General features: G+C 62.8%; 99 protein-coding genes and 1 pseudogene (2 of these 100 only partly in view). 54 read left to right on the top strand and 46 right to left on the bottom strand.

What is annotated here, in order from left to right:
• The 6 genes from AC6I6U_RS31395 to dacB form a co-directional block, all read left to right on the top strand.
• Window positions 1-1099, top strand: partial view of a PepSY-associated TM helix domain-containing protein gene (locus AC6I6U_RS31395; RefSeq protein ID WP_497879807.1) — the 3' portion only. It extends 482 nt beyond the left edge of the window; 1099 of the gene's 1581 nt are visible here — the last part of the coding sequence; its start codon lies off the left edge, out of view; its stop codon occupies window positions 1097-1099.
• Window positions 1099-1425, top strand: coding sequence for a DUF3325 domain-containing protein (locus AC6I6U_RS31390; protein WP_497879806.1), 327 nt, complete (start codon window positions 1099-1101; stop codon window positions 1423-1425). The genes AC6I6U_RS31395 and AC6I6U_RS31390 overlap by 1 nt, the downstream gene beginning before the upstream one ends.
• Before the next feature lie 2 nt (window positions 1426-1427).
• The gene (locus AC6I6U_RS31385; protein ID WP_497883147.1) at window positions 1428-2003 is read left to right on the top strand and encodes an RNA polymerase sigma factor; all 576 of its coding nucleotides are present in this window, start codon (window positions 1428-1430) and stop codon (window positions 2001-2003) included.
• Window positions 2000-2986 carry a FecR family protein gene (locus AC6I6U_RS31380; protein WP_497879805.1) on the top strand — a complete coding sequence of 329 codons (987 nt, stop codon included), beginning with the start codon at window positions 2000-2002 and terminating at the stop codon, window positions 2984-2986. The genes AC6I6U_RS31385 and AC6I6U_RS31380 overlap by 4 nt, the downstream gene beginning before the upstream one ends.
• 120 nt (window positions 2987-3106) lie before the next feature.
• Window positions 3107-5557: a TonB-dependent siderophore receptor gene (locus AC6I6U_RS31375; protein WP_497879804.1), complete on the top strand. Its 2451-nt coding sequence runs from the start codon at window positions 3107-3109 to the stop codon at window positions 5555-5557.
• A gap of 266 nt (window positions 5558-5823) precedes the next feature.
• Window positions 5824-7344: a D-alanyl-D-alanine carboxypeptidase/D-alanyl-D-alanine endopeptidase gene (gene dacB, locus AC6I6U_RS31370; RefSeq protein WP_497879803.1), complete on the top strand. Its 1521-nt coding sequence runs from the start codon at window positions 5824-5826 to the stop codon at window positions 7342-7344.
• A gap of 215 nt (window positions 7345-7559) precedes the next feature.
• Here the strand turns inward: dacB and AC6I6U_RS31365 are convergent, their stop codons facing one another.
• Window positions 7560-8432 carry a helix-turn-helix domain-containing protein gene (locus AC6I6U_RS31365; protein WP_497883146.1) on the bottom strand — a complete coding sequence of 291 codons (873 nt, stop codon included), beginning with the start codon at window positions 8430-8432 and terminating at the stop codon, window positions 7560-7562.
• 137 nt (window positions 8433-8569) lie between these two features.
• Between AC6I6U_RS31365 and AC6I6U_RS31360 the strand changes: the two genes are divergently transcribed.
• Window positions 8570-9472: a DMT family transporter gene (locus AC6I6U_RS31360; RefSeq protein ID WP_497879802.1), complete on the top strand. Its 903-nt coding sequence runs from the start codon at window positions 8570-8572 to the stop codon at window positions 9470-9472.
• An 83-nt stretch (window positions 9473-9555) separates the two neighbouring features.
• Window positions 9556-15849 carry an NEL-type E3 ubiquitin ligase domain-containing protein gene (locus AC6I6U_RS31355; RefSeq protein ID WP_497879801.1) on the top strand — a complete coding sequence of 2098 codons (6294 nt, stop codon included), beginning with the start codon at window positions 9556-9558 and terminating at the stop codon, window positions 15847-15849.
• Between the two features lie 40 nt (window positions 15850-15889).
• Here the strand turns inward: AC6I6U_RS31355 and AC6I6U_RS31350 are convergent, their stop codons facing one another.
• From AC6I6U_RS31350 to AC6I6U_RS31330, 5 genes are all read right to left on the bottom strand, one after another.
• On the bottom strand, window positions 15890-16864 hold the full coding sequence (locus AC6I6U_RS31350) for a 2-hydroxyacid dehydrogenase (protein WP_497879800.1): 975 nt from the start codon (window positions 16862-16864) through the stop codon (window positions 15890-15892).
• Window positions 16865-16994: 130 nt separating this feature from the next.
• A complete protein-coding gene (locus AC6I6U_RS31345; protein ID WP_497879799.1) occupies window positions 16995-17951 on the bottom strand; it encodes a LysR family transcriptional regulator in 957 nt (318 codons plus the stop codon).
• Window positions 17952-18048: 97 nt separating this feature from the next.
• A complete protein-coding gene (locus AC6I6U_RS31340) occupies window positions 18049-20343 on the bottom strand; it encodes a hypothetical protein (RefSeq protein ID WP_497879798.1) in 2295 nt (764 codons plus the stop codon).
• A 5-nt stretch (window positions 20344-20348) separates the two neighbouring features.
• Entirely contained in the window at window positions 20349-20708 is a 360-nt protein-coding gene (locus tag AC6I6U_RS31335) for a hypothetical protein (RefSeq protein ID WP_497879797.1), read from the bottom strand.
• A 15-nt stretch (window positions 20709-20723) separates the two neighbouring features.
• Window positions 20724-21140 (bottom strand): hypothetical protein, encoded by a 417-nt coding sequence (locus tag AC6I6U_RS31330; RefSeq protein WP_497879796.1) that lies wholly within the window; start codon window positions 21138-21140, stop codon window positions 20724-20726.
• 262 nt (window positions 21141-21402) lie between these two features.
• Here AC6I6U_RS31330 and AC6I6U_RS31325 point away from each other — a divergent pair, with 262 nt between their 5' ends.
• The 4 genes from AC6I6U_RS31325 to AC6I6U_RS31310 are packed head-to-tail and all read left to right on the top strand — an operon-like array spanning window position 21403 to window position 26173.
• Entirely contained in the window at window positions 21403-22914 is a 1512-nt protein-coding gene (locus tag AC6I6U_RS31325; protein WP_497879795.1) for an efflux transporter outer membrane subunit, read from the top strand.
• 11 nt (window positions 22915-22925) lie between these two features.
• Window positions 22926-25112: an FUSC family protein gene (locus tag AC6I6U_RS31320; protein WP_497879794.1), complete on the top strand. Its 2187-nt coding sequence runs from the start codon at window positions 22926-22928 to the stop codon at window positions 25110-25112.
• Window positions 25102-25302: a DUF1656 domain-containing protein gene (locus AC6I6U_RS31315; RefSeq protein ID WP_010445139.1), complete on the top strand. Its 201-nt coding sequence runs from the start codon at window positions 25102-25104 to the stop codon at window positions 25300-25302. Before AC6I6U_RS31320 ends, AC6I6U_RS31315 begins: the two co-directional genes overlap by 11 nt.
• Window positions 25303-25312: 10 nt before the next feature.
• Window positions 25313-26173 carry an efflux RND transporter periplasmic adaptor subunit gene (locus AC6I6U_RS31310; RefSeq protein WP_497879793.1) on the top strand — a complete coding sequence of 287 codons (861 nt, stop codon included), beginning with the start codon at window positions 25313-25315 and terminating at the stop codon, window positions 26171-26173.
• On the opposite strand, the gene AC6I6U_RS31305 is transcribed toward AC6I6U_RS31310, so the two are convergent.
• On the bottom strand, window positions 26154-26558 hold the full coding sequence (locus AC6I6U_RS31305) for a DUF4440 domain-containing protein (RefSeq protein ID WP_497879792.1): 405 nt from the start codon (window positions 26556-26558) through the stop codon (window positions 26154-26156). The genes AC6I6U_RS31310 and AC6I6U_RS31305 overlap by 20 nt on opposite strands.
• On the bottom strand, window positions 26555-27775 hold the full coding sequence (locus AC6I6U_RS31300; RefSeq protein WP_497879791.1) for an MFS transporter: 1221 nt from the start codon (window positions 27773-27775) through the stop codon (window positions 26555-26557). Before AC6I6U_RS31300 ends, AC6I6U_RS31305 begins: the two co-directional genes overlap by 4 nt.
• 110 nt (window positions 27776-27885) lie before the next feature.
• Between AC6I6U_RS31300 and AC6I6U_RS31295 the strand changes: the two genes are divergently transcribed.
• On the top strand, window positions 27886-28776 hold the full coding sequence (locus AC6I6U_RS31295; protein ID WP_497879790.1) for a LysR family transcriptional regulator: 891 nt from the start codon (window positions 27886-27888) through the stop codon (window positions 28774-28776).
• On the opposite strand, the gene AC6I6U_RS31290 is transcribed toward AC6I6U_RS31295, so the two are convergent.
• From AC6I6U_RS31290 to yaaA, 16 genes are all read right to left on the bottom strand, one after another.
• On the bottom strand, window positions 28777-29601 hold the full coding sequence (locus AC6I6U_RS31290) for an SDR family oxidoreductase (protein WP_497879789.1): 825 nt from the start codon (window positions 29599-29601) through the stop codon (window positions 28777-28779). It lies immediately after the preceding gene.
• A 10-nt stretch (window positions 29602-29611) separates the two neighbouring features.
• Window positions 29612-30013 (bottom strand): thioredoxin domain-containing protein, encoded by a 402-nt coding sequence (locus tag AC6I6U_RS31285; RefSeq protein ID WP_497879788.1) that lies wholly within the window; start codon window positions 30011-30013, stop codon window positions 29612-29614.
• 108 nt (window positions 30014-30121) lie between these two features.
• Window positions 30122-30586, bottom strand: coding sequence for a multidrug transporter (locus tag AC6I6U_RS31280; RefSeq protein ID WP_497879787.1), 465 nt, complete (start codon window positions 30584-30586; stop codon window positions 30122-30124).
• 197 nt (window positions 30587-30783) lie between these two features.
• Window positions 30784-32235: a mannose-1-phosphate guanylyltransferase/mannose-6-phosphate isomerase gene (locus AC6I6U_RS31275; RefSeq protein WP_497879786.1), complete on the bottom strand. Its 1452-nt coding sequence runs from the start codon at window positions 32233-32235 to the stop codon at window positions 30784-30786.
• Window positions 32236-32380: 145 nt separating this feature from the next.
• Complete coding sequence (locus AC6I6U_RS31270) at window positions 32381-33046, bottom strand: alginate O-acetyltransferase AlgF (protein WP_497879785.1); 666 nt, start codon at window positions 33044-33046, stop codon at window positions 32381-32383.
• A gap of 16 nt (window positions 33047-33062) precedes the next feature.
• Window positions 33063-34241, bottom strand: coding sequence for an alginate O-acetyltransferase (locus AC6I6U_RS31265; RefSeq protein ID WP_497879784.1), 1179 nt, complete (start codon window positions 34239-34241; stop codon window positions 33063-33065).
• Window positions 34242-34252: 11 nt separating this feature from the next.
• On the bottom strand, window positions 34253-35809 hold the full coding sequence (locus AC6I6U_RS31260) for an MBOAT family O-acyltransferase (RefSeq protein ID WP_497879783.1): 1557 nt from the start codon (window positions 35807-35809) through the stop codon (window positions 34253-34255).
• Window positions 35810-36046: 237 nt separating this feature from the next.
• Window positions 36047-37156, bottom strand: a complete 1110-nt coding sequence (locus tag AC6I6U_RS31255) for a mannuronate-specific alginate lyase (RefSeq protein ID WP_497879782.1) — start codon at window positions 37154-37156, stop codon at window positions 36047-36049.
• Between the two features lie 11 nt (window positions 37157-37167).
• On the bottom strand, window positions 37168-38601 hold the full coding sequence (locus AC6I6U_RS31250) for an alginate O-acetyltransferase (protein ID WP_497879781.1): 1434 nt from the start codon (window positions 38599-38601) through the stop codon (window positions 37168-37170).
• Between the two features lie 11 nt (window positions 38602-38612).
• Window positions 38613-40199 carry a mannuronan 5-epimerase AlgG gene (gene algG, locus AC6I6U_RS31245; protein ID WP_497879780.1) on the bottom strand — a complete coding sequence of 529 codons (1587 nt, stop codon included), beginning with the start codon at window positions 40197-40199 and terminating at the stop codon, window positions 38613-38615.
• A gap of 26 nt (window positions 40200-40225) precedes the next feature.
• Window positions 40226-41710 carry an alginate export family protein gene (locus AC6I6U_RS31240; protein ID WP_497879779.1) on the bottom strand — a complete coding sequence of 495 codons (1485 nt, stop codon included), beginning with the start codon at window positions 41708-41710 and terminating at the stop codon, window positions 40226-40228.
• Complete coding sequence (gene algK, locus AC6I6U_RS31235; RefSeq protein ID WP_497879778.1) at window positions 41707-43110, bottom strand: alginate biosynthesis TPR repeat lipoprotein AlgK; 1404 nt, start codon at window positions 43108-43110, stop codon at window positions 41707-41709. Before algK ends, AC6I6U_RS31240 begins: the two co-directional genes overlap by 4 nt.
• A 9-nt stretch (window positions 43111-43119) precedes the next feature.
• The gene (locus AC6I6U_RS31230; protein ID WP_497879777.1) at window positions 43120-44298 is read right to left on the bottom strand and encodes a PilZ domain-containing protein; all 1179 of its coding nucleotides are present in this window, start codon (window positions 44296-44298) and stop codon (window positions 43120-43122) included.
• A gap of 37 nt (window positions 44299-44335) precedes the next feature.
• Complete coding sequence (alg8, locus tag AC6I6U_RS31225; protein ID WP_497879776.1) at window positions 44336-45817, bottom strand: mannuronan synthase; 1482 nt, start codon at window positions 45815-45817, stop codon at window positions 44336-44338.
• Between the two features lie 162 nt (window positions 45818-45979).
• The gene (locus AC6I6U_RS31220) at window positions 45980-47296 is read right to left on the bottom strand and encodes a nucleotide sugar dehydrogenase (protein WP_497879775.1); all 1317 of its coding nucleotides are present in this window, start codon (window positions 47294-47296) and stop codon (window positions 45980-45982) included.
• Between the two features lie 975 nt (window positions 47297-48271).
• The gene (yaaA, locus tag AC6I6U_RS31215) at window positions 48272-49051 is read right to left on the bottom strand and encodes a peroxide stress protein YaaA (RefSeq protein ID WP_497879774.1); all 780 of its coding nucleotides are present in this window, start codon (window positions 49049-49051) and stop codon (window positions 48272-48274) included.
• A gap of 196 nt (window positions 49052-49247) precedes the next feature.
• Here yaaA and AC6I6U_RS31210 point away from each other — a divergent pair, with 196 nt between their 5' ends.
• The 5 genes from AC6I6U_RS31210 (at window position 49248) to moaE (ending at window position 53382) form a co-directional block, all read left to right on the top strand.
• Complete coding sequence (locus AC6I6U_RS31210; RefSeq protein WP_497883145.1) at window positions 49248-50372, top strand: polysaccharide deacetylase family protein; 1125 nt, start codon at window positions 49248-49250, stop codon at window positions 50370-50372.
• Window positions 50373-50715: 343 nt separating this feature from the next.
• Entirely contained in the window at window positions 50716-52110 is a 1395-nt protein-coding gene (locus tag AC6I6U_RS31205; protein ID WP_497879773.1) for a PhoH family protein, read from the top strand.
• A gap of 105 nt (window positions 52111-52215) precedes the next feature.
• Window positions 52216-52689: a cyclic pyranopterin monophosphate synthase MoaC gene (gene moaC / locus AC6I6U_RS31200; protein ID WP_497879772.1), complete on the top strand. Its 474-nt coding sequence runs from the start codon at window positions 52216-52218 to the stop codon at window positions 52687-52689.
• Window positions 52686-52931 (top strand): MoaD/ThiS family protein, encoded by a 246-nt coding sequence (locus AC6I6U_RS31195; protein WP_497879771.1) that lies wholly within the window; start codon window positions 52686-52688, stop codon window positions 52929-52931. The genes moaC and AC6I6U_RS31195 overlap by 4 nt, the downstream gene beginning before the upstream one ends.
• A 1-nt stretch (window position 52932) precedes the next feature.
• A complete protein-coding gene (moaE, locus tag AC6I6U_RS31190) occupies window positions 52933-53382 on the top strand; it encodes a molybdopterin synthase catalytic subunit MoaE (RefSeq protein ID WP_497879770.1) in 450 nt (149 codons plus the stop codon).
• A gap of 116 nt (window positions 53383-53498) precedes the next feature.
• On the opposite strand, the gene rhlB is transcribed toward moaE, so the two are convergent.
• Window positions 53499-54959, bottom strand: coding sequence for an ATP-dependent RNA helicase RhlB (rhlB, locus tag AC6I6U_RS31185; protein WP_497879769.1), 1461 nt, complete (start codon window positions 54957-54959; stop codon window positions 53499-53501).
• Between the two features lie 81 nt (window positions 54960-55040).
• Window positions 55041-55697 (bottom strand): alpha/beta hydrolase, encoded by a 657-nt coding sequence (locus tag AC6I6U_RS31180; RefSeq protein ID WP_497879768.1) that lies wholly within the window; start codon window positions 55695-55697, stop codon window positions 55041-55043.
• A gap of 468 nt (window positions 55698-56165) precedes the next feature.
• On the opposite strand from AC6I6U_RS31180, the gene AC6I6U_RS31175 reads away from it, so the two are divergent.
• The 4 genes from AC6I6U_RS31175 (at window position 56166) to AC6I6U_RS31160 (ending at window position 60325) form a co-directional block, all read left to right on the top strand.
• Entirely contained in the window at window positions 56166-57197 is a 1032-nt protein-coding gene (locus AC6I6U_RS31175) for an amino acid ABC transporter substrate-binding protein (protein WP_497879767.1), read from the top strand.
• A 67-nt stretch (window positions 57198-57264) separates the two neighbouring features.
• A complete protein-coding gene (locus AC6I6U_RS31170; RefSeq protein ID WP_497879766.1) occupies window positions 57265-58446 on the top strand; it encodes an amino acid ABC transporter permease in 1182 nt (393 codons plus the stop codon).
• 10 nt (window positions 58447-58456) lie between these two features.
• Window positions 58457-59551 (top strand): amino acid ABC transporter permease, encoded by a 1095-nt coding sequence (locus AC6I6U_RS31165; protein WP_497879765.1) that lies wholly within the window; start codon window positions 58457-58459, stop codon window positions 59549-59551.
• A 9-nt stretch (window positions 59552-59560) separates the two neighbouring features.
• Window positions 59561-60325 carry an amino acid ABC transporter ATP-binding protein gene (locus AC6I6U_RS31160; RefSeq protein WP_497879764.1) on the top strand — a complete coding sequence of 255 codons (765 nt, stop codon included), beginning with the start codon at window positions 59561-59563 and terminating at the stop codon, window positions 60323-60325.
• A gap of 53 nt (window positions 60326-60378) precedes the next feature.
• Here the strand turns inward: AC6I6U_RS31160 and AC6I6U_RS31155 are convergent, their stop codons facing one another.
• Together AC6I6U_RS31155 and AC6I6U_RS31150 are read right to left on the bottom strand one after the other, a co-directional pair.
• On the bottom strand, window positions 60379-60843 hold the full coding sequence (locus AC6I6U_RS31155) for a type II toxin-antitoxin system MqsA family antitoxin (protein ID WP_497879763.1): 465 nt from the start codon (window positions 60841-60843) through the stop codon (window positions 60379-60381).
• Complete coding sequence (locus AC6I6U_RS31150; RefSeq protein WP_497879762.1) at window positions 60840-61151, bottom strand: type II toxin-antitoxin system MqsR family toxin; 312 nt, start codon at window positions 61149-61151, stop codon at window positions 60840-60842. Before AC6I6U_RS31150 ends, AC6I6U_RS31155 begins: the two co-directional genes overlap by 4 nt.
• 165 nt (window positions 61152-61316) lie before the next feature.
• On the opposite strand from AC6I6U_RS31150, the gene AC6I6U_RS31145 reads away from it, so the two are divergent.
• The 5 genes from AC6I6U_RS31145 (at window position 61317) to AC6I6U_RS31125 (ending at window position 65271) form a co-directional block, all read left to right on the top strand.
• Window positions 61317-61976 carry a FadR/GntR family transcriptional regulator gene (locus AC6I6U_RS31145; RefSeq protein WP_497879761.1) on the top strand — a complete coding sequence of 220 codons (660 nt, stop codon included), beginning with the start codon at window positions 61317-61319 and terminating at the stop codon, window positions 61974-61976.
• Window positions 61966-63279: a CynX/NimT family MFS transporter gene (locus tag AC6I6U_RS31140; protein WP_497879760.1), complete on the top strand. Its 1314-nt coding sequence runs from the start codon at window positions 61966-61968 to the stop codon at window positions 63277-63279. Before AC6I6U_RS31145 ends, AC6I6U_RS31140 begins: the two co-directional genes overlap by 11 nt.
• A 102-nt stretch (window positions 63280-63381) precedes the next feature.
• Window positions 63382-63852 (top strand): nuclear transport factor 2 family protein, encoded by a 471-nt coding sequence (locus AC6I6U_RS31135; RefSeq protein ID WP_497879759.1) that lies wholly within the window; start codon window positions 63382-63384, stop codon window positions 63850-63852.
• 52 nt (window positions 63853-63904) lie between these two features.
• Window positions 63905-64228, top strand: coding sequence for a GIY-YIG nuclease family protein (locus AC6I6U_RS31130; protein ID WP_497883144.1), 324 nt, complete (start codon window positions 63905-63907; stop codon window positions 64226-64228).
• A 107-nt stretch (window positions 64229-64335) separates the two neighbouring features.
• Window positions 64336-65271 carry a glutathione S-transferase family protein gene (locus tag AC6I6U_RS31125; protein WP_497879758.1) on the top strand — a complete coding sequence of 312 codons (936 nt, stop codon included), beginning with the start codon at window positions 64336-64338 and terminating at the stop codon, window positions 65269-65271.
• Window position 65272: 1 nt separating this feature from the next.
• On the opposite strand, the gene AC6I6U_RS31120 is transcribed toward AC6I6U_RS31125, so the two are convergent.
• Both AC6I6U_RS31120 and yejK read right to left on the bottom strand, forming a co-directional pair.
• Window positions 65273-65623 (bottom strand): glutaredoxin family protein, encoded by a 351-nt coding sequence (locus AC6I6U_RS31120; RefSeq protein WP_497879757.1) that lies wholly within the window; start codon window positions 65621-65623, stop codon window positions 65273-65275.
• Between the two features lie 3 nt (window positions 65624-65626).
• Window positions 65627-66634 carry a nucleoid-associated protein YejK gene (yejK, locus tag AC6I6U_RS31115; protein ID WP_497879756.1) on the bottom strand — a complete coding sequence of 336 codons (1008 nt, stop codon included), beginning with the start codon at window positions 66632-66634 and terminating at the stop codon, window positions 65627-65629.
• A gap of 397 nt (window positions 66635-67031) precedes the next feature.
• On the opposite strand from yejK, the gene AC6I6U_RS31110 reads away from it, so the two are divergent.
• The gene (locus AC6I6U_RS31110; RefSeq protein ID WP_010445708.1) at window positions 67032-67313 is read left to right on the top strand and encodes an HU family DNA-binding protein; all 282 of its coding nucleotides are present in this window, start codon (window positions 67032-67034) and stop codon (window positions 67311-67313) included.
• A gap of 73 nt (window positions 67314-67386) precedes the next feature.
• On the opposite strand, the gene rlmF is transcribed toward AC6I6U_RS31110, so the two are convergent.
• From rlmF to AC6I6U_RS31090, 4 genes are all read right to left on the bottom strand, one after another.
• The gene (gene rlmF, locus AC6I6U_RS31105) at window positions 67387-68427 is read right to left on the bottom strand and encodes a 23S rRNA (adenine(1618)-N(6))-methyltransferase RlmF (protein WP_497879755.1); all 1041 of its coding nucleotides are present in this window, start codon (window positions 68425-68427) and stop codon (window positions 67387-67389) included.
• Between the two features lie 57 nt (window positions 68428-68484).
• Entirely contained in the window at window positions 68485-69306 is an 822-nt protein-coding gene (locus tag AC6I6U_RS31100) for a peptidoglycan DD-metalloendopeptidase family protein (protein WP_497879754.1), read from the bottom strand.
• Window positions 69307-69324: 18 nt separating this feature from the next.
• On the bottom strand, window positions 69325-70704 hold the full coding sequence (gene xseA, locus AC6I6U_RS31095) for an exodeoxyribonuclease VII large subunit (RefSeq protein WP_497883143.1): 1380 nt from the start codon (window positions 70702-70704) through the stop codon (window positions 69325-69327).
• 81 nt (window positions 70705-70785) lie between these two features.
• Window positions 70786-71682: a LysR family transcriptional regulator gene (locus AC6I6U_RS31090; protein ID WP_497879753.1), complete on the bottom strand. Its 897-nt coding sequence runs from the start codon at window positions 71680-71682 to the stop codon at window positions 70786-70788.
• Window positions 71683-71783: 101 nt separating this feature from the next.
• Between AC6I6U_RS31090 and AC6I6U_RS31085 the strand changes: the two genes are divergently transcribed.
• From AC6I6U_RS31085 to AC6I6U_RS31055, 7 genes are all read left to right on the top strand, one after another.
• On the top strand, window positions 71784-72551 hold the full coding sequence (locus AC6I6U_RS31085) for a sulfite exporter TauE/SafE family protein (protein ID WP_497879752.1): 768 nt from the start codon (window positions 71784-71786) through the stop codon (window positions 72549-72551).
• Between the two features lie 236 nt (window positions 72552-72787).
• Window positions 72788-73336 carry a sugar ABC transporter ATPase gene (locus AC6I6U_RS31080; RefSeq protein WP_497879751.1) on the top strand — a complete coding sequence of 183 codons (549 nt, stop codon included), beginning with the start codon at window positions 72788-72790 and terminating at the stop codon, window positions 73334-73336.
• An 82-nt stretch (window positions 73337-73418) separates the two neighbouring features.
• Window positions 73419-74888, top strand: a complete 1470-nt coding sequence (gene guaB / locus AC6I6U_RS31075) for an IMP dehydrogenase (protein WP_497879750.1) — start codon at window positions 73419-73421, stop codon at window positions 74886-74888.
• 106 nt (window positions 74889-74994) lie between these two features.
• Window positions 74995-76572: a glutamine-hydrolyzing GMP synthase gene (gene guaA / locus AC6I6U_RS31070; RefSeq protein WP_497879749.1), complete on the top strand. Its 1578-nt coding sequence runs from the start codon at window positions 74995-74997 to the stop codon at window positions 76570-76572.
• 519 nt (window positions 76573-77091) lie between these two features.
• Window positions 77092-77490, top strand: coding sequence for a type II toxin-antitoxin system death-on-curing family toxin (locus AC6I6U_RS31065; RefSeq protein ID WP_497879748.1), 399 nt, complete (start codon window positions 77092-77094; stop codon window positions 77488-77490).
• Window positions 77491-77873: 383 nt separating this feature from the next.
• A protein-coding gene (locus tag AC6I6U_RS31060) for an IS3 family transposase (protein WP_497878044.1) occupies window positions 77874-79042 on the top strand; the annotation gives its coding sequence in 2 pieces (ribosomal slippage) (window positions 77874-78135 and window positions 78135-79042; 1170 coding nt in all).
• A 9-nt stretch (window positions 79043-79051) separates the two neighbouring features.
• Window positions 79052-79504 (top strand): hypothetical protein, encoded by a 453-nt coding sequence (locus AC6I6U_RS31055; protein ID WP_497879747.1) that lies wholly within the window; start codon window positions 79052-79054, stop codon window positions 79502-79504.
• A gap of 425 nt (window positions 79505-79929) precedes the next feature.
• Here the strand turns inward: AC6I6U_RS31055 and AC6I6U_RS31050 are convergent, their stop codons facing one another.
• On the bottom strand, window positions 79930-81096 hold the full coding sequence (locus tag AC6I6U_RS31050) for a helix-turn-helix transcriptional regulator (RefSeq protein ID WP_497879746.1): 1167 nt from the start codon (window positions 81094-81096) through the stop codon (window positions 79930-79932).
• A gap of 133 nt (window positions 81097-81229) precedes the next feature.
• On the opposite strand from AC6I6U_RS31050, the gene AC6I6U_RS31045 reads away from it, so the two are divergent.
• From AC6I6U_RS31045 to AC6I6U_RS31025, 5 genes and pseudogenes are all read left to right on the top strand, one after another.
• Entirely contained in the window at window positions 81230-82285 is a 1056-nt protein-coding gene (locus AC6I6U_RS31045; protein ID WP_497879745.1) for a hypothetical protein, read from the top strand.
• A gap of 39 nt (window positions 82286-82324) precedes the next feature.
• Window positions 82325-82939 carry a hypothetical protein gene (locus tag AC6I6U_RS31040; protein ID WP_497879744.1) on the top strand — a complete coding sequence of 205 codons (615 nt, stop codon included), beginning with the start codon at window positions 82325-82327 and terminating at the stop codon, window positions 82937-82939.
• A 210-nt stretch (window positions 82940-83149) separates the two neighbouring features.
• Window positions 83150-83672: pseudogene (locus tag AC6I6U_RS31035) on the top strand (Pr6Pr family membrane protein).
• 259 nt (window positions 83673-83931) lie between these two features.
• Window positions 83932-84210, top strand: a complete 279-nt coding sequence (locus tag AC6I6U_RS31030; protein ID WP_497879743.1) for a hypothetical protein — start codon at window positions 83932-83934, stop codon at window positions 84208-84210.
• Window positions 84211-84214: 4 nt separating this feature from the next.
• On the top strand, window positions 84215-84733 hold the full coding sequence (locus AC6I6U_RS31025) for a helix-turn-helix transcriptional regulator (protein ID WP_497879742.1): 519 nt from the start codon (window positions 84215-84217) through the stop codon (window positions 84731-84733).
• 19 nt (window positions 84734-84752) lie between these two features.
• Here AC6I6U_RS31025 and treR read toward each other — a convergent pair whose 3' ends face one another.
• Entirely contained in the window at window positions 84753-85457 is a 705-nt protein-coding gene (gene treR / locus AC6I6U_RS31020) for a trehalose operon repressor (protein WP_497879741.1), read from the bottom strand.
• Window positions 85458-85680: 223 nt separating this feature from the next.
• On the opposite strand from treR, the gene treP reads away from it, so the two are divergent.
• From treP to tadA, 7 genes are all read left to right on the top strand, one after another.
• On the top strand, window positions 85681-87123 hold the full coding sequence (gene treP / locus AC6I6U_RS31015) for a PTS system trehalose-specific EIIBC component (RefSeq protein ID WP_497879740.1): 1443 nt from the start codon (window positions 85681-85683) through the stop codon (window positions 87121-87123).
• A 31-nt stretch (window positions 87124-87154) separates the two neighbouring features.
• Window positions 87155-88804, top strand: coding sequence for an alpha,alpha-phosphotrehalase (gene treC, locus AC6I6U_RS31010; protein ID WP_497879739.1), 1650 nt, complete (start codon window positions 87155-87157; stop codon window positions 88802-88804).
• A 113-nt stretch (window positions 88805-88917) separates the two neighbouring features.
• On the top strand, window positions 88918-90138 hold the full coding sequence (locus AC6I6U_RS31005; protein WP_497879738.1) for a maltoporin: 1221 nt from the start codon (window positions 88918-88920) through the stop codon (window positions 90136-90138).
• A 63-nt stretch (window positions 90139-90201) separates the two neighbouring features.
• A complete protein-coding gene (ptsP, locus tag AC6I6U_RS31000; protein ID WP_497879737.1) occupies window positions 90202-92736 on the top strand; it encodes a phosphoenolpyruvate--protein phosphotransferase in 2535 nt (844 codons plus the stop codon).
• A 2-nt stretch (window positions 92737-92738) separates the two neighbouring features.
• On the top strand, window positions 92739-93044 hold the full coding sequence (locus AC6I6U_RS30995) for a PTS sugar transporter subunit IIB (protein ID WP_497879736.1): 306 nt from the start codon (window positions 92739-92741) through the stop codon (window positions 93042-93044).
• Between the two features lie 129 nt (window positions 93045-93173).
• The gene (locus AC6I6U_RS30990) at window positions 93174-94550 is read left to right on the top strand and encodes a multicopper oxidase family protein (RefSeq protein ID WP_497879735.1); all 1377 of its coding nucleotides are present in this window, start codon (window positions 93174-93176) and stop codon (window positions 94548-94550) included.
• Window positions 94550-95041 (top strand): tRNA adenosine(34) deaminase TadA, encoded by a 492-nt coding sequence (gene tadA, locus AC6I6U_RS30985; protein WP_497883142.1) that lies wholly within the window; start codon window positions 94550-94552, stop codon window positions 95039-95041. The genes AC6I6U_RS30990 and tadA overlap by 1 nt, the downstream gene beginning before the upstream one ends.
• A 230-nt stretch (window positions 95042-95271) precedes the next feature.
• On the opposite strand, the gene cmoB is transcribed toward tadA, so the two are convergent.
• The 6 genes from cmoB to lon form a co-directional block, all read right to left on the bottom strand.
• The gene (gene cmoB, locus AC6I6U_RS30980; RefSeq protein WP_497879734.1) at window positions 95272-96228 is read right to left on the bottom strand and encodes a tRNA 5-methoxyuridine(34)/uridine 5-oxyacetic acid(34) synthase CmoB; all 957 of its coding nucleotides are present in this window, start codon (window positions 96226-96228) and stop codon (window positions 95272-95274) included.
• Window positions 96225-96968: a carboxy-S-adenosyl-L-methionine synthase CmoA gene (cmoA, locus tag AC6I6U_RS30975; protein ID WP_497879733.1), complete on the bottom strand. Its 744-nt coding sequence runs from the start codon at window positions 96966-96968 to the stop codon at window positions 96225-96227. The genes cmoB and cmoA overlap by 4 nt, the downstream gene beginning before the upstream one ends.
• 129 nt (window positions 96969-97097) lie before the next feature.
• The gene (locus AC6I6U_RS30970) at window positions 97098-97514 is read right to left on the bottom strand and encodes a hypothetical protein (protein WP_497879732.1); all 417 of its coding nucleotides are present in this window, start codon (window positions 97512-97514) and stop codon (window positions 97098-97100) included.
• A 164-nt stretch (window positions 97515-97678) separates the two neighbouring features.
• Window positions 97679-98335, bottom strand: coding sequence for a lysoplasmalogenase (locus tag AC6I6U_RS30965; protein WP_497879731.1), 657 nt, complete (start codon window positions 98333-98335; stop codon window positions 97679-97681).
• A gap of 1 nt (window position 98336) precedes the next feature.
• A complete protein-coding gene (locus AC6I6U_RS30960) occupies window positions 98337-98729 on the bottom strand; it encodes a protease inhibitor I42 family protein (protein WP_497879730.1) in 393 nt (130 codons plus the stop codon).
• A 125-nt stretch (window positions 98730-98854) separates the two neighbouring features.
• Window positions 98855-101290, bottom strand: coding sequence for an endopeptidase La (lon, locus tag AC6I6U_RS30955; protein ID WP_497879729.1), 2436 nt, complete (start codon window positions 101288-101290; stop codon window positions 98855-98857).
• Window positions 101291-101587: 297 nt separating this feature from the next.
• Between lon and AC6I6U_RS30950 the strand changes: the two genes are divergently transcribed.
• The 4 genes from AC6I6U_RS30950 to AC6I6U_RS30935 are packed head-to-tail and all read left to right on the top strand — an operon-like array spanning window position 101588 to window position 105912.
• Window positions 101588-102277 (top strand): methylamine utilization protein, encoded by a 690-nt coding sequence (locus AC6I6U_RS30950; protein WP_497879728.1) that lies wholly within the window; start codon window positions 101588-101590, stop codon window positions 102275-102277.
• On the top strand, window positions 102261-104618 hold the full coding sequence (locus AC6I6U_RS30945; protein ID WP_497879727.1) for a bifunctional diguanylate cyclase/phosphodiesterase: 2358 nt from the start codon (window positions 102261-102263) through the stop codon (window positions 104616-104618). Before AC6I6U_RS30950 ends, AC6I6U_RS30945 begins: the two co-directional genes overlap by 17 nt.
• A 5-nt stretch (window positions 104619-104623) precedes the next feature.
• Window positions 104624-105490 carry a DUF3034 family protein gene (locus AC6I6U_RS30940; protein ID WP_497879726.1) on the top strand — a complete coding sequence of 289 codons (867 nt, stop codon included), beginning with the start codon at window positions 104624-104626 and terminating at the stop codon, window positions 105488-105490.
• Window positions 105490-105912: a group I truncated hemoglobin gene (locus AC6I6U_RS30935; RefSeq protein WP_497879725.1), complete on the top strand. Its 423-nt coding sequence runs from the start codon at window positions 105490-105492 to the stop codon at window positions 105910-105912. Before AC6I6U_RS30940 ends, AC6I6U_RS30935 begins: the two co-directional genes overlap by 1 nt.
• Before the next feature lie 146 nt (window positions 105913-106058).
• On the opposite strand, the gene AC6I6U_RS30930 is transcribed toward AC6I6U_RS30935, so the two are convergent.
• Window positions 106059-108452 carry a glucose/quinate/shikimate family membrane-bound PQQ-dependent dehydrogenase gene (locus AC6I6U_RS30930; RefSeq protein ID WP_497883141.1) on the bottom strand — a complete coding sequence of 798 codons (2394 nt, stop codon included), beginning with the start codon at window positions 108450-108452 and terminating at the stop codon, window positions 106059-106061.
• A 613-nt stretch (window positions 108453-109065) separates the two neighbouring features.
• Window positions 109066-111090: a TonB-dependent receptor gene (locus tag AC6I6U_RS30925; RefSeq protein ID WP_497879724.1), complete on the bottom strand. Its 2025-nt coding sequence runs from the start codon at window positions 111088-111090 to the stop codon at window positions 109066-109068.
• A gap of 2 nt (window positions 111091-111092) precedes the next feature.
• On the opposite strand from AC6I6U_RS30925, the gene AC6I6U_RS30920 reads away from it, so the two are divergent.
• From AC6I6U_RS30920 to AC6I6U_RS30910, 3 genes are read left to right on the top strand one after another with little or no spacing between them, the layout of a single operon-like run.
• Window positions 111093-111362: a hypothetical protein gene (locus AC6I6U_RS30920; RefSeq protein ID WP_497879723.1), complete on the top strand. Its 270-nt coding sequence runs from the start codon at window positions 111093-111095 to the stop codon at window positions 111360-111362.
• Window positions 111359-111583: a VF530 family protein gene (locus tag AC6I6U_RS30915; protein WP_497879722.1), complete on the top strand. Its 225-nt coding sequence runs from the start codon at window positions 111359-111361 to the stop codon at window positions 111581-111583. The genes AC6I6U_RS30920 and AC6I6U_RS30915 overlap by 4 nt, the downstream gene beginning before the upstream one ends.
• A 9-nt stretch (window positions 111584-111592) precedes the next feature.
• Complete coding sequence (locus tag AC6I6U_RS30910; protein WP_497879721.1) at window positions 111593-112267, top strand: Pr6Pr family membrane protein; 675 nt, start codon at window positions 111593-111595, stop codon at window positions 112265-112267.
• 240 nt (window positions 112268-112507) lie between these two features.
• Here the strand turns inward: AC6I6U_RS30910 and AC6I6U_RS30905 are convergent, their stop codons facing one another.
• Together AC6I6U_RS30905 and AC6I6U_RS30900 are read right to left on the bottom strand one after the other, a co-directional pair.
• The gene (locus AC6I6U_RS30905; RefSeq protein ID WP_497879720.1) at window positions 112508-113290 is read right to left on the bottom strand and encodes a siderophore-interacting protein; all 783 of its coding nucleotides are present in this window, start codon (window positions 113288-113290) and stop codon (window positions 112508-112510) included.
• Window positions 113287-113739, bottom strand: partial view of a PadR family transcriptional regulator gene (locus AC6I6U_RS30900; protein ID WP_497879719.1) — the 3' portion only. The gene runs 135 nt beyond the window's last position; the window shows 453 of its 588 coding nt (coding positions 136-588); its start codon lies beyond the right edge, outside the window; its stop codon occupies window positions 113287-113289. Before AC6I6U_RS30900 ends, AC6I6U_RS30905 begins: the two co-directional genes overlap by 4 nt.

Raw genomic sequence — 113739 nt, 5'->3', positions numbered from 1 at the left:
GAAAATCTTCAAGGACTTCTTTACCTTCCGCCCGCGCAAGGGCCAGCGCAGTTGGCTCGATGGGCATAACGCGGTGGGTGTGCTGGTGTTGCCGTTCCACCTGATGATCACCTACAGCAGCCTGGTGATCTTCATGACGATGGTCATGCCGGCGGGTATCCGGGCCAGCTATGACACGCCGGGGGCATTCTTCAGCGAGGTCTATCCCTCGGCCGACCTTCCGGAGCCGTCCGGCCAGCCCGGCACGCTCGCGGCATTTGCGCCGATGTTCGACAAGGCCGCTGCGCAATGGGGCGGGGCGCAGATCGGCAGCGTGGATGTGAGCAACCCAAGTGATGGTAATGCCACGGTAACGCTGGAGCGGCGCAGTGGCGAGGGGATCGCCCATGACCCGAGCGCCGAGGTGGTTTTCCAGGGCACGACGGGTGTGCAGACCAGCGCAGAGCCGCATCCCGGCCTGCCATTACGGATTGCCGGCACCTTCTATGGCTTGCACATGGGGCACTTCGCCGGACCCTTGTTGCGCTGGCTGTACTTTGCCTGTGGCCTGGCCGGCACGGCGATGATCGGCACCGGGCTGGTGATCTGGCTGGGCAAGCGCCGGCTCAAGCATGCCAAGAGCGGTGTGCTGCCATTCGAGTTGCGCTTGGTGGAGGTCCTGAACATTGCCGGCATGGCCGGGCTGGTGCTGGCGGTGGCGGCTTTCTTCTGGGCCAACCGCTTGCTGCCGGTGGACGCTGCCGGGCGCTCGGGCTGGGAAGTGAAGAGCTTCTTCATCGCCTGGGGCCTGATGCTGTTGCACGCTGCCGTGCGCCCCGGCCGGCGCGCCTGGGTCGAGCAACTGGGCCTGGCTGCGCTGCTGTTTGCCGGTGTGCCGCTGCTCGATTGGCTGAGCACCGGCAGCGGGCTGGCGAGCTATCTGCTGCAGGGACGCTGGACCCTGGCCGGCTTCGACCTGGCCTGCCTGGGCAGTGGCCTGTTCCTGGCCTGGGCGGCTTGGAGGATGCAGCGGGGCGCTCGCCCGGAGGCTGTTTCCCTACCTCGCACGGATCGCGCCCGTCCAACTGCTGGCGCAGTCCTTGAAACCGAGGTGAGCTGATGTTGCTGGTTCTGCTGCTGTGTTATGCGGGATTCGCCGCCCTGTGCCTGTCGATGGATCGGCATCATCGCGACTGGCTCGGCCGTGCCGCCTCGCCCCGCCGCCGGCTGGGCCTGCGATTGCTTGGCTGGGCCCTGCTGGCGCTCTCGCCGTGGCCAGCGGTTGCCCGTGACGGCTGGGGCCTGGGTTTGGTGCAGTGGTGCGCGCTGCTAATGTGCAGCGCCTTGCTTCTGGTGCTGCTGTTGCCCTATCGCCCGCGCCTGGCACTCGGGTTGGCGGCGTTGGGCCTGCTGTCCACGCCGGTGGCCGCAGTGGTGTTGTCGTGAACCTGATGGTGACGCCGCCCGAATCACCGGAAGCCAACGAGCTGGACAGCAGCGCCGGACGCGCGCATTTCCTGCGGGTATTCCTCTCCCAGCGCTCGCAGATGGAAGCGCTGGTCAGCCGACGGGTCGGTTGCCGGGCGACGGCGGCCGACCTGGTGCAGGACCTGTTCCTGCGTTTCTGGCGCCGACCGCTGGTGCAGGTGGAGGAACTGAGCACCTATCTGTTGCGCTGTGCCGGCAACATTGCCATCGACCATTTGCGCAGCGAGGGCGCCCGCGTGCGAGTCAATGAGGGCTGGCTGCCCGAGCAGCAGACCGAGAGTCTCGCGCCCGAGGCGGCGCTGGAAGCCGGTAACGATCTGCGCCATGTCGAGGCGGCATTGCGGGCACTGCCGGAGCGTACGCGGCAGATTTTCCTGCTGAACCGGATCCATGGGCGCAAATACGCCGATATCGCCAAGGCCATGGACCTGTCCCAAAGTGCCGTGGAAAAACATATGATGCGCGCCCTCGAAGCCTGCAAGGCCAGCCTTCGTGATCCCCAGACTCCGCGCACGCCAGGGAATGCACCGAAATGAACAGTTCCAGCGTCCAGGTGACGCCCGATCAGGAACAGGCCGCGCTGGCCTGGTTGAGCCGGCTGCACGACCAGTCGAGCGGAACCGACCAGACCCTGTTCAGCCGTTGGCTGCAGGCCGATCCGGCCCATGCCGAGGCCTATGCCCAGGCCCAGGTACTGTGGGAACTCAGCGAGGTGCCGGCCAGCCGCCTGGCCGAGGAAGAGGCTTTTGCCCTGCAGGGATTGCTCAGGGCCATGGATCGTCCGCGTCGTAGTGCGCTGCGGCGCTGGTCCGCGCCGTTGGCGATGGCTGCCTGCCTGTTGCTGATGATTGCCGTCGGTGCCGGTTGGCAGCCGCAGCGCTGGCTCGACGACCTGGGGGCGGACTATGTGTCGGCACCGGGGCAGGTGCGTACGGTGACTCTGGCCGATCGTTCCGAGGTGACCCTGGACACCGACAGCGCCATCGCCGTGGACTTCAGCGGTGGCGAGCGGCATGTGCGGTTACGTCGTGGCTCGGCGTTCTTCAGTGTCAGCCACACCGGCGAGCCGTTCGTGGTGGACGCCAAGGGCGGTGAAGCACGGGTGCTGGGGACCCAGTTCGAAGTCCGTCTGCAGGACGAGGGGGCGCGGGTCACCGTGCTGTCTGGCCGAGTTGGCGTCACGCCGCGCAAGGGCGCCGCACAACAGGTGCTTACCGCCAACCAGCAACAGGCTTATGCCGGCGGCACGGCGCAGCCGCTGCATGCGGTGGACAGCGAGCTGCAACTGGCCTGGCGCCAGGGCTGGCTGAACTACTCCAAGGCCTCGCTGGCCGAGGTGGTCGATGACCTGCGGCGCTATTACCCAGGCCGTATCCTGCTGTTCAACGACGCCCTGGCGGCGCGCCGGGTCAGCGGCAGTTTCCCGAATAAAGATCCGCAGGCGGTGCTGGATTCGCTGCAAGGCGTGCTGGGTTTCGAGCAGCACAATCTGCTCGGCCGGGTCATCGTTTTACGCTGATTGATTCTGGCCTGAAAATATTTTCAAAAAAGAGATGAGGTAAACCCGAACGCGATCCGTGTAGTGGGTGAAAGTACGATGCATTCGCATTAATGACGTATCCATACGCGGGTCTCAAGCATGAAGTCCAGGGCAAAATCGGTGGCAGGAAATTCGGTCAAACAGTGGCTCGGCGCATCCGCCCTGGCGGTTTCGGGGCTGGCCCTGCTGCCGTTGAGCGTTGCCCAGGCGGCAGAGGCGAGCACGCAGTACAGCACGCTCTTCAACTTTTCCATCGCCGCCAAGCCGCTGCCCCAGGCCCTGAACGACTTCAGCCGGGTTACCGGCTTGAGCGTGGTCTACACCGATGAAGCGCCGTACGGCCTGCAGGCCCCTGCGGTCAGCGGCCAATTGAGTGCTGAACAGGCCATGCAGCGGCTGCTGGGCAACTCCGGTTTCACCTTCCGTCGTACCGATGCCCACACCCTGGCCCTCGAGCCGCTGCCGACCGAAGGTGCGTTGAACCTCGGCGCTACCACCATCAATGGCAACCGTCCCGTCGAGGGCGGCGGTACCAGCTACCAGCCACCGCAACTCACCTCGATTGCCCGCTCCAGTGCCTCGCTGCAGGAGATCCCGCAGACCATCAACGTGGTCCCGGCCCAGGTCATCCGCGACCAGACCCCGCGTAACCTGGATGACGCGCTGAGGAACATCAGCGGTATCACCCAGGCCAACACCCTCGGTAGCACCCAGGATGCGGTGATGATCCGTGGTTTCGGCGACAACCGTAACGGTTCGATCATGCGCGACAGCATGCCGCTGGTGCAGGGCCGGGCCCTGAACGCCACCACTGAACGCGTCGAAGTGCTCAAGGGCCCAGCGTCGCTGCTGTACGGTATCCAGGATCCGGGCGGGGTGGTCAACCTGGTCAGCAAGAAACCCCAGCTGGAGCAGTACAACGCGGTGACGATTCGTGGCTCCAGTTACGGTTCGGGGAAGAATGGCAGCGGCGGCAGCCTCGACAGCACCGGGGCGATCGGCGACAGCGACCTGGCCTACCGGATGATCGTCGACCATGAAGACGAGGATTACTGGCGCAATTACGGTACCCATCGCGAGACCCTGATCGCGCCGTCCCTGGCCTGGTTCGGCGACAACACCAAGCTGTTGTTCGCCTACGAGCACCGTGAGTTCCTCACCCCGTTCGACCGCGGCACCGCTATCGATCCAAAGACCAACCACCCGCTGGATATCCCGGCCGAGCGTCGCCTGGACGAGCCGTTCAACAACATGGAAGGCCGCTCCGACCTCTACCATTTCGAGGCCGACCACGACCTCAACGACAACTGGAAAGCCCATTTCGGCTATAGCTGGAACCGCGAGACCTACGACGCCAGCCAGGTGCGTACCGCCTCGGTCAACGCCAACGGTACCCTGACCCGCAGCATGGACGGTACCCAGGGTGCGCTGACCACCGACCGTTTCACCACCGCCAGCCTCGAAGGCAAGGTCCAGCTCGCCGGCATGCAGCATGACCTGGTGTTCGGCCTCGACGACGAGTACCGCAAGGTCTACCGTGCCGACCTGATCCGCCAGAGCCAGCGCAGCGCCTTCAATTACCTCGATCCGGTGTACGGTCGTGAAGTGGCCGGTTCCACCGTCAGTGCCAAGGACAGCGCCCAGACCGACCTGCTGCGCAGCGACGCGGCCTTCCTGCAGGACTCGATCCACCTCGATGACCAGTGGATACTGGTTGCTGGTGGCCGCTTCGAGACCTTCGACGAATATGCCGGCAAGGGTCGACCGTTCCAAGTCAATACCAACACCAACGGGCAGAAGTTCTCGCCGCGCTACGGCCTGGTCTACCGCTACACCAATGAACTGTCGTTCTATGGCAGCTACACCGAGTCCTTCAAACCCAACTCGACCATCGCCCCGCTGGTCACCACCGGTACCCAGCGCCTGGTCCTCGACGGCTCGATCGAGCCGGAAGAGTCCAAGTCCTGGGAACTGGGCGCGAAGCTCGACATGCCGGGGCGCGTGACCGCCACTGCGGCGCTGTTCGATATCCACAAGCGCAACGTGCTGGTGACTGTCGCCGAAGGCCTGACCAACGTCTACAGCGTCGCCGGTGAAGTGCGTTCCCGTGGGCTGGAGATGGATGTCAGTGGCCAGTTGAGCGATCACTGGAGCGTCATCGGCAGCTATGCCTACACCGATGCCGAGGTGACCAAGGACGCCAACTACCAGGGTAACGACCTGCAGAACGTGGCAAAGAACAGCGGCTCGCTGTCGGCGGTCTACGACTTCGGCACCATTGTCGGTGGCGACCAGTTGCGCGTCGGTGCCGGTGCCCGCTACGTTGGCGAGCGTGCCGGTGATGCGGCCAACACCTTCGAGCTGCCGGGCTACACCGTGGCCGACGTCTTCGCGACCTACGACACCAGGGTCGAAGGGCAGAAGGTCAAGTTCCAGTTCAACGTGAAGAACCTGTTCGACAAGACCTACTACACCTCGGCGGCCAGTCGGGTCTTCGTCTCCATGGGGGACGCGCGGCAGGTTTCGCTGTCCAGCACCCTGGAGTTCTGAGGGGCCTGGTCCAGGCCTGATGAATACCCCGGCAGGATTCAGCGGTACTTTCCCGGTGTCCTCCCGGGTACCTTAACGGCAGCTGTCTGATCGCCTCATGTCCCGGGAAAGCCGGCTATCCTGCATGGATTCCCGGGGCACTGTTACCGCATAATTCCCCTTGTGGGCTCGATAAGTACCTTTTTCCTGTGTGCCTCGTTGAGTGATGGGCCGCGCCTTGCAGCGCGGCTCTTCTGTATGTGTGTCAGTTGAAGTTGGGGCATTGGATGAATTGGCTACAAGGTTTCACCGGCAGGGGCGTCGTGGTCGTCTTCTGTGCGTTGCTCGGCGCCTGTTCCAGCAAGGCCCCGCCAGCACCCGAGCCGGTTCGCACGGTTATCCTGCAGGCGGCGCAGTTGCCGCTGCCGCTGCCTCGTTCGAATTTTTGCGCCGGCCTCGACAACACCCTGCGCAGTCCGGTGATGCAAGGGGCGGTGACCTCGCTGGTGGTGCGCGAGGCCGGTAGCGGCAAGCTGGTCTGTGAGTACAACGCGCAAAGCCGGCTGGTGCCGGCCTCCAGCCTGAAACTGGTGACCACGGCGGCGGCGATGGATGTGCTGGGTGCCGACTTCCGTTTCTCCACCACCGTATTGACCACCGGTGTGCAGCAGGGTGGACTGCTGGTCGGCGACCTGTACCTGCGCGGCAGCGGTGACCCGAGCATGCGCCAGGAAGATTACCAGGCCCTGGCGGCAGACCTGGCCCGCAAGGGCATCACCCGCGTGCGTGGCCGGCTGATCCTCGATGACACGGCATTCGACCGCCAGCGGCTCGGGCTCGACTGGGATCCGGCGGACGAACAGCAGTATTTCGCCGCGCAGATTTCCGCGCTGAGCGTGTCGCCGAATGCCGACTTCGATGCCGGTTCGATCCTGGTCAACGTGCGCGCCGCAGGCGTACGCCAGCCACCGCGTATCAGCTTTACCCCGGAGAACCGCTACATGAGCCTGGCCAACCGCGCGACGACCGGCCGCGGTGGTCCACTGGTGGTCAGCCGGGTGTCCGGCAGCAACCTGCTGCAGATCAGCGGTGCCTTGCCCAAGGGCGCGGAGCGTGTGGTGCAGGTCACTGTCTGGGAGCCGACCGGGCTGGTGGCCGATGTGTTCCGCACGGCGTTGCTCCAGCGCGGCATCGTCGTCGAAGGCGCCAGCGTGCTCGGATTGGCCACGCCCGTCCAGGCCCGACCGCTGGTAGAGCATCAGTCGGCGGCGCTGGCGGATCTGATGGCGCCGTTGCTCAAGTTGTCGAACAACAACATGGCCGAAACCCTGCTCAAGGCCATGGGCCGCAAGACCGCCAATGCCGGTACGGCAGTGGCGGGGGCGGCGGCGGTGAGTGGGTTCCTGCAACGCCAGGGCGTATCGCCCGCCGGTCTGCAGCAGTTCGACGGTTCCGGGTTGTCGCGGCGTAACCAGATTTCGGCGCGGGCCCTCAGCGACCTGTTGCTGGCGGTGCGCAACCGGCCCTGGTTCAACGCCTGGTATGCGGCCTTGCCGGTGGCCGGCAATCCCGAGCGGATGGTCGGTGGCACGATGCGCAAGCGCCTGCGGGGGACGGTGGCGGCCAACAACGTGCACGCCAAGACTGGCAGCATGCGGGGTGTGTCGTCCCTGGCCGGTTATGTCACCAGTGGCACCGGGCAACCGCTGGTGTTCGCCATGCTGACCAACAACTACCGGGTGGGTGGCTGGGCGATCAAGGACATCGAGAACCAGGTGGTGACGGCGCTGGCCAACAAGACCGATTGAGCCTGATCTCCTGTGGATTGAGCCTGGTCTTCTGGGATTGACCCTCATCCCCTGTGGCGAGCTGGCTTGCCCGCGCTCGGCGGCGAAGCCGTCGTAGACCCTCTGCCGCGCTCCCCCTGGTGTACGCGGTGGCAGGTCTTGGGGCTGCGTTGTAGCCCAGCGGGGCGGTGCGGTGTCCCGACAAGCCCCCTCGCCACAATATGGCGAAGAGGATGCTACAGGAACGCCTGTCGGTACTGGCCCGGCGTGGCTCCCAATGCCTGGCGAAACCGATTGGTGAAATGGCTGGCGCTGGCGAAACCACACGCCAGGGCAATTTCCCCGAGCGGCTCGGCGCTGCCACGCAGCAGCGTCCGGGCCCGGTCCAGCCGCCGTGCCAGGACATACTGGTGGGGCGGCAGGCCGAAGCTGTGGCGGAACATCCGCGCAAAGTGATATTCGGACAACGCACATAGCCCGGCCAGTTCAGCCAGGCTCAACGGCTGCTCCAGCCGGTGGTCGATGTAGTCCACCAGCAGGCGCCGCTGATGCGCGGCCAGCCCACCTTTGAGCCGCAGCCCCTGGCGCAGGCCGACCTGGTTGAGCAGGGCATGGTCGAGCAAGTCATGGGCCAGGCTGCTGCCGAGCAGGCGCTCCGCCGGCTCGTCCCAGTTCAGTTCGATCAGTTGGTGAAAGCGCCGGGCTTGCTGCGGGTCTTCGAGAAAGGTGTGTTCCTGCAATTGCAGTCCCCGCGGTTCGCGGTCCAGCAGGGTCACGCAGCCAAGGGCGAACTGCTCCGGGCTGAAGTAAAGGTGTGCCAGGCGGATGCTGCCGTTGATCACCCAGCCGGACTGGTGTTCGGCGGGCAGGACGCACAGCTTGCCCGGGCCGCCCTTGGTATCGGGGCGATCGCGGCGAAAGGTACCGGTACCACCGTCCAGGTAGCAGGATAGGGTGTGATGGCCCGGCGCCTCGTAGTCCTGGGCGTCGTGACGGTTGCTCCAGACGGCGGCTGCCAACCCGTCCCCCAGGTCGGCGCTCTGTTCCAGGCGCGAGTTGGGCGAGCGGTTGAGGGCTTGAAAGACTTGCAGTGTATCCGGTGCGGACATGGTCTGTTCTCCAACGTCTTGCATGCTACTCCCTTGCGGGCGACCTGCCAGCCCCGCCGCGACAAAAGCGCAAGTTTCTGCAAGCGGTGTGTTTCGCCGGGGTTGCACACTGGATGCGAACTTCTGGAGCTCGCCGCATGAACCTCTTTCTCTACCTGCTCACCGTCCTGATCTGGGGCACCACCTGGATCGCCCTGAAACTGCAACTGGGCGTGGTGGCGATTCCGGTGTCGATCGTCTACCGTTTCGGCCTGGCGGCGCTGGTACTGTTCGTCATGCTGCTGCTCAGCCGGCGCCTGCAGCCGATGGACCGGCGTGGCCACCTGATTTGCCTGGCCCAGGGGCTGTGCCTGTTCTGCCTGAACTTCATGTGTTTCCTCACTGCCAGCCAGTGGGTGCCCAGCGGCCTGGTGGCGGTGGTGTTTTCCACCGCGACCTTGTGGAACGCGCTGAACGCCCGGTTGTTCTTCAGGCAGCGGATCGCCCGCAATGTGCTGATGGGCGGCGCCCTGGGACTTGTCGGGCTGGGGCTGCTGTTCTGGCCCGAGTTGTCGGGGCACACCGCCGGCCCGCAGACCGCGCTTGGCCTCGGCCTGGCCTTGCTCGGCACCCTGTGTTTCTCGGCCGGCAACCTGCTTTCCAGCCTGCAGCAGAAGGCCGGTCTCAAGCCGCTGACCACCAACGCCTGGGGCATGCTGTACGGCGCGGCGATGCTGGGGAGCTACTGCCTGTTCCGCGGCATACCGTTCGACATGGAATGGAACACCCGCTATGTCGGTTCGTTGCTGTACCTGGTGATTCCGGGGTCGGTGATCGGCTTTACCGCCTACCTGACGCTGGTCGGGCGCATGGGGCCGGAACGCGCCGCCTATTGCACGGTGCTGTTCCCGCTGGTGGCGCTGAACGTCTCGGCCTATGCCGAAGGCTATCAGTGGAGCGCACCGGCGCTGCTCGGGCTGGTGGCGGTGATGGCCGGCAACGTGCTGGTGTTCCGCAAGCCGGCCACGCCACCACGGCCGGCGTCGGCCAGGATGGCCTGAGCCAGGCCGCGATATCCGGTTAACGCCCAGGGTTCGTCCCTGCCTCCTAGGCTGGCGCTTTCCACGCTTGCCAGGGAGGCAGCATGAGCTCGCCAGAATCACCATCACCAACCGTGGTGTCGCCACCCGCTGAGGTGGCTACGGACACCGACCCGCAACTCGCTGCATTCGTCGCGCGCCAACACACCGAACTGCATTCGCGCGACAGTTGGGCCCAGCAGCAGGTCCTCGACCATCTCACCACGTCGTTCCAGGCGTCGATGATCCCGCTTGACGAGATGGAACAGCGGACCTGGCTCGGCCTGTTCAATTCATTGAGCAGCACTCGCGGTGCTCTGGAGACTGAGAGCCAGCAGGTGGTCGAGGCTTTCCAGCAGGCTGGCCTGCTCAAGTTGCGCCGACGAATCAGTCTGCTGGCCAACCTCGACCTGGATCCCGGCACCACCTACCTGCATACCGCCTATGCCATCGGCTCGCGGGCCGGACGTTCTCTGGACACCAGCAGCGGGATTGCCGTGGATGTGGTGACACTGTCGCTGTGGGAGGCCGCCTGCCTGAACTTCGCCTTCTTCGACTTCCCCGAGGTGAAGCGGCGCTGGATCAGTCGTTCCCGCGGGGTGGGCGATATCGACGAGGCGGGGCTGGTGGATGTCGACGACTTTGTCGGTATCGTCCGTGAGTTGAACCTGGGGGCCGACCTGCGCCGGCGGGTCGAGCAGGCGCTGGCGCCCGAGGCGACGCTGACCCGGCGGATCAGCGCGCACGTGGGCGATCTGTTTTGTTTCAACCTCTATGACGCACCGCGCAATGCCAATAACAGTGGCATGACTCGGGCGCTGTTCGAATCGCTGCGTGACGCACGGGTGCGCGGAACGCCCTGGCTGAAAGTCGAGCACATATCGCTCAAGCTGCCTGACTCGTTGCTGGGCAACATTGCCCGTGTCGAGTTCGCTATTGAGGATGCTGCCCAGCAACTGTTCTCCTGGAAACCTTCGGAGCGCGGTCGCATTCATCTGCCGGCGCTGCTCATACGGGTCTCCGGTGTCGCTGGCGTCTACAGCTATTGCGCCGAGCGGCCTGGAGGGGTGTTGCGCCATCACGTTTCGCAAGCGGCCTTCGAGCATGAGTTCAAGGCCCTGCTCAAGGTCGACAACTCGCGCAAGGCACTGGGCTGGCTGATCGCTTCGCTGTCTTTCGAGCAGCAGGGGCGGCTGTGGCACCTGCTTGATCCGGAACACAAGCCGGAAGGCCTGAGCTGGGCGGCGGGAAAACTCTACGATGCCTTTCACTGGGTGTTTCCGGTCCAGACCCTGGATGACCTGGAGTTTGCCTACCAATTTACCGGGCAGGACCCGCAGGCCTCGCTGAGCGCCTTCTATTGCTGGCGTTTTCGCGTCAATGCCGAGGCGATCGCGGTCCCCAAGGGGCAGCAGGACTGGCAGGCGGTGAAGGAGGGGATCGTCACTTTCATGCACCAGTTACTGGACTTGCTGTTGACCCCGGTGCCAGGTGGCCTGGGCAGTCTTGGCCGGGTGGTCATGGCGGCGCTTGGCGTGAACCTGGCGCTGGAGCTGTACGATGGGGTCGAACAAGCCGGTCGAGGCAATCCAGAGGGGCTGCTCCAGGCCATGCTGGAGGTCGGCAACATGCTGCTGATGGGCGGTTTGCATGGGTACGCCGGGCGTCTGGCGTCCCGGCGCATCGGCAACGAGTTCGAGCGTCTGGCCAAGTACCGCCTGGTTCAATCGGCGGCGGCCGGCGCCCAGCTGTGGAAGCCGAGCCTGTTGCCCTACGCACGCAAACGCCTGGAACTGGACACGGTGTTCGATGATCGCGGGCTGGGGGCCCAAAACGGCAAGCTGTACGGTCTGGCCAGGGAGCAGGGACAGGAGCTGACGCTCGAACTCGAGTTCGACAAGGGCCTGGAACAGTATCGTGCGGTTCATCCCGACCCCGTGCAGTTCCAGCCGCCGATGGCCTACGATCCGGGGGCGCGGATCTGGACGCTGTCGCTGGACGACAGCCACACACTCTCGGACGTTCGTTTACTGGAGCGCATGATTGCACTTCGCGGGGGCAAGCCGGAGCAATTGCGACAGGTCCTGGAGATCAGTGGCATCACTCGCACACAGCTGGATGAAGTCTGGGCGGGTGGGCTGCCGCCGCCGTCGCTGGTCGAGGCGCTGGAGCGCTTCGGGGTCGAACTCGGACTCGCCGAAGTCGCTGCCGCCAACGAGAAGCGCAGCCTGTTATCAGCCGATACCCAGCGTGTGCTGTTCTGCCTGTTGCCCCATCTGTCGCAATGGCCCGAGGACCTCTGCCTGCAGGTGCACGATGCCCGCGGCGAACTGCAAGAGGCCTACGGCCGGCGTCAGCAACTGGGCCTGTTCAAGCGGTCGGTGAGTATCCGGCAACTGGCGCAAGGGGGCTTTATCGAGCAGGCCGAGACGCTCGCGGATACGTCGACCACCCTGGCCCATGAGGCTGGCGTACTGGACCTGATCCTCGGTTTGTTGCCCGGTGATTCGCCGCCTTCGGGGCGCGAGCCCGCAGTCCGTCGCGCCTGGCTCAAGACAGCTCGCCAGCAGCTTGGCGCGCTGGCCCGGGCGCATTCGACAGAGGTGTTCGAGGCGCTCGGGATTCATTCGGGCCGCTTGAAGGTCGAGGCCGCTACCCGCGCCTCGGGCTTGGAGGTGTCGAGTTACCTGCCGGTGTTCGTCAACGGCCTGCCGGCGGCCGTGGTGACACTCCGCTCGCTGTATCCGCATCTGTCGTTGTCCCGATTGGCGCAGTTCCTGCGGGACAATCCGCTGTCGTCGAGTCAGGCCAGGGAACTGCTGGACTACCGTCGGGTGCCCTACCGCCTGCGTTATGCCCTGGACCGCGAGCAGCAGTTCAGCGCCCTGGGATACGTACTGGATGGTCTCTATCAGGTCCGCTCGTTCCATGAGCCGACCGATGCCTGGTTGCAATGCATCGCCAGTGATTTTCTGCACGACCGCTTGGGCAAGTCTCTGACTTGGGTCGAAGGTGAGGGCGCCGCGTTGCCCATGTCGGGGCAGTTGTTGTTGCGCCGATATGGCCAAGGCGTCTACAGCACCCTGCAGGTTCGCCGACAGCCTAATGTCGACCTGGCCGTGCCGGCCCAGAGTTTCTACCTGGCGCTGGCAGCGTCCCTGTCGGATCAGGAGCAGGGCGTGCTGGGCATGGCTTCCGCGACTGACCTGCAGCCGCTGCGCAACGGTATTGCCGCCTATCTGCTGGCATTGCGTCAGGCCGATGGCAGCCTGCGTCTGGAGATGGAGCGGTACGAGCGGCTGGGCCTGCCTGAAAGCCTTCCGGTGCCGGACGCGCGCGGTCTCTACTCCGTGGCTGGACGTTGGCTGATACGTCTGGAGCAGCGCTTTCATGAGGTCGAATGGGATGGTCGATTCGATGAGTGGCGAGTTCGTCATCCGACGGTCATGGGCGCCTATGGGCCGTTGCTGGAGCACAATGGCCGCACTGGCTGGTGGCATGAGTTCGAGCAGCCGTGGAACTGGGAGGCTGTCCGGGCGCTGCGACGCCTGGCCGCAAGTGGGCAGGGATTATCCGATGGGGTGGCCCGCCAGGTCCTGGCGGTCAGTGGCGTGGATGAGCGTGTACCCGCTCGGCTGTTGTTCGAAAACCAGCCCCTGGCACCGCTGCTGAGTGAGGTGCTTCGACACTTCGGTCAGCCCCGGATGCCGATCTCCGCTGAGCCGTCCGCCGAGCTGCTGCCCATGGTGACGTTCGTCCAGCAGCAGTTTCCGTTACTGAGCAGCGAGCTGACGCTGGACCTGCTCGAACGTGCGGACTCGTCTGAACTGACTCTGATACGCGATTTCAAGCGGCTGTCCCTGACGTTGTCGCAGGAGGCGCGGTATCTGAGCGAGGAAGTGCAGGTGTGCCGGTTGTATGAAAGCCTCTGCCTGCCCACGTCCAGAAGCGACCTCAACGATACCTTGCTGTTGCAACTGTTGGACCGCTTGCCCGGTTGGGAGGCAAGCCTGCGGATCGAATTGCGCCGTGATACCAGTTCCGGCCCGTTGATTGCCAGTGTCGGACTCGACACGGCCAGCGTTCATCGGGTACTGGTCAAGGCGGATGAGGGCTATGAACCGTTCGTCCTGGAACCGAGTGGCGCGCGCAGCCTGGCAGCCGTTCAGGCGGATCCCTTCATCGCGATGCTGCTGGCCTTGCCGCAACTGCGACAAACCACCCTGGGGATCGGCCATCTTGGTGAAACGGTCGAGCAGGATCTCAAGCGAGTGATGTTTCAAAGCGTGGCGGGTGATCGCAATCGTCTGCGGCGATTGCTCGGACAGCCCGTGGTGATGCCCTGGACCCGTCTGCCGCAGCGCCTGGTGCGCCTGGCCAGTGGGGCGCTGGGTTATCCATTGAGTGGACGGGCCAGGACGCAGGGCGATCCGCCGGGGCTTTTCCGCGACCTGAAAAGGCTTTATCGCGGTTGTACCGACGCACAATTGTTCAGCCTCCTGGCGAGCCTGGGCAGTACCACCCAAGCGCGCACTCTGGCGGTCGCAGGCTTGCAGGAGGAGTATCGTCAGCTCAAGCGTGACCTCGCTGTTTGGGTGGATGCACCGCAACTGCAGGAAAGCGAGATGTTCCATGTCGATGGCCGAATGACCCGGCGCCGGGAAGTCGCCAGGCGGATACGACGTTGCTGGCGCCGCCAGAGTGCCGTGCAGTCACCGGACGCCTTGTCGTATGTGTTGGTCCTGGACACGCTGGAGGTGCAGGACCTGCCTCAACTGCAGGCGGATTTCAGCCATGTCTCCCTGCTGTCAATGAACAGCATGGGGCTGGGCGATGCCCACTACCTGAGTGTGTTCCTGCGCGGTTTCACCGGCCTCACCAGCTTGAAGCTGGAGCGTAACGGCTTGAGGAGCCTGCCCAATGGCATCGCACGGATGCAGACGTTGCAGGTGCTTTCGCTGGAGAACAACCGCTTGCGATTGATCCAGGGCACCGCCAAGGAACTGGAGGGCCTGGAGGGGCTGTTGGAACTCAACCTCAATGGTAATCCCGTAGGGGTATTGCCGGACTTTTCCATGTTGCAACGCTTGCAGGTATTGCGGCTCAGCCATACTGCGATCACCGAATGGCCGGTCGGGGTGCTCGGGCTCCGGGACCTGGTCCGGCTGGAATTGCGGGCCAATACGATCAGCGATCTGCCGGTGCAATTGTTCACGGGGCACGACCGGCTTTGTCACGGGACCGATCTGTCGGGTAACCCGCTGTCGTCGCAGGCCTTGGGTTCGATCCTCGACTACCGCCGTGGACATGAGCATTTTCAGATGGACTTCGGCCTGCAGAGCCTGCCGCTGTCGCCTGTGCTCGGGCTTGAGCGCTGGGCGCAGGGCAAGGAACAGACCCCGCAGAGGGTCGCCCTCTGGCAGCAGGTCAGGGACCAGCCGAATGCGGATGTGTTCTTCCTGCTATTCGAACGCATGAGTTCCCCGCCGACCTTTTTCAATATCCACTATCGGAGGGCCCGTACGGACTTGACTGCGCGAGTCTGGCACCTGCTCGAGGCCGCGGCGCAACATCCCGGCCTGTGTGAGAGGCTGTTCCGTCTGGAGGGGCAACTGCGCTATATCGGCTTGACCAGCTACCAGATTTTCAATCGGCTGGAGTTGCTCGTGGGCTGTCATGAAGCTTTGAAACTGGCGGATCAGGCTGCTGCGGAGTCACGGCTGTTGAGCCTCTTGAGGGGGCAGTTTCGCCTGGAGGCGATGCGCCTGGCGTCTGGCATCCTGCACCCGAAGCAGCCGAGCTTCTGGTACCGGGCCTACTATGACGCCCTGGCACGTGAGCTGGGCTTGCCGGATCATTTCAATGGCTTGTTCGCGATCAGCCCGGCCAGTATCGACCGGCAACAGATCGACGACATGAAGGCGCAGGTCCTGAAGCAGGAGCTTGTCGCACAACCCCCGCAATCGCCTGCCGTCGATCCGTCCCGGGCATTACTGGCGATGGTGATCGAACCCTTGCCCGAGGAAACCCCGCTGGAACCGCCCGAGGTATTACCTGAGCAGTTACCGCAGGACCCCATCGCGGTAGCTCTCGACGACGATGGTTCGCCGCTGATCAGGTTCCTGCTGGCCAATGAGTTCTGGAGCAATTTTCTGATCCGTGCCCATGAAGCCGATTTTCAACGGGTGTTCGGAAAGTTGCTGGCATTCGACAGCCATCCCGGTGACAGCGAGTACCGCCTGCTCTGGCGTACTCGCGTGAGCCAGCTCCAGTACAACGCCAGGCGAACGGCCTGGCTCCGCTACTGGACCATCCGGGCGTTGCTCAAGGAGGGCAACCCGCCCCTGGGCAGTGCCTGAGGACGAGTAGCCGGGTCGTTCAGCGCCGGCGTGAGGGGTTTCAGCCCTTCCAGACCTGCGGGTTGACCAGGTTCTGCGGGCGCTCGCCGAGCAGGGCACTGCGCAGGTTGGCCAGCGCCAGGTTGGCCATGGCCTCGCGGGTTTCATGGGTGGCCGAGCCGATGTGCGGCAGGGTCACGGCGTTTTTCAACTGGAACAGTGGCGATTCGGCCAGTGGCTCCTTCTCGTAGACGTCCAGCCCGGCACCGCGAATGGTGCCGGCCTGCAATGCCTGGATCAGTGCCGGTTCGTCGACCACCGGGCCGCGGGAGATATTCACCAGGATCGCTCCGGGCTTCATCAGGCCCAGCTCGCGGGCGCCGATCAGGTGGCGGGTCTTGTCGCTCAACGGCACCACCAGCACCACGAAGTCGGCTTCGGCCAGCAGGGCGTCGAGGCTGCGGTACTGGGCCCCGAGTTGTTGCTCGAGTTCCAGCTTGCGGCTGTTGCCACTGTAGAGGATCGGCATGTTGAAGCCGAAGCGGCCCCGACGGGCAACGGCCGCGCCGATATTGCCCATGCCGACGATGCCCAGGGTCTTGCCGTGGACATCGGTGCCGAACAGGTCCGGGCCGACGCTGGCTTTCCACTGGCCGGCCTTGGTCCAGGCATCCAGTTCGGCAACCCGGCGGGCGGCGCTCATCAGCAGGGCGAAGCCGGTGTCGGCAGTGCTTTCGGTGAGCACGTCGGGGGTGTTGGTGAGCATGATCCCGCGTTCGCTGAGGTAGGCCACGTCATAGTTGTCGTAGCCGACCGAAACGCTGGAAACCACTTCGAGCTTGCCGGCGTTCGCCAGCTGAGCGGCGCCCAGCTTGCGCCCGACGCCGATCAGGCCGTGGGCATGGGGCAGGGCTTCGTCGAACTGGGTATTGATGTCGCCGAGCTTGGGGTCCGGGACTATCACTTCGAAATCCTGGCGCAGTTGATCGGCCATGGCAGGGGTGACGCGGCTGAAGGCAAGTACGGTTTTTTTCATCGCGAAGCTCATCGAACGGCGGGATATAGCAAGCACGCTATCATTTTTCGCCGGGCGTTGCTGCTAGTGATTCCACTAAAACATCTGAATGAGCGCCGACCTAGTGCGCCGCCTGTGGCACAGAGGCAACTCAGGTGGCCAGGCGTACGTTGTTCAGTTCATAGGCGGCCAGTTCGGCCTGGTGGGCAGCGAGAATTTCCGGCAGCGAGCCACGCAGGTACTCGACCCAGGTCTTGATCTTGGCATCCAGGTACTGGCGTGACGGATAGATCGCGTACAGGTTCAGTTCCTGGGAGCGATAGTTGGGCATCATGCGCACCAGGCTGCCGTTGCGCAGGCCTTCGATGGCGGCGTACACCGGCAGTACGCCAACGCCCATGCCGCTGGTGATCGCGGTCTTCATGGCGTCGGCCGAATTGACCAGGAACGGCGAGCTGGACAGGGTCACCGCTTCCTGGCCGTCGGGGCCGTTGAAAATCCAGTTGTCCAGGGCCGTCACCGGGCTGACCAGGCGCAGGCAGGCGTGGTTGAGTAGCTCGCTGGGCTTGCGCGCGCAGCCGTTGGCCTTCACGTACTCGGGCGAGGCGCAGACGATGCTGTAGGTAATGCCGAGGCGTTGCGAGACGAAGCCCGAATCGGGGAGTTCCTTGGCCAGCACGATGGACACGTCGTAACCCTCGTCGAGCAGGTCCGGCACGCGGTTGGCCAGGGTCAGGTCGAAGGTCACGTCCGGGTGGGTCTTGCGGTAGCGGGCAATCGCGTCGATCACGAAATGCTGGCCGACCCCGGTCATGGTGTGCACTTTCAACAACCCGGCCGGCCGCGCATGGGCGTCGCTGGCCTCGGCCTCGGCTTCCTCGACGTAGGCCAGGATCTGTTCGCAGCGCAGCAGGTAGCGCTTGCCGGCCTCGGTCAGGGCGATACGCCGGGTGGTGCGGTTGAGCAGGCGGGTTTGCAGGTGGGCTTCCAGGTTGGAGACCGCGCGCGAGACGTTGGCTGTCGTGGTATCCAGTTGCACGGCGGCGGCGGTGAAACTCCTGGCTTCGGCCACGCAACTGAAGGCGCGCATGTTTTGCAAGGTGTCCATGGGGCTCTCTCTGGGGCGATAGCAAATTGTGACACGAAGTAACGGGGCATGGTGCAGCTTGTCGCCGCCGGATCGCGTCGTTTTTGCGCCATCGGCCTCATTCGACCCTCCAGGCGCTCTTGACCATGGCCTCATAGTAGTCGGTGATGTAGGCCAGCAGCATGTCCCGGAAGGCCTCCCGTGCCTGGCGCAAGGTTTGCGCGGTCGGCTCATCACGAGCTGCCCTGGCCGCCTGCTGCAGCGTCTCCATGGCTTGCCGCCCAGCCGGGCCCAGGTGTTCGCCGATCTGCGTCAGTTCCTTGTCGAGCAGCGGATGTTCACGACGATTGGCGATGTTGCCGAGCAAGTTGTCGAAGGCCTGGGCGTGCCTGCCGACGTAGTCGTCCCAGGCCTCCAGGTCGGCCGCCGTGCCCTTGTCCAGCTTGCCCAGGGCGATCGGCAGGATCAGGTCCAGCGACTGGCTGCCCAGTTGTTCCGCGGCCAGGCTGTGCACATGGCTGCCAACGCCGACTTCGAGCGCGAGCGGGGAGGCTGCGGTCACGGCCTGGTTGAAGTCATCGCTTTGCGTGAGGAACTGCTGGCTCAACAACAACACGGGTTTGCCGTCCTTGATCTTCAACGCGAATTTCGCCGAGCAGCCATGGGACTGGTAAAGCACGGTGCCGGCGATCAGCGCGATGACCGGTGCCGGGTCGAAACCACTGGCGCCGGCCTGGGACAAACCGCTGGAGATCAGGTTCTGCAGGGTTTCCAGTGTGTTGAACTGGCCCTGGAGGGTGATGTCCAGGTAGGTGCCGCTCAGGTGTGGATCATCTTCGACGACCGACGACAGACTGATTTTCGCGCTGGTTTGCGCGCTGGCGCCCACCGCGAGCTTGAGTTTCGATTCGACGGTGATGCTCCGTGTCTCGGTGTCGGCCTTTGCCGTGTACAGCTTCAGGCTGTCGGGGCGCAGCAACAGGGCGTGTTCCTTGAACAGCTGGCGGATACTGTCGTCTGGCGCCGAGCCGTCGGTGATTGCGCCCTGAAGCTTGAGGTGTATGTAGTCATTGGCCAACTGCCGGGAGCGGTGGTCGATCTCCTCGTCGAGCTGGCGTAGACGCTGCGGGCTTTCGTTACGCAGGACGGCGCTGGTCAACTGCTGGCTGCTGTCGGCGATATGCGCGTGCAGGTCACTGAGCAACCGTGGCAGCGAGGTGTCGTAGTCGCGTGGGCTGCCCAGGGACTGCCGGGCGAAATCCGCTGACCAGTCGTGCAGTTCAATGATGTCCATATTCTTGTTTTTCGTGGTGCGCAGCAGGTCCGCCTTGGCCTCTGCGCCGGCGGTGACGATTCCCAGGCCATCGAACTGCGCCTGGGCGGCCAGCGCGACCCGCTGGCCGCGTTCGATCTGGAAGGGCCGGGCCTGTGGCGTGTGACGCTCGAAGCTCGGCGGCACCAGGCCGTGTTCGCGCAGTTTCGCTTCCAGATAGGGGCGGCTCTGGGCGGCGAGCCGGATGTTCCTCTTGTAGTTGTGGCAACTGGCGAACAGGGTCCGGCCCTGGGTGAGCAGGTCGCGCTTGGAACCATTCCACCAGGTCCATTTCGACAGGCTCCGGGCATTGGCGTAGCTGTCGATGTTGCCGTATTTGCGGGTGGTGGACTGTTCCACCTGTGCACTGATCCGCGACGAGGCGATATCGGCCAGCGACAACTGCGCCCTCACCCCGGCACTGAAGCTGGTGGTGTCCTTGATGATGCGACCCTGGGTGGTTTCCAGTTTCGTCGACAGTTCCAGGTTCGGCACGATACTGCCCACTCCCAATCCTGCGGCACCGATACCCAGCTTGGCGCGGTTGCCCAGCGAGCCACCTTCGGCAACCTCGGCCCGGCTCTTGGCCAGGGCCTGGTCGAGCACGGTCTTGGTGCGTTGATCGCGGCTGGCACGAAACTGCCATTTGAGCATCCGGCACAAGTCCCGCAATTGCCGATATTCAGCCTGTTGCGGGGTATCGCTGGAATGAGCGTGTTCGTCGAAGGTGTGCTGGGCGGTCTTGAAGTACTCGTAGCAGGACTGCGCCTCTTTTTTGTCGAGACTGCCCGGCTCCTTGGCCGTGATGCTCGACAACAGCAGTTGCCGGTGAAGTTTTTGCAGGGACGCGGGCGTGGGTAGGGGACCGTCCGCCAGTTTATCCAGCACGAATCCGGAAAGGTCGCCGACGGTGGCGCGCTCGCCATCCTCAATGGCCGGGGCCGAGGGTTGCAGGTGCTCGACCAGTTCCAGCCTGGTGGGGCGCAGGGCAACGGCCTCGTTGTGATACGAGTCACTGCGCTTGTAGCTGCACAGCACCGGAGCGGCGGATCGCTCGGGATAAAGAGCGTGATTGCCGAGCGGCTTCAGGGAGAGGTCCATGACGGTTACTCCTGGGCCTCAGGCGCGGTCGTACAGTGCTGCAGGAACACTGCACAGGTGGCGAGGATGCTGGACCTGTCGCCGCTACAGGGCTCGACGAACAGGGCCCTGGCGGCCTGGTCGCGGAACCAGGTATCGAACAGCAGCATCACCGGTTCCCCTGGGCCGCGGGCGATGAAGTCCGTCGGGCCGGCAACGGCCTCCGCGTCGGGGCGGGCCAGCATCAGCAGTAACCCAGGCCGGTTGTACTCCAGCCAAAGCTGGTGCCGGTTCAGCTCGGTGCTCAGTTGGAAGTAATCGGCCGGGCGCTCCGGGAGTTGATTGTGCAGAAGGTGGATCAGGTCATCACGGATGGCTTCGGACATGGCCGAGGTCCTGTTTCAGTAGACGGTCTGCTTGGCAGCGCTGGAAAGATTGAAAAAGACGGTCAGGTCCTCCAGGACCCGTGGCTGGGAAAGGCTGGCGCTGATCAGGCCCTTGACCACCGGCGTGGTGTCCTGGCAATCGATACTCATGTAGCTGCGGCACAGGCCCAGGTTCAGCCTCTGCCAGTGGCGGGCAGCGACATGCTCAAGGCCCAGCAGGGTGCGGCTGATCCTGTAGCCATCGGCGTATTCGAGGGTGCACGGGTCACCGTCGAGGGTGCACAGGTGCAAGCGGTTGTCCTGCCGCCGAACCGCGATCCGCAGATCGCCGGCCAGGCATTGGTGCAGTGCGCTCAAGGGCTCGATAGCCGCTGGAATGGGCCGGTTGGCAGAAAGACTACGGCGCCTGTGCAGTTCGAGAGACAGGTTCATGGGACGCCTCTGACTTGTGATTTTTATTGTCAGTCTGGTGACAAGGTCGGTGTGGATTCAGACTGGCATGGCGCTTGGGCTGCCAATATCACAATGCGCTCATTGACCCGGTCGTTCAGGTAGGTGGTCTCGTCACAGCAGGCGCCGGATTATCACGGGAACGGTAACAAATATTCGCAGGAATCCACGCTTATCGCCGTGCCGGGCGCCCCCTAGAATTGCCGCTCCAAAGCCTCTCCATCCATGTCGGGAATTTGCAGCAGTGCCGCGTCGCATCAGCAGAGAGTTGAAGACTCTCAGTGTTTGGGCTTTATCCTTGGCAATCAGCGGCTGCATCGGAACCGGAGGTATTGCCCCACAAGGCAAGCGCCTCGCCGCCAACACCCTTTCCACCGACGAAGCGATCCAGGGCGCCGCCCGCGACGCCCACTGGCCGACGGCCCGTTGGTGGCAGGCCTATGGTGACCCGCAACTCGACCAGTGGCTCGACCAGGCCCTGCAAGGCAGCCCGAGCCTGGTCATGGCCGCTGCCCGCGTGCGCCAGGCCCGGGCCCTGGCCGGCCTGGCCGAATCGGCCGAGTCGGTGCAGGTCAACGGCCAATCGACCCTCAAGCGCCACAAGTGGGCCACCGACCCGTTCTATGGGCCCGGCGATCTGGCAGGCTCCAATACCTGGGACAACAATGCGGCGCTGGGCCTGAGCTATTCCCTCGACCTCTGGGGCCGCGAAAGCAATGCCAGCGAGCGCGCCGTGGACCTGGCGCACATGAGCGTCGCCGAAGAGCGCCAGGCCCGCCTGGAGTTGCAGGACAACATCGTCCGCGCCTACATCCAGCTGTCGCTGCACTATGCCCAGCGCGATATCGTCGAGGCGACCCTGGCCCAGCAGACCCAGATTCTCGACCTGGCGCAGCGCCGTCTGGCCGGTGGCGTCGGCACCCAGTTCGAGGTCAGCCAGGCCCAGGCGCCGTTGCCGGAAACCCATCGGCAACTCGATGCACTGGACGAGGAAATCGCCCTCAGCCGCAACCAGTTGGCCGCCCTGGCCGGTTTCGGTCCGGGTGAAGGCACGCGCCTCAAGCGCCCGACGCTATCTCTGCATACCGCGCTGAAACTGCCCTCGGCGTTGCCGGTCGACCTGCTCGGTCAACGTCCGGACGTGGTTGCCAGCCGCTGGCAGGTCGCGGCCCAGGCCCGTGGCATCGATGTGGCTCATGCCGGTTTCTACCCCAACGTCGACCTGGTCGGCAGCCTAGGCTACATGGCCACCGGCGGCGGCATGCTGGAGTTTCTCGCCGGCAGGAAATTCAACTACACCGTCGGCCCGGCGATCTCCCTGCCGATCTTCGACGGCGGCCGCCTACGCGCTGAACTGGGCGAAGCCACGGCCGGCTACGACATCGCCGTGGCCCACTACAACCAGACGCTGGTCAATGCCCTCAAGGGCATTTCCGACCGGCTGATCCGCCGCGAGTCGATGGACAAGCAGCAGGCCTTTGCCGCCGAGTCGGTGGCGGCGGCGCAGAAAACCTACGACCTGGCGATGATCGCCTACCAGCGCGGCCTCACCGATTACCTCAACGTGCTCAATGCGCAGACCCTGCTGTTCCACCAGCAGCAGGTCGAGCAGCAGGTCCAGGCCGCGCGCCTGAGTGCCCATGCCGAACTGGTCACCGCCCTCGGCGGCGGCCTCGGCGCGGGCAACGATGTGCCGGCGCCGGAGCGTAGCGTGCCGTCCCAACCACCCGCCGTAATGGCCGCCTTCGATCACTGAGATCCGTCCCCATGACTCCCTTGCCCGCCCCGGTGCGCTGGCTGTATTCCCTCGAATGGCGTCGCGGCTTCTTTGACTGGGCGCGCAGTGATGGCGTGACCTGGGTCTACATCTTCAAGGTCCTGGCCGCCGCCTTCCTGACCCTCTGGCTGGCCATGCGCCTGGAATTGCCACAGCCGCGCACGGCGATGATCACCGTGTTCATCGTCATGCAGCCGCAGAGCGGCCATGTGTTCGCCAAGAGTTTCTATCGTCTGCTCGGTACCCTGGCCGGCTCGGCGATGATGGTGTTGCTGATCGCCCTGTTCGCGCAGAACACCGAGTTGTTCCTCGGTGCCCTGGCGATCTGGGTTGGCGTGTGCTCGGCGGGCGCGGCGCGCAACCGCAACTTCCGCGCCTACGGTTTTGTCCTTGCCGGCTACACCGCGGCGATGGTCGGCCTGCCGGCCCTGGCGCACCCGGAAGGGGCGTTCATGGCGGCGGTGTGGCGGGTGCTGGAAATCTCCCTGGGGCTGGTCTGCTCGACCTTCGTCAGCGCCGCGATTCTTCCGCAGAGCGCCAGTGCGGCGATGCGCAACGCGCTCTACCAGCGCTTCGGTGCCTTTGCCGGGTTCGTCAGCAGTGGCTTGCGCGGCCCGCACGCCAGTGCGGCGTTCGAGACCGCGAACATCGGTTTCATCGCCCAGGCCGTGGGCATCGAAGGTTTGCGCAGCGTGACCGTGTTCGAAGACCCGCACATGCGTCGGCGCAACGGCCGTTTGAACCGCTTGAACAGCGAGTTCATGACCCTGACCACCCGCTTCAATGCCCTGCATCAGTTGCTCGAGCGCTTGCACGGTGACCAGGCGTCGACCGTCTTCGCCACCATCGAACCGGGTTTCCAGGGCCTCGCCGAACTGCTTGATGGCTTTGCCGGGCGTGGCCTGACTGACGCCGATGCCGCGCGCCTGGCGCAGCAACTGGCCGACTACAAGGCGAGCTTGCCGGAGCAGGTCCGTAGCTTGCGCACGGCGTTCCTCGAGCGCGAGCCGGACGAGGCCGAACTGCTGGATTTCCACACCGCTTTCGAACTGCTCTACCGTTTCGTCGAGGAGTTGCACAGCTATGCGCTGACCCACGCCTCCCTGGCTGACCATCGCCACGAGCGCGAGCAATGGGACGAGCCCTACGTGCCCAAGACCAATTGGCTGGCGGCCTCGGCATCGGGTATCCGCGCGGCGTTCATCCTGCTGGTGCTGGGCAGCTACTGGGTCGTCACCGCCTGGCCGAGCGGGGCGACCATGACCCTGATCGCCGCCGCCACGGTCGGCTTGTCGGCGGCCACGCCGAACCCCAAGCGCATGTCGTTCCAGATGGCCTGCGGGACCTTTCTCGGCGCGCTGATCGGCTTCGGCGAGATGTTCTTCGTGTTCCCCTGGATCGATGGCTTCCCACTGCTGTGCATGGTGCTTGCCCCGGTGTTCGTGTTCGGTGCGTTTCTCGCCTCGCGCCCGGCCTACATGGGGGTCGGCGTCGGCCTGCTGATTTTCTTCAGTACCGGTTCGGTACCGGACAACCTGACGGTCTACAACCCCTACACCTTCATCAACGACTACATCGGCATGGTCATGGGCATGCTGGTGTGCGCGGCGGCGGGGGCGATCATCCTGCCGCCCAACAGCCGCTGGCTGTGGCGCCGGCTGGAGCAGGACCTGCGCGAGCAGGTGGTGTTCGTCATCAGTGGCAAGCTCAAGGGCCTCGGTTCAGCCTTCGAGAGCGGCACCCGCGACCTGCTGCACCAGGCCTACGGTTTCGCCGCGGGGCAGCCGCAAGTGCAGAGCTCGCTGCTGCGCTGGATGTTCGTGGTACTGGAAGTCGGCCACGCGATTATCGAGCTGCGCAAGGAGCAGGCGATCCTGCCGGTGCACCCGGCCTATGCCGAGTCCCAGCCGTGGCGCCAGTCGATCCGGGTGATGGGGCGCTCGCTGATGCGCCTGTTCATCCAGCCTAGCACGAGCAATCTGGAGCGCGCGCTGGTGGCGGTGGACCACGCCATCAGCCGGGTCCAGGCCACCGACGAACCCTTTGCCCGTCACTTCGACACCTCGGTGCTGCGCCGGGTGCAGAGCTACCTGCACTTCATCCGCACCTCGCTGCTGGACCCGCGTTCACCGCTGGCGGCCCTGGGCCGTCCACAAGGAAACTCCCATGCTTCGTGAAATCGCTTTCCACGGCCTCTACCTGCCGACCGTGACCCTGGTGTTCCTGGTGGCGGCCGGGGTCGGTTGGGCGCTCGACCGCTTCATCGCCAGCCATGACCTGTACCGCTTCTTCTGGCATCCGGCGCTGCTGCGCCTGAGCCTGTTCAGTTGCATCTTCGGCGCCCTGGCGCTCACTGTTTACCGTTGAGAACGACCTGATGAAAAAGCTTTTCAGCCTGCTCGCCACCTTGCTGGTCCTGGCCCTCGCGATCTGGATCGGCCGGTTGCTGTGGGTGCAGTACATGGAAACCCCGTGGACTCGTGATGGTCGGGTGCGTGCCGACATCATCAACGTCGCCGCGGACGTCACCGGCGAGGTGGTGGACGTGCCGGTGCGTGACAACCAGATCGTAAAGAAGGGCGACCTGCTGATGCAGATCGATCCCGAGCACTACCGCATCGCGGTCAAGCAGGCGCAGTCGCTGGTGGATTCGCGCAAGGCCACCTGGGAGATGCGCAAGGTCAACGCCCACCGTCGCGCCGATCTGGACAGCATGGTGATCTCCAGGGAAAGCCGTGACGACGCCGGCAACCTCGCCGATGCCGCCCTGGCCGACTACCAGCAGGCCCAGGCGCAGCTGGAAGCGGCGCAACTGAACCTGGCGCGGACCCAGGTGCGGGCGGCGGTGGACGGCTACGTCACCAACCTCAACGTGCACCGCGGCGACTATGCGCGCATGGGCGAGGCGAAGATGGCGGTGGTCGACATGAACTCGTTCTGGGTCTACGGCTTTTTCGAGGAAACCAAGCTGCCCCACGTGAAGGTCGGTGATCCGGCGGATATGCAGTTGATGAGTGGGCAGGTACTCAAGGGGCATGTGGAGAGCATCTCGCGGGGCATCTACGACCGTGACAACCCTGAAAGCCGCGAGCTGATCGCCGACGTCAACCCGACGTTCAACTGGGTGCGCCTGGCCCAACGGGTGCCGGTACGGATTCACATCGACGACGTGCCGGAGGGCGTGCTGCTGGCGGCGGGGATCACCTGTACGGTGGTGGTCAAACCGACGGTGGAGTGAAGGTCTCGTGGAGGTGTCGCCACAGCACCCGGCCATCCGCCGCTTTTTCAAACACCGCGGTCGAGAGCCGGTCGGTCTTTGTCCCAGAATCATCAACCTGCCACTCGCGATAATGCAGGGTGGCACCTGCTTCGTGCAGGGCAATCACCTGCAACTCGCCCAGGGTGATGCGACAGCCCGGTCGGCGCCCAGCCACACTGGCGAATAGCTCGGCCAATCCCGACTTGTCCAGTTGCCGACCCGCTGGCGTGATCATCGAGAACGCTGGCGAGAACCGCGCCAGCAGCGGCTCCAGCACTTCATCCGTAACCTTGCCAGCAAACCACTGTTCGATGATCTCGTGGGTTTCGATCACTTCATCAAGGTAGGGCGTCTTGTCGTTCATGCGGGTTTTCCTTGTGCAGGAGTCAGTAGGGCCAGCACGGCTGGCGTATCGAGGCGCAGGGCGGCGAACAGCGGGACCAGGGTCAGCAGGGCGGCGGCCATGAAGCATTCGTGAAAACCGATTGGCGTGCTGCCCAGCAGTTCCAGCAGCCCCATCAGCAGCGCAGCACCAAGGCAGAAGCTCAACTGGCGGTTGATGTTCCACACCGAGCTGGCGTGGCCCATGCGTGGCAGGTCGACATCGACGAAGGCGCAGTTGTGCGCCGTGCTGCTGCACAGGCTGCCGCCCAGGCCCATCAGGCTGTAGGCGAGAACCGGCAAGGCGCCTTCGGGGTGGCTGATCTGGGTCAGCAGCAGGATGCCGGCCGCCTGGGCGAACATGCCTGCCAGCAGCAACGGTTTGGGCCCGACACGATTGAAGTTGCGCTTGCCGGCCAGGATCGCCACGCCCGAGGCCAACGCCCAGGGCAGCATCAAGGTACCGGTCCAGGCGGCGCTGGCGCCCAGGTCGCGCAGGTAGAGAATGGCCACCAACTGGGTGCCGATGAATACACCGGGGACGAATAGGTAGACCAGCATCGCCAGGCGCAGCAACGGAATGCGTGCGACCTGCAAGGCGGTCCACAGGCCACGGTGATTGAACGCCGGACGCTGGCTTGGCAGTACGTCCGGCTCGAACCACAGCGTGGCCAGCAGCAACGGCAGCAGCGCCAGGGGAATGTTGGCATAGAAAATCCAGCGCCAGGACACATGGTCGACGATCAGCCCGCCCAAGGCCGGCGACAAGGCGGGAATCAGCAGGGCCACCAGCATCATCCGCGAGGTCAGCGTGGCCCGCTCGTGCACCGGGTAGTTGCGGTAGGCCATGGCCTGGCCCACCGGAATCAGCAGGCCGCCGCCGAGGCCCTGCAGCAGTCGCCAGGCGATCAGTGTCTCGATGGAAGCCGCCTGGGCCACGCCCCAGGAGGCGATGGCGAACAGCGCCAGCGATGCGCCGATCAGCCGTCGCTCGCCAATCACCGCTGCCAGCCAGACGCTCAGCGGGATGATCGCCGTAAGCCCGAGCATGTAGGCATTGCCGACCCAGGCCAGTTGGCTGACCGAAGCCTGCAGTTCGTGGCTGATTTCCGGGTAGGCGACATTGGCGACGAACATGTTCACCAGGTCCAGAGAAAATCCCAGCAGGTACACCAGCGCGATTTTCGAGCGGTAGCTCATGGCGGGCTCCATCGATTGAGGGCGACAGGTTATGCGCCGTCCTGGCCTTGGGAAACAGCGATTTGCCTGCTAGTTTGTCAAAGAAATTTTGACAATCAGCGGGAGCACCCATGGTCAGCCTGGACCGATTCGACACTTTCAAGGCCGTGGTCGAGGCCGGTTCGCTGACGGCTGCAGCTGAGCTTCTGGGGCAGACCCGTGCGGTGGTCAGCTTCAACATCAAGCGCCTGGAAACCGAGTTGGGCGTGACCCTGCTGACCCGTAACACCCGGCGCCTGGCCCTGACCGAAGCTGGCGAGCGTTTCTACGGGCGTTGCCTGAGCATGCTCGAAGAGGCGCGGCTGGCCATCGATGAGGCCCGTTCGGAACACACGCAGCTGCGCGGTACGCTGCGGATCACCACCACGGTGGAATACGCATTGGCCAAGGTGGTGCCGGCGCTGGAGCGGTTTCGCCAGTTGCACCCGGAGTTGAAGGTGCACCTGTCGACCTCGTCGACCCATGCCGACCTGATCTCTGAACGCTTCGACGTGGCGATTCGCCTGGGCCAGGTGTCCGACTCCAATCATCGGGCTACGCAACTGGCGACCTTCCGGATCTTTGCAGTGGCTGCGCCGGTATTCGTCGCCGGGCTGCCCGGCGCCGACCTGCCTGGCTTCGCCGCGCTGCAGCAAGCGCAGAGCCTGGTGCATGGCCGGCTGGGCGACCTGGCGCTGGTCCATGTGGAGAGCGGTGAGCGGTTCGTCTTCCGGCCGGGCGCGGAGCAGTCCCGGATCGTCGCGGATAACTCATCGGTACTGCGTGGTTTCGCCCTGGCCGGGCAGGGCGTGGCGATTCTGCCTGATTGGCTGGTGCAGGAGGACTTGGACAGCGGGCGCCTGTGTCGGCTGATGAGCGATTTCGAGTTCGCCGAGCAGGGCATCTATGCGTTGTATCCGGACACTCGGCACCTTCCGCTGAAGGTGCGGTTGTTCATCGATTTCATGAAGGAGCAGGCCTGATCAGAGGCGGCTTCCCAAGCCGAATTTCTTCATCAGCACTTTCTCCAGCAAACCCTTGGGCAACAGGTTCGCCAGCAGGGGCAAGGCCCGGCTGCCATTGCCCAGGCGTAGCAGGCGCGGCGGTTTTGCCTGGCCGGTGGCCTTGAGCAGGCCGGCAGCAAACTCACCGGCCGGGGTCGGGCGGTCCTGCGAGGCGTTGGCCCGGGCGCGAATGCCTTCGCGCAACGGCCACCAGGGCGACGCTTCGGCGATCAGTTGCTCGGCTTCATGGCTGGCATTCTTGGCGAAGTGAGTATCAATGGCGCCGGGCTGCACTTCCATCACCCGTATGCCGAAAGGTGCCAGCTCCATGCGCAGCGCATCGCTCAGGGCGTGTACCGCCGCCTTGGACGCACAATAGGCGCCGGCAAACGGCGTGACCAGCACGCCCGACACGCTACCGACATTCACCACCAGGCCACGGCTGCGACGCAGCGCCGGGAGCAGGGCGCGGGTGACGCCGACGATGGCGAAGACGTTGGTTTCGAACTGCCGCTGCATCGCCTCGACGCCGCCATCGAGCAGCGGTCCCATGGCGCCGTAGCCGGCGTTGTTGATCAGGATATCCAGGCCCGCCGGATGCTGCGCGATGCGCTCGGCAAGTTGCCGCAGCGCATCGGCGTCGTTGACATCCAGCTGCACGGCGGTGAATCCGGCGGTGGCCAGCGCGGCGACATCCTCGGCCTTGCGGGCGGTGGCCCAGACCTCGTGGCCGGCTTCTCGGAACACATCGGCCAGGGCGCGGCCGATACCGCTGGAACATCCGGTGATCAGGGTAACGGGCATGGGCACATCCTTACGAGGCCAGGGAGTCGAAGACCTCCGAGAATACCTTGTCCGTGACAAAAAGGAGTGAGTCGAATCCCTGTTTGATCTTTTCCCGGTGGGTGCCATGCATGCGGCTCTGCCCACCGTGACCATCGAGGAAAAACAGGGTGGGGACGTACTGGATCTCGATATTGGGTTGCAGCAACTTGAAGATCGGGAAGCTGAGCTGGAAGAACGCCACTTTTCCCCGATAGGGGCCGGCGGCCAGCGCGGCGATCTGCAACTTGAGTTGCTCGCAGGGCGGGCAACCATGACTGTAGACCAGCACCACCGAAGGCTTGGGGCGAATCAGCGGCACCTCCAGGCTGCCCAGCTCGCTGCGAAATGCGCGCCGGGTCTTGATCTCGGTGACGGTGGTGTGAATCTTCATGCTTGTTTCCCGCTCGGTGAATGCACCGCGAGGGGGTATTCAACGCCAAATTCATAGGCTTGTAACCTGTCAAAAATGACAGGTGGCGATTGGCTATTACTGCCTGTTTCAGCCGGAAAAACTGCCTTGCAGGCGTTCGGCACGAAACTCCAGGGTCTGTGGACGGTAGCCGCTGCGCAGGGGGGGCATCGGCAGGCAATCCTCCCAGGAGCCTGCTGCCTGCAACTCGCCGGGGCCGCGGTAGCGGGGGGCTGCATAGCTGTTTTCAGCGAGGTTGACGGTATCACCCGGCGCGTACGCGGCAATGCGCCAGCGCAGTTCGACCAGCGGCACGTCATTGTCGTTTTTCATCTTCAGTTGCAACGGTCGGTCGGCCGGGCAATGTTCGGGTGCGTAGCTGATACGCATTTCCAGGCGCGCCAGCTGTCGCGCTTCGCGGGTATCCATCCAGGCGACCCAGGCGGCGACCATGCCCAGCCCGGCCAGGGCGGCCATGGACACCGGCAGGGCCTTGGCGGGGTAGCGCAACAGCAGGATCAGCCAGGTGATGATCAGCAGGACGCCGATGAACATGAAGGGATGCCTCGAAAATGCAGGAAGCCTCATCCTAACAGTGTAGGTGGCGTGGGTTCACCCTGGGGATTTGCTCATGAATCAGGCATTGCCAGCATCCCTTGCGGGAACTGCTGCAAGAGGAGGGACACCCCCGACCCTGCACGCCGCGGATAGGGTACGCGGAGTGCAGGGCGGAGGTGGTGGAACGCGGTGCGTTACTGGGCGATGGTTTTCACCGACACGCCCCGTTCGACCGGGGTCGAACGGCCGTAGATATCTTCGAAACGCTCGATATCGTCTTCGCCCAGGTAGCTGCCCGATTGCACTTCGATGATCTCCAGCGGGATCTTGCCCGGGTTGCGCAGGCGGTGCACCGAGGCGATCGGGATGTAGGTGGACTGGTTCTCGCAGAGCAGGAACACATTCTCGTCGCAGGTCACCTCGGCGGTGCCGCTGACCACGATCCAGTGTTCGGCGCGGTGGTGGTGCATCTGCAGCGACAGGCACGCCCCCGGCTTGACCGAGATGTGCTTGACCTGGAAGCGCCCGCCCATGTCCACCGAGTCATAGGAGCCCCATGGCCGGTAGACTTCGCAGTGGTTCTGGGTCTCGTTGCGGCCCTGTTCATTGAGGGTGTTGACCATCTGCTTGACGCCCTGGACCTTGTCCTTGTGGGCAATCATCATCGCGTCCTTGGTCTCGACCACGACGATGTTCTCCAGGCCGATCACCGACACCAGCTTGCCGTTGCCGTGGATCATGCAGTTGCGGCTGTCCTGGATGACCACGTCGCCCTTGCTGACGTTGCCGTTCTCGTCCTTTTCCTGCACTTCCCAGAGCGACGACCAGCAGCCGACGTCGCTCCAGCCGGCAGTGAGTGGCACCACGCAGGCGCGCTGGGTCTTTTCCATCACTGCATAGTCGATGGAGTTGTCCGGGCACTGGGCGAAGGTGGCCTCGTCGAGGGTCACGCTGTCGGCATCCTGTTCGCTGCGCTCGAGGGTCAGCAGGCAGGTGTCGTAGATGTCCGGATCGTGCTTTTTCAGCTCTTCGAGGAAGCGGCTGGCACGGAACAGGAACATGCCGCTGTTCCAGAAGTAGCCGCCGGCCTCGACGAACTCGACGGCGCGTTTTTCATCGGGCTTCTCGACGAACTGCGAGACCCGGCTGACGCCTTCCGGCAGCAGTGCATCGTTGCTCGACTTGATGTAGCCGTAGCCGGTCTCCGGCTTGGTCGCCGGCACGCCGAACAGCACCATCTCGCCGCGCTCGGCGGCCACGGTGGCCAGGGCCAGGGCGCGCTGCAGGCCCTTCTGGTCCTCCAGCACGTGGTCGGCTGGCAGTACCAGCATCAGCTCGTCGCGGCCTTCGTTGACCAGCATCATCGCGGTCAGCGCCACGGCGGGGGCGGTGTTGCGGCCGAAGGGCTCCATCAGGATGCGCTGGGCTTCGAGCTGGCGGTTCTGCAACTGCTCGCTGACGATGAAGCGGTGGTCCTTGTTGCAGACCACGATCGGGGTGTCCATGCCTTCGAACACCAGGCGTTCGATGGTCTGTTGGAACAGTGTCTGCTCACCGGTCAGGGCGAGGAACTGCTTGGGAAATTGCTTGCGCGACAGTGGCCAGAGACGGGAGCCGCTACCACCAGAGAGGATTACCGGGATCATGCTGTTACTCCTTTAAACGATATTAGGTTCAGAGCTACTGTGTGCTGTCTTGTTGTTGTCCAGTGCCGGGATATGGCCTGTAGGCGCGCTGCAGGGTGCTGTCCTGCTCCCACAGGCACTGCACTCAGGCATCCCGGCGAATTCATCAGCGGGTCGACACGGGGCGCTTGACCCAGACTGGCGACAGGCTGCTGCCACTGCCGGTGACGTAGAGCACCGCCGCTTCGCCGCGCTCCAGGGCGACTGGCTTGAGGTCGCTGACCTTCTGGCTGCCGTCGTAGAGGGCAAAGCTGACTTTCACCGGGTTGATTTCACGCTCACCGCGACCCTTGGCGGCTACCGACTGGACCACGTCGGTCTTGCCGTCGGCGGTCTTGAGAGTCAGTGCCTTGTCGCTGAGGTTCTGTACGCGTACCAGGGACTTTTGCTTGTTCTTGAACGGCGGCTCTTCGATCAGCTGGGGCTGGCCGCTGGCGTTGTTGACCAGGGTGTAGTAGTGATCGGGAGCGAGCTTGATCGGCAGGCTCTGGCTGCCGACCTTGGCGCTGTAGTCGCCGCCGGGCATGAAGCTGAAGTCACTGCTGGCCAGTGGCGCGACGTCGTTGAGCGCGGTGGCGCCGACGGTGGCGCTGACTTCCTGGTTGCTGGCGTTGTACAGGCGCACGAAGCTGGAGCCTTTCGGGGCGGTCGGGCCGTACAGGGCGGCGTCGCCGGCAGCCCAGACCTGCAGCGAGAGCAGGCTGAGGCCGGCGGCCATGGCCAGGGTCTTGAGGGTACGGCCGTGGGTGTTACCACTAGTAGTAAAAGTCATGGTGCATACCTCTTTTTCAGTTTTGTGCCTGTGCAGGCGACTCGGATCGGGTTGTGTTCAGAACCAGGTTCTGTTGGCGGATACCAGCGGCTTTCAGTTGCGCGACCCACTGTGGATCGGCATCGCCGATTTCGTTGTTGACCGGCAGGTAACGCTCCGGGAATTCCCAGATCAGCACCTGCGGTGGGTTGTCCTTGAAGGCATCGCTTTTCAGGTAGGCGAGCATCGGCAGGATCGGGCCATGGCCGTCTTCGGCGTAATTGACCACGTCGCTGTGCAGCGCCTGCTTCAGCGCACCGACGAAGTTCCAGTTCGGGTTGGCGCTGTAGCTGGTACCGATCAGCGCCACCGGTACCTCGTTGTCGGCGAACAGGGCGTCGTCGCCGGCTGCTTGTGCTTCGACCGCACGGGTCACGCGTTTCTCCAACGGCTCCTTCGCCGGCATCAGGTTTTCGAACAGTGGGTCCAGCGGCAGGAACAGGCGCAGGTCGCCCTTGTGTGCTTCGGTCTTCTCGGCCTCGGTGACGAAGCGCTGCGGCTGGCCGCTGAGCGGCATGGCCTGGGCGATCGCCTTGGCCAACTGGGCCGCGGCGACCTGGGCACCGTCCGGGGTCCAGTGGGTGTCGGTACGCAGGAACACCTGCCGGCCGTTCTGCTTGGCCTGTTGCAACGGGCCGAGCAGGTCGGGCGCAAGGATGTGCTCGGCGGCGGCACGGGCGTGGAAGTCGCGGTAGAGATCGGCATGGATGCTGGCCGGATGCTCGTCGCCCAAGTGTTCCGGATACAACCGGACCTTGGCCGGAACGATTGCCAGCACCAGGTTCACGCCCTTGGCCTTGAGGGTCTGGCGCACGCCTTCGACCAGTGCGTAGTTGCCTTGCAGGTTCTGCTCCTGGCCAGCGACCGGCTTGAACTCTTCGTCGCTGTACAGCCACTGGTCACGGCCCAGCACGACGCCGGGACGGCCTTCGTTGAACAGCTTGAAGTCCAGCGCGGCCCAGAGGTTGGTGCCCAGGCGCTTGATCGGGAACTGATCGTCGTAATGGGTCTCGATGGCCTTGGTCCAGCGGCCGTTGAGCACCGTCGCGTCGGCATTGGTGCTGAAACCGATGAAACTGCGCAGCGACCACAGGCCCAGTGCCAGCAGCAGGACGAGGAACAGCGCGATGTAGAGGATGCGTAATGAGCGGGTCATGGTCGGCTCCCTCAGAATTGGAAGTAGAGGAACGGCGAGAAGCTTTGCGCCGAGAGTTTGAGAATCGAGGCGATGAACAACAGCAGCACCAGGGCGCGCATCACGTAGCGCGGCCAGTCGGCAACCCAGTAGGCTGGTTGCACCTGGGCTTCGACGCCGACGGTGTAGCCAGGCTCATGGATGCTGCCGGCAGCTTCGCCGGGGGCAGCCTTGATCAGGCCGGGCTGGGCTGCGCCCGGGCCATCGGCCGGCTTGGCTTTCGTCTTGGTGGCAGGTGGGTCGCGATACAGGTCGCGCAGGCCGAAGAACGCCAGGGTCGCGTAGGCCACCACCAGGGTTGCCACTTGCAGGCCGGTGAGGCTGGCGCGGTTGAGTTCCGACAGCGACCAGTCGCCGAAGCTGAACATGGCGCCGTACATGCGGCCGGCCACATGCAGGTTCTCGGCGCGGAAGATCACCCAGCCCATGATCACCAGCAGGAAGGTCAGGGCCCAGCGGATCGGGTTCAGGCTGCGCGGCGTGGTGTTGATGCCCAAGGCCTTCTCGATCGCCAGCCACATGCCGTGCCAGGCACCCCAGACGATGTAGGTGATGTTCGCACCGTGCCACAGGCCACCGAGCAGCATGGTCAGGAACAGGTTGCGATAGGTGATCAGGGTGCCGCGACGGTTGCCGCCGAGGGTGATGTACAGGTAGTCGCGCAGCCAGGTCGACAGGCTGATGTGCCAACGTCGCCAGAACTCGGTGATCGACTGGCTGATGTAGGGCTGCTTGAAGTTCTCCATGAAGCGGAAGCCCATCATCAGGCCCAGGCCGATGGCCATGTCGCTGTAGCCGGAGAAGTCGAAGTACAGCTGCGCGGTGTAGGCCAGGGCGCCGAGCCAGGCGTCACCGGTGGTCGGGTTCTGCAGGGCGAAGCAATGGTCGGCGACCACCGCCAGGGTGTCGGCGATGAATACCTTCTTGATGAAACCCTGCATGAACCGCGTGGCACCCTCGGAGAACTTGTCGAGGGTGTGGGTGCGGTGGTTGAACTGGTCGGCCAGGTCACGGAAGCGCAGCACGGGGCCGGCGATCAGGTGCGGGAAAATCGCCACGAACGCCGCGAAGTCGATCAGGTTGCGGGTGGCCGGTGTGTCGCCACGGTAGACGTCGATGATGTAGCTGATGGATTCGAAAATGTAGAACGAGATCCCGATCGGCAGCAGCACGTGGGTCAGGATGAACGGCTCCAGGCCGAACGAGGTCATGATCGCGTTGAGGCTGTCGACGCCGAAGTTGGCGTACTTGAAGTAGCCGAGGATGCACAGGTCGACCGCCACGCCGAGCAGCAGCCAGCGCTGGGCCGGTTTGCTGCGTACGCCAGCGGCGCCCACCTTCAGGCCGATCCAGTAGTTCCACAGGGTCACCCCGGCGAACAGCGCCAGGAAGTCGACCCGCCACCAGGCGTAGAACACGTAGCTGGCAACCAGCAACAGCAGGTTGCGATAGCGTTGCCCGCTCAGGTAGTACAAGCCGAGAAAGATCGGCAGGAACAGGAACAGGAACACATTGGATGAGAAGACCATCCCGATCTCTCCTTGTCTGATCAACAGTCCGGGGCCAAGACCCCCCCAAACCCCCCGCAAAAATGAGGGGCTGTACATCGGTTTCTTGTGGTGAGGGGTTTTGCCCCCGCTAGGCTGCTTAGCAGCCCTGAAACCTGAGTCCGCGTTTTTCAGGCAGGCCGGGCTTGCCGGTTTTGGGGCTGCCTTGCAGCCCAGCGCGGGCAAGCCCGCTCGCCACTGAAAAGTGCTTTAAGTCCGCTAGTGGTTGCCCTTCTCGTGCGTCGGGTCGTAGACCTTGGTCACGTCGCCGCCTAGGCGGAAGGCCTTGAACGGCTGCATTCCGTGCTTGCGCTGCAGTACATCGTCCGGGCAGGTGTAGAGCGTGCAGTAGGGCTCCAGCCAGGCGAATTTGCTGTCGACCTTGAGGTCGGTCATGTCCTGTGCCTTGCCATTACGATCCTTGAACGGGCTGGGGTCCTGAACCCCGGCCAGTACCCGGTCACCCAGGCGCTTGAGGGCGCCGTTGTTTTCCTGGCGCAGGTCGACGCCGTTGGCCTGGGCGAAGCTGGCGATCATCGCCAGGGGCGGCAACGCGTAGTTGTGATAGGCCAGGGCGCGTTGCTGGCGCTTGAGTTCGTTGGGCAGGAAACCCTGCGGGTCGACCTGGTTGGCGGCGATCTTGTATTCCTTCACCGACCAGTCGAACAGGTCGCGGCGGTCGGTGGCGATGGCAGTGGCCATCACTGCCCAGGCGGCCCAGTACGAGTGGTTGTTGGTCTTCTCCAGCGGCAGGTTGTCCCAGTCGCTGACCACCTGGTCGGCCAGCTTGCCGAACCACGCCTCGATCTCCTGGGCTTCCTTCTGGTGGGTTGCCAGGGGACGGGAATCGGAGAACTTCAGACGGATATAGGACGAAGCCATGCTGCCCAAGGCCCATTTGCGCATGGACTTGCCGGTGTGGTTGAAGTCCTTGGAGGTCAGGGCATCGGCCTGGGCCCAGGCGGTCAGCCAGTTCAGGGTGCAGCTCAATTCCTGCGGACGGCCGTCGCGCATGAACTGCATCACCTGCTTGCTGGTGCCGCGCTCCATGCTGGTGATGTCGGCGGTGCTGTCGTGAAAGGCTTTTTCCGATTGCACGTTGAGGGTCGCCCGGGCCTTGTCGGAACCTTCGTATTTGCTGCGGAACTGCAACTGGCCGGTGTAGGGCTGGGGCATGGCGTCACAGCCGTCGTGGCTGTCGCTGCTCTTGATCTTGTCGACGGCGGCGAAGTAACCCTGCGGCGGGCGCAGTGGCGCCGCGGCCTGGGCGGACCCGGCGAAGATCGCCAGGCCCAGCAGTGAAGGAACGAGCAGTGTGCGGATAGTCATCTTCAGGCACCTCATAACCCGGCCTGGGCCCGATGGGGCTCGGCGCTGGGGAATACGTTGCGTTTGCAGATCTTCGCCTCGACCTTCTGTGGTGCAGTGCCCGGCTCGGGGCCCTGGACTTCGACCGCCAGCAGGTTCTGGTTGGCCCAGTCTTCGTCGGTGCGCAGTTCGAAGGCGAAACGTCCGTCCGTGTCCGATGTTTCCGGTTTTTCGATCTTGATGTCCTCGTGGCGGCCGTTCATGTACCAGAGGGTCGCGTGCAGGGTTTTCACCGAGGTATCGGCGAAGCGGATGTCGACCTGGTGGCCGCTGTTGCGCAAGTCACGGTTGCTGCTGTTGACCAGCAATTCGTTCTTGCCCGGCTTGACCGTGGTGCTGGTGGTCATGTCGGCGTTCTTGCCTTCACAGCCGTTGTCGAGAAGGGACATCATTTGCCGGTAGATGGTTTCCTGGTCCAGGCGATAGAGCGGCGAGAATTCCCAGATGAGGATCTTCGGTGGCGTCTTCTGGAATTCGTCACTGCCCAGGTACTGCAGCATCGAGCCCTCCAGGCCGCCACCAGGGAAGGCGACGTTGAGGATGTCGGCGCCGATGTACTGCTGCAGGAAACCGGAGAAGTTGTAGTTCTTGCCACTGTGGCTGGTGCCGACCAGGGTGATCTGCGGGTTGCCGGAATCGCCGAACAGGTCACCGTCCGCCGCCTCGCCCTTGGGCTCGGTGGCGAACTGTTCCATGTACTGGATGGCGTAGCTGGTGCCGCACAGCTGGCCGGCCATGTTGTGCAGGGTGCCGGTCTTGCCCATGCGCCCGGAGACGTGGGTCTCGAAATCACGATGGGGAATGTCGGCGAAGCCTGGGACCTTTTTCACGGTCTCGGCGACGATCTTCGCTGTGCGTTCGGCGCCGTAGGGGGTCCAGTGCTGGTCACCGCGGAAGTAGAAATCGTGGGCCTGCTGCTCGTTGGTCAACGGCGACAGGTCGGGCACGTAGTAACCCATCTTGGCGAAACGGCCGAGCATCGCCTGGTAATTGTGCAATGCCTTCTGGTAATCGAACTTGTCGCGCTCGGCCGGGAACAGCTTGTTGCGGTTCACCAGGCCGCGGGTCGGCTGGTAGACCACCACCAGCTCGACGCCCTTGCTCTTGAAGGCATCGTGCAGTTGTTGCAGGCGTTTGTAGCCTTCCGGTGTGGTATCGAACTCGGTGCGCAGGTCTTCCTGGGTACGGAACAGCCAGTCGCCCTGTGCTTGCACCAGGGTGGTGAAGTTCTGCTGGTAGCGGGTCACGTAGTTCTTCGCATCGTGGGCCGCCGGGCACAGGCTGCAGCAGGGCTCGGCAGTGAACTTCGGCGCTTGCACTTCTTCGGCCCGCAGATTGCCGCTGGCTGCGAGAATCCCGGTGGCGAGGGCGCAGAGGCCGAACAGTTTGATCAGGTGTGGGTTCATTAAGGTCGTCCTCAATCGCGCATTTCGGTCTGGCGTTCGACGGGGTCGATCAGCACGGCTTTCTGCTGGCGTACCAGCATGTCGAGAATTTCGTCCTGGCGTTCACCGAGCACGCCGGTGAAGCTGATGCCGCTGCTCTTGGTCGGTGCGAGCATCGACACCCGATACAGTTCCAGGCTCAGCGGCGAGTCGATGGACAATGGGCCGCTGCCGTTACCGGCCAGTTCACCGCCGACCACGATCAGCGAGACTTCGGCGTCGAACGGGTCGAGCTTGATATCGCGGTCGGTGTCGCTCAGGTCCTTGATGTGGCCGTAGATGCCGGTGAGGCCGTTGGCCATCGACAGGTTCTCGTACAGGCGCACGTTGACGCTGTTGCGAATGCGGATGCCGTGGCGCTTGTTGCCGATCAGCTTGTTGGCGTAGATCAGGTTGTCGGCGCTCTCGTAGAGGGTGATGCCGTCGGTGTGGTTCTTGTAGATCTCGTTGTAGGCGATCAGGTTGTTGACGCTGTTGCGGTCGATCACCAGCCCGGAGAGGTGGTTGTCGTAGCTGCGGTTGTTGAAGATGAAGCTGTCGTTCACTTCGCGGGAAATGATGATGCCGTGCTTCTTCTTCGTGCCGTGCACGGTGTTGTCGGCAATGATCAGGCCGTGGGAGCGGTCGTGGGGGTCGATGCCGTAGACGATGTTGTCGCGGTAGGTGTTGCCCTTGACCACGAAATCGCGGGTTTCATAGCAGTAGAAGCCGTACCACATGTCACTGAAGTCCGAGCCGATGATCCAGCCGGTCGGTTCGGGACGCTTGAGGACCTTGGCCATGTTCGGCGTGTATTGGGAAATACTGACGCCGTAGGACTTGCTGTTGGAGTAGCCGAAGCTGGCCATCCTGCTGTTGACGATGTAGGTCTCGGTGCCGCCCCAGGACAGCAGGAACGGGCGGAATTCCTTCGGCGAGCGGAAGGTCGCCGGGCCATTGTCGGCCTCGCGCCAGCCGGTGACCTTGGTATCACGCACGAACAACTGCCCGTCGTTGACCAGGAACGCACCGCCTTCCTGGGACAGCCGCAGTTCCTGGGTCTGCTTGTCGATTTCGAGGATGCCCTTGCGCCCGACCACGATCGGTACCCTGGCCAGGAACACGCCTGGCGAGGTTTCGCTGATGTACTTGGCCGGTAGCTTTTTGACTAGGTCCTTGAGGTTCAGGTAACCGTCATCGATGAAGATCGCCTGGGGGATGCCGTGCTGGCGCACCACCCATTCGGCCATTTTGTTGTCACCGCCGATGAAGTCCTTGAGGGCGTCTTCCTGCATCATCCGGCGCAGGCTGACCTTGCCCGGCTGGCTGCGCGCGATCTTCGCCGCGACGGCTTCGGCGGTGTAGCCACCGAGGTCCGGCAGCTTGGGTTTCTCCAGGTGCAGCGGCTCGGTCGGCGCGCTGCTGACGGTATAGGTCTTGGCCTGCTGCAGTTCCTTGGCAATGATCGGCGCCTGGCCGTTGGCGGCCGGCTTCTCGACGCTGGCCAGGGCCGTGCTGCCGGCCAGCAGCAGGGCGGCGGCGAGAACGCTGAGCGAGCCTTGCATGGCGATGTGATTCATCTCGGAAACTCCCTTCGCGGCCTGCATCAGAAGCGCCAGATCACGTCGATGAACGCGCGGTGCATGTAGGAATCGACGTCGTGGCCGTAGGCGCTGCCCGGCTTGAACACGCCGCCACGAAAGCGCACCAGCGCCGAAGGCTCGTCGATGGACTGGCTCAGGGCTGCTGGCAGCAGGCCCTGCTTGAAGTACTTGGTGACCACCAGGTCCATCTCCTGCCCCATGTCCTTCTTGCCGTCCTGCAACGGCAGCGAGGTGCTGGAAAGCAGGGCGCCGGTGGTGTCGTCGTAGGTGTTCTGCGCGGCGTTGATGCCGTTGCTGCCGACGTCCTTGTTGCCGTCGACGCGCCAGAACTTGTGATAGACCAGGCTGGCGTCGTAGTCCTCGCGCAGTTGCCAGGAGCCGAACAGCGTGGCGGTCTGCAGGTTGTTCATTTCGCCACGGAAAGCCTCGCCGAAACGGTGCAGGCGCGAGCGGGTGCCGGTGAAGTTCGAGCGGTTGCTTTCCAGGCCGTTCTGTTCGTAGTCGCCGCTGGCACGGGCATAGGCGGCGCCGACCTGCCAGTTCGGATCGAGGCGCAGGCGGATACCGAGGTCGGTGGCCCAGCCGTTGATGCTGTCGCCACGCTTGGCTTCAGCCGGGCGGCTGCCGTCGGCGTTGAGCGCATTGACGGTGTCGCGATGGCCGCTCATGCCGGTTAGGCTGGCCCAGTAGTTGACGGTGTTGGTGTTGCGGAAGTTGTAGGCATCGCTGTTGGCTTCCAGGCCGAGCCAGCTCAGGTCGCCGTTTTCCTTCTTGTCCAGCGGGTCGCTGGCTTCACCCGGTGTCGGATAGTCGAGCTTGCCGTCGTCGTGGGTGTGGTGGGCGCGCAGGCCGACCCACTGGCCCGGCGTCCACTGGTAGGCGACATCGCCGTAGAGGTGCAGGCGGTCCTTGTCCTTGGGCGCCAGCTCGGTGAGGTCGGTACGGTACTCGCTGAAGCGCTCGGCGGCACCGATATTGGCGCGCAGCAGGGTGGTGTCGAAGGTCCAGTTCAGGGCTTCGATGTTGGTGTCGCGCCACTGCCCGTCGTCGTTGCGCAGGCGCTGGCGACCGAACTTGAGGATCTCGCCGGGATAAGGGGTGAAACCCTTGTAGCCGACCCAGAATTCACGCAGGGCCAGGTAGCTCTTGTCCGGCTTGCGCGCGTCGTTGCTCGAGCTTTCCTGGTCGCCATTGCTCTGTTGCAGGGTATCGGTCTCGATGATGTCGGTGGCGGTCACCGCCTGGCCCATGGCGTAGGCGCTCCAGTTGCCGCTCTCGCCATAGACCCAGGGGCGCAGGTCGAGACCGATGCCGTTGGCGTCACCACCCTTGAGGGTGCCGAGGTCACGGTCGTCTTCGGATTGAGCGGTGATCTTCACTTCCAGGCCGAAGTTCTGGGTCTCGCTGAAGGCCGCCAGGGTCGGGGTGGCCCAGGCCAGGGCAAAGCCCAAGCCGATGCCGGCCTTTACGAAAGGATTGAGTGTCATAGGGTCTTTTCCTCGCTGTCGCCTTCCTGCAGGACTTGTTGCAGGTCCAGCGCGTTGCGGCTCAGGGTGCCGCGCAGGCGCTGCTCCTGCTGCAACAGGCGCTGGGCATCGGCGCGTTGGGCAGGCGGCAGTTGTTCGTCGAGTTGCTGGGCCAGCTCATTGGCTTGCGGCGTGTCCTGGGTTTTTGCCAGTTGGCCGAAGACATAGGCGTTGAGCGGGTCGGGCTTGGTCCCGCGGCCTTGGGAAAACAGTTGGGCAATGGCGAAGTCGGCGCTGTTCTGGCCGTTGCGGGCGGCCTTGAGCAGGTGGTCGAGTGCCTTCTGCGGGTAGACCTGGCCGAGGTAGCCACGGCGATAGATCTGCCCCAGGTAGTAGTCGGCGGCGACTTCCCGGTCGACGGCCTTCTGGAAATGCGCCTCGGCCTGCTTGGCATCGGCCGGTACCCATTTGCCTTCGTAGTAGAGCTTGCCCAGCAACAGTTCGGCGCGCGGCTGGTCGGCGGCGCGGCCGTTGCCCAGGTATTCCATCATCTGCTTGACGTCGCCCTGGTCGGGGAAGTCGTAGAGCAGTTGCGCCAGGGTGACCCAGGAGGCCGGGTAGCCGGGAGCGACTTTCTCGAGCAGTTCCTGTGCGGTTTTCGGGTCCGGCTGGCCGAGGCTCGAGTCGGCCAGCACGCGGGCGACGCTGTCGACCCGCTGGGCGCCGACGGTGCCGCGGCTGTAGGCGGCCTGCAACTGCTTGAGCAGTTCGGCCTGCTGTTCCGGCTGGGCACGTTTCTGGTACACGGTGGCCAGCTCGACGTAGCAGATGTCGGTGCTGTTGAGCGCGGCCTTGCAGATCTTCTCCACCTCGTCGAGGTGCTGGTCGTAGGTACCCTGGGTGCGGTACAGCAACACCTGGGCCAGGCCCGCTTCCGGGTAGCCGGCGCTGCGCCACTGGTCGATCTGCCGCTGGGCGTTGACCTCGGGGAAGCTCTGCGGGAATTGCAGGTAGAGCATCGCCAGCGGGATCAGGGTGTTGCCTTCGCCATTGGCGAAAGCCTTTTTCAACAGGGCCTCGGCCTCATGGTGCTCGGCCTCGGTCGCGCCGGGCTTGGCCACCAGCAGTCGGCCCAGGCGGGCCTGGGCGCGCGGCGAGGTGTCGGCAGCGGCGCGATAGGTCGCTTCGGCCTGGCGGATCTGCGCCGGATCGCGGCTTTCGACCTGGATGTCGGCCAGGCCGACCTGTGCTTCGCTGTAGCCCAGGTCCGCCAGTTGACGGTAGTTCTGCTCGGCCAGGGCGGTGTCGCCACGCTTGAGCGCTTCATTGGCCAGGCGCTGGTCGGGCAGACCGGAGCAGCCGGCCAGGCCGATCGCCATGGCCAATGTCAGGGGCAGGGGTCTGAAGGTCGTCACAGGCATGTCCTCTTCTTACAGTCCGGAGGCCATGGCTTTGTCGATCAGCCAGTTCAGGTTCGGACCGCGGTCGCTGTTCACTTCCACCGGGCGGCCGGCGAGGCTGCTGTCCAGGCTTTCGTCCGGCTTGATCAGCACGCGGATATCCGAAGACAGGTCATCGCTTTTCAGGCTGGTGCTGCTGACGATCTTGCCCTGGCGTACCTGTTCTTCGCCGGCGACCTGGAAGTTCACGCGGGTGCCAGGACGCACTTCGCCGAACTGGCGATAGGAGAACCGCGCCTCGACGTTGGCGACGCTGTTGCGGGGTACCAGTTGGAAGATCACGTCACCCTTGCTGGCGTACTGGCCGTTGGCGACCAGTTGCTGGGCCACCAGGCAATCGCAAGGCGACGTCAGGGTACCGGTCATCTGCTTGCCGAACAGCTCCTCGACCTTGGCCGGTTGCAATTGGTCTTCGTCCAGGTGGCCCTTGAGCACGTCGAGCATGCTGGTGCTGAAGCTCGCCAGAGGTGCGCCCTTGGCGGCGATGCCGTCTTCCTTGAGCAGGCTCTGCACGGTGCCGTCACGTGGCATGGTGACATTCACACCCGGTACGCTGACCAGGCCGGCCTGGGCATGGCTGACGAAGTACATGCCGTAGATCGACTTGAGCACGAAGCCGAAGGCGGCCAGGCCGACGACGAACACGCCGAGGCTGAAGGTCACTGCGCGCAGGCGACCGAGCGGGCTCAGGCCGCTGCCATTGTCCTTCTTGCGACGGGCCTTGGTGAAGTTGTCGCGCTGCAGGGTGCCGAGCACGTCGCCCATGCTGATGATGTCGCCGGCCAGGTGCGAGGTAATCAGGTGGCGCAGGGTGGCGATGTCTTGGGGCTCCAGGTTCTGGAACTGGCAGCCGACACGACCGTGCTGGCGGTCGTAGGCGCGGATCTGCAACTCGACGTCCATGCCCAGGCCCAGGTTGTCGATGACGAACATCAGGCGGCCCTTGTGCACCTCGCCGAGGGTCAGTTCCTGTTGTTGCTGGGGCGGCAGGTTGAAGCTCAGGCCGCCGGCGGACAGGTCGTGTACGCGCACTTCCAGGGGCTTGCCCTCGGTACCGAAGAATCGCAGCTTGGCCGGGATCTTCACGCGGGCATGCTGGCGCTGGGCTTCGGATTCGTGGACGACGTTGGCGTTGACTTTAGAGTTCATGAGTTAAAGCTCCATTGGCTAATTCAGGCGAGTCGGGTCAGACCATCGTCATCAGCACGGCGATGAAAATGCTGCCGGCGGAGAAGGTCATGGTCCGGGACGACCAGGTGTTGAACCAACCTTGAAAGCTGGCGAGGTCGCGGCTCAATTTGGTGTCCTGGCGGGTCCAGGACTGACGGTCGAGGCGGAAGAACACGTAGATCTTCATCAACGCGCCGACGATCTGGTTGTAATAGAGGATCACCGGATAGGCCGGGCCGATGCTGTGGCCCGAGCAGGCCAGCAGGATCGTCAGGATCAGGCGGGTGATACCGATCCACAGCAGGTAGGCGAAGACGAACTCGATGCCGTACTTGAAGCTGGCGATCAGCGCCACGGTCAGGCCCAGCAGCGAGGTCCACATCGACACACGCTGGTCGAACAGCACCACGCTGGTGAACAGGCCGAGGCGGCGGATACCCAGGCCCAGGGCGCGCGAGTTCTGGCGCAGGTTGTTGCCATACCAGCGGTACATCAGCTTGCGGCTGGACTTGATGAAACTCTTCTCCGGCGGATGCTCCACGGTGTGGATCGCTGCATCGGGCACGTAGAAGGTGTCGTAGCCCAGGCGCATCAGGCTGAACCAGCTGGATTTGTCGTCGCCGGTGAGGAACTTGAAGCGGCCCAGGCGCCAGTGCTCCAGGGAGTCGTTCTCGACGTCGGCGATGAAGCCCGGATCGGTGACGACGCTGGCGCGGAATACCGACATGCGCCCGGTCATGGTCAGCACGCGCTTGGACAGGGCCATGGAGCACATGTTGATGTGGCGTTGGGCGAACCGCAGCTTGTGCCACTCGCTCATGATGTAGCCGCCGCGCACTTCGCAGAACTCATTGGTGGTCAGGCCGCCGACATTGTCGAACAGCTGGAACCAGGGCACGGTGCGGCGCACCACGCCTTCGCTGAGCACGGTGTCGCCATCGATCACCGCGGCCACCGCACGTTCATCCGGCAGGTGGCGGGAGATCGCCCGGAAACCGAAGGCCAGGCCGTCACGCTTGCCGGTGCCGGCGATGCGTACGAAGTCGAGGGTGACCCGCTCCGGAGGGTTCATCCGCTCCCAGAGGCTCTTGACCAGCAGTTCATCGGACATCTCCACCAGCGAACAGACCACGGTGGTGGGGAAGCCGCAGTCGATGGCTTCGCGGATGACCGATTGATAGACCTGGGCAGTGGTCTGGGCGTCGATGCGGAAACTGGTGACCATCAGGAACACGTGGGACGGATCCGCGGCCTTGCCCAGCTTGCGCAGTTTGCGCCGCAGGTGCGGGTAGACGATGTAGAGAAAAATCATCCCGCGCACGAAATGGGTGGCGCCCATGGAGTAGCGCCAGATACCCACGGCACCGATCAGGAAGATGAAGTCCTTGGATTCGGCGTCGAAGGTCGAGGTGGGCAGCAGTGAGGCCAGGCCCATCAGCAACGTCAGGTAGAACAGCCAACCGGCGGCCTGGAGGAGGCCATGTTTCAGCCTGTGCATAATCTGCATCCATCTGTGTCTCGGGCTGGGCCCGAGGGGGGGCGTTAGCAATCCTTGGGGGCGAGGCGCTCTGTCGAGCGCTATCGCCAGGCCGGCCCCAGGGGGAGGGGAGGAACCCATGGGGCCGGCCTGTCGATCAACCGCGTCGCGGTTGCCGCGGGTTTACCAGCAGATCCCTTCGGCACGGCCTTCGGGGCTGGTCGGCTTGGACATGAAGCCGACCAGGTCGATGACCTGCTTGCCGTGTGGCGCGTTCTCGGCCAGGTCACGGAACTTCTCGTCGCGGTTGCCGAGGATGATCACGTCGCTGTTGCCGATCACTTCGTCGAAGTCGGCGTTGAGCAGGGACGATACATGGGGAATCTTCGATTCGATGTAGTCCTTGTTCGCCCCGTGAACGCGGGCGTACTCGACGTTCTTGTCGTAGATGCTCAGGTCGAAGCCCTTGCCGATCAGCATTTCCGCCAGTTCCACCAGCGGGCTTTCGCGCAGGTCGTCGGTGCCGGCCTTGAAGCTGAGGCCGAGCAGGGCGACCTTGCGCTTGTCATGGCTGGCGACGATGTCGAAGGCGTTTTGCACCTGGGTCTCGTTGCTGCGCATCAGCGAGTTGAGCAGCGGCGATTCGACGTCCAGGGAGCCTGCGCGGTAGGTCAGGGCGCGGACGTCCTTGGGCAGGCAGGAACCGCCGAAGGCGAAGCCTGGGCGCATGTAGTACTGGGACAGGTTGAGGGTCTTGTCCTGGCAGACCACATCCATCACTTCGCGCCCGTCGACACCGACGGCCTTGGCGATGTTGCCGATCTCGTTGGCGAAGGTCACCTTGGTGGCGTGCCAGACGTTGCAGGTGTACTTGATCATCTCGGCCACTTCGATGTCCTTGCGGATGATCGGTGCGTCGAGTTCTTCGTAGAGGGCCTGCAGGACATCGCCGGAAGCGCTGTCGAGTTCGCCGATGACGGTCATCGGTGGGTAGTCGTAGTCCTTGATCGCGGTGCTTTCGCGCAGGAACTCGGGGTTGACGGCAACGCCGAAGTCGACGCCGGCCTTCTTGCCCGAGCAGTCTTCGAGAATCGGGATCACCACGTTCTTCACGGTGCCCGGCAGCACGGTGCTGCGCACGACGATGGTGTGGCGGGTGGTCTTGTCACGCAGGACAAAGCCGATTTCACGGCACACCGATTCGATGTAGTTCAGTTCCAGATCGCCGTTTTTCTTGCTCGGCGTACCGACGCACAGCATCGACAGATCGGTGGCCCGGATCGCTTCGGCGAAATCGGTGGTGCCGCGCAGTCGACCGCTGGCAATACCCTGGGCCAGCAGGGCTTCCAGGCCCGGCTCGACAATCGGCGACTTGCCGTTGTTGATCAGGTCGATCTTGTCCTTGGAGATATCAACGCCAACGACATCATGGCCTCGTGCAGACAGGCAACCGGCACAGACTGCACCGACGTAACCCAAACCGAATATGCTAATGCGCATTGCATTTACCTCTATCTTAATTACGCCATCAAATGGCGGAAGTTAATGTAGCCAGTAGTCGTGATGCACTCGAAAGTGTGACCGGAAGAGATCGCTCTACCGAGTGCAGGCATATAAATATCGAGTGGCTAAATAATTGCACTCAAGTTGTGCGCAATATGGCCTTGTTATGAGGGGCGTGCCCCTTGATATGGCCGGCCGTCTCCGGGACGGTCCTGGTCAGCAGGCTTGCAGTCCGCTTATGCCCATGGCAGAGCCTTGTGGGGCACCAGCCTGCAAGTGTCTGACAACTGTATTGTCTGATTAGCCGTCCTGGCCTTGTAGGGGATATTAATGGTGCGTATCTCCTGTCCGTTTATTGAGTTCGGTTGGCTGGATTGTTCTACAAGTTCAAGGTTGAAACTTAAACAAGTTCTCCGGCCTGTCTGTAAGTCATCTCTTACAAAATCGTTGAGAGTCGTCACGGGTGGTATGAGCAATGCCGAGGAACATAAGTTCCAGTCCGCTCATCCTGTTTTCTGAAAATTCTTGAAATATTGACGGGGATGGCACTGCTTTCATATTGATAGCACTTCTCGTTTCGCCCTTTGAATACGGGGCTAAAAAATGCTGCGATGGTTGTGTGCCATCACGGGAAAATTTTTTTGGTGCCACTACGAAAAAAAATGAAAAAAGTCGAGTGAAAGAATTTTCATTGTTGTTACAGTCGGTTTCTTGGCGTCAAACAAATGGATTTTTGACGGTTGCACGATGGCAAGGGGAGGGGCATCAGCGGTTCCGCACATTGCGTGCAGTGCACCGAGGTGGGGCAGAGTAACAGAAAAACTCGCCAGGGGGCGGCGATCGTTTTTCCGCTGGCGATTGGTCTGTGGGGTGGGCCGTCCGCGAAGCTTTTGGTGGCCTCGCGGGCGCCTTCGCGGGCACGCCCGCTCCCGCAGCGAGAGTGTTGTTGCTCCCTGTCATGCTTTGAAGCGATTACTCCGGCGCGTGCTCGCGGAGGAACACCAGATTGTCCGGTTTGGAGAGTTCTGCGCTGAAGTAGTAGCCTTGTTCGTCGAACGTCTTCAATTGCTCCGGATTCTGGATGCGCTCGCGAATCACGAAGCGAGCCATCATGCCGCGGGCCTTTTTCGCATAGAAGCTGATGATCTTGTACTGGCCGTTCTTCTGGTCGCGGAATTCGGTATTGATGATGCGGGCATTCAGTACCGAACGTTTTACCGCCGAGAAGTATTCGTTCGAAGCCAGGTTCAGCAGCACATCGTCGCCTTGGGCGGCCAAGGCTTCATTGAGCCATTCGCTGATGCGGGTGCCCCAGAATGCATAGAGGTCCTTGCCCCGGCCATTGGCGAACTTTGTGCCCATTTCCAGGCGGTAGGGCTGCATCAGGTCCAGCGGGCGCAGCAGGCCATAGAGGCCGGACAACATGCGCAGGTGGCTCTGGGCGAAGTCGAAGTCGGCGTCATTGAAGCCCTCGGCGTTGAGGCCGGTGTAGACGTCGCCCTTGAAGGCCAGCAGGGCCTGCTTGGCGTTTTCCGGGGTGAAGGCGGGTGTCCAGCTGCCGAAGCGCGCGGCGTTGAGGCCGCCGATCTTGTCGGAAACGTGCATCAACTCGCTGATCTGCGCCGGGCTCAGCAGGCGCAGTTGTTCGATCAGTTCCTGGGAATGGTCGAGGTATTGTGGCTGGGTGTAGCGTTTCGTCACCGGTGGTGTTTCGAAATCGAGGGTCTTGGCGGGGGAAATCACCATCAGCATGAAGTCGTCTCCTTTAATCGTCGGGGGATTCTAGGGGGTTGGGCGGTTTGGCTCCACCTATGATGCTGATAGTCGCCGGGTGGTAGGTTTTTGGGTATGTGCTGGTCTTCGCGGGCGAGCCCGCTCGCCACCGGGGCGGTTCAGGCGCCCAGATCGGCTATAGTGCGCGCGGGTTCCTGTCATGGAGATATCCCTTTTGCGCTTTCTTCTTTTATGTTCGGCCCTGTTGCTCAGCCTGGGCGCCACGGCGGCGCCGAACGATGTGGCCACCCTGGACCGCAGCACCTGGCCCGAGCAACTGAGCAGTCCGGCGCTGTTCGATGTCGCCTCGCGGGCGGAAATCCTCACTTTTGCCCACGCGCTGTTGGTCAGCGAGCTGACCGACGAGCCGGCGCTCAGGCAGCGCCTGGGGCTCAAGCAGATCAACATGGCATCGATCAACCGGGTGCGTGCCCGCCTGTGGTTGCGCCTGCTGCAGAACTACAATTTCGCCCAGCAGAGTTGCGAGCAGGATGCCTCGTTCTGCTACTACGTCGAGGACATGGACAGCCTGCGTGAACAGGCCGGCAAGTTCCGCGTGCCGGATGATTCTTTCTATGTGCGCTGGGCCGAGCCGAGCCGGGTGTTTCATGAGCGCTACCTGGACGAACTGCTGCGCATGGCCGCGCTGTTTCCGCAAACCAGCAGCGAGATCGCCCTGTTCGGCGAGCCCGAACGCAATGGCGAGGATTTCCATGATCGGCTGTTCCTGCTGACCTTTGATGGCGGTCCTGGCCTGGCGGCGGGCAATACCGACGAGTTGGCAGAGTACCTGCGTCGACAGAAAATGAGTGGTCTGTTCTTTGTCCTCGGCAGCGCACTGCAGGCACGGGTCGACAAGAGCTCGATCATGGCCGTGCGCGATCTCTATAAACAGCAGTGCGTGGGAATAGAGGGCTGGCAGTACCGCTCCCACAGCCATTGGCAGGACTGGCAGGATTCGGTCCAGCGCAGTGCCGCGCTGGCGCAGAGCGTGTTACCGGAGAACTACCAGCCGTTGTTCCGCCCGCCTTATGGCCAGCGCCAGGCGGACAGCGGGGCGTTCTTCAGCAAGCAGGGGTTGCAGGTGGTTTTGTGGGACATCGACTCGGCCGATGCAACCGGCAAGCTCACCGCCGAGCAGTCGGCCCAGCGGGTGATGACGCTGATGCTGTTGTGGCGACGCGGCGTGGTGGTGTTTCACGACGCTCAGGACAAGGCCCTGGGCGCATTGCCCTGGCTGCTCCGACAGACCGCCGAAAGCGGCTTGGGCTGGCGCGACTGCAGGGACGCGTTTCGCTAGGCAAAACGCAGCCAAAAGTCCTTTGTAAGGCTTGGATGTAGGAAATTTCGACGAATTTCAGGGCGGGCGGATTTTCGACTTTAACGGGGTCCGGCCTGTCCGCCAAGGGCTATTCGTCACTCTGAAAAATAAACTTCAAAAAATCGTCAAAGTGCTTTTTCCTGTCACGGGTTTTGCGGTATTACGGAGTCAGACCGCCGAAACCTGCAACACAGGTGGCGTCTGCCAAGACCCCACCTTGTGCACGGAGCGCCTGTCCCCTCCCAGGCGAATTCGGCGGTCACTTCGAGGCGCGATGCCGTCCAGGCGTCGCGTCGAATGGCTCCCACAAAGGTGACCGAGTATGGATGATCACGGACGCACTCCTTCTTCCAACCAGCCAATCCTTTACGTGCTCGATACCAACGTACTGATCCACGATCCGAACGCGCTACTGAACTTCGAAGAACATCACGTCGCCATCCCGATGACGGTCCTGGAGGAACTCGACAAGCTCAAGAGCGGCCACCACAGCGTGGCCTCCGAATGCCGCCAGGCGATCCGCCTGATCGACAAGACCCTGGGCGACGCCAGCCCCGAGGATGTCGAGCAGGGCGTGCCTATCCAGCGCGGCAAGAGCGGTCCCAAGGGCTTGCTGTCGATCCTGATGAGCAAGCGCAACGAACCCAACCTGCTGCTGCCGGAAAACCTCAACGACAACATCATCATCAACCAGTTGGTCGATCTGCACGCGCGTGACAAGGGGCTGCGCCTGGTGCTGGTGACCAAGGACATCAACATGCGCCTCAAGGCGCGTGCCTGCGGGATCGCTGCCGAGGACTACAGCACCGACCAGTTGGTCGACGACGTCGACCTGCTGCCCAAGGGCTTCCACAGCGTTTCCGGCTCTTTCTGGGATCGGGTCAGCAAGGTCGAGACGCGCCAGGACCACGGGCGCACCTGGCACCAGGTACAGATGACCGATAACCTGCCGGCCGTGCACGTCAACGAGTTCATCATCGACGAGCAGGGGTTTGTCGGCTGGGTGAAGGAGATCCGCGCCGATGTGCTGCTGATTCTCGACCTGCACCAGGAACCGCTGCTGCACCAGGAGGCCTGGGGCCTGAAACCCCGCGACATCTACCAGAGCCTGGCGCTGTACGCCTTGCTCGATCCGGATATCCACCTGGTCAACCTGACCGGTGCGGCCGGCTCCGGCAAGACCATCCTGGCCCTGGCTGCTGCCATCGAGCAGACCATGGTCAGCAAGCGCTACCGGCGCATCATCGCTACCCGCAGCGTACAGGGCCTGGACCAGGAAATCGGTTTCCTGCCCGGCACCGAGGCGGAGAAAATGGAGCCCTGGCTGGGGGCGATCACCGACAACCTCGAAGCCTTGCACATGGATGACGAAAACACCCATGGCAGCGTCGACTACATCCTCAGCAAGGTGCCGTTGCAGTTCAAATCCCTCAACTACATCAGGGGGCGCAGCTTCCAGCAGAGCCTGATCCTGATCGATGAATGCCAGAACCTCACGCCGCACCAGATGAAAACCATCATCACCCGTGCCGGCGCCGGTTCGAAAGTGGTGTGCCTGGGCAACCTGGCACAGATCGATACCCCTTACCTGTCCGCGACCAGTTCCGGGCTGACCTACCTGACCGAACGCTTCAAGGACTTCCCGAACGGCGTGCACATCACCTTGCAAGGCGTGCCGCGTTCGATCCTGGCCGAATACGCCGAATCCCACCTGTAACCACGACCCGGGCGGCCTCGCGCCGCCCGGTCCGTTACCCATCTTGGGCGTGCGGAAAACTGACCCGCGGGTTTACAATCGGTGCTCCTGATCCGGAGTATCGCCGTGCTGACTCATCTCGATTCCCAAGGTCGCGCCAATATGGTCGACGTCACCGACAAGGCCGTCACCTTTCGCGAGGCGGTGGCCGAAGCGCGGGTGCGCATGTTGCCGCAGACCCTGCAAATGATCGTCACTGGCGGCCACCCGAAGGGCGATGTGTTCGCCGTGGCGCGGATTGCCGGTATCCAGGCAGCGAAAAAGACTTCCGACCTGATTCCGCTTTGCCATCCGCTGATGCTGACCGGCGTCAAGGTAGAGTTGAGCGCCGAGGGCGAGGACGCGGTGCGTATCGTCGCGCGCTGCAAGCTGTCCGGCCAGACCGGGGTGGAAATGGAGGCGCTGACGGCGGCAAGCGTCGCGGCGTTGACGATCTATGACATGTGCAAGGCGGTCGATCGCGGCATGACCATCGAGAACGTGCGGCTGCTGGAGAAGTTCGGTGGCAAGAGTGGTCACTACCAGGCGGACGCCTCATGAAGCTCGACGTGCAGTTTTTTGCCCGTTATCGCGAGGTGCTGGGTGTGGATGCCGAGCCGGTCGAGGGTGATTTCGCCGATATCGAACAGTTGCGCCAGCACTTGCTGCAGCGTGGCGAGGCCTGGCAGGTCTTGGCGGAACAGAGCCTGATGTGCGCGCGCAACCAGGAACTTTGCGGGTTGGCCGAGCCTTTGGTCGATGGCGATGAAGTGGCGTTTTTTCCGACAGTGACCGGGGGCTGAGATGGCAGTTCGTATCCAGGCCGGGGCCTTCGATCCGGGGGCCGAGGTCAATGCGTTGCACGCGGCCAATGTCGGCATTGGTGCGGTGGTCAGCTTTGTCGGCCATGTGCGTGATTTCAATGACGGGCGGGAAGTGGCCGGGATGTTTCTCGAGCATTATCCGGGCATGACCGAGAAGGCGCTGGGCAAGATTGTCGAGGAGGCCGAGCAGCGCTGGGCGCTGTTGCGGCTTGAGGTACTGCATCGGGTCGGGGCGCTGGAGCCGGGTGAGCCGATCGTGTTCGTGGGGGTTGCCAGTGCCCATCGTCAGGCGGCGTTCGACGCCTGCAACTTCGTCATGGACTATCTGAAGACCCGCGCACCGTTCTGGAAGAAGGAAAACACCGCCGAGGGCCCGCGTTGGGTCGAGGGGCGGGCCAGCGACCAGGTCGCGGCCGAGCGCTGGAAGTAGCCTTTCGCTGATCGTGAGGGCCTCTTCGCGGGCAAGCCTTGCTCCTACAGATTTGTGTCGAACGCGAATCCGCGTAGTTCACCGTCCTGTAGGAGCAGGGCTTGCCCGCGAAGCTTCTAGGGCCGCTGGCGCACCACTGGCCGCAGCAGTTCCGTCGGCGGCATCTCGCAGCTGATCTTGCGCCCCAGCAGTTCCTCGATCGATGGCAACTGGTAGGAGTCGTCTTCGCCGGCGAAGCTGATGGACACCCCGTCGGCCCCGGCTCGACCGGTACGGCCGATACGGTGCACGTAGTCATCCGGCACTTCCGGCAGCGTGAAGTTGATCACGTGGCTGATGCCGTCGATATGGATGCCTCGACCGGCAACATCGGTGGCCACCAGTACGCGAATCTTGCCCTCGCGGAAACCTTCCAGGGTCTTGATACGCTTGTGCTGGGGCACGTCGCCGGACAGTTGCGCCGCATTCACGCCGTCACGCACCAGGCGCTCCTCGATACGCCGCACCTCGTCCTTGCGATTGGCGAAGACCATTACCCGTTCCCAGCCGTTGTCGTTGACCAGGTTGTACAGCAGCTTGTACTTGTCGGCGGAAGCCACCGCATAGATATGCTGCTCGACGTTCTGGTTGGCGACGTTCTGCGATTCGATCTCGACGATCGCAGGGTCCGTGGTCCATTGCCGGGCCAGGTTCATCACGTCGTCGGTGAAGGTTGCGGAGAACAGCAGGGTCTGGCGTTCGCTTTTCGGCGGGGTCTGGCGAATGATCTGGCGGACCTGCGGAATGAAGCCCATGTCGAGCATGCGGTCGGCTTCGTCCAGCACCATCACCTCGACCATGTCCAGGTGCACTTCGCCGCGCTGGTTGAAGTCCAGCAGGCGGCCTGGCGTTGCGACAAGAATGTCGCAATGACGGGCTTCGAGCTGCTTGAGCTGTTTGTCGAAGTCCATGCCGCCGACGAACTGCATGACGTTGAGGCCGGTGTACTTGGTGAGGTCGGCGGCGTCCTTGGCGATCTGCACCACCAGTTCGCGGGTCGGCGCGATGATCAGGGCCCGCGGCTCACCCATGTAGCGCTCGGCCGGTGGCGGCGTCTGCAGCAGTTGGGTAATGGTCGAGATCAGGAAGGCGGCGGTCTTGCCGGTACCGGTCTGGGCGCGACCGATCGCGTCCTTGCCGGCCAGGGTGTAGCCCAGTACCTGCGCCTGGATCGGCGTGCAGTAGGGGAAACCGAGGTCCTGGATGGCGTGCATCAGTTCGGGCGAGAGCTTGAAGTCGTGGAAGCGGGTCTTGCCTTCCTGGGGTTCGACAACGAAGTCTTCGAGTTTCCACGGCACCGGTTTCGGTTTCGGCGCCCGTTCGCGGCGCGGTTGCGCGGCCTTGGGTTTCTCGGCCCGTGGCTGGCCGGACTGTTCCGGTACGCCTGCCTGCTGGGTTTTCGGTTTTGCCGCGGGCTCGGCGCGTTCCGACGACTGGCCGGTCAGGCGGCTTTCCGGGCTGGGAGTCGGGGTGCCGGGGCCGGCTGCGAGCTGCTCAGCCTCGCTTTTACCGAATATTTTTTTGAGTGCTTTGAGCACGGTCGTCTCATCAATTGGTTAAGGAATGTACGCCGGCCAGTGTAATGCAAGAATCGGGCGCGGCGTAGTGCGTTACGGCGATCAGCGCAAACGATCGGCCAGCCAGGTGCCGATGTCGTGGATTTCCTCCGGTAACACTTCATGGCCCATTGGGTATTCCTGCCATGTCACGGTGACATCATTGCGCTTCAGATGCTCATAGGCGGTGCGGCCCATGGCGTTCTGTACCACTTCGTCGTAGTGGCCGTGCAGGCAGTACGCCGGAATCCGCTGCTGGCTGGCCGAGAGCTGCAGTTCGTCGCTGAAGGTGGGGGCATAGGTGGACAGGGCCAATACGCCGCCCAGTGCACCCTGCCATCTCAGGAAGGCCGTGTGCAGGACTACTGCGCCACCTTGGGAGAAGCCGGCGAGGAAGATTCGCGAGGGGTCGATCCCCTCGGCCCGCTGGGCTTCGATCAGCGCGATGACGGAGCTGGCGGAGGTTTCGAGCTCTTCATGACTGATAGAGCGCGCCGGGCTCATGGCCAGGATGTCGTACCAACTGGGCATGGCGTAGCCGCCATTGATCGTCACGGCGCGGGTCGGTGCCTGGGGCAATACGAAGCGGGTACTCGGCAGGCGCTCCTGCAAGGCCTCGGCCACGGGCAGGAAGTCGTAGCGATCGGCGCCCAGTCCGTGAAGCCAGATGACACAGGCATCGGCTGGCTTGGCAGGGTGGATGATCAGGGGGTCGGTCATATCTGCTCCATTAACGTGCGTGCGCTCCGATTGAGTGCGTGATAGCAGTGCACATGTGGTTTATCTGTTAACAAGATGTCGCAACTTTGAACGTTTTCCAGTTGACCTCTCACTGAAACGCTTTAGCCCTCACTGTGGTACGGGCTTTGCTATGGGAGATCCGAGTGTGTGCTTTACCCGCTGGCGGTAACACTAACAGGCTAGCGTCAGCAGTGGGATAGCACGAATCCGGGTAACGGATTCAGATTGATGTTCGCCAATGGCCGCAAAAGGCTTTGCGAACACAGGGCGCAAGCCGTTCGGCCGATTGGTGAGCAATGAGTGCCCACCGGGGGTTTACCCCCAACTAGACTCATGGCTCAAGGCCTTTGCCGCTGACCCAAAAATAAGCCAACCCGGGTCAACAGCGCCTCATAAGGGTGCGGCAAGGCTCTAGCTCCGACACAACAAGAGCAACTGGAGGTTTGAATGAAGATGTTGAAGTCCACCCTGGCAGTCGTGACTGCCGCCGCCGTTCTGGGTGTAAGTGGTTTTGCACAAGCCGGTGCGACCCTCGATGCCGTACAGAAGAAGGGTTTCGTACAGTGTGGTGTCAGTGACGGTCTGCCAGGCTTCTCGGTGCCTGACGCCAGCGGCAAGATCATCGGTATCGACGCCGACGTCTGCCGTGCCGTTGCCGCCGCCGTGTTCGGCGACGCGACCAAGGTCAAGTTCAGCCAATTGAACGCCAAGGAGCGCTTCACTGCGCTGCAGTCCGGCGAGATCGACATCCTTTCGCGCAACACCACCATGACCAGTTCCCGCGATGCGGGCATGGGTCTGAAATTCCCTGGTTTCATCACCTACTACGACGGCGTGGGCTTCCTGGCCAACAACAAGCTGGGAGTGAAGAGTGCCAAGGAACTGGATGGCGCGACCATCTGCATTCAGGCCGGTACCACCACCGAGCTGAACGTGTCCGACTACTTCCGCGCCAACGGCCTGAAGTACACCCCGATCACCTTCGACACCTCCGACGAAAGCGCCAAGTCGCTGGAGTCCGGTCGTTGCGACGTGCTGACTTCGGACAAGTCCCAACTGTTCGCCCAGCGCAGCAAGCTGGCCGCGCCGAAGGACTACGTGGTCCTGCCGGAAACCATTTCCAAGGAGCCCCTGGGCCCGGTCGTGCGTAACGGCGACGACGAGTGGCTGGCCATCGTGCGTTGGGTTGGCTACGCCCTGCTCAATGCCGAGGAAGCCGGTATCACCTCGAAAAACGTCGAGGCTGAAGCCAAGTCGACCAAGAACCCTGACGTTGCCCGCCTGCTGGGTGGCGACGGTGAGTACGGCAAGGATCTCAAGCTGCGCAAGGACTGGGTTGTGCAGATCGTCAAGCAAGTCGGTAACTACGGCGAAATCTTCGAGAAGAACCTCGGCAAGAGCACTCCGCTGGAAATCGACCGTGGCCTGAACGCCCTGTGGAACAACGGCGGTATTCAATACGCACCTCCTGTGCGCTGATTGACCTGTCGCCCGGCGGGCCAACCGCCGGGCGATCTTCCCTGTTCCGTTTTTTCTGGGGCATTTCATGCAAAATCAAGTCGGCGCACCAAAGCAGAGGCTCAGCCTCAGCGATCCGCGAGTGCGTGCGTGGTTATTCCAGGTCATCACGGTTGTCGCGGTGATCGCCTTGGGCTGGTACCTGTTTCACAACACCCAGACCAACCTGCAACACCGGGGTATCACCTCGGGCTTCGGTTTCCTCGAACGTAGCGCCGGTTTCGGTATCGCTCAGCATCTGATCGACTACACCGAGTCGGACAGCTACGCCCGCGTCTTCGTCATCGGCCTGCTCAATACCCTGCTGGTGACCTTCATCGGCGTGATCCTGGCGACCGTGCTGGGTTTCATCATCGGCGTCGCCCGCCTGTCGTCGAACTGGATCATCAACAAGCTGGCAACCGTCTATGTCGAGGTGTTTCGCAACATCCCGCCATTGCTGCAGATCCTGTTCTGGTATTTCGCGGTATTCCTGACCATGCCGGGCCCGCGCAACAGCCATAACATCGGCGATACCTTCTTCGTCAGCAGTCGCGGCCTGAACATGCCGGCAGCCGTTGCCGCGCCAGGCTTCTGGCCGTTCGTGACCAGTGTGGTGCTGGCCATTGTCGCGATCGTCCTGATGTCCCGCTGGGCCAATCGGCGCTTCGAGGAAACCGGCGTGCCGTTCCACAAGTTCTGGGCCGGTCTGGGCCTCTTCATCGTCATCCCGCTGCTCTGCACGCTGCTCTTCGGCGCTCCGGTGCATTGGGAGATGCCCAAGCTGCAAGGCTTCAACTTCGTCGGCGGCTGGGTACTGATTCCCGAACTGCTGGCGCTGACCCTGGCCCTGACCGTGTACACCGCGGCGTTCATCGCCGAGATCGTCCGTTCCGGCATCCGCTCGGTCAGCCACGGCCAGACCGAGGCGGCGCGCTCCCTGGGCCTGCGCAATGGTCCGACCCTGCGCAAGGTGATCATCCCGCAAGCCCTGCGCGTGATCATTCCGCCGTTGACCAGCCAGTACCTGAACCTGGCGAAGAACTCGTCCCTGGCGGCGGGTATCGGTTATCCGGAAATGGTCTCGCTGTTTGCCGGTACGGTGCTCAACCAGACCGGCCAGGCCATCGAGGTCATTGCCATCACCATGAGCGTGTACCTGGCGATCAGTATCAGCATTTCCCTGCTGATGAACTGGTACAACAAGCGCATTGCGCTGATCGAGCGGTGAGGAAACGCCCATGAGTTCCCATACTTTCAAACCCGACATGCCCCCGCCGAGCAGCAGTATCGGCGTGGTCGCCTGGGTCCGGGCCAACATGTTCTCCAGCTGGCTCAACACGCTGCTGACCCTGTTCGCCTTCTACCTGATCTACCTGGTGGTGCCGCCGATCCTGCATTGGGCGATTCTCGATGCCAACTGGGTCGGTACCACCCGTGCCGACTGCACCAAGAGCGGCGCCTGCTGGGTGTTCATCCAGCAGCGCTTCGGGCAGTTCATGTATGGCTATTACCCGCAGGAACTGCGCTGGCGCATCGATTCGACGGTGTGGCTGGCGATCATCGGCGCGGCGCCGCTGTTCATCTCGCGCTTCCCGCGCAAGGCGATCTACGGCCTGTGCTTCCTGGTGGTGTTCCCGATCGTCGCCTTCATCCTGCTGCACGGTGGCTTCGGCCTGGAAACCGTGGCGACCAGTCAGTGGGGCGGCCTGATGCTGACCCTGGTGATCGCCACCGTCGGTATCGCCGGCGCCTTGCCGCTGGGGATCCTGCTGGCATTGGGGCGACGCTCCAACCTGCCGGCGATCCGCGTGGTCTGCGTGACCTTCATCGAGTTCTGGCGCGGCGTGCCGCTGATCACCGTGCTGTTCATGTCCTCGGTGATGCTGCCGTTGTTCCTGCCTGAAGGCATGAACTTCGACAAGCTGCTGCGGGCGCTGATCGGGGTGATCATGTTCCAGTCGGCCTACGTGGCCGAAGTGGTGCGTGGCGGCCTGCAGGCCATTCCGAAGGGGCAGTACGAAGCGGCTGCCGCGATGGGCCTGGGCTACTGGCGCAGCATGGGCCTGGTGATTCTGCCGCAGGCCCTGAAGCTGGTGATTCCCGGCATCGTCAACACGCTGATCGCACTGTTCAAGGATACGAGCCTGGTGATCATCATCGGCCTGTTCGACCTGCTCAACAGCGTCAAGCAGGCTGCCGCCGACCCGAAATGGTTGGGCATGGCTACCGAGGGCTACGTGTTCGCCGCCCTGGTGTTCTGGATTTTCTGTTTTGGTATGTCCCGCTACTCCATGCATCTGGAGCGCAAGCTGGACACAGGCCACAAGCGTTAGGAGTTAGTGATGAGCGAAGCGATCAAACAGCCTGTGGGTCCTGAAGGCATTATTCAGATGCAGGGCGTGAACAAGTGGTACGGGCAGTTCCACGTACTGAAGGACATCAACCTGAACGTCAGGCAGGGCGAGCGTATCGTCCTCTGCGGGCCGTCGGGTTCGGGCAAGTCCACCACCATCCGCTGCCTCAACCGCCTGGAAGAGCACCAGCAGGGCCGCATCGTGGTCGATGGCGTGGAACTGACCAACGACCTCAAGCAGATCGAGGCGATCCGTCGTGAAGTCGGCATGGTGTTCCAGCACTTCAACCTGTTCCCGCACCTGACCATCCTGCAGAACTGCACCCTGGCACCGATGTGGGTGCGCAAGATGCCCAAGCGCAAGGCGGAAGAAATCGCCATGCACTACCTGGAGCGCGTGCGTATCCCGGACCAGGCCCACAAGTTCCCCGGGCAGTTGTCCGGTGGCCAGCAGCAGCGCGTGGCGATTGCCCGGGCCCTGTGCATGAAGCCGAAGATCATGCTGTTCGACGAGCCGACCTCGGCCCTCGATCCGGAAATGGTGAAAGAAGTACTCGACACCATGATCGGCCTGGCCGAAGACGGCATGACCATGCTCTGCGTAACCCACGAAATGGGCTTTGCCCGCACCGTGGCCAACCGCGTGATCTTCATGGACAAGGGCGAGATCGTCGAACAGGCAGCACCGAACGACTTCTTCGACAACCCGCAGAACGATCGGACCAGGATGTTCCTCAGCCAGATCCTGCACTGATCGGCTGGCGCTGAATGAAAAACCCGGACCAGGTCCGGGTTTTTTTATGTCGATCAGATCGGCGCTCTTGGGCTTGGCGCTCGCTGTGCAGTGCTGTTGTCCGCGTTGATGGCTTTTATGTCCTCGATCAGTTCGGGGTATCGGTCCAACAGATGCATCAGCACGAACAGCGGCTTTGGTGGCTCGACTTCGGCTCTTTCATAGCGGGAGAACGCGTTGTGCCCACCGCCCGAAAGCAGCTCCACTGCCGTGCGCTGGGTGAAATGCAGCTTGCGGCGGATGCGTCGCATCTCGATGGCCACTTGGTGCCTATGCTCGAGCACCAGTTGGTCGCTCGCATCCGAGTACTTTTGGGCGCTTTCGGGAGCCAGCTCAATTTCCGAGCACTCCGTGCATTCCCAGCCGCAAAGGCCAGGCACGGTTTGTTTCAGCGCCTTGAAGTCGACCTCGAAATCCCGGCTCTCAAAGTGTTGCATGCTATTGCTTGCGCCGCAGCTGACGCAGTCTTGTCGCTTCATGATTCTTTCTCCTTGAAGGAGATGACAGGTGGCCCACCCGCTGGGCGGTAGCTCACTTTTATGTAGATCGATCCACCTGTACACGGATAGTGGTAAACGTCTTGCCAGATGCGGTGATTGGTGTGGGTTGTCATCGACTTGTAGAGCATCCGTCTTTCCAGTGACCTGATGACCAGCAGCATCTCCATGAGGGTGAGTCCCATCCTTCTGGCTCCATCTCTGGCACTGAGGGTGAACGCGGCAGCACCAAGCCTGGACACATCGCTCTTGATGGCCGACAGATCGTAATGAGGTGTTTTCTTTTCCATAAGACACCCTTGTCATAGTAAGCCTGAAAATTACCCTTTAAGGGTTTTTTCTGGATAGACGGCGGTGTCTCTTGGGTGTGTGGGAATTGTTGTTCTTGAGCTTTCGCAGGCTTCTGCGATAGGCTGGCAAAAATTCATCCTATGATTGGATGTTAAGGCGAGACCATGTCCACCCGTATTCCCCTGATCAAGCGCTCCCTGGTCGACCAGGCCCTGGAGCAACTGCGTGAACGCATCACCCATGGCGTCTGGAAGGTGGGCGAGCGCTTGCCGACCGAGCCGGAGCTGGCTGCCGAGTTGGGTATCAGCCGCAACACCATGCGCGAGGCGATGCGGGTGCTGGCGTTCTCCGGGCTGATCGAGATTCGCCAGGGTGACGGCAGTTATCTGCGTACCACCACCGACCCGCTGGCGACCATGCAGGCGCTGTCGCGCTGTTCCCTCGACCAGGCCCGCGAGACGCGGCACAGCTTTGAAGTCGAGGCCATTGGTCTGGCGGCCCTGCGTCGTACCGACGAGGACCTCAAGGGACTGCGTGAAGCCCTGGATGCCAGCAGCCATCACTACCATGGCGACCTCGACTGCTTCATCTCCTGCGACCTGGTGTTTCACCAGCGGCTGATCGACGCCGCGCACAACCCCATGCTCAGCGAGCTGTATCGCTACTTTTCCAGCGTGATCGCCGGCGCCCTGCGCCAGACCCTCGATATCACGCCGCGTCGCCAATCGGTGTTCGACCTGCATGTCGAGCTGCTCGACGCGGTCGAGCAGCGTGACGCGGAGCGCGCCAAGGCCCTGTGCAGGACCCTGATCAATGAACCTTGAATCCGAGACCACCATGCCCCGTTCCACTCACGAGACCGGCGCCTCGCCCCAGCCCCGGCCAGCCGAACTCGACCCCTTGCTGATCGATGCCGAGGCCGATGACGACATCGTCCAGCAAGCCCACCCGGTACTGCGCCGTCCCTGGCTGTTGCTGCTGGGACTGGTGCTGGTGGCGCTGAACCTGCGCCCGGCGCTGTCGAGCATGGCGCCGATGCTCAGCGAAGTGTCCCGCAGGCTCGACCTGTCGGCGGCCAAGGCCGGTCTGCTGACGACCCTGCCGGTACTCTGCCTGGGGCTGTTCGCACCGTTGGCGCCGTTGCTGGCCCGGCGTTTCGGCAGTGAGCGAGTCGTATTGGGGATTCTCCTGACCTTGGCCGGTGGCATGATCCTGCGCAGCTCCCTGGGCGAATTCGGCCTGTTTGCCGGCAGCATCCTGGCCGGCGCGAGCATTGGCGTGATCGGCGTGCTGTTGCCGGGGATCGTCAAGCGCGACTTTGCCAGGCACGCCGGGACCATGACCGGGGTCTACACCATGGCGCTGTGCCTGGGCGCGGCCATGGCGGCGGGCTCGACCGTGCCGCTGAGCCAGCACTTTGGTAACAGCTGGTCACTGGGGCTGGGATTCTGGGTGGTTCCCGCACTGGTGGCGGCCCTGGTGTGGTTGCCGCAGGTGGGCAGCAAGCAGGGTGCGCACCAGGCGGCGTACCGCGTGCGTGGCCTGTTGCGTGATCCCCTGGCCTGGCAGGTGACCCTGTACATGGGCCTGCAATCGTCGCTGGCCTACATCGTCTTTGGTTGGCTGCCTTCGGTACTCATTGGCCGTGGCCTGACGCCGACCCAGGCGGGGATCGTGTTGTCCGGTTCGATCCTGGTCCAGCTGGCCAGTTCGCTGGCGGCGCCCTGGCTGGCGACCCGCGGCAAGGACCAGCGCCTGGCGATCCTGGTGGTCATGCTGCTGACCCTCGGCGGCCTGTTCGGTTGCCTGTACGCGCCTCTCGACGGCCTGTGGGGTTGGGCAATCCTGCTCGGGCTGGGGCAGGGCGGCACCTTCAGTCTGGCGCTCACCCTGATCGTGTTGCGTTCGCGCGATGCCCATGTGGCGGCGAACCTGTCGAGCATGGCCCAGGGCATCGGCTACACCCTGGCGTCGATGGGTCCGTTCGCGGTCGGCCTGGTGCATGATCTCACCGGCGGTTGGCAGGCGTTGGGCTGGATCTTCGCGGTGGTCGGCCTGGGCGCTATCGTCGCCGGCCTTGGCGCCGGGCGGGCGCTCTACGTGCAGGTCAGCAGCGAAAAACTCTGAATCTTCCCGCACTATCGGTATTCGAGTGGAGAATGCCGATAGCCAGCGGTGCATTTGCGGACTATCGTGCAGGCGATTCCCCTACCTGCACGGAGCCTGTTCATGAGTGATGCCCACAGCGCGTTGATTACCGAGTTCTACAAGGCCTTCCAGCGGCTGGATGCCGAAGCGATGAGCGCCTGCTACACCGAGGATGTGGTGTTCAGCGACCCGGCCTTCGGTGAGCTGCGCGGTCGTGATGCCGGCGACATGTGGCGCATGCTGACCACCCGGGCCAAGGACTTCTCCCTGACCTTCGACAATATCCGTGCCGACGAGCGCAGCGGCGGTGCCCATTGGATGGCGACCTACCTGTTCAGCCAGACCGGCAACATCGTGGTCAACGATATCCAGGCGCGCTTCGTGTTCCGCGATGGCAAGATCTGCGAGCATCACGATCACTTCGACCTGTGGCGCTGGGCCCGCCAGGCACTGGGCACCAAGGGCCTGCTGCTGGGCTGGACGCCATTGGTCAAGAATGCCGTACGTGCCCAGGCACTCAAGGGGCTCAAGGCATTCCAGGCAGGCCGTTGAGGTCTGTTAAGATGGCGTCCCCGTTTTTGCCCAAGCCGCCAGCCACGTGAGCATCGCCCCGGAAGCCGTCGCCATCGCCGAAACCGTCGTTCCGGCGGCCAAGTCCTGGTTCGTCTACCTGGTGCGGGCAGCCAACGGCTCGTTGTATTGCGGCATCAGCGACGATCCGCAGCGGCGTTTCGCCTCGCACCAGAGTGGCAAGGGCGCGCGCTTCTTCCATTCGAGTCCCGCGGTGGCGCTGGTCTATGTCGAGGCGTGCCGTGACAAGGGTGACGCCCTGCGCCAGGAACGCTTGATCAAGAAGTTGCGCAAGAGCGCCAAGGAAGCCTTGGCGGCGAGTTTCTGCCTGGACGCGTTTTCGACAACGCAAAAATGAACCGCCATCATCAGCGCCTTCGATAGGGCGCCATCAGGCAGGCCGGGTAGGCTGCTGCCAATTTGCAGGCTAAGCTGCTGACTCCTACTCCCACGGCGGATCCCGGCATGTCTGAGCTGATTCTTCACCACTACCCCACCTCGCCCTTTGCCGAAAAGGCTCGGCTGCTGCTGGGCTTCAAGGGGCTATCCTGGCGCTCCGTGACCATCCCGCCGATGATGCCCAAGCCTGACCTCACCGCCTTGACCGGCGGTTATCGCAAGACGCCGGTGTTGCAGGTGGGCGCGGATATCTACTGCGACACCGCATTGATCGCCCGTCGCCTGGAGCAGGAAAAGGCTTCGCCGACGCTGTTTCCCGAAGGTCGCGAGATGGTCGCGGCGACTTTCGCCGCCTGGGCCGATTCGGTGGTGTTCCGGCATGCCGTGGCCCTGGTGTTCCAGCCGGAGTCGGCTGCGGTGCGTTTCGCCCGGTTTTCCCCGGAGCAGGCCAAGGCGTTCATGGCCGACCGTGCCGGGTTGTTCAGCGGCGGCTCGGCTACCCGTGTTCCCCTGGAGGAAGCCCGGCATTCATGGCCGGGCTTCATGACCCGGTTGGAGCAGCAACTGCAGCGTGAGGAAGGCGATTTCCTGTTCGGCGAGCCGTCGATTGCCGACTTCTCGATGGCGCATATCCTCTGGTTCCTCAAGGCCACGCCGGTGACCTCGCCGTTGGTCGACGAGTATCCTGCGGTATCGGCCTGGTTCGCCCGGGTGCTGGGTTTCGGGCATGGTGCCTCGAATGCGATGACCGCCGAGGAGGCCGTGCAGGTGGCCCGTGACGCACACCCGGCGGACCTGCCCACGGAAAGCTTCGTCGACCCGAACGGTTTCACGGTTGGCCAACAGGTGGCGATTGCGGCGACCGACTATGGTGTTGACCCGGTAGCCGGCGAGCTGGCGTTTGTCGGCAGCGAAGAGCTGATCCTGCGGCGTGAGGATGAGCGCGCGGGCGTGGTGCATGTGCACTTCCCACGCCTTGGATTCCGCATCGAGGCGCGCTGAGTCATTTGAGGGCGGCGAGGATCTCGTCCGGCTGGTAACCGCGAATCAGCGTGCCGTTGACGTCGAGGATCGGGATTCCGCCGCCGCCCAGGGCCTGGTAGGCCTTGCGTGCGTCGGCGTCTTTCTCGATATCGAATTCCGTGAACGGAATACCCTTCTGGTCGAGAAAACGCCGGGTCGCCTTGCAGTAGCCACACCAGTCGGTGGCATAGAGCACGACCCGGGCCTGGCTCCGGGTCTGCTCGGACACCACCGAATCCGGGTGGAATACCCGTTCGATCTTGCCCCAGTTCTGGTAGACCACGACCACCAGCAGGATCAGCAGGAACTTCTTCAGCACGCCACCGAGCATCGATCAGTCCTTGCGGCGCTTGAGCTGGTCGGTGAGCTGGGTCGGCAGCCCCTTGATGATCAGCGTGCCGGCTTCCTCGTCGTACTCGATCTTCGAGCCCAGCAGGTGGGCCTCAAAGCTGATGGACAAGCCCTCGGCGCGGCCGGTGAAGCGGCGGAACTGGTTCAGGGTGCGCTTGTCTGCCGGGATTTCCGGGGACAGGCCGTAATCCTTGTTGCGGATATGTTCGTAGAACGCCCGAGGACGGTCTTCATCGATCAGCCCCGAAAGTTCCTCCAGGGCCACCGGCTCGCCCAGTTTCGCCTGGGTGCTGGCATAGTCGACCAGGGCCTTGGTTTTTTCGCGGGCGTCGTCTTCGGGCAGGTCCTCGCTCTCGACGAAGTCGCTGAACGCCTTGAGCAGGGTGCGGGTTTCGCCCGGACCGTCGACGCCTTCCTGGCAGCCGATGAAGTCGCGGAAATACTCCGAAACCTTCTTGCCGTTCTTGCCCTTGATGAAGGAAATGTACTGCTTGGACTGCTTGTTGTTCTGCCACTCGGAAATGTTGATCCGCGCCGCCAGGTGCAATTGACCCAGGTCCAGATGGCGGGAGGGCATGACGTCCAGCTCGGCGTTCACCGCCACGCCTTCGCTGTGGTGCAGCAGGGCGATGGCCAGATAGTCGGTCATGCCTTGGTGGTAATGGGCGAACAGTACGTGGCCACCGGTGGAGAGGTTCGACTCTTCCATCAGCTTCTGCAGGTGTTCGACCGCGACCCGGCTGAACGCGGTGAAGTCTGTACCGCCGTCCAGGTATTCCTTCAGCCAGCCGCTGAACGGGTAGGCGCCCGATTCGCTGTGGAACAGTCCCCAGGCCTTGCCTTGCTTGGCGTTGTAGCTTTCATTGAGGTCGGCCAGCAGGTGCTCGATGGCCTGGGACTCGTTCAGTTCGGAGTCGCGGGCGTGTAGCACGGCGGGCGTGCCATCGGGTTTCTTGTCGATCAGGTGGACGATACAATGACGGATCGGCATGGGCTTCTCGGCTGATTGTCAGGGGGAGCGGCGTGACTCCCCGGAAAAGCTGCCAGTGTACCGTACCGCGGGGCTGAATCCGCGTTTGCCGGACCAAACTCGACCAATCAGCGGTTTCTGGCAGTTTTTTTTCGAAAACGAGCGCAAAAGCTGACCAAATGGCTAGGTAGAGGCGGATATTTCCCCGTCTCTGTGCTAGCTTTGCCCCGTCTTGCGCAAGGTAACCGCGCAAAGCGTGTTTTCAGCAGGTGCCAGGTCGAACCAAACCCCGTTTTTGCTATCTACATCCGCGATCCGTCGTGGTTTATCAGCGGGGTGTCAGGTCCACAAGGCTTGGCTCGACGGCTGGCACTGCACTCTGCAATCCAAATGAATTTGATAGGGAAGGAACATCTCAATGGCTATTACCAAAGACCAACTGATCGCCGATATCGCCGAAGCTACCGCTCTGCAGAAGACTGAAGTGCGCAAGGTTCTCGAGCAACTGACCGACATCGTTGCTGATCAGCTGGAAAACGGCGGCGAAATCACTCTGCCAGGCGTTGGCAAACTGAAAGTGACCGAGCGTCCTGCCCGTACTGGCCGTAACCCATCGACTGGCGCTGCCATCGAAATCGCTGCCAAGAAAGTGATCAAGCTGGTTGTAGCCAAGGCCCTGACCGACGCTGTCAACAAGTAAGATGCCGTGAAGCCGTGCCGCGGAGCGATCCGGGCACGGTTTTTTTTCGCCTGCTGAAAGGGCGTTGTTCGATTTATCCCTGGCTTGAACCGCTGCTGCGCACCCAGCGCTCCTGGCGCCAGGCCTGCTGCCGGGCCTTGTCCTGGAAGGTCCAGGCGACGAAGCGGCTCTGCTTCTGGCCCTGGGACATCTCCACTACCTTGCTCTCCAGTGCTCCGGCCTTCTTCAGCGCGGCCTCGATGGCCGGCAGGTTCGACGCCTTCGATACCAGCGTACTGAACCACAAGACCTGGTTCGCCAGTTGCGGGCTTTCGCTGATCAACTGCGTCACAAAGCGCGCCTCGCCACCCTCGCACCACAACTCTGCGGCTTGGCCGCCAAAGTTCAGCACCGGCAGCTTGCGCTTGGGATCGGCCTTGCCCAGGGCCCGCCATTTACGGCGACTGCCGCTCTGGGCCTCGTCGAGGGAGGCGTGGAACGGCGGGTTGCACAGGGTCAGGTCGAAATACTCGGTGCTTTCCAGCAGGCCGCTGAGGATCTGTTTCGGATTGCCCTGTTGGCGCAGGCTGATGGCCTTGTTCAAGCCATTGGCCTGGACGATCGCCTTGGCGGCGGACAGCGCCGTGGGGTTGATATCGGAGCCGAGGAACTGCCAGCGATAGTCGCCATGGCCGATCAGCGGGTAGATGCAGTTCGCCCCCACGCCGATATCCAGTACTCGTACCGCGGCCCCGCGGGGAATCACGCCGTCGTTGTTTTCCGCCAGCAGGTCGGCGAGGAAATGCACGTAGTCGGCGCGGCCCGGTACCGGCGGGCAGAGGAAGTCTGCCGGAATGTCCCAGTGGGCGATGCCGTAGAAGGCCTTGAGCAGCGCGCGGTTGAATACGCGCACGGCTGCCGGGTCGGCGAAGTCGATGCTTTCCTTGCCGTAGGGATTGATGATCACGAACTGACCGAGCTCGGGGCAGCCCTTGATCAGTTGCGGGAAGTCATAACGCCCCTGGTGGCGGTTACGGGGGTGCAGGGCGGCTTTTTCGCGCGGCTGTGCCGCCTTGGCCGGGGCGGCTTTGGCGGGTTTCTTGCGCGGGGGCTTGGGTGTGCTGGGGGCGTTCATGGGCAAGGTCGGTTCAGGCAAGGCTCAATTGACCGGCATTGTCCCACATTCGCCCGCTCAGGGCTGGAACGCGCCGATGAAGATCGCCGGATCGACCCGTGCATCGTTGAGGCTGATGTTCCAGTGCATGTGTGGCCCGGTGGCGCGCCCGGTCGAACCGACCTTGCCGACCACGGCGCCGCGGGCCAGGGTCTGGCCGACCTGCACGTCGATCTTCGACAGGTGGCAGAACATGCTGATGAAGCCCTGGCCGTGGTCGACGAACACGGTGTTGCCGTTGAAGAAGTAGTTGCCGGTGAGGATCACCTTGCCGGCAGCCGGGGTCTTGATCGGGGTGCCGGCCGGTACCGCGAAGTCCAGTCCGGCATGGGGGTTGCGCTCTTCGCCGTTGAAGAAACGGCGTACGCCGAAGCGGCTCGACAGCGGGCCGTTTACCGGCTTGTCCAGCAGCAGGTTACTCGGTGTGCCGGGGCTGAAACTGCGGTAGGCACGCAACTGCACTGCCAGTTCTTCATCAATGCGCTTGAGGTCGGCCGGGTTGGGATTGACCTGGCGGGTGTTCTTCAGCGTGATGTGCTGTTCCGGGTACTTCTTGTTGCCGACCCGGAAGTCCAGGTTGCGACTGCCCGAGCTGATCTGCTGGCTGCCGGGTTTGACGCTCAGCGGGATACCGACGATGGCCAGCCAGTTGTTCTGTTCCTTGACCACCAGCACCGGCTTGCCCTGGTAGCTGGCCTTGGGCGCCTGTGCCGCAGCGCCGAGGTCGATCACGGCGACGCCACCGGGCACCGGCTTGTTCAGCAGGCGGGTGATGTAGCTGTCGGCGTGGGCATTGCAGGCCAGGCCCAGGAGCAGCAGGGCGGCGAGAAAACGCGGCATGTTCAAGTCCTTTGCAAATCAGTCCAGTAGCGACAGGGTCACGGGCGTCAGGTGGTTGTCCTCGACTCGCACCTGCAACTCGCCTTCGGCCAGTTTCGCTTTCAGGCGCTGGCCTGGGCGGGTTTGTTCGGCGTTGCGGATCGCCTGGCCGCGCTCGTCCAGCAGGATGCTGTAGCCACGACCGAGGGTGGCCAGCGGGCTGACCACATGCAGCGTCTGCACCTGGCTTTGCAGTTGCAGCCGGCGGGCCTTCAGGCCCTCGCGCATCGCTCGGGGCAGACGTTCGGCGAGGCTGTCCAGGCGCTGGCGCAGTAGCGCCAGTTGGCGGCCGGGATGCTGGCCGGAGAGGCGGGTTTCGAGGCGCAGGAGCTTTTGTCGACGGTTATCGAGCTGGCGTTCGAAGGCCCGGCGCATGCGCATGTCCAGATCATCCAGGCGCTGGGCCTGCTGGCGCAGGCGTTCACCTGGATGCCGCAGGCGGCGGGCAAGGCCATCCAGGCGCAATCGCTCGCGTGCAAGTCGGTCACGCATGCGCATCACCAGGCGGCGATGCAGGCTCTCGACCCGGCGTTGCAGGTCGCTGGAGTCGGGGGCCAGCAGTTCGGCAGCGGCTGAAGGAGTCGGGGCGCGGACGTCGGCGACGAAGTCGCTGATGGACACATCGGTTTCATGGCCGATGGCGCTGACGATCGGCGTCACGCAGGCATCCACGGCGCGGGCGACTGCTTCTTCGTTGAAGCACCAGAGATCTTCCAGCGAGCCGCCTCCGCGGGCCAGGATCAGCGCGTCGAAGCCCTTGGCATCGGCGATCTTCAAGGCACGGACGATCTGTGCGGTGGCCTCGCGGCCCTGGACCGCCGTGGGAATCAGGGTCAGCTCGACCTGCGGGGCACGCCGACGGAACACGCTGATGATGTCGCGGATCACCGCGCCGGTCGGTGAGCTGACGATGCCGATTCGTTGCGGGTGAGCCGGCAGCGGAATCTTGCGCTCGGCGCTGAACAGGCCTTCGGCGCCGAGCTTTTCCTTCAACGCCTCGAAGGCCAGGCGCAGCGCGCCATCACCGGCTGGTTCGACGGTGTCGAGAATCAGCTGGTAATCACCACGGCCCTCGAACAGCGAAACCTTGCCGCGTACCTTGACCGCCAAGCCATCCTTCAAGGCCTGGCGCACGCGGGCGGCGTTCTGCCGGAACAGCGCGCAGCGTACCTGGGCGCCGCTATCCTTGAGGGTGAAATAGACGTGGCCGGAGGCCGGGCGGGCGAGGTTGGATATCTCCCCTTCGACCCAGATATTGCTGAACACGTCCTCCAGCAGCACCCGCGCGCGGCCGTTGAGCTGGCTGACAGTAAGAACCTCGCGGTCGAGGCCCAGACGAGAAAAGGGGTCTTTTATCATGGCGGGCATGATAAAGGCATTTGGTTGCCGATCACCACGTCTATCAATCTGGACAATGTCTTTGTGGGAAATGTGTGATCTTCAGGAGTGAAGCTGTCCTCGAAAACACTCGACGAACTGCGCCACCAGCGGCGTCGGCTCCTGGCGGCAGGCCAGGGCCAGGGTGCTCTGGCAGTCCGGGTCCTTGAGCGGCAGGAAATGGATGTTGGCCGGGGCGATGTCCTGCATCGACTCGGGCAGCAGGGCGATGCCGAACCCGGCCTGGATCAGTTGCAACTGGGTGGTCTTGCGCGACACCACGCGGGCCGCCTTGGGAAAGAAACCCTGGCGCATGCACAGTTCGGCCGACAGGTAACTCAAGCCGCCCCGTTGTGGGTGGGGAATGGAAATGAAGGCTTCGTCCTTGAGCATGGCCAGGTCGATGCCATCGGTCGCGCCGGCCAGGGCATGCGCCGGCGGTACCGCGAGCAACAGGCGTTCGCTGAACAGCGGCAGTATCTGCACACCTTCGCGCTGGCGTAGCACCGGCAGGCGCAACAGGCCGACATCCAGCCGGCCCTCGGCCAGTTCCTCCAACTGGGCCTCCGAAGACAGCTTGACGATATCCATCGAAGCGCCTGGGCTCTGTTCCAGATAGTGACCAATTGCCCGCAACAGTCTTCCGCTCATGGGCACGGTGCTGGAGTGGCTCAGGCGCAACGTCCCCAACTGGCCATTACCGACCTGGGTCGCCAGTTCGCTGGCCTTTTTCAGCTCGTTGAGCAGGTTCCGCGCCCGCGGATAAAAGGCCTCGCCGGCGGCTGTCAGTCGCGGCTGGCGCGCCGTGCGTTCGAACAGCGGCGTCTGCAAATGATTCTCCAGTTCCTTGATCTGCCGGCTCAGGGCCGACTGGGCGATGAACAGGCGTTCGGCGGCAGCACTGAAACTGCCGGAGTCGGCGATTTCGACGAAGTAACGCAACTGGCGGGTGGAAATCACAAGTCATGCCTTTTCGAGATAGGTAATGGGCTTTGAACATATTAGTCGCAAGGCTCATCACTGGCTAAAGTCAAGCGAACCCATTGCGGAAGTTGTGTGTCATGAGCCTTGTCGCGTTGTTGAACCAGTGGCCGTTCAGTGCCACCGATTGGCTGGTGGTGGAGTTCGGGGTCGCCCTGGCCTATATCGTCTTTGGCGTGGCGGGCTTCGGCACGGCGTTGGTGGCCGGGCCGATCCTGATCCTGTTCATGCCGCTGTCGAAGATCGTACCGCTGCTGGTGCTGCTGGATTTTGTCGCGGCGTTCGGCAACCTGTTGCCGTCGCGCAAGGATGTCGCCCGTTCGGAGTTGCTGCGGCTGCTGCCGTGCATGGCGGTGGGCTGCACCCTGGGCGTAGTGTTCCTGCTCAACCTCAAGTCCGACATCCTGCTGTTGCTGATGGGCCTGTTCATCAGCGCCTATGCCATCTACAGCCTGCTTATAAAGGCTCGACCCACGCAATTGAAGGCTGGCTGGGCAGTGCCCATGGGCACGGTGGGCGGGATGTTCGGTGCGCTGTTTGGCAGTGGTGGTTTTCTCTATGCGATCTACCTCAACAGCCGGCTGCCCAAGGACGCGGCCCGGGCCACGCAGAGCGCGCTGATCAGTTGCAGCACGGTGGTGCGCCTGTCGCTGTTCATCATTGCGGGGGTCTATGCCGAGCTACCTTTATTGGTGTTGGCGCTGTGCCTGTTGCCGGCGATGGCGTTGGGGCTGTGGATCGGCCGGCGAGTGACGTCGAGACTGTCCCGTGATGCCTTCGTGCGGCTGGTGACCTGGCTGGTGCTGGCCAGTGGCGTTGCCCTGGTCACGCGGTATCTGAGCACTTGACCTGATCGCGTCAGGGATTAAGCTGAGCGGCCGCGTATCTTGTGGCGAGTGGGCATGCCCATGCCGGGGCGCATAGCGGCCCCGGAACTGGCGATGGCGCTGTGGCAGACAGCATGCAGGCGACGGTTTACGTCTGCTTCGCAGCCGAACGCGGCGGTGCGGCGTCCCGACAAGCCCCCTCGCCACAAGGAGCATCACCGCCTTTGCTTCAGGCCGTAGCCGTGAATTCCCAAAGCATGAACTCCCAAAGCATCATCGTCCCGAAAATCTCCACCCTGCCGGTCCACGAGCCGCGTGCCCGGGCGATCCTGCGCTGGCTGGTACGCAAGAACATCGTCGAGGAACAACTGAGCACCTGCGGCCGCAGCGGCAATCGCATGGCCTACGCCATCGCCCCGGGCGCGGCCAATGTGGTCCTGCGTCCGGAAGCGCTGCCGTTCGGCGAACCGATCAACGGCCTGGAGGTCGTCGTCAAGCGCTGCATCTATACTCCGTCCAAGGGCTTTCTCGAAGAGGCCGGTTGTGCCGAATGCCGCCGCGAAGTCGGCGAGGCGCTTTTCGACAGCCTGGAAGAGTGGATGCCGGGGCGGACCGAGAACTTCATCTGCCCGTTGTGTGGGCACGAAGATGACATCAACGGCTTCCTGTTCCTGCAGCCGTGCGCTTTTTCCAACCTGGGATTTATCTTCAATAACTGGCTCGAAGCCGGCTTCACGCAGGCGTTTCTCGACGAGTTCGCCGATTGGCTGGATCAGCCCGTCGCCTGGGTGCAGGTCGAGCTGTAAATAGGCCAAGGTTTACATTGAGCCGGGGCCCTAGTATGAGTATAATGGCGCGCTTCCATTTTCCCGCCCGGGAGCCCCCGCGATGCTGCGTATCAGCCAAGAAGCCCTGACTTTCGACGACATTCTCCTTGTGCCCGGTTATTCCGAGGTGCTTCCCAACGAAGTCAGTCTCAAAACCCGTCTTACCCGTGGCATCGAGCTGAATATTCCGCTGGTTTCCGCTGCCATGGACACCGTGACCGAAGCTCGCCTGGCCATTGCCATGGCCCAGGAAGGCGGTATCGGTATCATCCACAAGAACATGACCATCGAGCAGCAGGCTGCCGAAGTGCGCAAGGTCAAGAAGTTCGAAGCCGGTGTCGTCAAGGACCCGATCACCATCGAGGCCGACGCCTCGGTTCGTGACCTGCTCGAACTGACCCGCATGCACAACATCTCCGGCGTGCCAGTACTGCACGATGGTGACCTGGTGGGCATCGTCACTTCCCGTGACGTGCGTTTCGAAACCCGCCTGGATGTCCCGGTTCGCGAAGTGATGACGCCGAAAGAGCGTCTGGTCACTGTTCGCGAAGGTGCCGACAAGGCTGAAGTCCGCGCGCTGCTGCACAAGCACCGCCTGGAAAAAGTCCTGATTGTCGACGACAAGTTCGCCCTCAAGGGCATGATGACCGTCAAGGACATCGAGAAATCCAAGGCCTACCCGCTGGCCAGCAAGGACGACCAGGGTCGTCTGCGCGTGGGTGCCGCGGTCGGTACCGGCAAGGACACCGGTGATCGCGTTACCGCGCTGGTCAACGCCGGCGTCGACGTGGTGGTGGTCGACACTGCCCACGGTCACTCCAAGGGTGTGATCGACCGCGTTCGCTGGGTCAAGGAAACCTTCCCGCAAGTGCAGGTGATCGGCGGCAACATCGCCACCGGCGCTGCTGCCAAGGCCCTGGCCGAGGCGGGCGCGGATGCGGTCAAGGTCGGTATCGGCCCTGGCTCGATCTGCACCACCCGTATCGTCGCCGGTGTCGGCGTGCCGCAAATCAGCGCCATCGCCAACGTCGCCGCCGCCCTTGAAGGCACTGGCGTGCCGTTGATCGCCGACGGCGGCATCCGTTTCTCCGGTGACCTGTCCAAGGCTATCGTGGCCGGTGCCTCCTGCGTGATGATGGGCTCGATGTTCGCCGGTACCGAAGAAGCGCCGGGCGAAATCGAACTGTTCCAGGGCCGTTCCTACAAGGCCTACCGCGGCATGGGTTCGCTGGGTGCGATGGCGCAGTCCCAGGGCTCCTCCGACCGCTACTTCCAGGACTCCTCCGCGGGTGCCGAGAAGCTGGTGCCGGAAGGTATCGAAGGTCGCGTACCGTACAAGGGCACCCTGACCGCCATCGTTCACCAACTGATGGGCGGCCTGCGTTCCTCGATGGGCTACACCGGCAGCGCCAACATCGAAGAAATGCGCACCAAGCCTGAGTTCGTGCGTATCACCGGTGCCGGCATGGCCGAATCTCACGTCCACGACGTGCAGATCACCAAGGAAGCTCCAAACTATCGCGTAGGTTGATAGTGATCGCCGCCAGGCGCTGGCCTGGCGGCGATTGACGAATTTTGAACCGGGGCTGTTGATGACAGCCCCGTGTTGTTTCTGATTTCACAGACGAGAATGAGCCATGGCCCTCGACATTCACGCCCACCGCATCCTGATCCTCGACTTCGGTTCCCAGTACACCCAACTGATCGCCCGCCGCGTGCGTGAGATCGGCGTGTACTGCGAACTGCATCCGTTCGACATGGACGACGAAGCGATTCGCGAATTCGCTCCCAAAGGCGTCATCCTCGCCGGCGGCCCCGAGTCGGTACACGAAGCCAACAGCCCGCGCTGCCCACAGGCCGTGTTCGACCTGGGCGTACCGGTCTTCGGTATCTGCTACGGCATGCAGACCATGGCCGAGCAGATGGGCGGCAAGGTCGAGGGTTCGGAACTGCGTGAGTTCGGTTATGCCCGCGTCGACGTGGTCGGCAAGAGCCGCCTGCTCGATGGCATCGAAGACCACGTCGATGCCGACGGCCTGTTCGGTCTCGACGTGTGGATGAGCCACGGTGACAAGGTCACCCGGATGCCGGAAGACTTCCACATCCTGGCCAGCACCCCGAGCTGCCCGATTGCCGGCATGTTCAACGACGACCTGCGTTACTACGGCGTGCAGTTCCACCCGGAAGTGACCCACACCAAGCAGGGCGGTCGCATCCTGTCGCGCTTCATCCTCGACATCTGCGGTTGCGAAGCGCTGTGGACGCCGTCGCACATCGCCGACGACGCCATTGCCCAGATCCGTGCCCAGGTCGGTACCGACAACGTCCTGCTCGGCCTGTCCGGCGGTGTCGACTCCTCGGTGGTTGCGGCGCTGCTGCACAAGGCCATCGGCGACCAGCTGACCTGCGTCTTCGTCGACAACGGCCTGTTGCGCCTGCACGAAGGTGACCAGGTAATGGCCATGTTCGCCGAGAACATGGGCGTCAAGGTGATCCGTGCCAACGCCGAAGACCAGTTCCTCGGCAACCTGGCCGGCGAAGCCGACCCGGAGAAGAAGCGCAAGATCATCGGTCGTACCTTCATCGACGTGTTCGATGCCGAGTCCTGCAAGCTGAACAACATCAAGTACCTGGCCCAGGGCACCATCTACCCGGACGTGATCGAGTCGGCTGGCGCCAAGAGCGGCAAGGCCCACGTGATCAAGTCCCACCACAACGTCGGTGGCCTGCCGGAAGAGATGAACCTCAAACTGGTCGAGCCGTTGCGCGAGCTGTTCAAGGATGAGGTTCGTCGCCTTGGCCTGGAACTCGGCCTGCCGTACGACATGGTCTACCGTCACCCATTCCCGGGCCCGGGCCTGGGTGTGCGGATCCTTGGCGAAGTGAAGAAGGAATACGCCGACCTGCTGCGTCGCGCCGACCACATCTTCATCGAGGAACTGCGCAAGGCCGACTGGTACCACAAGGTCAGCCAGGCCTTCGTGGTGTTCCAGCCGGTGAAATCGGTCGGCGTGGTCGGTGATGGCCGTCGCTACGCCTGGGTCGTTGCCCTGCGTGCCGTGGAAACCATCGACTTCATGACCGCACGGTGGGCGCACCTGCCGTACGAGCTGCTGGAAACCGTCAGCGGCCGGATCATCAACGAGATCGAGGGTATTTCCCGCGTGACCTATGATGTGTCGAGCAAGCCGCCGGCGACCATCGAGTGGGAATGATCCCGCGTCCGGCACTGCCCGGTACGATCTAGCGAAAAATGCCCTGGAGCCCGCATGATTGCGGGCTTTTGGCTTGTTGGGACTGGAAAATTTGAGCAGTATCCTACGTCACCAGGCACTATGTTTGTGTGGCATGGTATGAGGTACCGACTGCATTCGAAGCCATGCAAAAAACGGTATGGCAAAGCTGACGTTGATGACGGCCTAACAAAAATCGATGAGGATTTCCGGGGGGGCAAAAGTGCATAGGTCTGCTATGCACCTGGGGGGCGATGGCTCAGTGCGTTCTGCCTCTTCGTGTGCTACCTTGTGAGCAGAAATTGATCAAACCGTTTGGGGTACTCAAGCCATGAACCACAAGCTGAATAGCTATGGCGTATCCATAGTAGACAGACCTAAAATTAAAGCCACCAAGAAGCTGGACTTGGGTGGCGATCTGGGTAAGCAGATCGTTTATTCAGAAACTAAGCTCGTTCTCAGAACTCATAAGAAGACTTTTCAGAAGCTGGCTGACATGTAATGGAGTTGATCTTCTTTCCATTTGAACGTGTCATTGAGATAAACACTCACATCTTGACTACCGAGCCCGGCATGAGGGGGCCGGTAAATATTCCTACCTTACAAGGCGCGCTGGCTCGAATCGACAACTCGATCGCTTATACTGGCCTCGATGATGTATTTGAAATTGCCGCCAAGTACACTGCCAGTATCGCTCGAGGCCACGCACTGCCTGATGCTAACAAGCGCACCGGGCTTGCTGTCGGCTTGGAGTACCTTTCGCTCAATGATTATGAAATTACCCTAGACAATGATCTGCTAGCGGATGCCGTTAGGGATTTGGTTACCGGCGATATCAACGAGTATGATTTCGCTGATATTCTCTATTCCTGTTTCAGCGCCTCTCAAAATCAGGCTTAGTACTTAGAGGGCTTGCATGGCTATCTCATGTGTCATTGGATCGCGGTGACCTGGGAGAAAGCGTGCACTGCTGTCTGTTGGCCGCCTGCAGATCTACTAGATTACCTCGTCGATGGACCGCGATGAACATCTGGCTTAATCACGCCATTTTTCCTCCATACCTCAAGCCAAAGCCAGTCAGTCAAACTGACAGGATTGTATTCAGACTCAGCTACAGCTTTACCTGGTTGCACAGGAAAAGGCGCGTTCCGAAACAATTGCACTCATTATTCCGTTCGCGTAGCGAGCCTACGCGCGTTTACAGTCTGAGCTTCGCTGCTGTAGTGGTCTACTAACCCCGGACACCTTTTTAGGCGAGAATGATCGCCATACAGAGGTGTTCGATGAGCAGACAACGACGTACTTTCACCCCCGCCTTCAAGCGTGAGGCTGCCAGCCTGGTGCTCGATCAAGGCTACAGTTGCCCCGAGGCCGCCAGATCCCTCGACGTGGGTGAGAGCTTGTTGCGTCGCTGGGTCGCCCAGTTGCAACTGGAGCGCGGCGGCATTACCCCCACTGCCAAGGCGCTCACGCCGGAGCAGCAGACGATCCAGGAGCTTCAGGCCCGCATCAACCGGCTGGAGCTTGAGAAGAAAATCTTAAAGGAGGCCACTGCGCTCTTGATGGCCGAGGAACACGGGCGCAGACGTTGAAGTCGATTCGGCAGTTGGCAAGACACTACCCTGTTCAACTGTTGTGTTCGGTCTTCGAACTGCCCCGATCTTGTTACTACGCCCATCTGGCCCGGCGCCGTCGTATCGATGTGCGCCGAGTGAGCCTGCGCAGCCGCGTCAACGAGCTGTTCAGTCAAAGCCGTAGCTCAGCGGGTAGCCGCAGTCTCGTTGCCATGCTCCGGGATGAAGGCGTCGAGGTCGGGCGTTTCAAAGTCAGAAGATTGATGAAGGAGCAGGGTTTGATCAGCAAACAGCCTGGTTCTCATGCCTACAAGAAGGCCACGGTTGAGCGCCCCGACATTCCCAATGTCCTTGATCGGCAGTTCACCGTGGCAGCGCCGAACACGGTCTGGTGCGGTGACATCACCTATATCTGGGCACAGGGTCGATGGAATTACCTGGCCGTTGTATTGGACTTGTTCAGCCGCAGAGTGGTGGGCTGGGCGATGTCGGCCAAGCCTGATGCCGAACTGGTCATCAAGGCGCTCGACAGGGCTTACGAGATGCGTGGCAGACCACGGGGTGTCCTGTTTCACAGCGACCAAGGCAGTCAATATGGCAGCCGTAGTTTTCGCCAGCGGCTCTGGCGCTATCGGATGACCCAAAGCATGAGCCGACGAGGAAATTGTTACGACAATGCCCCCATGGAGCGGCTGTTTCGTAGCCTGAAAACGGAGTGGGTGCCGACGGTGGGTTACATGACGACCGCGTTGGCCGAGCAGGACATCGGCCGCTACCTCATGCAGCGGTACAACTGGATAAGGCCGCATCAGCACAACGGTTTCGTACCGCCGGCGGTGGCGGAAGAAAAACTCAATTCTGTGTCCGGGAATTGTTGACCACTACACATGGCGGACGATAGTGATGTGGGCGAAGCTTCGCTGATCGCAATCGAGTGCGTCTCGGCCGCGCTCAACCATGTCGCTGAATGGCTGGGCCATCGTGACGGTTTGGCGCCTGACCAGTCTTTTGCCGGCGACGATCTGGCAGCAAGACTGGCACCGTCCGGGCTCGATCATTGGCTTGCGTTGTTCGGGCGCGATCTCGCGGCGAGCTATGGCGAAGATGGCGCGATCGACCTTGCGGTCGTGATTACGCTTAGTCGCCATGTGGAACGCCTGTTCTGGAGCCTTGGCATCTATTGCTGGCCCGAGGGCGAAAACGTCCGCTGTGTCGTATCCGATCGGCCGCTGGCGCCGCTTTTGCTACCGGGGATCGATATACTCGCAGATGTTCCAACGGTCGCTCCCGCGCCCCCCAATTTTCAGCTGCCCGATAATGGCGAGAGTGGGCTGCAATGACCGATGTGGAATGTCTGGTTTCTCCGGCGCATCTCCCAGAATGTGTCGGTCGGCTAGGCCCCAGACCCAGCCATACTCCCACCGTCCGTTTGTGATAGTGGCGAATCGTTGTTGTGCGGCGAAAACCATTGCCTACGGGCCTCCAGCTCGAAGCATGGTATAAATCATGGTGTTCTATATCATAAATTTTGTAAGCTTATGATAAATATCAGTTTTTATGGTTATAAATAATAGAGTGGGAATGATCCCTGCCTGATTCAGGCGAAAAGCGTTAAAGCAATGGCGGTCGATGCCTCGGTGTCGACCGCCGTTGTCGTTTCTGGCTGTAGGAAAGTTCGTTGCTCTTAACCATCGCAATAACCTGCAAACGCACCGGTCTTCTTGCGTTTTCGACACCGTGGCTCTCATCAGCTGCAGGGACTGAGTTAACTGCCCCGTATCCGCAACACCGCCGGCCCCGTCAGCACAATCCGCACCAGATCGGCCTGGCGGGTCGTGCCCACCCGGGCGGCAGCGGCCTTGAACTGGGCCCTGACGGTGTGCAGTGACAGATGCTGGCGCTCGGCGTATTCCTGCGGGCTCAGGCCGTTGACCAGTGCCTCGGTCAAGCGTGCTTCGGCCGGGGTCATGCCATACAGGTCACGCAGGAGCTGAACCAGCGAGCCAATGCAAGCTGATGGGTTGCTGATAAACACTACCCCGGCACTGCCCTCCCCAAACGGTGACTCCCAGCGCGGCAGTGGCGTGATCACCAGGTCCAACTGGCCACCATCGACGCCCTGCAGGCGTAACGCCCCCCCGGCATCGCCCAGGCGGTCCTTGCCGGTTTGCACGACACCGTGCAGGTACTTTTGCAGGCGTGAGTCCTGCGCGGCATGGCTGGCGCGAATGCTGCCCTGGGCGCCAAGCTGCAGGAGCCCGGAACGGTTTGCCAGGTCGTGCGCCAAGGTGTTGGCATGCAGGACCTTCGCCTGTTCGTCGATCAGCACCACGCCAAAGGGGCTGGTCTCGAGTACGCCGATGGAGGTCTGTGCCAGCGCGTCCAGACGATGCAGGCGTCGGTGCAGGGCAAAGGCCGCCTGCAGATGCGGCATCAGCGCCTGGATGATCCGGGTTTCCTGTGGGCTGTAGCCACCGGCGCGCTCCGAGCGCAGCAGGGTGACATTGAGTGAGCGGTCTTCGCGTTTTTCGACAATGGCTGCCGACGAGTAGAAAAAATCCTGGTGACGCAGCCAGTCGTTGTAGTACTCCGAGCGCTTGAGTTGATCGTCCGGATAGAGGCTCGAGGAGGTCACCACTCGTCCCGCCTGATGTTGCAAGGGGTCATCCATCCAGACATTTCGCTCGGCGTAGTAGTCGGCAAAGCTGCCCAGTGCCACCGGGTCGATCCCGCGTACGCTGGAGATGATGCCCGAGGAACCGTCGATGTCTGCGCTGTTGTCGCTGAAATCATGGGCCCAGATGATCGCTGCGTGTGAGCGCAAGTGCCCGGCGAAGCCAGCGAGGAAGTTGTCCCAGCGCCGGCTGTCCAATGCCGCTTCATAGATGCTGCCAATCAGGTCCCCCAATCCTTCAGGTGCCGATTGAGCCATAGGTCGTTCCTCAGGCCGTGACGGTGATATCTATTAGCCACTTTAGCCAATTTTGGGGATGCGCGTCTGTGACGGCCTAGCTAAAAATCAGCGACAAAAATCGGCCGATCCACGTCAGTTCAAGGATGTACCCATGACGCCTCTTTTCTTGCGCAAGGATTTGTTCGTTCGCGGATCGCATCCGGCTACCAAACGACTGCTCATGACCTGCACCTGGCTGTTGTTGTGTGCGCTGCAACTGCCTTCGGTGAGCGCTGCGGCCGGTCTGTCTGGCGAACTGGATAATCTCGACAGGGCCGAGTTCAACGAAGCGATTGCCCAGGCCCGGGAGTGTCTGGCGGCACAGGATCGGGTCTGCGCCGAGCAGCAACTGGCAATTGCCAAGCGGCGTGCCGACAGCAGTAGCGACAAGTTGCTGGTGGAGCGGCTGAGAAAAAGTGCCCAGGACAGCACGGCGGCGCTGCGTGAACAACAGGCGCAGGATGAGGACACGGTGCGCTGGGCCCAGGAACAGCGGCGCTTGCAGGTCGTTCAGGCCCGTGCCGACCAGGACGCCGCTGCCGCTGAGGATCAGCCGATCAGTACGGCTGATGCCATTCGCAGTGCAGGCGCACAGATGAATCGGACACTGGCCAACCAGTTGGCCGAGAAGCAGGCCGAACGCGAACGCATCGCCCGGATCGAGCGTCAGCAAAGCCGGGCCCGTGATCAGCAACAGGCCCAGTTACAACAACCGACCCAGGTGCCGCAACGTCCGACCTCGGTGCGCCAGCCGCAGAGCTTCGACCAGGCGCAAGGCCAACGTCCGACTCAAGTGGTGGCGCAAACCGCTCCTGCACCCCAGCCTGCGCCGAAGAAACCGAGCAAGCCAGCCGCCGAGACCACGCCCCAGCCCGAGGCCCTGGCGTTCTGCTGGGAGAACAAGCATGGTCGCTGGACCTGTGACGGGCCGGGCGACGAAACCTCCATCGCCGAAAAGGACCGGGCGGCCCAGTTGTCGCTGGTGAGTTGCAGGCAGCCATCCCTGCTGCTGAACAGCAGCATCACCCTGACCAGCACTCGGGTCAGCAAGCGCGGCAGTGTCAATGGCTGGCTGTTTCGCTGCGGCACTCGCCTGCAGCCAGGCGATACCGGCCATGCGACCTGGAACCGCGATATTCGCCGTTTCTGGACCGGCATCCCAGGTTGAGCCGATCGAACATCCCTGCCACTTCAGGACATCACCCGCATGAAAATCAACACGTCCCTGCTGTTTACCTCGCTGTGCCTGCTTGGCATGTCCAACGCCCAGGCCGCGACCAGCGACACCGCGACCTTGCGTATCAGTTGTGAAGACGAGAGCGACAGTCCGCAGGTCTACATCAACAACCAGTTCAAGGGCGAATGTTCGCTGGATGTGCAGGTGCGCGCCGGTACCGTGCAAATACGCGTGGTGGATGCGCGCAAGCGGGTCTTCGAAAAGACGTTGCGCGTTGCGGGCGGGACCAGCAAGCGGATCGATGTCGACCTGGGCGTGGAAGAGCGGGCGGCGGCCGAGCAGGCGGCCAAGGCTGAGCATGAGGCCGCCTGGAGAAAGGCGAGTGCGCGGTGGTGGCAGATGCCGGCCGACCGTGACTATTCGTGCCGCGACCTGAAGGCACGTGTCACCTCGCGCATTCGCAATGTGCAGGACTTCTCCTGCAATTGCGAGATCAGCCAGGTACAACATCCGGCATGGAAACGGTATGACCAGACCGAGTGTAAGGCCACGTTCCAGGCCAATCTGGTGGAGAACAACACTCGGTCGTTCTATTACGACGACACTCAGAGCAACAAGTACAGTTTCAGTATCGGTAATGAATGATGCCAACGACCGCCATGTTTCCTGGTTGGCGCAAGCCCAGGTGAGGTTGAGCGGCACTGCACCACTTTTCCGTTGGTCAGGACTGTCATTTCTGACAGTAGTGTTTTGACCTGTGTTCTTCTAGCGTCCCGTTCAACAGACAGGCTGTGTACGAGTCCCATCAATGGGGCTGTGCAGTCGCAGATGCCAGGTTCACCGGGAGGCTGGATCATGGGCGAAGGTATGGCGTTGACGCAGAGTCGGGGAGGGCTTGCCGTGAAGATCGCGGCAGCACTGGGGTGGTTTGCATTGCTCCTGCAACTCTACCTGATCCTGGCTTCGCGCTGGCAGGCTGGTAAGAGCCTGCCGGGAGCGCTGGATATCTTCCATCGTTGTCGGGCTGGCGTACAACCTGCTGCTGCGCAATACGTGGAATCCACAGGGCCTGCAATGGGTCGCTGATGAACTGCTGCATGACGTGATGCCGGTGCTGTTCGTGATCTATTGGTGGTTCTGCGTGCCCAAGGGCACCTTGCAGTGGCGGGATGCCTGGCCGTGGTCGATCTATCCAGCGGTCTACTTCGTTTTCGCCCTGGTGCGTGGCAGCCTGGTCGACTCGTATCCCTATCCCTTCATCGACGTGAATCAGTTGGGGTATTCACAGGTACTGGTCAACGCGCTGCTGGTGCTGGTGGGATTCGTGCTGGTATCGCTGCTGGTCATTGCCGTGGATCGGTGGCGCGGCAGGCGCTGAGCTTGTGGGAAAACGGCGTTCAGCATCAGCTGGGAATCATGCTGGCGCCCAGTTGCCTTCGGTTCATGCTGTAGGGAAATTTCCTGCTGTTACTCTCCGAAATACCCCGAAAACACATTGATCCATCCGTTTTTTTTCCTCTCCCTACACTCACGAAGCCAGCGCAGATTGACGCGCTGGTGGCGTCATTTTTTGTCGATAAGCTGGCTTGGTTGTCAGTTGACAACTTTTTCTTCGAGGGAGAGACTGGAGGCTATGGATGGCTAGGACAAGGCACCCGATCAAGGAGATCGAGGAGGCTCTGCGACACGCGGAGGAACAGGGGTGGCGAATCAGTGTGGGAGGCTCGCATGTCTGGGGAAAGATATATTGCCCGTTCAACAGCCAGCAGTGCCGTTGTCAGGATCACTGCATCAGTAGTGTCTTCAGCACGCCACGCAATGCCTTCAGCCACGCCCGCAGGCTGCGTCAGGTGGTGGATGGCTCTGTCATGAACCGTGGCGTTGGCGCTTCCCACAGCACGTCACTCAGGGAGTAGAACCGTGGAATATGAATTCACATTGAGGTATCAGCTTTCGGATCACAACAACGATCAGGATGTACTGATCGAGCGCCTGTACGAATGTGGCTGTGATGATTCGCTGATCGGCAGCGGAGTTCCAGGTCGGTTGGCCCTGGCGTTTTCCCGGGACGCCACAAGCGCCATCCTGGCGCTGCTCAGCGCCTTGCAGGACGTCAAGCGCGCCATTCCCGATGCACGGCTGATCGAAGTGGTGCCGGACCTGGTGGGGCTAACCGATATCGCCGATATTGCCGGGGTTTCCCGACAGAACATCCGCAAGCTCATGCTCAACCACTCGAATACCTTTCCATTGGCGGTCCACGAAGGCAGTCCATCGGTCTGGCATCTGGCGCAGGTGCTGGAATGGCTGGATGGCCGGGGTTATGAACTGCAGCCCCGCTTGCTTGAGACTGCACAGGCAGCCCAGCAGGTGAACCTCACCAAGGCCACCAGCAAGCTCGGTTCGGTGAACCCCGAGTTGCTGGCGCTGATTCAATGAGTTGCCGGATGGCAGCGCCTCAGCGCCGCGCCACATCCGAAAAGTAGAACTTGTCCAGGGTGTGCCGCGACTCGGTGTACTCGAACTGCCGGCCGTCCTGCAGGAAGGTCTGGTTCTTCACCACGATCACGTGGCTGGCGCCGTCCAGGTCCAGGTGCTGCTGGTCGTCCTTGCTGCAGCGCACGGCTTCGATGGTGCGCTGGGCAAAGCTGATGTTCAGTTGCAGGGTCTGTTCGATATAGGCGTAGATCGAGTGCTCGGCGATCTCGCGGGTCAGGCCGGGGATGAGGTCGGCGATGAAGTGGTTGATGTCGAGAATGATCCGCTTGCCGTCGATGTGGCGCACTCGCTTGATGCAGATCACCGTGCTTCCCGGCTCGCCCTTCAGGCGATCTTGCAGGAAACCTTCCAGCGGTACTTCACTGAACGCCACGACTTCCGTGCCGATGTTGTTGCCCAGGCTCGAATGGGCTTCCTGGAAGGTCACGATGCCGCCGAGCTGGAACTCGATCGGGCTGCGTGACAGCACGAAAGTGCCCTTGCCGTGGATCTTCTGGGCGAACCCCCGTTCCTGCAACTGCTCGATGGCCTTGCGCACGGTGCCGCGGCTGGCCTGGTAGCTATCCATCAGCTCGGTTTCCGAAGGGAGTCGGGCGCCTTTTTCCAATTGCTCGGTGGTGATGCTGGCAAGCAGATCGCTATAGATCTGGTTGTATTTGCTCATGGTGTTCGCTCTGAATCGGAAATCGCCCGGTAACAGCGTAGCGGACGGGGTGTCCCAAGGAATGGAACCTTAAGGGCAGGTCGGCCCTTTGTCCATTTGTCGGATCTTTTACCAATAAACGCTCAACTCGTCTGTACGAGTTGTTGCTTTAACTCGTACAGACGAGTATTTTCGCCCATGTGCTGCGACAACCTCAAATAACAATCAGCGCGGAAGAGAAACCATGAGTCACGATTATCCGAATATCGCCCGCGAGCTGCTGCAAAGTCTCGGCGGTGCCGAAAACCTCGAACAGGCCGCACATTGTGTTACCCGCCTGCGGCTGGCGCTCAAGGACCCGAACAAGGTCGACAAGAGCGCCCTGGCGGCGGTCGACCTGGTCAAGGGCTCGTTCTTCACCGGGGGCCTGTTCCAGATCGTTATCGGCCCAGGCGAAGTGGAGCGGGTCTACGCCGCGTTGCGCGAGGTCACCGGCCTGGCGGCATCGACCATCGCCGACGTGAAGAAGGCCGGCGTCGACAAGAGCAACGCCATGCAACGCCTGGTGCGGGTGTTCTCCGATGTGTTCATGCCGATCCTGCCTGCCCTGATCATTGCCGGCCTGCTGATGGGGGTGAACAACCTCATGGGCGCCAAGGGCATGTTCGTCGATGGTCAGACGCTGCTCGAGGCCTATCCCTCGCTGGATGGGCTGTGGAGCCTGATCAATCTCATGGCCAACACCTCCTTCGTGTTCCTGCCGGCGCTGGTCGGCTGGTCGGCGGCCAAGCGCTTCGGCGGCAGCGAAATCCTCGGTATCGTTCTCGGCCTGATGCTGGTCCATCCCGACCTGCTCAATGCCTGGAACTACGGCAAGGCGGTCGCCGGCCTCGACGGCCAGAGCCTGCCGTACTTCGATATCTTCGGCTGGTTCCGGATCGAGAAGGTCGGGTACCAGGGGCAGATCCTGCCGATTCTCATGGCGGCGTATGTCATGAGCGTGATCGAGAAATGGCTGCGCGCTCGGGTGCCGAATGCGATCCAACTGCTGGTGGTACCGATCACTACCATCGTCGTCACCGGTGTCTTGGCCCTGGCGATCATCGGCCCGGTCACCCGGCACCTGGGCATCCTGATCACGCAAGGCATGGTCTGGTTGTTCGACGTGGCCCCGGCTATCGGCGGTGCGGTGTTCGGCCTGCTGTATGCGCCGCTGGTGATCACCGGCATGCACCACATGTTCCTCGCCGTGGACCTGCAGTTGATCTCTGGCCATGGCGGTACCTTCATCTGGCCGATGATCGTGATGTCCAACCTGGCCCAGGGCAGCGCGGCCCTCGCGGTGTTCTACATGAGCCGCAACGCACGGGATCGCAGCATGGCCTCGACTTCGGCGATTTCTGCCTATTTCGGAATCACCGAGCCGGCGATGTTCGGCGTCAACCTGCGTTGCAAGTTCCCGTTCTATGCCGCGCTGGTCGGCTCGGCTCTCGCCTGCGTGTTCCTGTCGCTGAACAAGGTGCTGGCCTCGGCCATCGGTGTTGGCGGGCTGCCGGGATTCATCTCGATCGTTCCGCATTCCATTCCGGTGTTCATCGCCGGCATGGCGGTCGCGATGCTCGTGCCCTTTGCGCTCACCTGTGCGCTGAGCCTGAAGATCGTGCGCCCAGGCTATCGCGTCGCCTGAAATCGACGCTACCGAATAGAAGGGAATTTTCATGCAAGACTGGCAACGCTCGGTGATCTACCAGATCTATCCGAAGAGCTTCCACAGCCATGCAGGCCTGGCCACCGGCGACCTGCTGGGGGTGGTCGACAAGCTCGACTACCTGGAGTGGCTGGGCGTCGACTGCCTGTGGATCACGCCGTTCCTGCGCTCGCCGCAGCGTGACAATGGCTATGACATCAGCGATTACTACGCCATCGACCCGAGCTACGGCACCATGGCCGATTGCGAATTGCTGATCGCCGAGGCCGGCAGGCGCGGGATCCGCTTGATGCTCGACATCGTGGTCAACCACACCTCCATTGAGCACACCTGGTTCCAACAGGCCCGCAGCAGCCTGGACAACCCGTACCGCGACTTCTACATCTGGCGCGACCAGCCGAACAACTGGCAGTCGAAGTTCGGTGGCAACGCCTGGGAATACGAGGCACAAACCGGCCAGTACTACCTGCACCTGTTCGACCACACCCAGGCCGACCTGAACTGGGATAACCCCAAGGTGCGCGAAGAAGTCTTCCGAATGATGCGCTTCTGGCGCGACAAGGGCGTGGGCGGTTTCCGGCTGGACGTGATCAACCTGATCTCCAAGCCCAAGGATTTTCCCGAGGACGCCACCGATGGCCGGCGCTTTTACACCGACGGGCCGAACGTGCACCAGTACCTGCAGGAAATGCACCGCGAGGTGTTTGCCGGCCATGACCTGGTCAATGTCGGCGAGATGTCCTCCACCAGCCTGGAGCACTGCATTCGCTATTCGCGCCCGGAGTCCCGGGAACTGTCGATGACCTTCAATTTCCACCACCTGAAGGTCGATTACCCGAACATGGAAAAATGGGTGCGGGCCGACTTCGACTTTCTCGAACTCAAGCGCATCCTTTCCGATTGGCAACTCGGCATGCAGGCCGGCGGTGGTTGGAACGCGTTGTTCTGGTGTAACCATGACCAGCCCCGGGTGGTTTCGCGTTTTGGTGACGACGGCGAGTACCGCGTGCGCTCGGCCAAGATGCTTGCCACCGCGCTGCACTTTCTCCAGGGCACACCCTACATCTACCAGGGCGAAGAACTGGGCATGACCAACCCGGGGTTCGAGCACATCGACCAGTATCGCGACGTCGAGACCTTGAATATCCACCGTATCCAACGCGAGGCAGGGCAGTCGCAGGAGCAGAGCATGGCGGCGATCATGCAGAAGTCCCGCGACAACGGTCGTACGCCGATGCAGTGGAATGCCGGGCCGAATGCCGGTTTCAGTTCGGCGCAACCGTGGATCGACTTACCGGCGAATGCCACCTGGATCAATGTCGAGCAGCAGCTCGAAGACTCGGATTCGGTGCTGCATCACTACCGTCGCCTGGTGGCGTTGCGGCGCAGCGAAGCGCTGATGGTCGAAGGCACCTATCGCCAATTGCTGCCCGAGCATCCGCAGGTTTGGGCCTATGTGCGTGAAGGCGATGGCGAACGCCTGCTGGTGATCAACAACTTCTATGCCGATCGCTGCGAGATAACCCTGCCTCAGGGCGTTTTCGAACCTGGGCAGCAGCAGCGCCTTCTGATCAGCAATTACTCGGACTGTCCGGTCAGAAATAGGGAACTTTTCCTGCGTCCCTATGAGTCTTTTGTTCTTTGTCTTTCAGAAAAATAGGAAAAGTCATTCAGCGAGTGCAGCTTGCAGTCCGTCGCGCCTCGGCGTTACGCGGCTGAAAATCGAACACGGAACTCAACAATAAAAACAAAACGAGAACAGCGGAGTGGTTCATGAAGACGATTAGTAGAAGTCTGCTGGTGTCCTGTGTCTGCCTGGGCTTGCCGTTTCCGGCCGATGCCCTGGAGTTCGCCGGATACCTGCGCAGTGGCATCGGTGGCTCGACCAAGGGCGGTACGCAGAGCTGTTTCCAGTTGCCGGGGGCACCGTCCAAGTACCGTTTGGGCAACGAATGTGAACAGTACGCCGAACTGGAGTTGCGTCAGGATTTGCTGACCCTCGATGATGGCTCCGTGTTCAGCGTCGATGCCATGGCCTCTCTGTACAACCGCTATGGGCGCAACCTGAGCTTCGATGGCGAGAACGGTGCGGCACGCATGCCGCAGATGTATGCCCAGTGGTCCAAGCTGCCGTCGCTCAATGGTGGTTCGGTATGGGCCGGGCGGCGCTACTACAAACGTAACGACATCCATATTTCCGACTTCTACTACTGGAACCAGAGCGCCACCGGCGGCGGTATCGAGGACGTGCTGATCGGCGACCTCAAGTACAGCTACGCTTTCTCGCGCAAGGACAACCTGTACCAGAAGGACTACATCAACCGGCATGACTTCAACGTCGCCGGTTTCAAGACCAATACCGATGGTGAGCTGGAATTCGGCTTCAGCTACATCGATGCGCCCCGGCGCAACGACACCCACCAGGGTTGGGCGATCACTGCGCAACACGTGCAGGCGAACTTCCTGGGCGGCAAGAACAAGTTCGCCCTGCAGTACGGCCAAGGGCCGGGCACCGGCCTCGGCTACACCGGCGATCCGCACCTGGGCACCAGCAGCAAGAGCTACCGGGCGGTGGAATTCTTCGACTGGCAACTGACCCCGCGTTTCGGTGGCCAGTTCGAAGCGGTGTACCAGAAAGACATTCGCCCCGATGGCCAGGACCAGAACTGGATCTCCCTGGGCGTGCGCCCGGCGTACGCGATCACCGAGCAGTTCAAGCTGGTGACTGAGCTGGGTCATGACCAGATCGAGGCACCGGGCGGCACCCGCAAGCTCAGCAAGTTCACCTTTGCGCCCACCTGGTCGCCGAAAGGTCCGGATTTCTGGGCACGTCCCGAAGTTCGCCTGTACTACACCTACGCCAGCTGGAACGCGGCGGCACAACGCGCGGCCAACGAGTTGGCGGCCGGTTCCGCGCTGTCCGACAGCGGCGCGTTCGGCAATGCGCTGCATGGTTCCAACTTCGGTGTGCAGGTCGAGTACTGGTGGAAGTAAGTCCATGTCGGTGGGGCATGTGCCTCACCGGCACGTCTGATAACAACGATAAAAGGTGATGTCATGACCACAACCCATTCCCTGGAGCTGCTGGCACCGTTGTCCGGGGTGCTGATGCGGCTGGATCAGGTGCCAGATCCGGTGTTCTCCGGTCGGCTGATCGGCGATGGCGTGTGCATCGATCCGACCTCCAGTGTGCTCCGTGCGCCCATGGCCGGAGTGGTCAGCAACCTCCAGGACAGCGGGCATGCCGTGAGCATCACCGACGAGTATGGCGTCCAGGTGCTGATGCATATCGGTCTGGATACCGTGAACCTGGCAGGCAAGGGTTTTACCGCCAAGGTGGCGCAAGGCGAGCGTGTCGAGGCGGGGCAGGCCTTGATCGAGTTCGATGCCGACTACCTGGCATTGCATGCTCGCAGCCTGTTGACGTTGATGCTGGTGGCCAGTGGCGAGCCCTTCACGTTGCTGGATTCGGTGCAGGGTGTGGTCGACAGCGGCCAGCCATTATTGCAACTGGGTGTATCGGCGCCGGCCAGCGAGCCGTTGCCGCAGGAGCAGGGCGAGGCGTTGTTTTCCAGGATTCTGGTCCTGCCCAATGCCAATGGCCTGCATGCCCGTCCGGCAGCGGTGCTGGCCCAGGCAGCAAAGGGATTTCGCGCCATCCTGCAGTTGCACAGGGGGCCGGCCAGTGCCAATGCGAAATCGCTGGTGGCGATCATGGCCTTGCAGACCGCCCAGGGCGATGCACTGCAGATCAGCGCGGTGGGCGAGGATGCCCAGGCGGCTATCGATGCGCTGGTACCGCTGATTGTCGACGGATGTGGCGAAACCGTCACGGCCGGGGCCGTCGTGGAAACCTTCAGCGTTCCCGAGGAAGCCTCACTGACCTTGCTGCGGGGCGTCTGCGCCTCGCCGGGTGCAGCATTCGGCCGGGTGGTGCAACTGTCCGCGCCGACACTGAATATCCCGGAAGCGGGCACTGGACAGGACCATGAGCGGGCCTTGCTGGACCATGCACTGGAGCGTGCCACCCTGGCATTGCAAGCGCTGCAGGACTGCGCGACGGACAGTATCCAGGTCGGTATCTTCCAGGCCCACCAGGAGTTGCTGGAAGATCCGGAGCTGCTGGAACGGGCTCGTTCGCTGGTGGCGCAGGGCAAGAGCGCTGCCTTTGCCTGGCGTACCTCCACCGATGAAACGGCAGAGCTGTTCCGTCGGCTTGGCAATGAATTGCTCATCGAACGAGCCCTGGACCTGGAGGATGTCGGTCAGCGGGTGCTCCGTTCGATCCTGGGTATCGAGGAACGGGTGACGGAACTGCCGGACGATACCATTCTGATCGCTGACCAGCTCACCCCGTCCCAGACCGCCGGCCTCGATACCCGTCGGGTACTGGGCTTCGCCACGGTCGGCGGTGGTGCCACCAGCCATGTCGCGATTCTCGCGCGGGCTTTCGGCCTGCCGGCATTGTGCGGGCTGCCGGTGCAGGTGCTGGATGTCGCCAATGGCACCCAGGTGCTGCTCGATGCCGATCTCGGCCAGTTGCACCTCAAACCGGAGGAGGCGGACATCCAGCAACTGCTGGTCAAGCGCCAGCAGCAGCGTGAACGGCGCCAGCGCGACAGCGAACTGTCCCATCAACCGGCACTCACTCGCGACGGTCGGCATATCGAGGTGACGGCCAACGTTGCGTCGCTGGAGGAGGTCGAACAGTCCCTCGTCCTCGGGGGAGAAGGTGTTGGCCTGCTGCGCTCGGAGTTTCTCTACCTGGAGCGTGGCCACGCGCCGAGTGTCGACGAGCAGGGCGCGACCTATTCGGCGATTGCCCGGGCCCTCGGGCCGACGCGCAACCTGGTGGTGCGAACCCTGGATGTGGGCGGCGACAAGCCGTTGGCCTATGTGCCGATGGACAGTGAGGCGAACCCGTTCCTTGGCATGCGCGGCATTCGCTTGTGCCTGCAGCGTCCGGAGCTGTTGCGCCAGCAGCTGCGGGCGATCCTGGCCAGTGCTGGGGAAACCCGGTTGCACATCATGTTGCCGATGATTACCCAGCTGTCCGAGTTGCGTGAGGCCCGCCACGTGTTGCTGGAGGAGGCTCGCGCATTGGGCGTTGTCGACCTGCCCAAGCTCGGGATCATGATCGAGGTGCCGGCGGCGGCGTTGATGGCCGATCTGTTCGCGCCCGAAGTGGACTTCTTTTCCATCGGTACCAACGACCTCACCCAGTACACCTTGGCAATGGACCGCGACCATCCGCAACTGGCCAGCCAGGCCGACAGCCTTCACCCGGCGGTGTTGCGACTGGTCGCCGGTACCGTCAAGGCCGCCCATGCCCATGGCAAGTGGGTCGGCGTATGCGGTGCGCTGGCCTCCGAACTGCTGGCGGTGCCGGTGTTGCTCGGGCTGGGGGTGGATGAACTGTCGGTCAGCGTGCCATTGATTCCGTCGATCAAGGCGGCGATCCGTGAGGTCAGCCTGGAGGAGTGCCAGGCCCTGGCGCAGCGCAGTCTCGCCCAGGAAAGTGCGGAGCAGGTGCGTGAGGTCCTGCGTCATCATCAGCAAGCGACGGCCGCCGTGCCGGTCCTGGAGCATTGAACATGTTGGAAACAATTTCCCGGGCGTTCTGGAAGGCGCTCACCCCGGATCTGGTCATGGAGCAGCCCGCGGCGGTTGCTGCACAGCCTGAGGCCACCATGACAAGGACCGAGCTTGCCGCACCGGTACTGGCGGCGTTGGGCGGTGAAGCCAACCTCAAGTCCCACCAGCGGGTGGCGCTGAGCCGGTTGCGTGTCGAACTGCATGACGCCAGTCGGCTTGACCAGACGGCATTACGCAATGCCGGTGTGCCGGGGGTGATGGCCTTGCCCGGTGGTGTGGTTCACTTGCTGGTAGGCCTGGACTGACCGATTGGGATGGGCCCCGTGCTTGCGGCCCATTGCCACTCGCCCTTACCGTTTCCCAACTGCGGGTGTATCGTATTCGCCTTTTGCGAGCTACGGGCTTGCGGCTGATTCGGTGAGGTGGTTGGGTTCATGTCTTTTTCCCGTCGACAAATACTCGGTGGCCTGGTCGGCCTTGCGGTCGTAGGTGTAGGAGCCGGTGGTGCGTCGCGCTATTGGCTGGGAAAGATGGCCGACGCCGAAGCCGGGCATGACTACGAGTTGATCGCCGCGCCACTGGACGTCGAACTCGTGGCGGGGCACAAGACCCCGGCCTGGGCTTTCGGCCCGACGGCGCCGGGGACCGAACTGCGGGTGCGCCAGGGCGAATGGCTGCGGGTACGCTTCATCAACCATCTGCCGGTGGCGACCACCATCCATTGGCATGGCATTCGCCTGCCGCTGGAAATGGATGGCGTGCCATACGTTTCGCAACTACCGGTACTGCCTGGCGAGTATTTCGACTACAAGTTCCGCGTACCGGACGCCGGCAGCTATTGGTATCACCCCCACGTCAGCAGCAGCGAGGAACTGGGTCGCGGACTGGTCGGGCCCCTGATCATCGAAGAGCGCGAACCCACCGGTTTTCGCCATGAGCGAACCCTCAGCCTGAAAAGCTGGCATGTTGATGAAGAGGGCGCCTTCCTGCCGTTCAGCATTCCTCGCGAGGCCGCTCGCGGTGGCACGGCGGGCCGACTGTCGACGATCAACGGCGTGTCGCAGGCAGTGATCGACCTGCCGGCCGGGCAGATCACCCGGGTGCGCCTGCTCAACCTCGACAACACCCTGACCTACCGCATCAATATCCCCGACGCCGAGGCGCAGATCTATGCGCTCGACGGCAACCCGGTCGAGCCGCGCCCCTTGGGCAAGGAATATTGGCTTGGGCCGGGCATGCGCATCTGCCTGGCGATCAAGGCACCCCCGGCAGGCGAGGAGCTGGCCTTGCGCAACGGACCGATCCGACTCGGCACCCTGCGTTCGGTGGCCAACAGCGATGCGCCGAGCCCGTGGCCGCCGGCGCTGCCGCCCAACCCTGTCGCCGAGCCGGACCTGGCCAATGCCGAAAAGCTCAACTTCAATTTCGAGTGGGTGGGTTCGGTTTCGGTGGGCGTCGACAATGGCAAGCCGCCCAGCCTCTGGCAGATCAATGGCAAGGCCTGGGACATCACCGACAAGACCTGCGCCGACCGGCCCATCGCCAAGCTGGAGAAGGGCAAGAGCTACCTCTTCGAATTGAAGAACATGACCCAGTACCAGCACCCGATCCACCTGCATGGCATGAGCTTCAAGGTGCTGGCCTCGAACCGCAAGACGATCATCCCGTATTTCACCGACACCTACCTGCTGGGCAAGAACGAGCGCGCGCGGGTTGCCCTGGTGGCGGATAATCCGGGGGTGTGGATGTTCCATTGTCATGTGATCGACCATATGGAAACCGGCCTGATGGCCGCCATCGAGGTGGCATGATGCGGCAGATTCGTCCCGCGGCGATCATCGATCGCAGCCGCGACCAGGACTTCATGCGCGAGGCGTTGGCCCTGGCAGCCCAGGGTGCGGCGTTGGGTGAGGTGCCGGTGGGCGCGGTGCTGGTCCAGGACGGCGAGATCATCGGGCGCGGCTTCAATTGCCCGATCAGCGGCAGCGATCCGAGTGCCCATGCCGAGATGGTCGCCATCCGCGCGGCGGCCCAGGCGGTGAGCAACTACCGGCTGCCGGGCAGCACCCTCTATGTCACCCTGGAACCGTGCAGCATGTGCGCCGGGCTGATAGTCCATTCGCGGATTGCGCGGGTGGTCTATGGTGCGCTGGAGCCCAAGGCCGGAGTGGTACAGAGCCAGGGGCAGTTCTTCACCCAGGGGTTTCTCAACCACCGCGTGCTGTTCGAGGGCGGGGTGCTTGCCGAGGAGTGTGGAACCCTCCTCAGCGAATTCTTCAAGGCCCGCCGCAGCAAGGCCTGACTGGCCCGGATGGTGAGCAGGTTGGTGTGGCGAGCGGGCTTGCCCGCGCTCGGCTGCAAAGCGGCCGTGAACCAGACGACGCACTCTTCCTGAAGGAACGCATGCTTAGGTTTCAGGGCCGCTGCGCGCCCCAGCGCGGGCGAGCCCGCTCGCCACAACAACCAGCTCCATAGCCTACAAGCCAGTCAACCACACCATCACGCTCACCACAAAAAGGTGCCGCCACAGGCCTACTTGCGCGCGACAATCACCGCGCGCATCGGCGCCGGCAAGCCTTCGATGGTCTTGCCGTGATCGGTCGGGTCGAGGAAGTCGCTCAGGGACTGGTACTTCATCCACTCGGTCGCCCGTTGTTCCTCGACGCTGGTGGTGCTCACGTCCACGCAGCGCACATCGCTGAATCCGGCCCGGCGCAGCCAACGCTCCAGCGCCGGCACCGACGGCAGGAACCAGACGTTGCGCATCTGCGCATAGCGGTCCTCGGGCACCAGCACCTGGTTGACGTCGCCTTCGATCACCAAGGTCTCAAGCACCAGTTCACCGCCCTTGACCAGGCAGTCTTTCAGCGCCAGCAGGTGTTCGATGGGCGAGCGTCGGTGGTAGAACACGCCCATGGAAAATACCGTGTCGAAGCCTTCCAGGTTCGCCGGCAGGTCCTCGAACGGGAAGGGTAGATGCCAGGCCGACTCCTGCGCCAGGTAGCGCTGCACCGCCTGGAACTGGCAGAAGAACAGCCAGTTCGGATCGACGCCGATCACCGTGTCGGCACCGGCGCCGAGCATGCGCCACATGTAGTAACCATTGCCGCAGCCGACATCGAGGATGCGCTTGCCCTTGAGGTCCAGGTGCGGGGCGACTCGCGACCATTTCCAGTCCGAGCGCCACTCGGTGTCGACATGCACGCCGAACAGGTCGAACGGGCCCTTGCGCCACGGGCTCAGCCCCATCAACGCGCTGCGCACCTGGGCGCGGGTCGCGTCGTCGCAATCGTTGTCCAGGGTCAGGCCGTCCAGCAGATCGATCGTTGTCGGTGCCAGCGGCGGCAGGGCGTCGAGCGCACCCTGCCAGCGCTCCAGGTCGCCATGGCCTTTCTCCAGGCGGGTATCGAGCTGGGCTTGCAGGCTGTTGGCCCATTCGGCCAGGGGGGTACGTGCCAGGCGGCTGGCAAGGGGGGACAGATCAATCATGGCAGGGCAATCAACGAGGCAAAGTTAAGACACTGGAACCAGGGCACGACTTTCGAGAAGCCCGCCGCCAGCAGGCGTTCGCGGTGCTCTTCGAGGCTGTCGGGTTTCATCACGTTTTCGATGGCGCTGCGCTTCTGGGCGATTTCCAGTTCGCTGTAGCCATTGGCGCGCTTGAAGGCGACATGCAGGTCGGTGAGCAGCGCATGCTCCTCGCTATCGTTGAAGCGCAGCTTCTCCGAGAGGATCAGCGCACCTCCGGGCAGCAGTGACTGGCGGATACGGCCGAGCAGGGCCAGGCGCTGGTCCGGGGCGATGAACTGCAGGGTGAAGTTCAGTGCCACCACCGAAGCCGGACGGAAGTCCAGGGCGAGGATATCGGCCTCGATCACTTCCACCGGCAACAGCTCCTGGAACATCGAGTCCTGGGCGTTGAGGTATTCACGGCAGCGTTCGACCATCGCCGTGGAGTTGTCCACCGCGATCACCTGGCAACCATCGCTGCGCACGTGCCGGCGCAGCGACTGGGTCACCGCGCCGAGGGAACTGCCGAGGTCGTAGAGCACGCTGCCCGGCTGGGCGAACTGGGCGGCGAGCACGCCAAGGTTCTCGACGATGGTCGGGTAACCGGGAACCGAGCGCTTGATCATGTCCGGGAACACCCGCACCACATCTTCGTTGAAGGCGAAGTCCGGCACTTGGGCCAGGGGCTGGGCGAAAAGGCGGTCGGGTTCTTTGCTCACGGCGATTCCGGCGACAATCAAAAAAGGGTCGGCATTTTAGCCAAGTTGGCGCCGGGATGCGCGGTTTGTCGGATAAAGCGCTGCCATGAACGTCGTCACCTTGAATCGACTACTTCCGGGACGGAACACCTAGTAGCGGTGCCTGCGTACCAAGGTGATACCGTGAAGGTCGAAATCACCCTTGACCCGCAGTTCGTCACCGCTCATCAGGTCGTATGCCAGAATCTCGACCCTGCCCCTGTAGTGATCGGCCTCACGATCAAAATTGACGGTCACCGTGCCGCTATCGGTCACGTACCAGCCGGATGACGAGGCGATGGCGCCCAGCCGGGTGATTTCAGGGTCGACATTGAAGGTATAGGTGCCGTTTTGAACATCAGGCCGCAAGCCGAGCAGGATGGTTCGTACCGGGCTGTTCTCGCTTTCCTGTACGCCACTTATCTCGATGGTGTGGTGCAGTGCCAGATAGATATGGTCTGCGTTGAAGTTTGGAACGCCGTTAACCGTCGCGGTGAAGGTGCCAGTGGGTGCCTTGTAGGTGTTCATCATCCAGTCCCTCAGTCGCCTGCAAACCCGATCGCCTGCAGGATGAGCTTGAGCATATGAGCCGTGGACGCGGATGATCTACTGTCAGAAATGACAGTTTTCTAGACGTTTTCTCGATAGGGGACTGGCTGTATCGACTCTAAGGACCCGACTGATTTCGGCGTTCATGACGAGTGTACTGCTGCACGTTGAGGCGCGACTGAGAACGCCGAGGCTGTGATCCCCCACTGGCCCAGCCAGTAAGTGACGATCAGCAAGTAGGGCGCGGCCTCGAATGCCACCACGAACCGGTTGATCCCGATCAGCGTATCGGAAAACACAAACGATATTGCACCCGCCGCCGCCAGCAGCGCCGAGCGTCTGGGCACGTCGCTGCCCAGGCGGGCGAGGGCCCGCCACAGCATGGCGCTGATCACCAGGGCATAGATCACAACTGGCACCAGCAGTGGGCCCAGGCCGTGGGCGATCAGGATGCTCAACAAGCTTGCACCGGCCACCAGCGCCAGTACCAGGGGTACCAGCGCCGGGCGGCGGCAGTCGCTAAAATAGGCTTTCAGGTAGCTCAGGTGAGCGCACAGGAACGCGCCAAGGCCGAAGATGAAGAGATCGCCTGGCCACGCCAGCAGCACATCGCCCACCAGGGAAAAAATCAGTCCCAGGCTGATCCAGCGTCGGTAATCGGTTGGTGGTGCATCATGCAGCCAGCCCAGCAGTGCCAGCACCGGCAGGGGTTTGACCAACAGGCACAGCAAGGTTGCGTGGGTACTCAGGCCGTAGATGAAAGTTCCCGCGCCCATCAGGGCGAGAATCAGCCAAGGCATGTCAGTTCACCACGATCGGGCAGTCGAAACTTTGCGCCGGCGGGACTTCCGGTTCCCAGGGTTGCTGGTAGGTCAGGCGCAGGCGCCCGGTGCCGCTGGCGAAAGCCTGGAAGCGCCAGGTCGATTGGCCAGCGGCGCCGATCACATCGCTGTTTTCCGGGTTGCGGTAGACCTCCGGGCCAAGGCTTTTCAGCACGCCGCCGGCGGAGTCCTGGATGGCCCAGCGATAACCCGTGGTGGGATTGCTGGGCAGGCTGAGGATCAGGTTTTGCCCGTTCTTGAGTTGCATCGGGCATTCACGCTGGTTTTCCACGCTCACGTTCTGGCGCGGTTGCTGCGCGCAGGCGGTGAGTAGCACAAGGCTTAACGGAAGCAACAGACGAGTCGGGGTCATAGTGTCTCCAATCATTACAGCGATGCTGGAGCATAACCCAAGATGCGGCGGATGCCATCGTGGCCAACGGCCTCGCCGAGGGCGGCGGACCCTCGGCGAAACCGTTCGCCAGCCCGGCGCAGGCGTCAGAACAGTACTTTCGCCACGTCGGTAAAGCGCTTGGCGAAGTGCACGGTCATGCCGTCCTTGAGGTAGTCCGGCAACTCCTCGAAGTGCCCGCGGTTGGCATCCGGCAGGATCAGCTCATGGATCTTCTGCCGCCGTGCCGCGATCACTTTCTCGCGTACGCCACCAATGGGCAGCACATGCCCGGTGAGAGTCAGTTCACCGGTCATCGCCACGCCTTTCTTCGGCGGCTGGTTACGGGCCAGGGACAGTAGGGCACTGGCCATGGTCACCCCGGCACTCGGGCCGTCCTTGGGCGTGGCGCCTTCCGGCACGTGCAGGTGGACGAAGGCTTCGTCGAAGAAGCGTGGGTCGCCACCGAACTGCTTGAGGTGCGAACCGACGTAGCTGTAGGCGATCTCCGCCGACTCCTTCATGACGTCCCCCAACTGCCCGGTCAGCTTGAAGCCGCGATTCAGTGTGTGGATGCGCGTGGCTTCGATCGGCAGGGTGGCGCCGCCCATGCTGGTCCAGGCCAGGCCGGTGATCACCCCGGTACCGCTGAGTACCTGTTCGTTGCGGAACACCGGCATGCCCAGGGAGGCTTCGAGGTCCTTGGGACCGATCTTGATGACGCTATCCGGCGCTTCCAGCAGCTTGACCACGGCCTTGCGCACCAGCTTGCCCAGTTGTTTTTCCAATTGGCGCACACCGGACTCGCGGGCATAGCCGTCGATCACCGTGCGCAGGGCGCTGTCGCTGATCGACAGGCTGGTTTTCCTGACACCGGCCTTTTCCAGTTGCTTGGGCCACAGGTGACGCTTGGCGATCGCCAGTTTTTCCTCGGTGATATAGCCCGACAGGCGAATCACTTCCATACGGTCGAGCAACGGCCCGGGGATCGAGTCCAGGGTGTTGGCGGTGCAGACGAACAGCACTTTCGACAGGTCCAGGCGCAGGTCCAGGTAGTGGTCGAGGAAGTCGACATTCTGCTCTGGATCGAGGGTTTCCAGCAGTGCCGACGCCGGGTCGCCCTGGTAGCTCTGGCCCATCTTGTCGATCTCGTCGAGCATGATCACCGGGTTCATCACCTCGACGTCTTTCAGCGCCTGCACCAGCTTACCCGGTTGGGCGCCGATGTAGGTGCGCCGATGGCCCTTGATCTCGGCCTCGTCGCGCATGCCGCCGACACTGAAGCGATAGAACGGCCGGCCGAGGGATTCGGCGATGGACTTGCCGACGCTGGTCTTGCCCACGCCCGGTGGGCCCACCAGCAGCACGATGGAGCCGCTGATCTCGCCCTTGTAGGCGCCGACGGCAAGGAATTCGAGAATCCGCGACTTGATGTCATCGAGCCCGGCATGGTGCTGGTCGAGCACCTTGCGCGCGTGCTTGAGATCGAGCTTGTCCTCGCCGTACACGCCCCATGGCACCGCGGTGGCCCAGTCCAGGTAATTGCGGGTGACGGCGTATTCCGGCGAGCCGGTTTCGAGGATCGCCAGCTTGCCCATTTCCTCGGTGATGCGCTTTTGCGCGTGGGCCGGCAGGGTCTTGCCTTCCAGGCGCTGTTCGAACTGTTCGATGTCGGCGCTGCGATCGTCCTTGGTCAGGCCCAGCTCCTGTTGGATGACCTTGAGCTGTTCCTTGAGGAAGAACTCGCGCTGGTGCTCGCCGATCTTGCGGTTCACCTCGGCGGAAATCTCTTTCTGCAGGCGCGCCACCTCGACTTCCTTGCGCAGCATCGGCAGGACTTTTTCCATGCGCTTGAGCATCGGCACGCAGTCGAGCACTTCCTGCAACTCGTTGCCGGTGGCCGAGGTGAGGGCGGCGGCGAAGTCGGTCAGCGGCGACGGGTCGTTGGGGCTGAAACGGTTGAGATAGTTCTTCAACTCTTCGCTGTACAGCGGGTTGAGCGGCAGCAGCTCCTTGATCGCATTGATCAGCGCCATGCCGTAGGCCTTCACCTCGTCGGTCGGCTCGCTGGGCTGGTGCGGGTATTCGAGTTCCACCAGGTAGGGCGGGCGATGGTGCTTGAGCCAGGTGCGGATGCGCACGCGGGTCAGGCCCTGGGCGACGAACTGCAGCTTGCCGCTCTCGCGGCTGGCATGGTGGACCTTCACCAGGGTGCCGTACTCCGGCAGGCTGTTGGTGTCGAAGTGCCGGGTGTCTTCGGTCGGGGTGTCGACGAAGAACAGTGCCAGGGAATGATGGTCGGATTTGCTCACCAGTTCCAGGGTTTCCGCCCAGGGTTCTTCGTTGACGATGACCGGCAAAACCTGGGCCGGGAAGAACGGACGGTTGTGGATCGGGATGATGTAGACGGTGTCCGGCAGGTTCTGTCCGGGCAGCGCCAGGCTGGTACCGGAGTACTCATGCGGGGCCTGGGCCGCGTCGTCGCGCTCTGGCGCGTCGGCCTGTTGGGTCGGATGGTCAGGGAATTCCTGCTGGTCGCTCATTGGGGCACCTGCACAGTTGAGTATGCAGGTTAGATGGGGAGATACGCTGGCGGTTTCAATGGTCCGCTGCTATAGCTTTGGTCAAATCGGCCGATAGCTCGACAGTAGACCTGTACATATTTGTTTTTATGTAGAAGTTTTTCGGGTGTGCGAGTCGTTCGTCGGTCTGCCAAAAAAATAGTGGCAAAGTGCCTTATTTATGGCGTGATCTTCTGCCCGCACCCCGGTAATCTGCACTTGCTGATCCCTCTGTGCCAGGGCAGGCCATTTTTTAACGAACCTGTGAGTAGTTGCTGTATGGCCCGCCAGATCTCGTTGCCTGGATTGTTTCTATGTGTTGCCGGATTGCTTTCCAGCGGTCCGAGTCGTGCTGCCGATCTGCAGGCCGAGATCGTCGACCAGCAGGGCAAGCCGCTGGTGGGGGCGGTGTTGACCCTGCAGGGGAGCGCCTCGTCGGTCGCCTATAACCTGAAGGCCGACATGGACCAGCGCGACAAGCAGTACGTACCCCATGTGCTGGCGGTGCACACCGGGACCCAGGTCAAGTTTCCCAATAGCGACAATATCCGCCACCAGGTCTATTCTTTTTCGCAACCCAAGCGCTTTGAACTACGCCTCTATGAGGGCACGCCGTCGGATCCGGTGCTGTTCGACAAGCCGGGTGTCGTCGTGCTGGGCTGCAATATCCACGACTGGATGCTCGGCTATATTTATGTCACCGATGATCCCTGGTTCGCGACCAGCAATGACCGTGGGCAGATCGCCCTCGACAAGCTGCCCACCGGCCATTACCGCGTGACCCTCTGGCACCCGCAGGTGGCGGATATGCAGCCGCAGTCGGGCGGCGAAATCGATGTGCCGGCCACGGGCCTGAAGCAGCGCTTCAGCCTGACGATCCAACCGCTCTCGCCGGATGCTCCGTCGGCGCCAGCACCGAGTGCCTTTGGCGATGCCTTCAATAAAGCTATCAGTGAACCTGCGCAGTAGTTTTCAAGCGCGGATCGCCGTTGTCATTACCCTGCTGTTGCTGGTGGTGGTCGGTGCCTTGTACTTCAGCGTCAAGGCGGCCACCAACGAGGCGGTACAGAATCAGGCGCGTGCGCAGTTGGATGTCGGTACGCGGGTGTTCGAACGCCTGCTGGACGTGCAGAGCCGGCGCCTGGGCGACGCCGTGCAACTGCTGGCATCGGACTTCGGCTTTCGTGATGCGGTCTCCAGTGGCGACTCGGCGACCATCCGTTCGGTACTGATCAATCACGGCAAACGTATCAACGCCAGCGACATGATCCTGTTGAGCATGGACGGCACGGTCATGGCCAGCACCCTGGGCGACACGCCTGATGGTGCGCCGTTCCGCTTCGACCAGGCCCTGCGCGAGGCCCGGCGCAACCGCCAGTCGGCGGTGATCGTGCCGCTGCTGGGCAAACCGCACCTGTTGGTCGAGGCGCAGGTATTGGCGCCGCTGCCGATCGCCCGGGTGGTGATGGGTTTTTCCATGGACAACGCCTTTGCCTCGCAACTGCGCTCGCTGACCAACCTCGAAGTTTCGTTCCTCACTGTCGACCACCAGCAACCCGGTGAACTGGTCAGCACCCAGCCGGCGTCGCTGGCTTCGAGCATCATTCCCCTGATGCTCGAAGCCTCCTCCGGCCATCAGATGCAGATGACCGAACACCTCAGCCAGAGCTTTCTCAGCCAGTCGCTCAGGTTGGCCAGTGCGAGCGACAACAACGACAGCCAGGTCATTGCCCTGTTGCAGAGTCCGCTGGATGCGGCGATGAAGGCTTTCGCACCGCTGGACGAGAAGATCCTGCTGATCGCGCTGGTTTCCCTGCTGGCTTCGCTGGTAGGCGCCTTGCTGCTGGCGCGTAGCGTCTCGCAGCCGGTACGTTTGCTGGCCCAGGCGGCCGAACGGATCGGCAAGGGTGACTACGAAACGCCGGTTACGTTGCGGCGCAGCGATGAACTGGGCCTGCTCGCCAGGATGTTCAATACCATGCAGGGCGCAATCGCCGAACGCGAGCAGCAACTGGCGCATAACGCCCTGCACGATCGGCTCACCGGCCTGCCCAACCGTGCGCTGGCGACTGAGCGGCTGGGCAGTGCGATCGCCGCCGGCCGCCCGGTGGCGGTGGTGTACCTGGACATCGACAATTTGCGCACCATCAACGAGACGGGCGGCCCAGGCGCAGTCGACCAGATGCTGCAGAACGTCAGCAAGCGCCTGCAGGCGAACCTGCGGGCGGGTGACACGGTCGCGCACCTGATCGCCGGCGAGTTTCTCCTGCTGTTGCAAAATATCGGTAGCGATGGCGCGGTGGCGGTGGCCGACCAGATCCAGCAACTGTTGCTCAAGCCCCAGCGTATCAATGACCACGACCTGGCACTGGATTGCCGGATGGGTATCGCTGCGTTTCCGCAAGATGGCCAGGACGCGGAACAACTGCTCGATCGGGCCGCCATCGCGATGAAGGATGCCGCGCAGATGCCTGGCCGCCTGCAGATCTACGAGCAGGACCGTGACTTGGCTCACCGTCGGCAGATCACCCTGATTCGCGATCTGCGCTACGCCGCCGACAATGGTGAGTTGCTGTTGCATTACCAGCCCAAGCTGGATATCCGCCAGGGCCAGGTGCGCCAGGCCGAAGCCTTGTTGCGCTGGCAGCATCCGCAGTTCGGCATGGTGTCGCCAGGGGAGTTCATTACCCTCGCCGAGCGTACCGGCAGCATCCAGCTCCTCACCCGCTGGGTGATCGAGGAGGGCATGCGTCAGCTCGCCGAGTGGAACCAGCGTGGCCTGCGTCTGCAATTGTCATTGAACATCTCCGCCGATGACCTGTTGAGCGGTGACCTGCCCGACCGCGTGTTGGCGTTGCTCAAGGTGCATCGCCTGCCGGCCGAACAACTGATCTTCGAAATCACCGAAAGTGCGGTGATGCGCGAGCCGGAGCAGGCGCTCGAGATCCTGTTGCGCCTGCGCGCCTGTGGCATCAGCCTGTCGGTGGACGATTTCGGCACTGGCTATTCATCGTTGGCGCACCTCAAGCGCCTGCCGGTACAGGAATTGAAGATCGACCAGTCCTTCGTCCGCAACCTGGACGAAACCAGCGAGGACGCGGTGATCGTTCGCTCGACCATCGAAATGAGCCACAACCTGGGGTTGAAGGTGGTCGCCGAAGGCGTGGAGTACGAACACAGCCTACGCTTGTTGCAACGTTGGCATTGCGATACCGCCCAGGGTTACCTGATCAGTCGTCCGCTGAGTGCGGCAGCGTTCGAGGCCTGGGTCGCGCAGCCCCTGAATTCACCGTCCGCCATGGTTCACTGACTGCTATGAAACGTCGTTATTCCCTGTTGTGCCTGCTGGGCCTGCTCGGCCTGGGAATCAATGTTGCCCAGGCCGATAACGGCCGCCTGATCGCCACCGGCGGCGCCAGTAGCGTGGAAGGCGCGGCGGGCGGCGGAATCACGCCGTGGGCGGTGCTGGCCGGCTATGGCGAAAAGAACGAGTGGGGCGCCACGGCGTTCGCTACCACTGTCAATATCCCGGATTACCGGCTCGACGTGGTCGGGCTGGCCGCCTCCTACGACAATCGGGTGGAAGTGTCCTTCGCCCGGCAGCGCTTTGACCTGGGGTCGCTGGTGCACAAGCTGAACCTGCCCGAGGACCATCTGGGACAGGACATCATCGGCCTCAAGGTCCGGCTGTTCGGCGACCTGATCTACGACACCCTGCCACAGGTGTCCCTGGGGCTGGAGTACAAGCACCAGACCAACTTCGACATTCCCGAACTGGTCGGTGCCAAGCGTGACCAGGATGTGGAGGGTTACCTGACCGCCAGCCGCCTGTTCATGGGCGCGGCCTTTGGCTACAACGTGCTGGTCAATGGCGGCGTGCGCTACAGTCGGGCCAACGAACTGGGGCTGATGGGCTTCGGCGGCGATCGTCGCGATACCCGCAGCGTGCTCAAGGAAGGCTCCGTGGCGGTGCTGTTCAATCCGCGTTGGGCGGTGGGGGTGGAATACCGGGAGAAGCCGGACAACCTTTCATTCGCCGGCGAAAGTGATTGGGCCGATGTGTTCATCGGCTATTTCCCCAATAAACACCTGTCCTTTGTCCTGGCCTATGCTCGGCTGGGTGAAATTGCCACGCTGGATAACCAGAACGGCACCTATCTGTCCGTACAGGGGAGTTTCTGATGCGGGGTCTGAAACTGTTGCTGGTGGCTTTGCTGTTGGCCGGGTGCGCCCAGCAGCCACCCAAGGATGATAGCCTCTACCGTGACCTCGGCGAGCGCGCGGGGATTACCCGGATCGTCGAAGGCATGTTGCTGAACATCGCCCATGACTCGCGGATCTCCGAGCGTTTTCGCAAGATCGACATCGTGCGCCTGCGCAACAAGCTGGTCGAGCAGTTCTGCGTCGAGTCCGGTGGACCTTGTGTCTACACCGGCGACACCATGGCCGACAGCCACAAGGGCCAGAACGTCAGCCCCAGCGATTTCAACGCGCTGGTGGAAGACCTGATCGCGGCGATGGACGCCCAGGGCATCCCGGTGCGGGTGCAGAACCGTCTGATTGCGCGGCTGGCGCCGATGCGCGGCGAAGTGATCGAGCACTAGGCTGATCCGGGAGAGTTGTGTGGCGGACGGGCGGGACGAAGGTCTCTGCAAGAAGAAATCACTGGTCAGCCCGAGTTGACGGCACGATTCTCATGAGCATGAAAAAAGCGGCCTGAAGGCCGCTTTTTTCATATCCAAACTAAAGCTTATTCGGACAGTTTGTACGCCAGCACGTAGTCACCTTGCTTGGTGCCCAGCGAGCCGTGCCCGCCAGCCATCACCAGCACGTACTGCTTGCCATCCTTGCCGGTGTAGGTCATCGGCGTGGTCTGGGCGCCTGCTGGCAGGCGGCCTTCCCACAACTGCTTGCCGTTCTTCACGTCATAGGCCCGCAGGTACTGGTCCAGGGTGCCGCTGAGGAACGCTACGCCACCGGCAGTGGTGAATGTCCCGCCCAGGCTGGGTACGCCCATGCTCAGTGGGATCGGTACCGGCGAGCTGTCACGCACGGTGCCGTTCTTGTGCATCCAGAGGGTCTTGTGGGTGGTCAGGTCGACCGCCGCGACATAACCCCAGGCTGGTGCCTGGCACGGCAGGCCCATTGGCGACAGCAGTGCTTCGAGTACTACCCCGTATGGTGCGCCCTTGTTCGGCTGGACGCCCTCGGTTTCGCTCTTGCGTGGGCCCTGCGAGGCGATTTCCGCCGCCGGGATCAGCTTGGAGCGGAAGGCCATGTAGCTCGGGTTGACGAAGGCGACCTGGCGCACCGGGTCCACCGAAATGCCGCCCCAGTCGAACACGCCGAAGTTGCCGGGGTAGACGATCGAGCCCTGCAACGATGGCGGGGTGAACGGACCCTCATAACGCAGCGACTTGAAGTCGATCCGGCAGAGCATCTGGTCGAACGGGGTCACGCCCCACATGTCGCGCTCTTTCAGCGGCGGCGGCATGAAGTTGAGGTCGGACTTCGGTTGGGTCGGCGAGGTGTGGTCGCCGGCGACTGCGCCCTGTGGTACCGGGATCTCGTTGATCGGCACGATCGGCTGGCCATTGCTGCGGTCGAGCACGTAGATGCTGCCTTGCTTGGTCGAAGCCAGCACGGCCGGCTTCACGCCGTCGGCGGTCTTGAGGTCCATCAGGGTCGGCTGGCCGCCGACGTCCATGTCCCACAGGTCGTGGTGGGTGAACTGATAGGTCCAGCGAACATGGCCGGTGTCGATATCCAGGGCGGTCAGGCCGGCGCTGAATTTCTCCGAGTCGGGCGTGCGGTTACCACCGAACTGGTCCGGTGTCTGGTTGCCCATCGGCAGGTAGAGCATGCCGAGTTTTTCATCGACGGCGAACATCGACCACATGTTCGGCGAGTTGCGGGTGTAGGTCTTGCCCGGGGCGATCGGGGTGGTGTCGTCCGGGTTGCCGCTGTCCCAGTTCCACACCAGTTTGCCGGTGTGCACGTCGAAGGCGCGGATCACGCCGCTCGGCTCGTCGGTGGAGACGTTGTCGGTGACATGGCCACCGATCACCACCAGGTTGCGGGTGACCGCCGGTGGCGAGGTGGAGTAGTAGCCACCAGGGGCGAAGGTACCGATGTTGGCGCCGAGGTCGATCTGGCCCTTGTCGCCGAAGTCTTCGCACATCTTGCCGGTGTCGGCGTTCAGGGCGATCAGGCGGGTATCGGCGGTGGGCAGGAAGATCCGCCGTGGGCACTGGTTTTCCTGGCCGGTGGCGACCAGGCGGCCGCCTGGCGCGTTATCGGCCGCCAGCGATGCGGTGGCGGAGGCGTCGGTTGTCGACGGTTTGGCACTGGCGATGTAGGCGTTGTCATCGTGATAGGCCACGCCACGACAGGTCATGTGCGCCCAGCCTTTGAAGTTGGCCGCCTTCTGCGTGGACAGTTTCGGATCGAAGCGCCAGATTTCCTTGCCGGTATCCGGGTCGAGGGCGATCACCTGGCTGTGGGGCGTGCACACATAAAGCATGCCGTTGACCTTCAGCGGGGTGTTTTCCGCAGTGGTTTCACCGGGGTCGTTCGGCCCGGGGATATCACCGGTGCGGAAGGTCCAGGCCGGTACCAGCTTGTGGGCGTTCTGCGGGGTGATCTGGGCCAGCGGCGAATAGCGGTCGCCATGGGCACTGCGGCCGTAGGAGTTCCAGTCACCGTCGGCCATCTTCGGCGCGGTGTTGCTCATGCCGGGGACGCTGTCGCGGTCGAGCTGGCCCTTGATTTCACCGGGGTTGGTGAACTGGCTGGCGACGGCGGTGGCGCCAGCCAGGACCACGGCCACGCCCAGGGCGCCGGTGCCCATCGGCGCGGTGCCGCTGTGCAGCAACGGCCGGCGGAACCAGGGCAGCAGCATGACGATGCCGAGGGCGAACAGCAGGGCCAGGCGTGGCACCAGTTGCCACCAGTCCAGGCCGACTTCCCACAGGGCCCAGAGGGTACTGGCGGACAGCACCAGCGCGTAGAGGCCCAGGGCGGCCCGGCGGGCCGCCAGCAACAGGCCGCCGGTCAGCAGCAGACCGATACCGGCCAGCAGATAGTACAGCGAGCCGCCCAGCAGGCTCAGCCTGATCCCACCGGCCAGCAGGGCCAAGCCCATCAATAGCAGCACGATACCGAGCAGGCTCGGTAGCAGGCGGCCTCGACTCGAGGCACGGTCAGTGCTCATGGTTTGGTTTCTCCGTGATGTTGAAGGTATCCCGCGCTGTAATCACTGTAGATGACGATCTGGCGCGGGCTTGGTTCAGATAAATCGCTCGGGGACGACTTCCACGCAGGTGCAGCAGCCGTGGAGCCTGGCTGCGGGGCGGGAAGTCGAGAGTGAGAGCCGGGGCGTTTCAGCAGGCAATACCGCTGATTAAACGATTCAGTTGTTAGCTCTTAAAGGATAAACCCATGTCGGGCCGGGAAACAGCGCGTTCCTTGACATGGATCATTTCAGATTCGGTAAAAGTCTGAGGGTGATGCTGAGGGGGAGTTGACCGCTTGTGGCGAGCAGGCTTGCCTGCGCTGGGCTGTGCAGCAGCCCTGAAATCTGCAAACCCGTTCGATCAGGCAGACTGCGTCGGCCGGATCTGGGGCTGCCTGGCAGCCCAGCGGGGGCAAGCCCCCTCGCCACAGGTGGAGGCTTGTCCCCCTGAGCAGGAGGGCGTGCCCTTTGCCAGAGGAAGGCTTGCCCTCTTGCGCAGAGGAGCGAGCCTGATGCTGACGTGTCAGAAGGTGGTACGCAGGCCGACTTCGATGCTGCGACCTGGCGCCGGGGCAATGTCGCGCAGGATCGAGCTGGCGTAGCGCACGGTCTGGTTGGTCAGGTTGTCGCCCTTGACGAACGCCAGCCACTGGCTGCTGCCGATATCGAAGTGATACCCGGCACTGGCACCGAAGGTGGTGTAGGCCGAAGTGCCGGACTCATTGGCCGGAACCCGCCCCTGTCCTGCAGCATGCTCGACATCGATCCGTGCCTGCCAGCGATCCAGTTCCCACAGCAGGCCGCTGTTCAAGCGCAGCGGAGCGATCCGCGGCAAGGCCTCGCCAGTATCGAGGTTGGTGGCGCGGGTGTAATCCCCGGACAGTTCCAGGGCGAACTTGCCGTAGGTGCCTTCACCCAGTTTCCAGTGATCCTGGGCCTCGAACCCGGCGAAGCGGGCCCGTACGCCGGAGTAGCGATATTCGGGAATGCCGTCGGCATCTTCCTCGCCCTCGTCGTTGAGCGTACGTCCACTGCCCAGCAGGCCGATGTAGTTGGAGAAGTGGCTGTAGAACACGCCGAAGCTGCCCTTGTGGGTGCCGTTGTCGAAGCGCAGGGCGAGGTCGCTGGACACCGCTTTTTCCTTCGACAGGTTGGCGCTGCCTACTTCATAGGTGCCGGTGGCGACGTGGGCACCGTTGGCGTACAGCTCGTAGAAGGTTGGCGCGCGCTCGGTGTAGCCGAGGGTCGCGGCCAGGGCCCAGACCGGCGTCAGTTGGTAGACCGCACCGGAAGACAGGCTGCCGGCGGTGAAGCTGTTGCTGCGGTCGGCACTGGCAAAACGCTCGTTGCCCTTGGAATCCGGATCGATCCGCGTGTGCTCCAGGCGGCCGCCGAGGCTGAAGGTCAGGCGTTCGCTGGCCTTGAGTTCTTCCAGCAGGAACAGTGCGCCGGCGTCGGTATCGGTCTGCGGGACAAAGGCTTCCTCACCCAGTGCGGAGAACTCGTTGCGCGTGACCTGGGCACCCACCACCCCGTTGAATGGGCCGATGGGCAGGTGACGGGCCTCGACCCGCGCCTCGTACCCCTTGTTCTTGAAAATCGTCCCGACTTCGCCGCCCTCGATTTCCCGGTGCTCGTAGTCGGTGTAGCCGGCGTCGAGTTTTACCGAGCTGAACGGTCCCTGCAGGTTGCGGATTTCCGAGGCGAAGGCGTAGTGATCCTGCTTCATGCGGATGCGCACATCCTGTTCGGCAGGGGAACCGTAGTTGCTGTCGTAGTTGCTGTAGGACAGCCCGGCATAGCCGTTATCCCAATTGTAGGAACCACCCACGGCACCACCGTCCTGGCGCCCGTCGCTATTGCCCAGGCGCCCCTTGCGGCCCGGGCCGTCCTCGCTGGCTGGCGCATTGCTGCTGCGGGCGTAGCCGGGGATGCGCAGGTCGTTGAACTCACGGGCGTTGGCATCCAGGTGCAGGGCGAAGGTGCCGTCGCCGGCTTCCAGCTTGCCGGCGCTGCTGCGGGTGGTGTCGGCGCCGCCGTAGCGCAGTTCGCCGGCCCCGTGGATGCCATCGACGGGGCTGGTGGGGATGCGGTTGTCGAAAGTGTTGACCACCCCGCCAATGGCACTGCCACCGTAGAGCAGCGCGGCCGGGCCGCGGACAATCTCGATGCGCTCGACGTTGACCGGGTCCAGTGGGACGGCGTGGTCATAGGACAGGGCCGAGGCATCCAGTGCGCCGACGCCGTTGCGCAGCAGGCGGATACGGTCGCCGTCCTGGCCGCGGATGATCGGCCGGCTGGCCCCCGGACCGAAGTAGGACGAGGACACGCCTGGTTGCTTGTTCAGGGTTTCACCGAGGCTGCCTTGCTGCTGCAGGGTCAGCTCGTCGCCTTCGAGCACGGTGCTCGGTGCGGCGGTTTGTTCATTGCCCAGCGGGTTGGCGGTAATGACCTGGGGTTGCAGTTCCAGGGCGTGGACCGGACCCGCCATCAGCAGGGCGGCAGCCAGCGGAGTCAGGCGGGTACGCAGGGGGGAGGAGAGGGACATCGATGTTTCCTTGCGGCGCGAAGCGCATCTTTGATGTGAAAGAGCAGGCGGGTGACGGGGATGCCCGACGAATGATTATGGTTTGTTATAACGTAACATATTTTGTCAATTTGAAAACACTCTCCCGTCAACGTATTTCCAGCGGGCTAGACTCCACCGAGGACGATTGGGCCGTCTCGGACCAACCTGCTCTGCCGCGGCCCTTCCCCCTGGCGAAGGGCTCGGCTATGGTGCGCGCCTTGTTCCATTTCCTCATTGAAGGCTCGGCATGACCGAAACATCCAACAACCCGCTGCATGGGGTGACCCTGGAGCAGATCCTCAACTCCCTGGTGGCCCACTACGAGTGGCAGGGTCTTGCCGAGCGCATCGATATCCGTTGCTTCAAGAGCGATCCAAGCATCAAGTCGAGCCTGACCTTTCTGCGCAGGACACCGTGGGCGCGCGAGAAGGTCGAGCGCTTGTACGTGAAGCTGATGCGCACCAAGCGCTGAGTGCCGATCGTGGAATCGAACGGCGTGCCGGGCCATCCACGTTTGCGCTGTGCCTGCTCGCATGCTGTGTTATTGACGGCGGCGGTATTGGGCTGGGGCGGCTTGGCCATCCAGATGTACCTGATCCTGATTGCCCGCTGGCAGGCCGGGGCGAGTCTGCTGGGCGGGCTGGTCACCTTCTTCAGTTTCTTTACCGTGCTGACCAACACCCTGGTGGCGGTAGTGCTGACCTGTGAAGTGACCTCGCGGGATTCGGCGGGACGACGATTTTTTCTCAGGCCATCGGTGCGCACGGCGATCGCCGCCCATATCGTCGTGGTGGGGCTGGCCTACAGTTTGCTGCTGCGGCCGTTGTGGCATCCCCAGGGCTTTCAGTGGCTGGCAGATGAGCTGCTGCATGACGTGATGCCGGCGCTGTTCGTGATCTACTGGTGGAACTGCGTGCCCAAGGGGACCTTGCGGTTCTGGCAGGTCTTGCCATGGCTGGTCTATCCGCTGGTGTATTTCGGCTATGTGTTGCTGCGCGGGCACCTGATTGGCGCGTATCCATATCCCTTCATCGATGTCGACCGGCTGGGTTATCCCCAGGTGCTGGTCAATGCCGGGCAGATCCTGCTGGGGCTCGTGCTGGTGGCGCTGGTGCTGATCGGTGTGGATCGCTGGTGTGGCCGGCGGCGCTCATAATGGTCTGTGGCGAGCGGACTTGTTGTGTCTAGTGAGCCGGTTGTGGCGAGCGGGCTTGCCCGCGCTGGACCGCAAGGCGGTCCCAAGCCCGGCTGGCCGGATCTGCCAGGGGGATTGAGGGGCAGATTTTGGGGCTGCTACGCACCCCAGCGCGGGCAAGCCCGCTCGCCACAGTCGGCCCTGCCACGGTCGGCCCCGCCACAGTCGGCCCGCCTTTGAGCGCGGGCCTGTTTCCAGGGCTCAGTCTTCGGCGCTGCCGTCCAACCGCCAGTAGCCCGCGGCCTTGACGAACTCTTCATCCAGGCCATGGGTATCGAGTATTACCCGACGGACCTTGCGCGACAGTGCCGCCTCGGTGGCGACCCAGGCGTAGAGGCTGCCGCTCGGCGGGGTCAGTTGTTCAACGGTTTGCAGCAGGTCCTGCCCTGGCGCGTCGCGCCGTACCCAGATCACCTCGACCTGTGCCGGGCTGTGCAGCGCCTGCTGCTCCGCCTCATTCTCCACCTCGACCACCACCAGCGCCCGTCGGTTGGCGGCCAGGCCTTCCAGGCGCCGGGCAATGGCCGGCAGGGCGGTCTCGTCGCCGACCAGCAGGTAGCTGTCGAAGATATCCGGGACCACCAGTGAACCCCGCGGCCCACCGATATTGAGGAACTGGCCGGGCGCAGCCTGCTCCGCCCAGGTCGAGGCAGGGCCATCGCCGTGCAGGACGAAATCGATATCCAGTTCACCCAGCTCCAGGTCGTAGCGCCGTGGCGTGTAATCGCGCATGGCGGGCATCGGGCCGCTGTCCTTGGCACCGATCACCAGGGTTTCCAGGGTCGCCTGCTCGGCGGCGGTCTGTGGGAAGAACAGTTTGACGTGGTCGTCGCTGCCCAGGCTGATGAAGCCCGCCAGTTCCGGACCGCCGAGGGTGATACGGCGCATGCGTGGCGTCAGGTCCTGCACCCTAAGCACCTCCAGGCGGCGGCGCTTGATCTCGTGCATGACCCGGTGAATTCCTTGCTGGTTGACGGCATTCATTGCGCTTTCTCCGAACTGGACTGGGCGGATACGGGGCCATCGACGATGGCCTTGGCGGTGTTGTTCAGCAGGTCGCGGACCCGCAGGATTTCCTCCGGGCTCCAGCGCCCGTGGTGCATCTGCAGGGCGTGACGCAGGTTGTGCACGGCTTCGTGGATTTCCGGTGGCCGGTCATGACCACGCAGGGAACGCTTGCTGACATCGATTCGGGTGCGCACGCCATCCAGGGCAACAGCCTGTTCGAGCAGGAACTGGCGACCGGCGTCGGTCACGCCATAGCGCTTTTTCCCGCCCTCGGCGTCGCCACTGATCAGTTCGCTTTCCTCGAGGAAGGTCAGCGTCGGGTAGATCACGCCAGGGCTCGGGCTGTAGGCCCCGTCGAACATGCCCTCGATCTGGCGGATCAGGTCGTAGCCGTGGCAGGGCTGTTCAGCGATCAGGGCCAGTAA

This window comes from Pseudomonas sp. UTLPPB19802, assembly GCF_059730225.1.
The sequence above is the reverse complement of the archived record's forward strand: the minus strand, read 5'-3'. Positions and strand labels throughout refer to the sequence as shown.

Excerpts from the sequence above, each read along its gene's own strand:
- AC6I6U_RS30915 (WP_497879722.1), top strand. The coding sequence starts at position 111,359 with ATGACCGAAACATCCAACAACCCGCTGCATGGGGTGACCCTGGAGCAG.
- AC6I6U_RS31310 (WP_497879793.1), top strand. The coding sequence starts at position 25,313 with ATGAAAAAGCTTTTCAGCCTGCTCGCCACCTTGCTGGTCCTGGCCCTC.
- AC6I6U_RS30935 (WP_497879725.1), top strand. The coding sequence starts at position 105,490 with ATGCGGGGTCTGAAACTGTTGCTGGTGGCTTTGCTGTTGGCCGGGTGC.
- AC6I6U_RS31230 (WP_497879777.1), bottom strand. The coding sequence starts at position 44,298 with ATGAACTCTAAAGTCAACGCCAACGTCGTCCACGAATCCGAAGCCCAG.
- dacB (WP_497879803.1), top strand. The coding sequence starts at position 5,824 with ATGAATTGGCTACAAGGTTTCACCGGCAGGGGCGTCGTGGTCGTCTTC.
- ptsP (WP_497879737.1), top strand. The coding sequence starts at position 90,202 with ATGACCACAACCCATTCCCTGGAGCTGCTGGCACCGTTGTCCGGGGTG.
- AC6I6U_RS31145 (WP_497879761.1), top strand. The coding sequence starts at position 61,317 with ATGTCCACCCGTATTCCCCTGATCAAGCGCTCCCTGGTCGACCAGGCC.
- AC6I6U_RS31305 (WP_497879792.1), bottom strand. The coding sequence starts at position 26,558 with ATGAACGACAAGACGCCCTACCTTGATGAAGTGATCGAAACCCACGAG.
- AC6I6U_RS31355 (WP_497879801.1), top strand. The coding sequence starts at position 9,556 with ATGAGCTCGCCAGAATCACCATCACCAACCGTGGTGTCGCCACCCGCT.
- AC6I6U_RS30970 (WP_497879732.1), bottom strand. The coding sequence starts at position 97,514 with ATGAACACCTACAAGGCACCCACTGGCACCTTCACCGCGACGGTTAAC.
- AC6I6U_RS31100 (WP_497879754.1), bottom strand. The coding sequence starts at position 69,306 with ATGCCGCGTTTTCTCGCCGCCCTGCTGCTCCTGGGCCTGGCCTGCAAT.
- AC6I6U_RS30950 (WP_497879728.1), top strand. The coding sequence starts at position 101,588 with ATGGCCCGCCAGATCTCGTTGCCTGGATTGTTTCTATGTGTTGCCGGA.
- AC6I6U_RS31265 (WP_497879784.1), bottom strand. The coding sequence starts at position 34,241 with ATGACCCGCTCATTACGCATCCTCTACATCGCGCTGTTCCTCGTCCTG.
- AC6I6U_RS31040 (WP_497879744.1), top strand. The coding sequence starts at position 82,325 with ATGAAAATCAACACGTCCCTGCTGTTTACCTCGCTGTGCCTGCTTGGC.
- AC6I6U_RS31030 (WP_497879743.1), top strand. The coding sequence starts at position 83,932 with ATGGCTAGGACAAGGCACCCGATCAAGGAGATCGAGGAGGCTCTGCGA.
- AC6I6U_RS31360 (WP_497879802.1), top strand. The coding sequence starts at position 8,570 with ATGAACCTCTTTCTCTACCTGCTCACCGTCCTGATCTGGGGCACCACC.
- AC6I6U_RS31065 (WP_497879748.1), top strand. The coding sequence starts at position 77,092 with ATGGAGTTGATCTTCTTTCCATTTGAACGTGTCATTGAGATAAACACT.
- AC6I6U_RS31330 (WP_497879796.1), bottom strand. The coding sequence starts at position 21,140 with ATGAACCTGTCTCTCGAACTGCACAGGCGCCGTAGTCTTTCTGCCAAC.
- AC6I6U_RS31280 (WP_497879787.1), bottom strand. The coding sequence starts at position 30,586 with ATGTTCATCGGCGTCCTGCTGATCATCACCTGGCTGATCCTGCTGTTG.
- AC6I6U_RS31055 (WP_497879747.1), top strand. The coding sequence starts at position 79,052 with ATGGCGGACGATAGTGATGTGGGCGAAGCTTCGCTGATCGCAATCGAG.
- algK (WP_497879778.1), bottom strand. The coding sequence starts at position 43,110 with ATGCCTGTGACGACCTTCAGACCCCTGCCCCTGACATTGGCCATGGCG.
- AC6I6U_RS31140 (WP_497879760.1), top strand. The coding sequence starts at position 61,966 with ATGAACCTTGAATCCGAGACCACCATGCCCCGTTCCACTCACGAGACC.
- AC6I6U_RS31260 (WP_497879783.1), bottom strand. The coding sequence starts at position 35,809 with ATGGTCTTCTCATCCAATGTGTTCCTGTTCCTGTTCCTGCCGATCTTT.
- AC6I6U_RS31250 (WP_497879781.1), bottom strand. The coding sequence starts at position 38,601 with ATGAACCCACACCTGATCAAACTGTTCGGCCTCTGCGCCCTCGCCACC.
- AC6I6U_RS30905 (WP_497879720.1), bottom strand. The coding sequence starts at position 113,290 with ATGAATGCCGTCAACCAGCAAGGAATTCACCGGGTCATGCACGAGATC.
- AC6I6U_RS31315 (WP_010445139.1), top strand. The coding sequence starts at position 25,102 with ATGCTTCGTGAAATCGCTTTCCACGGCCTCTACCTGCCGACCGTGACC.
- AC6I6U_RS30990 (WP_497879735.1), top strand. The coding sequence starts at position 93,174 with ATGTCTTTTTCCCGTCGACAAATACTCGGTGGCCTGGTCGGCCTTGCG.
- AC6I6U_RS30995 (WP_497879736.1), top strand. The coding sequence starts at position 92,739 with ATGTTGGAAACAATTTCCCGGGCGTTCTGGAAGGCGCTCACCCCGGAT.
- AC6I6U_RS31300 (WP_497879791.1), bottom strand. The coding sequence starts at position 27,775 with ATGAGCTACCGCTCGAAAATCGCGCTGGTGTACCTGCTGGGATTTTCT.
- yaaA (WP_497879774.1), bottom strand. The coding sequence starts at position 49,051 with ATGCTGATGGTGATTTCCCCCGCCAAGACCCTCGATTTCGAAACACCA.
- AC6I6U_RS31270 (WP_497879785.1), bottom strand. The coding sequence starts at position 33,046 with ATGACTTTTACTACTAGTGGTAACACCCACGGCCGTACCCTCAAGACC.
- yejK (WP_497879756.1), bottom strand. The coding sequence starts at position 66,634 with ATGCCGATCCGTCATTGTATCGTCCACCTGATCGACAAGAAACCCGAT.
- AC6I6U_RS31275 (WP_497879786.1), bottom strand. The coding sequence starts at position 32,235 with ATGATCCCGGTAATCCTCTCTGGTGGTAGCGGCTCCCGTCTCTGGCCA.
- AC6I6U_RS31390 (WP_497879806.1), top strand. The coding sequence starts at position 1,099 with ATGTTGCTGGTTCTGCTGCTGTGTTATGCGGGATTCGCCGCCCTGTGC.
- AC6I6U_RS31180 (WP_497879768.1), bottom strand. The coding sequence starts at position 55,697 with ATGACCGACCCCCTGATCATCCACCCTGCCAAGCCAGCCGATGCCTGT.
- AC6I6U_RS31380 (WP_497879805.1), top strand. The coding sequence starts at position 2,000 with ATGAACAGTTCCAGCGTCCAGGTGACGCCCGATCAGGAACAGGCCGCG.
- AC6I6U_RS31205 (WP_497879773.1), top strand. The coding sequence starts at position 50,716 with ATGGATGATCACGGACGCACTCCTTCTTCCAACCAGCCAATCCTTTAC.
- AC6I6U_RS30960 (WP_497879730.1), bottom strand. The coding sequence starts at position 98,729 with ATGACCCCGACTCGTCTGTTGCTTCCGTTAAGCCTTGTGCTACTCACC.
- AC6I6U_RS31170 (WP_497879766.1), top strand. The coding sequence starts at position 57,265 with ATGCAAAATCAAGTCGGCGCACCAAAGCAGAGGCTCAGCCTCAGCGAT.
- AC6I6U_RS30940 (WP_497879726.1), top strand. The coding sequence starts at position 104,624 with ATGAAACGTCGTTATTCCCTGTTGTGCCTGCTGGGCCTGCTCGGCCTG.
- AC6I6U_RS31005 (WP_497879738.1), top strand. The coding sequence starts at position 88,918 with ATGAAGACGATTAGTAGAAGTCTGCTGGTGTCCTGTGTCTGCCTGGGC.
- AC6I6U_RS31160 (WP_497879764.1), top strand. The coding sequence starts at position 59,561 with ATGAGCGAAGCGATCAAACAGCCTGTGGGTCCTGAAGGCATTATTCAG.
- AC6I6U_RS30925 (WP_497879724.1), bottom strand. The coding sequence starts at position 111,090 with ATGTCCCTCTCCTCCCCCCTGCGTACCCGCCTGACTCCGCTGGCTGCC.
- AC6I6U_RS31255 (WP_497879782.1), bottom strand. The coding sequence starts at position 37,156 with ATGACTATCCGCACACTGCTCGTTCCTTCACTGCTGGGCCTGGCGATC.
- AC6I6U_RS31085 (WP_497879752.1), top strand. The coding sequence starts at position 71,784 with ATGAGCCTTGTCGCGTTGTTGAACCAGTGGCCGTTCAGTGCCACCGAT.
- xseA (WP_497883143.1), bottom strand. The coding sequence starts at position 70,704 with ATGATAAAAGACCCCTTTTCTCGTCTGGGCCTCGACCGCGAGGTTCTT.
- AC6I6U_RS30930 (WP_497883141.1), bottom strand. The coding sequence starts at position 108,452 with ATGGGCTTGGCCCTGCTGGCCGGTGGGATCAGGCTGAGCCTGCTGGGC.
- AC6I6U_RS31045 (WP_497879745.1), top strand. The coding sequence starts at position 81,230 with ATGACGCCTCTTTTCTTGCGCAAGGATTTGTTCGTTCGCGGATCGCAT.
- AC6I6U_RS31175 (WP_497879767.1), top strand. The coding sequence starts at position 56,166 with ATGAAGATGTTGAAGTCCACCCTGGCAGTCGTGACTGCCGCCGCCGTT.
- treC (WP_497879739.1), top strand. The coding sequence starts at position 87,155 with ATGCAAGACTGGCAACGCTCGGTGATCTACCAGATCTATCCGAAGAGC.
- AC6I6U_RS31340 (WP_497879798.1), bottom strand. The coding sequence starts at position 20,343 with ATGGACCTCTCCCTGAAGCCGCTCGGCAATCACGCTCTTTATCCCGAG.
- AC6I6U_RS31365 (WP_497883146.1), bottom strand. The coding sequence starts at position 8,432 with ATGTCCGCACCGGATACACTGCAAGTCTTTCAAGCCCTCAACCGCTCG.
- lon (WP_497879729.1), bottom strand. The coding sequence starts at position 101,290 with ATGAGCGACCAGCAGGAATTCCCTGACCATCCGACCCAACAGGCCGAC.
- AC6I6U_RS31165 (WP_497879765.1), top strand. The coding sequence starts at position 58,457 with ATGAGTTCCCATACTTTCAAACCCGACATGCCCCCGCCGAGCAGCAGT.
- AC6I6U_RS30920 (WP_497879723.1), top strand. The coding sequence starts at position 111,093 with ATGTTTCCTTGCGGCGCGAAGCGCATCTTTGATGTGAAAGAGCAGGCG.
- AC6I6U_RS31335 (WP_497879797.1), bottom strand. The coding sequence starts at position 20,708 with ATGTCCGAAGCCATCCGTGATGACCTGATCCACCTTCTGCACAATCAA.
- moaE (WP_497879770.1), top strand. The coding sequence starts at position 52,933 with ATGGCAGTTCGTATCCAGGCCGGGGCCTTCGATCCGGGGGCCGAGGTC.
- AC6I6U_RS31240 (WP_497879779.1), bottom strand. The coding sequence starts at position 41,710 with ATGACACTCAATCCTTTCGTAAAGGCCGGCATCGGCTTGGGCTTTGCC.
- AC6I6U_RS31375 (WP_497879804.1), top strand. The coding sequence starts at position 3,107 with ATGAAGTCCAGGGCAAAATCGGTGGCAGGAAATTCGGTCAAACAGTGG.
- AC6I6U_RS31080 (WP_497879751.1), top strand. The coding sequence starts at position 72,788 with ATGAACTCCCAAAGCATCATCGTCCCGAAAATCTCCACCCTGCCGGTC.
- tadA (WP_497883142.1), top strand. The coding sequence starts at position 94,550 with ATGCGGCAGATTCGTCCCGCGGCGATCATCGATCGCAGCCGCGACCAG.
- AC6I6U_RS31120 (WP_497879757.1), bottom strand. The coding sequence starts at position 65,623 with ATGCTCGGTGGCGTGCTGAAGAAGTTCCTGCTGATCCTGCTGGTGGTC.
- cmoB (WP_497879734.1), bottom strand. The coding sequence starts at position 96,228 with ATGATTGATCTGTCCCCCCTTGCCAGCCGCCTGGCACGTACCCCCCTG.
- AC6I6U_RS31195 (WP_497879771.1), top strand. The coding sequence starts at position 52,686 with ATGAAGCTCGACGTGCAGTTTTTTGCCCGTTATCGCGAGGTGCTGGGT.
- AC6I6U_RS31285 (WP_497879788.1), bottom strand. The coding sequence starts at position 30,013 with ATGAAGATTCACACCACCGTCACCGAGATCAAGACCCGGCGCGCATTT.
- AC6I6U_RS31135 (WP_497879759.1), top strand. The coding sequence starts at position 63,382 with ATGAGTGATGCCCACAGCGCGTTGATTACCGAGTTCTACAAGGCCTTC.
- rlmF (WP_497879755.1), bottom strand. The coding sequence starts at position 68,427 with ATGAACGCCCCCAGCACACCCAAGCCCCCGCGCAAGAAACCCGCCAAA.
- AC6I6U_RS31220 (WP_497879775.1), bottom strand. The coding sequence starts at position 47,296 with ATGCGCATTAGCATATTCGGTTTGGGTTACGTCGGTGCAGTCTGTGCC.
- alg8 (WP_497879776.1), bottom strand. The coding sequence starts at position 45,817 with ATGCACAGGCTGAAACATGGCCTCCTCCAGGCCGCCGGTTGGCTGTTC.
- algG (WP_497879780.1), bottom strand. The coding sequence starts at position 40,199 with ATGAATCACATCGCCATGCAAGGCTCGCTCAGCGTTCTCGCCGCCGCC.
- treP (WP_497879740.1), top strand. The coding sequence starts at position 85,681 with ATGAGTCACGATTATCCGAATATCGCCCGCGAGCTGCTGCAAAGTCTC.
- AC6I6U_RS31050 (WP_497879746.1), bottom strand. The coding sequence starts at position 81,096 with ATGGCTCAATCGGCACCTGAAGGATTGGGGGACCTGATTGGCAGCATC.
- AC6I6U_RS31320 (WP_497879794.1), top strand. The coding sequence starts at position 22,926 with ATGACTCCCTTGCCCGCCCCGGTGCGCTGGCTGTATTCCCTCGAATGG.
- AC6I6U_RS31155 (WP_497879763.1), bottom strand. The coding sequence starts at position 60,843 with ATGAAGCGACAAGACTGCGTCAGCTGCGGCGCAAGCAATAGCATGCAA.
- treR (WP_497879741.1), bottom strand. The coding sequence starts at position 85,457 with ATGAGCAAATACAACCAGATCTATAGCGATCTGCTTGCCAGCATCACC.
- AC6I6U_RS31110 (WP_010445708.1), top strand. The coding sequence starts at position 67,032 with ATGGCTATTACCAAAGACCAACTGATCGCCGATATCGCCGAAGCTACC.
- AC6I6U_RS30965 (WP_497879731.1), bottom strand. The coding sequence starts at position 98,335 with ATGCCTTGGCTGATTCTCGCCCTGATGGGCGCGGGAACTTTCATCTAC.
- AC6I6U_RS31290 (WP_497879789.1), bottom strand. The coding sequence starts at position 29,601 with ATGCCCGTTACCCTGATCACCGGATGTTCCAGCGGTATCGGCCGCGCC.
- AC6I6U_RS31150 (WP_497879762.1), bottom strand. The coding sequence starts at position 61,151 with ATGGAAAAGAAAACACCTCATTACGATCTGTCGGCCATCAAGAGCGAT.
- AC6I6U_RS31345 (WP_497879799.1), bottom strand. The coding sequence starts at position 17,951 with ATGGACACCTTGCAAAACATGCGCGCCTTCAGTTGCGTGGCCGAAGCC.
- AC6I6U_RS31125 (WP_497879758.1), top strand. The coding sequence starts at position 64,336 with ATGTCTGAGCTGATTCTTCACCACTACCCCACCTCGCCCTTTGCCGAA.
- guaB (WP_497879750.1), top strand. The coding sequence starts at position 73,419 with ATGCTGCGTATCAGCCAAGAAGCCCTGACTTTCGACGACATTCTCCTT.
- AC6I6U_RS31350 (WP_497879800.1), bottom strand. The coding sequence starts at position 16,864 with ATGAAAAAAACCGTACTTGCCTTCAGCCGCGTCACCCCTGCCATGGCC.
- AC6I6U_RS31295 (WP_497879790.1), top strand. The coding sequence starts at position 27,886 with ATGGTCAGCCTGGACCGATTCGACACTTTCAAGGCCGTGGTCGAGGCC.
- guaA (WP_497879749.1), top strand. The coding sequence starts at position 74,995 with ATGGCCCTCGACATTCACGCCCACCGCATCCTGATCCTCGACTTCGGT.